Below are 115,343 nucleotides of genomic sequence, written 5' to 3'. Positions count from 1 at the left end.
GAAGTCATCAATTTTCACTTGTAAATCCAAGTACTCCTCTTCGTCTGTCAATAATTCCTCTTCGTCCTTAGTCACAATGATTATCAATCCTTGAGCAGGCAAGGAGAAAATTTCAATAGCAATGGAGCCACTCATTTTAAAGCTGAGTTCTTCGCATGCTTCTTCGACCATATCCTGAAATAGCTTGTGGACCTTTAAGGAATTCCCTAAAATATCTTCTTTTGTAATGCCTCTATCAATTAAATCATCAAGGGTCAAAAAAATCTTGATTTTATTATTAGTTAATCGCTCCAGCTTCATAAAAAAATGCCCCCTGGTTACCATCTTCATACATCATATGAAGCCTTGGTCGCAGGGTGCATATCCATTATTTCGCCTAAGCCGGCTGCAACTAACCTCTCAACCATTCCTCCCAATTAGATTGCGTGTCCCCCATTAAAACTCCGCTGAAGGCCGTACGGTTTTCTTCGGATATAAGGCTCAGCGCCGCGCCGCCAAGACCCACCTTCAAATCCGGAAAATCCTTTATTAACGCTTCAACCAGCCTAAATGTTCCATCAAGATTCTCTTTCAGTGAACATGACATGAATAGGTATGAGGGCTTTATGATGTTTAAAACGGTGAAAAGGTCCTTATCAGCAATGGATTCACCTAAATAAATGGTTTCATACCCTTTCCGCTTCAAGAAAATGGTGAAGACCAACAGTCCAAATTCATGTTTCTCACCGGGAGCACAAACGGTAAGGGCTTTCGGAAGGAAACCATTAGTCGGAATTGCATGCATGACTGAACTGATCCTGGATTTTAGGATGTTCGACGCAAAGTGTTCATGAGCGGAAGTAATTTCTCCCCTTTCCCACTTATCCCCAATCTGAACCAATATAGAACCGAGGATATCAACTATGGTTTGTTCGATTGTATACATACTGAATGCTTGGCTTATTAGCATATGGGCTTTATTTTCATTGAATTTCAATAAGGCTTCGATCAACTCATCGGATAATTTAACCGTTTGGTTATCCTTACCATTTGTTTCAGGTACTTCAGTAGCAAGAGTGCCAGTACTTTCTAGAAGTGAAACGGCTTGGCTTATTGTAAAGCCTTGCTCTGTTTTATTGATGAGCCACTTAAGGATTTGCAGATGTTTTTCTGTATAAAGCCGGTGCCCTGATTCATTCCTGACAGGCTCGATAAATTTATAGCGCCTTTCCCATGCCCTTAGGGTTCCCGGCTGTATGTCCAGCAGTTTTGAAACTGCCTTTATATTATATTTACCTTCTTGCATGGTTTTACAAGGCCTCCAATAACTGTACGATCATTTGTTGAAATTATAGTGGATTTTTCAATGTCTGTAAAATCCCGATATGCTCGTCTAAAAGCAGCCTAATAGGTTTTTTCCACCGCTTCGCCTATTTCAGTGCCCGTCCCCCTTTTCAGGGTGAACAGGTGCGTTTCCGGCTTAGCCTCAAGCCTTAAAGGCACTGCGCTTGTCCCATAGCCATTACTCGTCATATATAAGCAATCTCCCTCTTTTTTAATGCTCCCGATCTGATAGGGCCCGAATCCGAATATGCGTATTTGCCCGCCATGGGTGTGGCCTGACAGGACAAAACGAATACGGTGTTCAGGTGTCAACTGATTCTTGACTAATGGATTATGGCTTACCAAAATCCGAAAACCTTCATTCCCGCAATCCGACAGTGCAAGGTCAAGCCTATCACGTTCTTCCGATATATCATCAATGCCCAGAAGAGCTATTTTGCTGCCATTTTGAGACTCAAAAGAAACAGCTGTATTATCAAGTATTTTCACACCATGTTTCAGAAGAGTCGCATCCAGTTCATGGAAGTCTCCTTCATAATCATTATTTCCCCAAACAAAATAAAGGGGGCCAAGTTCTTTAAGTTTCAATATATTTTTTTCCACACGTTCTAAGGGAACCCCGCTTTCCCTAATGTCACCGCCAATTATCACCAAATCTGCCTTGTCACGAACTTCCTCAATTAATTTATCCGCAACAATCCGTCGATGAAGATCGGAAATGAAAAAAATCCGAACATCGCCAAAGCCTTCAGGAAAGTCTTTAAAATATAATTCTTGAAAAATCACCCTATCTTGCATAGCCGTACGCCACATGTAAATGACCGTGGCAAATGACAGTAGAATGATGACTAAAAATAATCCAGATAACCAATACATCTTAGTTAAACCTTCTTTCCATCCTTATCCAAACGTACTTTCATATAACCATAAAACTAAATTACCCGCAATCAAATATAATGTATTGTGCCCATCATTTATTTTCATGATATAAGTTAATATCATAATTCTTCTTCATCATTTCAAAAACCTTATGGCGATTTTTCCATTCTTCCTCTTTTTCCCACAACTGCTTACTTTTATTTATGATTTCACAGCGTAGCAGTTGAAACTCCTTTTCAGCTTTATCAAGCTTTTTTTTCATTAAAACCATATATCCATATAGGCCAATTGCTGCCGCCAAAAAAAGGAAATGGCTAAAATGATCGACGAAAACACTAAACATACTAAAAAAGGAATAGGAATAAGGTACAACGATATAAAAATAAAGATAAATCATAAAAAGGACAGCAACAATCATGGTTGCCCATAAGCTTTGCAGGTGCTTCTTTTTAAGTGCCTCGAATTTTTTCTTTCGATCCACGACATTCTGCAGCATTTGTTTTGTTGCTTGATCCGTTTTCTCATCCAATAAAATGATTGTTGATTCCATCGCATTTCCTCCTCTACTCTTTCAAATCATGATATGAAAGAGTAGAGGAAAAAATGATTAAGTACCTGTCACGTTTGGCTTCATACCGGGCCAAGCCAAGCAATTTTAAAAACACCCTGCCTATAAAGACAGAGTGCCATCGTTATTTCTTGATCGGAATTTTCAATACTTGCCCTTTGGAAATTTCATTGCCATTCAGCCCATTCCACTCCTTGATCAGAGCAATCCCTTCCTGTGATTTGTAATAATTCATGGAAATGCGAAATAATGTTTCTTGACCTTGAACAGTATGTAAGACAACTTTGTATCCCTCTTTATCCGTTTTCGCGGCTTGAACATTTTCGGCAGACTTTTTCTTTTCTGCTGCTTCCTTCTTTGCTTTTTCGTCAGCTATTTGCTGTGCTTTGGCTTTTTCTTCAGCTTCTTGCTTCGCTTTGGCCTTAGCCTCAGCTTCTTGCTGGGCTTTTACTTTTTCTTCAGCTTCTTGCTCCGCTCTGGCCTTTTCTTCAGCTTCTTGCTCCGCTTTGGCCTTTTCTTCAGCTTCTTGCTCCGCTTTGGCCTTTTCTTCAGCTTCTTGCTTCGCTTTGGCCTCTGCTTCTTCTTTTTCCTTCTCCTCTTCAGCCTTTGCCGACTCTTTTCCCTTTAAATCTTCTGCCGTTGCTGTAGTTGGAATCGATTCATTATCTTCCCCACTCAAGATGACTTGGTCACTTTTCGTACCCTGTACAGGCCTATCCTGCAGATATGTATAAAGGGTATAAAATCCAATTGGAAGCAAAATAAAAAATAACGCTAATAATTGTATCATTGGGAACTTACTCTTCCCTTTACTTTTTTTCTTTTTATTCTGGTGGACTTTGCTGCGCTTGGGCAATGATGATTTAGCCTTCTGACGTTCAATTCGCGAACGAAGTTCACCAGCCTGATCATTTTCTTTTTCATTCTTTTGTACCCGGCTCATTCAAGTCACCCCCTTTCTTGCTCAACCCTCTTTGCTTTTTGTTCCTGATTAAAATACCAAGGATAAAGTCAATCAAAAAGTGGGCCGTGATCGTCACGATGATATTATTAGTCATTTCAAATAGAAAACCGATAAAGAAGCTCAAAGCCAAAACATTTAAAAATAAAAACCAATTAAAAAGGTAACGATAATGAACGGCTGCAAAAATGAGGCTCGTAAGAATCAAACCAAAATGTGTTTGCAGCACTCCACGGAATAATAATTCTTCGCTTATCGCTACCGCTAAAGCTACGACAAAAATCATCGGGTATGACAAATTACTGAAAATGCGTTCGTTAATACCACCATCATCCTGATAGGAAGAGGGTGTCACTTTCATAAGCAATAAGTCGAATAGCACGACAATGACTCCTGCGGGAATTCCAATCAGCAAAATGTTCAGGTCATCATAGATAAATAAGTCGAAAAAGGCAGAACGGTCCTTAAATAAAATAATACCTAAAAAGATGGCTAACGTTAAGAGAATAATTTGTGTAAGAAACAAATTATATAGCAACTGTTTATCTGTAAGTTGTTTAATCATTTCAGCTTGCTTATTTTTCATTGCCATTTTCCTTCTTTAATAAGATATAAGCCAATTCCTTTTTCCACGAGGAAAAGGAATTGACCGGACCCACCTTGACTTCCGGCCATACATCAGCCATTTTTCCGGTATCCATCCCACAGTTATCACAGCAGATGGGGTTCACTTCCCGATGCTTTTCCCCAAAGTAGTCCAGTATCCCTAAACGGCGGCATTCCTGTGCATAGATCCAGTGCAGGAATTTATGCAGTTTTTCTTGATTACTGGACTTCCTCTTTTGACAATACTCTTTCATCTCTGCCACTTGATGTAGGCTATTGCCCGCAATAAACTGGGTAAAAAAACGCAGCTGGATTTCGTTCAACGAAAAGGATTGAGACAGCTGTTCTTTTTCTGGGAGGGTCAAATTCATCGGAATTTTTTGTGATGCATCAAGGAAAGAGCATACACCATCGATTTGTGAATCCGTAGGCAACTGTTGCTCCATCAAATGCAGCGGAAGCCCTTCATCCCCTTCGCTATATAATAAGACAGCCACACTTTGCTTCCGATCCCGTCCCGCCCTGCCTATCTCCTGAAGATATGCTTCCATCGTCGATGGGATATGAAAATGGATAACATATCTGACATCGGATTTATTCACACCCATTCCAAAAGCACTTGTTGCACATATGATCTTTAACTGGCCGGAAATGAATTGCTGCTGAATGAGCATCCTTTGTTCCTGTTCCATTCCACCGTGATAATAATTGACACTTTCGATCCCGTTTTCCTGTAAAAACCCTGTGACCGATTCCGCCACTTTTTTAGAGGAAAAATAAATAATCCCGCTTCCGGTAAATTTCCTGACAAGCTCCAGCACACGTGCTAGCTTCTCATCGTAGCTGAACATTCGCTCGACAATGATTGCAATATTTTCCCGATCAACAGATGAGACTGTTTCCTTGACCGGCTCAATATTGAGTTTGCCAACGATATCCCTCCGGACCTCATCGGTTGCAGTTGCTGTCAGGGCAAGAGTCAACGGATTGCTTAATTCACGTCTCACTTCTCCTAAATTCAAATAATCGGGACGGAAATCATACCCCCATTGTGAGATGCAGTGTGCTTCATCTATGACGAACAAGCCTATATCTATGGATTTCAAGGATTTTATCACACCATCCAGGCTTAGCATTTCAGGAGATAAAAAGATAAAACGATAACTATGCAACCGGTCGAAAGCTTTCCTTTTTTGATTTAATGTCAAAAAAGAGTTGAGGGTCAATACACTTTTTTCGCCACTCATCTTCAGCTGCTCTGCCTGATCCTGCATTAATGATAATAACGGGGAGACAATTAGGACAGTCTTATTTAAAAGATAAGCCGGCAGCTGGTAACATAATGATTTACCTGACCCGGTCGGTAGCATCGCTAAAGTATGATTGCCGGACATCAATGATTCGACCACTTCCTTTTGTCCAGGACGGAATTCATCAAAACCGAATTTTTCTTTGAGGACTCGTTCTATTTTCATCATCACTCACCTATTTTCGCAAGTACAAGTCTTATTTGGAAAAAGCTTATCTCTTTATTATCGACCATCTGCTTGATTGCTTTAAGCTTTTTCGTTCCAAGTTCCTTAATGGCTTCAGCAATTTTCCTCTCATCCTCGATCGTCACATAATCTGAAATCGGAAAACTCTTGTCCGATAAGACAATTTCTACGAGGTGATCTTCGATGGTGTTGACTTTCAAGCTGCGGATTTCAGCAATTTCACCCAGACTTTTCCCTTCCTGGATGTATCGTAAAGTAGTCTGTGTAGATTGTGTCAAATGAGGATTTCCACTACTTTTCCAATCATTTGTTAATGTGGACAAGAGAGGGTAATCCTTTCCCATTTCCATTTCGGCAAGCATTTGATGCAATGAGTCAAGGAATGTAAAGCGAACATACTCTTCTTCTACGTTTTTCCTTTTTGCAATCTGTTCAAACGTAAGTCCAATCCTGTTAATCCCGGTTATTTTCAAAATGAAAATGTCTCGTTTCATATCACTTTGACTTTCTAAAAGGGATATCAGTTCATCATATAGATGTTGGGCAATCAACGCTCGATCCTGACGATTGGCCTGTAAAAATTCCTTTACGAAGAATTGGATTTTGGGATTTCTTTGTATCGGATAAAAACGTCTTTCATTGTGGACAATATGGGATATGGTTTGAATGAGTAAGTTTAACCTTCCCCAGAAAACCGGGGTGATATTGTGATACTTCCAACCGTTTATATACGCTGGAAAAGGATTATTTTTAAAGTAATCGACTAACATTCCCTCACCTTGCATACTAATCTCATATGCATCTGGTTTATCCGTTAAATTAATCAAGTCATGCTTAAGTAAAAGTTCAATGTTTTGATTTAATTGCTGACGGGTAAATCGAGGTATTGTCCCAAAAATATCCGTTAGCCCGAATAAATGGGCATCCTGGATTGTTTGTGACGATTTCTTCCCCTGCAGCATATGGTATATAGCATAAATGGAACGTTCGCCTTGAAATTTTTTTATCGCATATAGAATGATGGCCTGTAGATAATTATTCATGGGACTCACATCCTTGTTTCATTTAACCAATAAACCCATTGTAACAAATAACTGCAAAAATCGCCGTTATTATTGATGAATACAATGGAAATTATGTGACTAAATGACGAATCGTGGAAAGAACCAAGTTCATTTTTTCAATGTTTTCCGTTGACATTGTGCTACATGATAGTTATTATCAATACAATTTCTATTGAAAAGTTTGGCATTCGGTCTTACAATAAGAAAGAGATAATAATCTGAAATAAAAAGATTATCAGTTGTCAATCAACTTAGGAGGGGTTATATTCATGGCTAAATTTACTATTGTGGATAAAGAAACATGCATAGCTTGTGGAGCTTGCGGAGCAGCGGCACCAGATATATATGATTACGATGACGAAGGGATTGCATTTGTTACCCTTGACGATAACGAGGGAATCGTTGAAATTCCTGATGTACTTATAGATGACATGATGGATGCATTTGAAGGATGCCCAACGGATTCTATTAAAGTTGCTGACGAGGCATTTGACGGAGATGCACTTAAATTCGAATAACGTACAGGCCATTTTCTATCGAAAATGGCTTTTCTTTTGCCATATCCCACACTAAAATTAAACAGGCATAAAAAAACAACCGAATACGAATATCCGGTTGTTTTTTATTTCTATCGTCAATGCCATTAAGCATTTTTATATAATGTTTGCTTATTGATCCATGTCTGTAATTTAATGAACAACAGCATGAATACAGATGTGATGAGTACGCCTTTAATTACATTGAAAGGCAAGATTGCCGTCGTAACGAACTTTCTTGACTCGGGTGCCGACATTGCATCCCATCCCATAAAGAAAGTATAAGCCGGTAAGAAGACATAATAGTTTAAAACACTCATGAATACTGCCATGGAAACTGTTCCCGCAAGTAAAGCGAATGTCATCCCTTTTTTAGAATTGATTTTCTGAAATACATAATAAGTCGGCAAGACAAACAGTATTCCGGCTATAAAGTTAGCGATATGCCCCACAGGTACGGCAGTCAAGGTCCCTGTCATGACTAAATCCAATAGGTTCTTAATGAACTCGACCAGTATTCCAGCCATCGGACCGAAAATTAATGCCGCCATCAGTGCTGGTATGTCGCTAAAATCAACATTGAGAAAAGGCGGGAATCCCGGAAACGGGAAATTTAAAAGCATCAATAAATAAGAAATGCTTCCCATCATGGCAAGTGTAACCGTTTTTTTCACTTTGTTCTTTTTCATAGGTCTCTCTCCTTCTTTTCCGATCTACCTGAAAAAGAGGTTAGGGTTCCAAAATATGTTGATGCTCAATAAAAAAACCTTTAATTCCAATAGAATTAAAGGGATAAATTAAAGGTTACATCAAACAAACGTTCAGCAAATAACTGTTGAAACGCACTCAGGAACCTCCATCTTCTCCCATCCAGACTATACTGTCGGCTTTGGAATCGCACCAAATCCTGCCTTGTAAGGCTCGCGGGCTTAGAAGAAGAAACTCCTTCATCACCGCCGGTGGGGAATTGCGCCCCGCCCCGAAGATAGATCTATAAAATTTTTTATACTTCCCATTATATCTGAATTACCTGTTTTTTGATAGCACTTTTTTTCTCAGTTGATTCATAGTGGATACACAAAATGAAAATACAAAATAATGAAAATTATTTTTTTATGTTATTCAATCCTTGATGAAGCCATTTATATCGCGACATTAAGCAGATGATCAGAAGATAGCTTTTCTGTTAAGCGCTTACATCCAGATAAGCCAAATTGACATATTCAGCATTTCAATTGTAAAATTAACTGAAATTTAAGATAATTCTTTTCCTAGGAAGGTGTTTAGACGTGTATCGGATTTTAGTAGCAGACGCCATTAAACCAGAAGGACTCGGACCGCTATCTGAGGCATCCAATATTCATCTCATTCAGAAGACCGTAGAGGAAGCTGCAAACGAACTTGATCAGATTGATGCAATTCTTGTAAGAAGTGCTACGAAGGTTTCGGAGGATTTAATGAACCGTATGCCGCAGCTAAAAATTATAGCACGCGCTGGTGTCGGTGTTGATAACATAGATATCCCCTCGGCGACAAAACGAGGGATTGTCGTGGTTAATGCACCTGACGGCAACACCATTTCAACAGCTGAACATACATTCGCCATGATGGCCTCATTAATGCGCCACATTCCGCAAGCTTATGCTTCACTGAAGAATGGGGATTGGAAACGTTCTTCATATACAGGTACTGAACTTCGTGGGAAAACATTAGGAATAATTGGCTTTGGACGTATCGGAGGGGAAATTGCCAAACGCGCTAAGGTATTCGGCATGGATGTCATTGTCTATGATCCGTTCCTTACTGTCGACCGAGCAAAGAAAATGTCCGTATCGGCCCTGCCGTTAGATGAATTGCTTCCTAAAGCAGACATCATTACTGTTCATACACCACTTACGAATGAAACTAGAGGATTAATCAATAAAGAAAAACTGCTTACCTGTAAAAAAGGGGTTTATGTACTGAACTGCGCTCGGGGCGGTATACTGAACGAAGATGATTTATATGAAATGTTAGTTCAAGGACATGTTGCAGGGGCGGCACTGGACGTTTTCGTCGAAGAACCTCCACTTGGCCATAAACTGCTTGAACTGGATAGCGTCATTGCTACACCGCATCTGGGTGCTTCCACTAAAGAAGCACAATTAAATGTTGCCGTACAGGTTGCCCAAGAAGTATTGACCTATTTCGAGGGAAATCCAGTCTCAAGTTCGATCAACCTTCCAGCCATATCTAAAGAAGTGTTTGAAAAGGTACAGCCGTTTTATCAGCTTGTTCAGCAAATGGGATCCATTGCTTCTCAGTGCATGAATGAAGGAATTCAGGAAATCTCCGTTACGTATGCAGGAGAATCATTGGATTTCGATACAGCGATTCTTACCAAAAGTCTAATCTCTGGATTTTTCAGATCAAGGGTCGATGCATCAGTAAATGAAGTGAATGCTTTGTTGATCGCAAAAGAGCGTGGCATAACCGTTGGTGAAAAAATCTCTACGGACTCTTTAGGTTACTCGAATTTGATCAGCCTAAAAGTAAAAGGCGACCACCGTGAATTAACAATCAGTGGGACCTATATCGAAAATTACGGTTCTCGAATTGTAAGTTTGAATGGTTTCAAAATCGACTTTCACCCAGAACCGAATTTACTTTATATCCAGCATACCGATAAACCTGGTGTAATCGGTAACGTAGGTAAGGTCCTGGGAGATCACGGAGTGAATATCGCCACCATGCAGGTTGGCCGAAAAGAAGCTGGCGGGGAAGCCATCATGGTTTTGAGCTTTGATTTACCATTGGAAGATAACATGAAACAATTTTTAATGGAAACAGAAGACATTACATTCATGGCCCGTATTTCATTATAAGAAAAAAAGTGCCCGTTAGCGCGGGCACTTTTTCTGTGAATGCATGGGGCTTTTGCCAACCATGGACAGAGTGTTTATAAACGCATTCCCCGCTGCATCAATTCACTTGGTTCGGTGCTTTGGGCACCAATATGTCTTCAGTTAAATTCAGCTGGCCTACCTCTTCAATTGGAGCATTTTCAAACTTCACTTTTTCAAAACCAAAATCCTTAGCTATGAAGAGTATGGCTTCTAAGGCTTGAAGGGATTCCTCACTATTTTCAATTGCAGCTTGATCTGATAATTGAATGATCACAAGATCTCCATTAGAGCTTATCCTTTCCCATTTCAAGTCAGGCGGGATTGCAGGAGAAATTCCCTCGATGTCTGCCTCCCCTTTTCCAGCTTGCAGCGCTTCCTCAAAGTCCTGATATCCCATATTGCTTGGAACAAGAAACCTTGGGAAGGACTCACCTTTTTGGTAAAGCAGGTATGTGCGATTTTTTTGATGAGGTATAGCCATCTCCTTTAAATATCCCGCATGCGCAAACTTGGCACCTTGCTTACCATCTGTAGAAAATGTCATTTTCTCTATATTATTATAGGAAAGCGTTTCCTCCATCGAATGGAGAAAAATTGTATCTTCATCCAATAGTTGGCTTTTCTCTTGGAAATCAATATGAGCAGTGGCCGTATCGTTTCCTTGGCTAATCTTTATATCAAGTGGAAAATAGTCAGATAGCCCATATTGCTCTTCATTGATATCGGACATTTGATTAACTAACTGTTTCAATGTATCCCTTTGATTATAATGTTTGAGTTTAATTGAAATGGGAACGATGAAATTCATTTGATCATCTGGGATACCCATCGTAATGATCGATGAATTGTCTAGATCGTCTTGATAGATCGCTTGTGCAAAGTTTTTTTCCTTTTTCTCTTTTCCTGGTTCCATTTCAGAAACCCCGTCTTTAGATTCGATTTTTGCTTGCTTACTCGAAAACTCTTGATTATCCTGTTTATCTTCTGGAGGATTTTCTTTGTTGCTTGCATCCTGCCGTTCATGATCTGCCGTTTCCTTAATTTCAGATAGAGATAATTTCCCACTACTGCCGCTGCCCTCTTGACTTGTCGTCCCTTTTTTTTCAATAATTAACGATGATGCCAAAACAACCATTAAGAATAAGGAGGCAACACCCGCAATTAGAGGTATCCAGTTTTTCTTTCTCTTTTTATCATGCACTCTCGCAAACACCTCGGCCTTGGTTCGGTCATCTTTAAATTTCGGAAGCTCTCGGAGCATGTCTTCAATTTCGCTTTCTTTCCAACGGGACCTTCTCAATGCGGTGGCCCTCCTTTCCTGATAAATCCTCCATCAACTTTTTAATAGCCTTCAAAGCACGGTGCTGGGTTGTTTTTACCTTACTTTCACTCCAATTCAATACTTCAGCAGTTTCCGTAATGGACAACCCCTGAATATATCGTAAAATGATGACGGATCTTTGATTCGTGGTACACCGGTTTAAGCATTGATAAATATCTTGGATTTCATCGTTCATGATAGCCACTTCTTCGGGAATGGGTTCTTTATCTTTTATCAATTGCCTATCCCAATCAAAGTTAGGAAAGATTTTGTCTTTCCACCCTTTTTGTTTCCGAAAGTAATCAATCGTCACATTTCTAGCAATCGAATACATCCACGTTTTTTCACTGCTCTTTCCTTCAAACCGTTCATACGCCTTCATCACCCGGATATAGACCTCCTGGACAAGGTCCTCAGCCGTTTCTCGATTTTTAGTCATATAAAATATGAATTGATAAATTTCCTGATGATATTTCTCATAAAGATCGTGGAAAACGGAATCCATCATTTCCCCACATCCGTTCATAAATATAGTCGTCAATCCTAAACAAAAGTTACATACTTCGGCTTTTATCTTATTATAAAATTCCGTTAATTTCCACATATTCGCGACTTATCTGTTTCCTAAAAAAAACAAAGGCAAGTTGGAAAGAAATCCAATTGCCTTTGTCTTCTCAGTTCCTTATGAAACAAGATTTTTTGGCAAGCCACCCGTCATTCATTCAGCATTCTCCAAAATTCGAGGCAGGATAAAACTGAACGTCGTCCCTTTATTAGGCAAACTGTTTACCGATATGAAGCCATCATGGGCATTGATTATATTTTTTACGATTGCCAAACCCAATCCGGTTCCCGAACGCCCGCGGGTCCTTGCTTTATCCGCTTTATAAAACCTCTCGAATACAAAAGGTAAATCTTCTTCGGGAATTCCAGATCCAGAGTCCTTCACATCAATGATCAGGCCCCTTCGATCATTTGTCCTCTGAATGACATCAATGTTACCTCCTGAAGGAGTATGACGAATCGCATTATCAATTAAATTGGTCAAAACCTGTTCAATACGGTCCGGATCGAAATGCCATTGAATTTGATCATCTTCAAGACTGGCTGATATTGTGATCCCTTTTTCTTTAGCTAGTCCGGAAAACTTACTTGTAATCCTCTTTAAATAAGGTGAAATAGGTACACATTCATAGCTAAGGTTCATTTTACCCGATTCCAATTTAGCTAGATCGAGCAGATCATTGACTAAACGTCCCATTCTCAAAGACTCATCATAGATGATGCGGGCCATTTCCACCTTTTCCTCTTCACTGCTCGCAATGTCATCTACGATCGCTTCACTATATCCCTGCAACATTGAAATCGGCGTTCTTAACTCATGGGAGACATTCGCTATGAAATCAGTCCTAAGTTTGTCCATACGTCTTTCATCACTCATATCCCGTATGATGGCCACCGCTCCCCGAATATTGTCGGCATTTGTATATAGCGGACTGACAATCAATCCCCAATCACGTCCCTGCAAGGTAATTTCACCGACCTTCTCCTTATCGAAGGATTCTGATTCGTCAAATAGATTCATTAAAACCAAGGGAACATTCACATTATCTTCACGGTTAGAGCCCTTTTCAAAGTACCAGGATTGCAGAAACCTTTCCGCGGGCGGATTCGTTTCAAGAATGGTGCCATCTTTATTGAAGGTGATGACCCCATCTGCCATACTGCTAAGAATGCTTGAGAGGTGTTCCTTTTCCTGACTAAGTGCATTCATATTGAATTTTAGCTGCTTTCTCATCTGATTAAACGCTATAGCCAGCTCACCGATTTCATCTTGAGTCAGAATTGGAACCTTTGTATCAAATTTCCCCCGGGCAATCGCTAGAGCGGCTTCCCTCATCTTCACCAATGGGGCATTGATTCTTGTGGATAAAAAGAAAGCAAAAATCGTTGTCAAAATAATGGCGATGCCCGCTGCCAATAAAATGAACTGTGTTGTGGATTTTGTGGTTTCTTCCATGGATTCCAACGATTGAAATAGAAAAACTTCATCCTGTTCCCCATTCAATTCAAGTGGAATGCCTACTACGATTGCTGACAGTTCTTCGTTACCCGTTTCATCGGATAGCGCCATTTCCTTTTTTACAGTCTTTCTTTCCGTAAAAACCTTGAGTAATTCTGAATCATTTTTTATGAGTTCCGGTGTGATTTCGAACTCATTAACTCCTCCGATGGATGAGAATATCATTTTGTCATCATTAAGAATGATCATTTTCGATTCGTTGCCTATTAGTTCCGAAGCTATTTGTAAAACCTCATTGCTGGATCCCTGATGTTCATTGGTAACCTTAATGATTTGTTCAGCGGTTTTGGTTAAATCATTTTCAATATTTTCAATTTGGAAATTCTCAAAGAATTCAACCAGCAGAACGGTTAAGACGATTAATACAAACGACACGAGCAATAGGATCGTTGCCCATAGCTTCCCTACAACACTGCCCCATAGCATCAGTCATTAACGACTTCGAACTTGTAACCTACACCCCAAACGGTGACAATCATCTTGGCTGCGTTTTCGGATATGCGGTTTAATTTTTCACGTAAGCGTTTAACATGCGTGTCTACAGTTCGAAGATCTCCAAAGAATTCATAGTGCCACACTTCTTTTAACAACTGCTCCCGATCGAAAACCTTATCTGGGGATTTCGCCAAGAAATATAATAATTCATATTCTTTTGGTGTTAATGAAACCTCTTTGTTATCCGCAAGCACACGATGGGCATCATTATCAATGGTTAGATGCGGGAAGACGATCACATCTTTTGCCGTCGTTTCCGTCTGCATGTAACTTGTGCTTGATGAGCGGCGTAATAAAGCCTTAACCCTTAACACGACTTCACGGGGACTGAAAGGCTTTACGATATAATCATCGGTCCCCACTTCGAACCCTTGTACGCGGTTCACTTCTTCCCCTTTAGCAGTCAGCATGATAATCGGTGTCGTTTTCTTTTCCCTTAATTCACGGCAAACTTCGATTCCATCTTTACCAGGCATCATAATATCCAATAAAATTAAATCATAATCATTTTCAAGGGCTTTTGTTAAAGCCACATCTCCATTTTCAGCTTCATCGATCATGTATTCTTCTCTTTCCAAATACATCTTTAGCAGCCGGCGGATTCTTTCCTCATCATCCACCACGAGAATTTTAATAGCATTATACATTATGTAATCAGCCTCCTATTCATATATTCTACAAAATGAAAACATCCATGACTAATACTTTTTCCTTACAAAGTACGATAAAGAGCGTATTTCGCATGGCTTCCATGAACCTTTCACCATTTTGTCACAAAAAAAAGACTTCCGACCGCTACTAAGAATTAATAAATGCTAATTCAGCGAAATATTTTTTATAAAAGGAGTGACGGAAAAAGGGATCATTCTCTAGAAAAATCGATAAGCCAACTCCTCGACGTTTCTATCAAAAGACCCCCTTCATCTAAATATTACAATACAGAATCAAGCATATGAATGCAAACCAGCAATAACAAGATTAACGAATATCAAGTTAAACATGATGATGGCAAAACCGATTACGGCAAGCCAAGCTGATTTTTCCCCTTGCCACCCCTTTGACATGCGCAGATGCAAGAAAGCCGCATAAAACAACCAAGTAACCAGTGCCCAGACCTCTTTCGGATCCCAGCCCCAGAATCGTGTCCAGGCCACTTGAGCCCAGATCATTGCAAAAATGAGGGCACCGAGTGTAAAGATCGGAAAACCGATAAGGACCGAACGATAACTAATTTCGTCCAATAAATTCAAATTCACATTTTTAACGATCGGTTTAATCAATGCCGCCACTCTTTTGCGAGCAATCAACCTTATTAAACCATACAGGATGAGTCCCGCACCGATTGACCAAATTACAGTATTCAGCTTCTTGGCATTGATCAGTGCAGGCATGTCCACCAGTGGTTCAAACCGATCCGTCTCGATAAGTTTCCCTTCATGGGGACCTACAAGTGCAGGTAGGTTAAATTCTTGCTTAGCCGGTACACCTTTTTTATCGACCCAATCAAAATTTGCCTTATAATCCATGGCAGCAAAAGAAGAAGTGATGATGACGAAACCGATGGTGCAGACTAAGGTGAACATGATGGTTTCAAGCCAGAACGTTCTTTTGCTCGATTGTGTCTGATCGACGAATTTGATTAAATAAATGATGGCAGTAACGAAACTTATCGCAAGGATGGACTGTCCTGCCGCTGCAGTCGTTACATGAATATGAAGCCAATCGCTCTGCAGAGCAGGGATGAGTGGCGAAATCTCTGTAGGGAACATACTTGCATATGCGATTATCAATAACGCAATCGGCAAAGCGAATAGCCCAAGGGCAGGTGTTTTATAAAGAAAATAAATTAATATGAAAGCACCGACCAGCATCATTCCGAAAAAGGTCGTAAATTCAAACAGGTTACTTACCGGGGCATGGCCGGCAGCAATCCATCTTGTGATGAAATACCCAATTTGCGCTGCAAATCCGATAATGGTAATGAAAATGCCAAGTCTAGCCCATTTGTTTTGTTTCTTTTCCTCTGCTCCGCGTTTATCCTTGATCGATCCCCCAAATAAAAAGGTAGCGATCAGATATAAAATAAAAGCGGCATATAAAAAGTTACTGCTTAATTCAGCCATTTAAAACTTCCCCCTTACTAGAAGATTTCTCCTCTTCAAGTTGATCCATTGGTTCGGAAAGTGATGTTGTTTCTATCGCTTGTTTTATATCTCTTTTAATGCCGTGCCAGTTTTTGTTTGTATGACCGGCCATTAATATCTCATCATCTTTCCTCTTAATCCATATACGCCGGTGATTCCAATAAGACCCTTGGATAACGCCGATCATGAAAATGATTCCACCCGTGAATAGGATCCAAAGCGTTAAATCCTTCCTGACGGTCAAAGCCGTGACATCTTGGGTTTCGACACCATTAAAAGCCATTTTATAAGTGTTTTCCCCTAAAGGCTCCACAGTCTCCTTAATCGCCACGAAACTGACTTCACCCTCTGGCTTATCCGGAGTATGCATTTTAAAGATAAATGCTGGATTATTCGGAATCTTCGATATCGTTCTAGGTTCGCCTTTTTCATCGAACTCGAAATCAGGGAAGTAACTGATCAAGTCAACGGAATATCCTTCTTTCAACTCGTATTTCTTTTGAGGATTATTCAAATCAACCTTTAAGCTGCCATATTTCTCTTCAGTTTTTTTATTTATCAAATTAAAAGCCATCGTACTGAGTTCATCTAATTTATAGTCTACTTGGTAGAGAGCATAATGATCATGTTTCAGAGGTTCATTGACTTTGATTTTATAATCTTTAAGCTTTTGAAGGTCCACTTTTTCCCCTGGTAAGGTTTCTCCCTTGCGCTCATAGAGGGTAACATCGGATTGATAGGTTTTTGCGATCGTACCGGTTTTATCAATGGCAGCACTGTACTGCTCATCTTCTTCATTCTCTTTGTCATATACCTCTAAGGTAAATTCATTATTTTGGAGGTAGTATTCACCATTTGTACCCGGGATTTCTTTTCTCTCGCCTTCACGCAGCCAAAGTACTTTGTCGATATACATCCCAGGGACGGACCGCAATAATGCTCCAATTAAGAAAATGATAAGTCCAATATGATTTACATAGGGTCCCCAACGTGAAAAACGACCCTTTTCGGCAAGTATATGACCGTTTTCCTCTCGTATATGATAACGCTGCCTTTTTAGTCTATCCTTTACTTCTTCAAGGTTTATATCTTGATCTTCAAGCTTTGTCACCCCATAAATCCGCTGACGTTTCATGAACCCGTCATGACGGGTGACCCCTTGTTTTTTTAACGATCGATATAATGGAAAGAACCTGTCGATACTGGCAATCAATAGTGATATGCCCAGCATGCCTATGATAATCAAATACCACCATGAACTATACAAGTTATGAAACCCGAGTTCATAATACACCATTCCGAACCAGCCGTATTCCAGTTCATAATGCTCGGCAGGCGTAGCTGTTGAAGGGATGTACATTTCCTGGGGCAAAATCGTCCCGATAGCTGAAGCGATCAAGGCAATGACAATGAGCGTCACCCCGACCTTAACGGAAGAAAAGAAGTTCCATATTTTATCGATGATCGTTTTTTTATATGTTTGTGAACGCCTGGCGCTTCCTTCATATCTCATATCAATAAGTTTGTTCTCTTTTTCGTTATCAAGCACCATACCGCATTTCCCACAAATCTTTGTGCCAAACGGATTTACATGACCACAATCGCATTTTACTTCTTTCATGTCAAAAACTCCCCAATATTATGGTTTAATTCTCTCCATATGCTTTTGGATGCTCTCTTCTGTCAAAGCTCCGGTGATGATATCTATCACTTTCCCCTCTTTATCAACCAAAAAGGAGACAGGCAATATATCCACGCGGTAAGCATTTTCCACTTCCCTACCTTTATCGATCATGACAGGAAAGGTAAGATCATGCTTTGTAATGAAATTATTGACAGCATAGTCAGATTCCCCGACATTAACCGCCAATATCTCAACGCCTTGGTCTTTAAAGTTTTTATATTGATTTTCCATATAAGGCATTTCATATTCACACGGCTTGCAATATGTACCCCAAAAGTTCAGGAAGACGCCTTTTCCCTTGTAATCGGAAAGTTTATGCTCTTTGCCTTCCATATCAGTCAAGACGAAATTGGGTGCATCAGATCCTTTTCTCAGACTCTCATTCTTATCTTTAGTGAAGTTCGTATAAAGGGCAAACACTAAAGCTGCACCTAAAAGCAGGAGAATGATGGTTCTGCTAATGAGGCGTCGCTTCTTTTTATCCATAGAGATCCTCCTAAGGCCACACTAAATTTAACCATACCATTATACCATTTAACGTCATGTCCTTTTTATTTACATTTCTGAAGGTTTTGTGACATTCTTTCCCGATTCATGAAGGAAAAGGTATTTATAGGTTGTTTTCCACCACCCATTCTTCCAGGAGGAGAATGGGATAGTGGTTTCAGCCTATCAATACAGGAAAAATTCTAATCTACATTCTCCGCTGTTTTGGCTCGGTCGTTGCCAATGTCCGCATTAATTTAACTTCATGTGGAGTCAGCTCCCGGGAATCTCCTGCTGTTAAACCGTCCAAGGTCAAGAAACCATATTGTTCCCTCTTCAATTTAATGACGGGATGGCCAATTGCTTCGAACATCCGGCGGACTTGCCTGTTCCTGCCTTCATGTATTGTGATTTCAACGATGGCTGTTTCCTTTTTCTTGTCGGTAGACAATACCCTTGTCTTGGCTGGAGCAGTCTTGCCATCCTCCAACTTGATACCTTTATCCAGCTTTTTCAAGCTTTCACGCAAAGGCATTCCTTTCACTTTTGCCACATACACTTTATCCACTTCATGCTTCGGATGCATTAACGTGTTTGCAAATTCTCCGTCATTCGTTAAAATCAATAAGCCCGAAGTATCGTAATCCAAACGGCCAACTGGATAAATCCGTTCATTGATGTAAGGGAAAAAGTCCGTTACGACTTTTCTATTCTTATCATCAGAAACTGCCGAAATGACGCCGCGCGGTTTATAGAATAGGAAATAAACCGGGGCTTCCTTTTCAAGCGGGACTTCATTAACTTCAACCTTATCATTAGGCCCTACCTTCACACCTAATTCCTTCACTACTTTGCCGTTCACTTTTACCTTACCTTCTAAAATCAACTCTTCTGCTTTACGGCGGGAAGCCAGTCCAGCATGTGCTATCACCTTTTGTAATCGTTCCATCTATCTTCACCCCATAGTATAATCATTCGTTTGTTATTGTCTATACATACACAATCATACAATTATTACATATTGAGAGGCAAAAACAAAAGGTTTTTCGCGATTAAGAGCTTTTCTTTTATTATTACACCAATAATGGGACAGTTAAATGGGTTGGTTTCCATAATGAGTGTAACATAGCTTATTTTTCCATACAAAAAAATGTTTCTTTTGATGAAAGTTTGAATGCACCTTATTAATGGAGGGCTAATTATAAGAAAAATGACAAAAAAAAAGAAATGGAATCGCCCATTTCCCTACCTTTAATTCATACCGAAAACCAGTGTGACGACAATAACGGCAGCTATGATTCCGATCAAGTCTGCCAAAAGGCCGACCTTAAGGGCATCACCCATTTTTTTGATTCCGACGGCTCCAAAATAAACGGTCAATACATAGAAGGTGGTATCTGTACTTCCCTGAATCGTGGCAGCCAAGCGCCCAACAAAGGAATCCGGTCCATAAACCGATATCAGGTCGCTCGTGATTCCTAAAGCGGCTGTTCCGGATATTGGTCTAATAATCGCAAGGGGTAAAACCTCAGATGGAAAATGAAGAAAGGAAAGCAAGGGGTGCAGTGATTGTACAATGAAATCCAAGGCCCCTGATGCCCTAAATACTGAAATCGCCACAAGCATCCCTACCAGGAAAGGGATGAGGGAAAAGGACATGCTGATTCCTTCTTTCCCCCCCTCAACGAAGGTCTCATAGGTGGGAACTCTTTTCAATGTGCCGTACAGTAATATACAGAGAATCAAAATCGGTATCATCCAAATTGAAATGGTGGTCATCCAGTGCAACATCCTATTCCCTCCCGTTCCTCTTTCTCCTGTAATAAAAATATCGATCTATCGCGATTCCTCCAACGGCAGAAATGGCCGTTGCTATTATGGTCGGAAAAACGATGTCCGTCGGGGAGTGGGCATCGTAATTCATGCGGATCGCAATGACAGTAGTTGGAATCAACGTTACGCTTGAGGTATTGATTGCTAAAAAAGTGACCATCGAGCGGCTGACCGTTGCTTTTCCTCCATTTAGTTTCTTTAGCTGTTCCATGGCTTTTATACCAAGAGGCGTAGCGGCATTCCCCAATCCGAATGTGTTTGCCATCATATTGGAAAGTATATACCCCATAGCGGGATGATTAGGAGGAACTTCTGGGAACAGCCATCTCATGAATGGCTTGAACAAGTTGGATAGTTTATCTAACAGCCCCGACTCCTCCGCTATTTTCATCAGACCCAGCCAAAAAACAAGTATGCTCATCAATCCCAGACAAAGGGTGACCGCTTCCTTTGCGCTGACAAAAAGAGCTTCATTCACCTGTTCCATCGTCCCATTAACCATGCCAAAGACAATACCAATCACAAACATCCCGAACCAAATGTAATTAACCATTTCGTCCGATTCCCAATACCGCTTCAAATACCTCAGCCCATGAAGATTGGAATGATTGTTGTTTGAAGCTTTCTTTTGCTTCCCCATAAAAGATCGAACGAGTGCCTATTTTCTTTCCATCGAGATAGATGGATGCTCTGCCGACCACTTCCGGGATTTTCCTTTTATCTTTCCAAGCCTTCTGAGGCTTCAGCAATTTCATTTTCACATTGACCAATTCTCTCTCTTCTTTTGTCAGTGGGTACGAAAAATCATTTTTAATGTAGACATGCCCTTTATATATTTTATTTTCCATATTTTTTACCATGCCTTCGGGTAAAATTTCTGTCGGCTTATAATCCTTAAAGGCGGATTCGTACATTTGAATATGATCATTCCAATCATCGGGACCATTCAATGTCACAGCAATCAGGTCATGTTCGTTTTTTGTCGCCGTCGTGACCAAGGTTCGTTTTGCTAGTTTGGTATACCCTGTTTTCCCTCCTGTGCAATACTCATATAGTTGTGTAAGTAAACGGTTCTTGTTCTTCCATACATAATCCCATTGTTCAGTGGAATTAGGTGCCCTGTGTTCCTTTGTGCCGGCAATCTTTACATACGTTTTATTTTGCATGGCATAACGAGTGAGTATGGCCATATCATATGCGGTTGAATAATGGTTCTTCGTATCATCCAAACCATGTGGATTTGAAAAATGGGTATTTTTCATTCCGATTTCTTCAGCTTTTTGATTCATCATCCAGACGAATCCATCCAGGCTTCCCCCAACCTTTTCGCTGATTGCGACTGCTGCATCATTACCTGAACGAAGCATCAAGCCATAAACCAAATCTTCGAGCTTAATTCTTTCTCCTTCTTTTAAATAAAGTGAAGAGCCCTCCGTCCCGAAGGCATTTCTGCTTACCTTCACTGTTTCATCCATTTGTCCCGATTCAATTGCCAAGATAGCCGTCATTATTTTCGTAATGCTTGCAATACGGTTCTTTTCATGGGCATTCACTTCATAAATGACCCTTCCGCTATCCTCATCCATTAAAATCGCACTATGGGCACTTACGGATACATTTGCTTTGGCGCTTTGTACAGGAGCCATAAAAGACAACAGGAGAATGACGATACACAAACTTGATAACCCTTTATATGGAAAACGCATGAGTGCCCCCTCGTCTCTTTACTTGTTTTTGTACAAGTTTATGCAAGGGGACAAGGGTTATGAATAAAAGAATGTAAACCATCATGATATCTACTGATTTTCTCTGTGATTTCCCATAAAAAAAATCGATAGGGGGACCCCTATCGATTTAGTGTTCTATCATACTAATAATGCAGCAATTTCATCAATTTTCTTAGCTCCGAATACCACTTCTTCATCATTGATGATCATGGCCGGCACGCTCATGACTTTATATTTCTTCTTGATTTCCTGGAAATTGCTTATATCGACCATTTCCGCTTCAACGTTAGGATTTTCAATCGCTATGCGCTGAGCGCCCACTACAACGTCAGGACAGTAGTGACATGCCAATGAAACCATAACCTTAATGTTCGCTTTTTTACTGATACCCTTGATTGAATTCAATACGGCTGAATCCAATGCTTGACCAGGCCCGGCCAGGTTATAGATAGCCAAAATGAAGGAATTCAACTCATGTCCGCCTGGTACACCGTGGTATTTGACGCCACTGTATTCACCATTCGAATTTAAGAGGGAAACGACAGGGAACTTGTCTGCATTGATTTTTTCTTCAATTTCCTTATTTTCCCCTTTGTTGTATAACTCAAGATGAAGCTTATCTCCTAATTCCGCAACATCCAACAAGAAGTCTCGTAATTCGACTGATTTTGGCAAACTTTCATCGACGATGGACACTAATGTAACGTCGCTCTCCATCTTGCCGAAGATTCCCTTTAATTGGCCACGTAACGCATCACTCAATAAAGCGCTCTTGCCTGCCGGGACAGCGGCCTGTTCTTTTTTCGCCGGTTTCTCAACTTCAGGTTCATCTTTGATTCCCAGGCGATCTTTTTCTTCTGCAATATATTTACCGGCATCCGTTGCTGCTATCGCTCCATCGGATACAGCTGTGATGATCTGGCGCAAGGATTTTGGCCTTAGGTCGCCCGCGGCATAAACACCCTTCACATTCGTCTTCATATCATCATCGGTTAAAATGTAACCAGCACCATCCATTTCGATATGGCCAGTGAAAATCTCTGTTTTCGGCTCGTAACCTATGAAAACGAATACGCCAAACGTACTGTCTTCTTCCTTCGCCTTATATTCAAATTCTTCTTTAGTCGCATTATTTATGAAACGGGCACTTTGAATCATCCCGTCTCCATATACCCCAAGGATCTCCGTATTGAATTTCACTTCAATCTTATCATTGGCCATTACTTTATCAACAATGGACGGGGCACACGAGAAGCTTGATTCCCGGGCGATGATTGTAACTTTTGTTGCAAAGCGTGTCAGGAAAATAGCTTCTTCAGCAGCTGCATATCCTGCCCCGATAACGAAAACTTCCAACCCTTCAAAGAATTCACCATCACATGTTGAACAATAAGCTACACCGCGGCCGGTAAATTCCTCTTCACCTGGAAATCCCAGTGTCCTTGGAGAAGCACCCGTTGCAATGATGACGGCCCGTGCATGGTAGTCCCCGCCAAGGGTTTTAACGATTTTCACCTCACCGGAGAAATCCACGCCCGTTACATCGGCTTTGGCGAACTCAACGCCAAAATCCTCGTTTTGAAGCTTCATTTCTTCAACTAATCTAGGGCCCGATATATGACGGATACCAGGATAATTGGCTATTTCCGACGTGGTTGCAGCTTGTCCGCCGCCAGTTCCTTTTTCTAGGATTATAGTTTTTAACTTAGCTCTTCCTGCATAAACACCGGCTGAAAGGCCTGCAGGACCGCCACCAATAATTAATAAATCATATATTTTTTTCATCTTTTGTGCTCCTTGCTGAATGATTATAACGTGCTAAACGGATTATTTTGAAAAACAAAAGGCACTTATTTTAGGTAAGTGCCTTTTGTCATTAGATCATGTCGGACGATTTGTCCAGTAATCGTAATCAATGCTGGGTATGTCCATTACCTGTAGAAATGGACCCTCCCATTAAAAATTAAAGTTTACCTACAAGGTCTAGGCTTGGTTCAAGAGTATCTTCACCTGGAGTCCATTTTGCAGGGCAAACTTTATCTCCATGTTCCGCTACGAATTGTGCAGCTTGAACTTTTCTTACAAGTTCTTCTGCATTACGGCCAATTCCTAAATCATTGACTTCGTATGCTTTAATTTGTCCTTCTGGATTTACGATGAAAGTTCCACGTAGAGCCAAACCATCTTCTTCAATCAATACACCGAATTGACGGGATAAAACGTTTGCCGGGTCAGCTAGCATTGGATATTGGATTTTACCGATCGTATCAGTAGCATCAGCCCATCCTTTGTGGCTGAAATGAGTATCTGTTGAAACTGAGTAAACTTCACAACCAATTTCCTTGAATGTTTCATAGTTATCTTGAAGATCAGCTAATTCAGTTGGACATACGAAAGAGAAGTCAGCTGGGTAGAAAAAGAATACTGCCCATTTTCCTTTAACATCTTCAAGTGTAACTTCTTTGAACTCTCCTGCATGGTAAGCTTGTACTTTAAAATCTTCAACTTGTTTATTGATCAATGACATAATAAATTCCTCCAATAGCTAATTTTTTATCTGCTCCTATTTATAATAATTATTAAATAGAAACTAGTCAATAAATATACCTTAATAATTTTTAAGTTCACAAATTGGTCACAGTTTTTATATTGATATAAATTAATTATTTTTAAAAACCCATAGTACCTCAAATTAGCATTATTAACACATTTCCAATGCTATTTCAAGGATTTAAATAAGTCATATGCTCATTATTTCGTGAAATGATATCATCTCCCTTTCAATCTAATTATAATATCCAAATGAGAATCATAAGTCGCTTTAAAAGTAAATTAGCAGGTTCTCCTTCATATCCTTGCCATAATTTCCCTAAAAAATTCTTGATACAAAATTTCAGGCAAAAAAAACGACCCTTTACGGCTCGTGTCAGTTTGACGGCAAAATGTTGTTCGGATTCCGAATAGTAAGGTGAAGGTCGAAAAAAATTTGTGAACGGTCGAATATAGTGCATCAACGGTCGAATACTGTGCGGGGTAGGTCGATTAAAGTGTGATTTAGGTCGATTAACTGTGTTAACCTCCCAAGACAGTGCTGTGGGTCGAATAAAGCGCTCCGGTCTTTATGTTTTTTTACTGTAATCTTCATTGAATTTAGAAATTAGCGACATTACTGCCGAAAAACTGGGTTGCCGAGACATCAAAGGCGCTTGCTTTGATTCGGCTTGGCAGGCTAAAGAGAGCGGATTTCTGAAATCAACTGAACTTTTCAAATAAAAAACTGCAGGCAAACTGAGTTTTCATCGAGTTTGTCTACAGTCTGGAACGAACCTTTACGACTCGTGTATTTGTATTTGGTTCTCCTAAAACTTCACTATATTTTACCTGTTATTGTTTTTTCCAAATAAGCTTTTTCGCTTCGGTGAACCTTACGGCTGTTTTCGGCCAGTTTACTACATCCCACCATTTGTCCACATAGGCTGCCCGATTATTTTTATATTGCAGGTAGTAAGCATGCTCCCATACATCAAGAACAAGGATTGGGATCGTATCCCACTGGGTCAAAACCATATGCAATTCCGATTGAAGTATTTCTAGCCGCCGCGCACGCGGAACCCAGACTAAAATCGCCCAGCCAACACCTTCTACTTGTTTGGCAGCTTCACTAAAATGACTTTTAAAAGCGGCAAAGCTACCAAAATCCTTCTCTATCTGGTTAAGTAAATCTCCCTTTGGCTGTCCGCCGCCTCCCGGAATCATCTCTTCCCAGAACAGCGTATGGAGATAATGGCCTGACCCATGAAAGGCTGCTTCCTTTTCCCAATGTTTCAACAAGGAAAAATCTTTCGTTTCCCTCGCTTTTTTCATCATCAATTCCGCTTTATTCAGTCCATCGACATATGCTTGATGATGCTTATCATGGTGCAGATACATGATTTCCCTCGAAATCGTCGGCTCCAACGCATCATAGGCATAAGGTAACGGTGGTAGCGTATGCTTCCCAATCGGCACCGATTGCCTTTCCTGTATATTGAATTCCCTAGCTAGCTCTTCAATTTCCTCGTAGACCCGAGCCATCTCTTCTTCAATCAAGACCAGATCCTCATAATCCATTTCTTCCTCATCCATATCTTTTGTCATCTCGGAAAGCCGTTCAATGTTTGACAGCAATGGCGAATCAGTGATATCGATCTTCTCAAGATATTCCATCACTCCATCAACCCAATCACTTACCTCTTTAGCATAATCTCTTACATCAGACATCTTGCAACCTCCTCTTGGCCTTTATGCACATAAATCATCAAAGTATTTTATGTTTCGAATAAGAGGAGATTCCATTTATAAATAAAAAAAACAGCAAGGCCTATTAAGCCTAGCTGTTTCATTATCTTGACTGTAACATTTTCGTCCGGTAATCCGTTTCATAAAACTCCAATTCTTCACGCATGGTCTGGAATCCACTTTCCACGGCTTTCAGAATGGATATTATGCTGTCAGGTACACTTTGGTGAAATTTAATCGAGTTTTTCCCTGTATAGGCAGATCTGCTGTCCTCAAACCACCGATCTGATTTAGGGGAAAAGTATTCTTCGATACATTGATGATAAATTCTATAAAGCGTCTTTTCAGCTGCAGCTTTATTGAAAACATCATTTTTCAGAACGATTTGGCAAGCCTCCAAGCCCTCTTCACAACTTACAAGCATTCTTCTTAGACTAGAAAGGATCCCTTTATAATAGGTTTCATCCCCGCTTTTTTTCTTCTTGAAGCTTAGAATAGGTCGTCTCATTTATAAATTCCTCTAGCTGAGCCACTGTCGTTTCTAAAAAGCCTTTTACATCCTCAAGCTGAGATTTTACCAATGTATTCCCCAACCGTGAACCCTCCTCAAAATGATTAAGATTGAATATAATAGTCAACATGTGATTCTATATCATATGGTTTAGCTTGGTCAATAGATATAAACACTTTCTCCAATTTTTCAAAATCCATATTTTCGAAATAACCAGCCAGCTCTTTTTCTGTATTTATATATATACGTTTTCGGTTAACCAGGCTCGGGTCCTTGAGTAGACAGACCATGGCAATGATATCAGCCATATAAATATCCCTGTTAGGGCTTTTGAAAATGGGATTGGCGGGATATGGGGTCCAACGAGTGACCATCTCATCAAAATAGCGAAGGTACAGTACATTCAGCGTCTTTTCTTCTCCATCCTTTATGTATTGTATAACGGATCGATTAAAGAAGTCCTCAGGTGAATTTGACTTTGATTTTTCAAGCCCAAATCCATTGCATGCTACAATTTGCACCCGCAATCCCCCCGCATTCATTTTTTTCTATATTATCACAATTTAAAGAAAAATGTTATTCGATTGTTTGCTGAAATTTTTCAAAAAACAGATCGGCTTCACCATTTTCAAAGCTATCATCCGAATTATCGGCGAGAGGCGGTAATTCATCTATGGAATTCAGGCCGAAGTAATCCAAAAACTCTTTTGTTGTCCCATATAAATAAGCCCGACCGGAGCCTTCAGCACGTCCGACCTCTTTTATTAAAACTTTAGTGACAAGTGTATGAATGGGGCGTTCCGTTTTCACTCCGCGAATTTCATCAATTTCCGCTCTGGTAATCGGCTGCTTATAGGCAATGATTGCGAGTGTTTCCAAGGCCGCCTGGGACAAGCCTTGAGTGCTTGATGTTTCCACTAGCCTTTTCAAGTAATCCGAGTGCTCTTTTTTTGTCGTCATTTGATAAACACCCGCTATTTCGATCACCTGGATCCCGCGTACATCAGATATATATTCTTCCTTCAAACTTTCAACGATGTCCGTTGCTTGATATTCCGTAATTTCCAGGACAGAGGCAATTTGTTTGACGGAGAGCCCTTCATCTCCGGCAGCAAACAATAATGCCTCAAGAATCCCTTTCCAATTAATAACTTCCAACTGGTTCTACACCTTCCTTAGCAGCAATCATGATTTCCGAAAAATTATCTTCCTGTTCAACGATGATTTCATTTAGTTTCATCAGCTCCAGCACCGCCATGAAAGTGATGACGATATGCTCCTTAACTGGGAGCGAAAACAGTTCAAAAAAACTTTTCTTCCCTTTTATTGATTGTAACTCAATCATGATTTCATCCATTCGTTTCTCTATCGATATCTCTTGTTTCGTTACTTTCGTGTATAGCGGCTTTTGAATCTTTTGCCTTCGAAGCAGTTTTTGCAGAGCACCCAACATATCATATAGACTTATATTCAACTCTTGTTTATCACTTTCCGCTTCTTTAACATAATCAGATAAATCACTTGGGGGTTTAGTGAACAGCAAGCTGCGTTCTTCTTCCATCCCTTTAAATTCTTCGGCTGCATATTTATACTTTTTATATTCTAATAGTTTTTCCACAAGCTCGTCCCGTGGATCTTCCTCAAATATTTCCCCATCTTCATCAATCAATTGTTCATCTTCATGCTTTGGAAGCAACATTTTACTCTTGATGGCAAGCAATGTTGCGGCCATCACCAGATATTCGCTGGCCACATCCAATTCCAGATGCTGCATTGTATGAATGTACCCTAGGTATTGATCTGTAATATCAGCCATCGGAATATCGTAGATGTCTATTTCCAGGCGATTAATCAAATGCAGGAGTAAATCCATCGGACCTTCGAAAGCGTCAATTTTTATATTATAACCCATTAAATTACCTCATTTAAATCTAATTGGCCGGAAAAGGCCTATTTCTTTTACTAATCAAGTATAGTGGATTGCCGCCCTTTATCCAAATAATTATTTACTGTCCCTAGAAAAGTTTTTATTAGGGATTTCCGACAAATGGGTCGTTGCCCAATCACATTCCGAAATCCAACATAACCTAGAAATGTAAGAATAGCAGAACAAAGGAGGTACTCATTATGGGTGCAGGTGGTTTTGGAAACGGCGGCGGATTCGCGTTTATTGTAGTATTGTTCATTTTATTAGTTATCGTTGGTGCTTCTTGGTGTTAATGGAAGACTGACGAATCAAGCTGATTGCCTTGCAATCGGCTTTCTTTATTTTCCAAGAAAAAATTCTATGCTAAACTTGGTGAGTATACATAGCGGTGTTAGGCTATAATAAAATGTTTTTTGCCTTACATTAGAAAATTCCATCAAACTAAAGGGGTGCTCCTATTGAATTACGCGGAAGACTACCTTTCCTTCCTTGTCCATTTCCATGGGACTAGGGATTACTTCGAATGTCATGAAATTCTTGAAGAATATTGGAAAGAAACTGCGCCAAAAGAGCGTGACTCTCATTGGGTCGGGCTCATTCAAATTGCGGTTGCCCTGTATCATGATCGCAGGGGAAACAAAAAAGGGGCTGCAAGGACCCTGTCTAAAGCCCTGACAAATCTCCACCATAAAAAGGCCGAGCTCCTGGAGTTGGGACTCGATCCAGAACGACTGTCCAAACTGCTCGAGGACACCCATGAGCGAATATTATCTCAAAAGCCATATGAAAGCATTAATCTGCCGATTACGGATCAAGACTTGATCGAAATATGCCAGACCATGTGTTTGCAAGAAGGGTATATATGGGGTGCAGACAGCGACATGGCTAATTCATCCATAGTCGATAAGCACCTAATGCGTGACCGTTCGGATGTCATTTCCGAAAGGGCTCGGCAACTATCCCTTCGAAAAACAAGAAAGGAGGACCGCCCTTAAAGGTGGTCCTCCTTTCACGCTTTCATATTCAGAATTCTTCACATCTGTCAAGAAAGCTTTCGGTAAACTCATTTGCTTTTAATTCTTTGTCAGGATATTGCTCCTTGATGGCCCTGACCATCGTTTTACCGATACCTTGCTTCCGGAATGATGGATTTACAGATATATGTTGTATCTCAATGTGATTTGGAGAAACTTCTATCCCGATCAAGCCCGTAATCTCTTCATCTTTCCATAAGAACAGCTGTAGGTTTTCATCCGTTTCATAATTCTTCATCGTATTCCGAAGCGTTTTTATCTCTTTTTCATTTGGCATGAAAGATAATAATCCCATGGCAAACTTCTCATAACTTTTCTTATACTTAATCAACATAATATCCCTCGTTACTAAATAACGTTTTTATTATCTTCCTGTTAACAATTAATTTGCTTTGAATAATAATCCTCACATATAACATTTACATCATACATAAAAACCTCGTTCGTTTCAACATCACTTTCAGCACTTGATTTATCGATGGGCTATGTGCTAAGCGATAAACAGCCAGTATACGATTCCCCACATCAAAGCGATAATAAGCATCATAAGTAAAAGAGTCTTATTACTTTTCCTCATCCCATACTCCCTTTATGAATGGTCCAAATATTTAAATAACGAATTCATTCTACTATAACTTAACACAATCTGACAAATATCCTTGCAATCTTGCTTCGATTTTACTACATTGGTAAAGTGATCTAGGTTCATAGAATGCCCTCTTAGGTATAAAAGACAATGATACACCAAACTTTTCCGTTAAAAAAACGCCGCTATCTTGGGCTACTAAAATTTTTTTCAGGAAAATATGTATCTTTTTTATCCTTTGTTTCGTCATATACTATGAATCTGATTTAAAAGTGCCGCCCTTTTATTGAAAGATTCCCAATTCAGCAGGAAAAGTTAAGGAGGATTATCATGAAAAAAATGAATAAATGGGTCATTGTAACCATTTTATTATGTCTATTATTGCCATATAAGGCTTTTGCAGATGCAGCTGTTGGTGAAATGATCGTCACACTTGGTGAAAATTTGACGAATGAACAAAAAAATATGATTTTATCTGAAATGAAAGCACCTAATGATGTTGAGGTCCTTACGGTTACAAATGCGGAGGAACATGAATACTTAGGTGACTATATTGCTAGCCGCCTGATCGGTACAAAAGCGATTTCATCTTCTGCGATTACTTTGGAGGAAAAAGGGACCGGACTTAAATTGGAGTCGAAAAACATTAACTGGGTTTCCGATGAAATGTATATCAATGCCCTGGCAACTGCTGGAGTAAAGGACGCTACCGTTTATGTCACTGCACCTATACCCGTCTCCGGTACAGCGGCTTTGACAGGGGTCATTAAAGCCTATGAAATCTCTGCCGATAAGAAGATTCCTGAAGATGTGAAACAGGCAGCGAATGAAGAAATGGTGAAAACAGCAAAATTGGGTGACGAAATCGGTACAGAAGAAGCCTCTGCACTTGTTACGAAAATCAAAGAGGAAATGGCTGCAAATCCACCAGCCAATACTGAGGAGGTCCGCGAGGTTGTCGAGTCTTCAGCAAAAGACCTTGGAATCACCTTAAACGATGCTCAAGTCCAAAGTTTAATTGATTTATTCAATAAGCTAAAAGAATTGGATATTGATTGGAACGCCGTCGGTGATCAGCTTACTGCAGCTAAAGATAAGCTTTCCAATTTTCTTGAATCCGAAGAAGGTCAATCATTTCTGGATAAATTGAAAGAAGTCTTCAGTAGTTTAATAGACGCGATCAAGTCACTTTTCAGCTGAATAAAATAAAAAAAGGATGGCCAATGCCCTCCTTTTAGACTGTAGGCAAGCTCGATAAAAATCGAGTTTGCCCACAGTTTTTTTTATTGCATTTAACTGTTGATTTCCACTCCAGGCACTCGCTTTCCGCGGGTGCCTGCGGGGTCTCCCTCGGACGCGCTTTTCCCGCAGGAGTCTCGTACCTTCCGTTCCAATCAACTTTGTTTTAACATTTAGATGGAAAACACACCTGAGGAGTTGAAGGTATTCCTTTGGGTCAGCTTGGTTCGGAACATCATCTGATCAAAGTTCCGTTTTCCATAGCGCTTTTATCTACAAACTAAAAAGGATGGCCAATGCCATCCTTTTTTCTATTCTTTATTGACGACTGCCGCTTCATGAAGGGCCAAATCCAAATGGATAAGATCTTCGTACGTCTCACGTTTGATGACCAACCGGGCTTCTCCATTTTCGGCAAAGACGACTGCCGGTCTCGGAATCCGATTGTAATTATTCGACATGGAATATCCATATGCCCCTGTACAAAATACCGCCAAAACATCACCGCGGCCGGCTTTTGGCAAAGGTAAATCCCAAATCAGCATATCTCCGCTTTCACAGCATTTCCCGGCAATGGACACTGTCTCTTCTACAGGGTCAAGCGGCCGGTTAGCCAGAATTGCATCATACTTCGCCTCATAAAGAGCTGGGCGTATATTATCACTCATGCCCCCATCAACGGCAATATATTTACGGACATTAGGAACTTCCTTTTCAGAACCGACCTTGTATAACGTCACACCGGCGTCTCCGACTAAAGAACGGCCAGGTTCAATCCAGATTTCAGGCATTTCTAAATCGGAATCAGCAATCAGGTTCTGCACTTCCCTAACGATTTCCTCAACATATTGAGACGCCGGTAGTGGATCGTCCTCTTGTGTATATCGAATCCCGAATCCCCCTCCGAGATTCAATACCTTTGGTTGAAACCCTACCGAATCGTGCCAATCATTCAGCTTGCCAATAATTTTTTGGGCTGCGAGAAGGAAACCCGTCGTTTGAAAAATCTGGGAACCAATATGGCAGTGCAGCCCTAGAACTTCCAGGAAATCACTTTTCAGCGCTTGCCTAAGGGCTGCTTCGGCCTGGCCGTTAATAAGATCAAAACCAAATTTCGAATCTTCTTGCCCTGTCAAAATATAATCATGCGTATGGGCTTCGATGCCTGGTGTTACACGAAGAAGGATTTTCACCTTTTGTTCACGGTTTGTACAAATCTCTTCCAACAGTGTCAACTCTGAAAAATTATCGACTACTATACAGCCAATGTCATAATCCAAAGCCATATGTAGCTCTTCTTCACTTTTGTTATTTCCATGAAAGTGAATCCGTTCTGTTGGGAAATTTGCCTTAATTGCCGTATACAATTCCCCCGCTGAGACAACATCGAGAGAAAGTCCTTCTTGCTCAGCCAACTGGATCATGGCAATCGAAGAAAAGGCCTTACTTGCGTAAGCAACTTGAGCTGAAATCCCCAATTCCTCAAAAGTTCTCTTAAACCCTCTTGCCCGTTCGCGAATTAACTCTACATCATAAACATATAATGGTGTGCCAAATTGTTCGATCAATTCGATCGTGTCCACTCCGCCAATCTCCAGATGTCCACGTTCATTGACACCGCCGGTTCCGTACAAATGCATGATAGCCTCACCTTCCTGACTTAAAACTAAAGATTAATAAGAAATGAGGCAGCCTCAAATAAAGAAACCCTATGAGAGGTTCTCTATATGAACAAGCCTCATCCAAATCGATTATTCCATGTAAATATTGTCCTCTATGACTGCTTGGTAGTTCGAAGGGAAAGACAGATTGGTTTAAACTCCAAAGAGTCATAGTAGCTTTATCTCTTTGTGAAGCCTAACTTTACCGCTTTATCCGAATAAAATTAAATTACCACAACTTTTCGACAACATCAACCTTTAGATTTTCTCGGCTGCCTATATAGATCCTGGGGATGTACAATACTCGGACGTTCTATAGAACCTGGATAAGGTCTTCTAAATATTATATGTGACAAGGCTTTCGGCTGAAACGGTAGAAGCGGCCATAAATAAGGTGTATTTAACGTTTTTATGCTAGTAAGCATGATAATGTAGAGCGTGATGCCTATGACCAGACCAGGCACTTTAAATAAAGCGACCAAAACTAGCAGGGCCAAACGGGAAATTTTATTCGCAACCCCTAGTTCTAAACTTGGAGTGACAAATGTACCGATTGTAGCCACTGAAGCGTAGAGAACCACTTCAGGAACAAAGAGGCCAACATCTATCGCTATCTGCCCTATCAAAACTGCCGCAACCAAGCCCATCGCCGTAGAAAGCGGGGTCGGAGTATGAACGGCTGCCATCCTTAGGAATTCTATCCCAATATCGGATATGAAGATTTGGACTACAATGGGTATATGCGTTTTTTCATTCGGACCGATATACTCAAACTTTTCCGGCAGGAGGGAAGGCTCTAAACAAAACAATAACCAAATCGGCAGCAAGAATAACGAAACGAAAATCCCGAGAAACCGGACCCAGCGCACCAAGGTCCCAACGGCAGGTGCCTGCCGATACTCCTCAGCGTGTTGCATATGATGGAAAAGAGTGGACGGGGTAATGATGACACTCGGTGAAGTATCCACATAAATAAGGACATGACCCTCAAGCAAATGCGTTGCCGCTACATCAGCCCGTTCCGTGTATCTGACAAGCGGGTATGGGTTATATTTTTGCTTGACGATGAACTCTTCGATCGTTTTATCAGACATCGTTATGCCATCAACCTCAATACTATTCAATTCCTTACGAACGATTTCTATTAAATCGGGATCGGCAATATCTTTAATGTAGCCGATGGATATATCCGATTTCGATCGTTCCCCTACATGCAGCATTTCGAAACGTAATCTTTCATCCCGGATTCTCCGCCTGGTTATCGCTGTGTTAATGATGATATTCTCGACAAAACCATCCCTTGATCCACGGACGACTTTTTCCGTATCTGGTTCTACAGGCTGTCTCCCGGGATAACTCCTGACATCCACAACCAATCCTATTGGTTTACCATCAACAACAACGACTATTAAACCGGATAATACCTGATCAACAAGTTCATCCATCGTCTTTATTTCTTGAACGGACTGGTGTACGAGCAAGTCTTTGACTGTATCAAAAACTTTAGTTGACACGATATCGGCATTTTTGTTATGAATAAGAGAATCGAGAATATCAATGATGTACTCTGTATCCGTCAGCCCGTTTATATAGTAAAGATGGACATCTTTTCTTAAGACCTTTATTTTTCTTACTCCTAAGTCGAAGCTGACGCCTAGACCTACATTCTCTTCCATGTACGCGTCAACTTCCGCTACCCTACTCGGAATCGGTTTCATGTTTTCAGGTTTTTCTGAAGTCATCATGACCACTCCTTTCCAATATGATTTCCACCGCTAGCTTCGTGATCGGTGCTCCTCTTTTAAAATCGTCCTGATGGGACATTTTCCCTATATCTCCTATCCCCACTACGATGGGAACATGTAATTGATCGATGCAATACACCGTATCTCCTGTTAACTTGCCCAGTTCAAATTCCTCGGCGCCGTATTTATCAACCCCATTCGGTGTCAAATTACCATCACGGTCAATACAGATATCCACCTTGGTCCATTCTTCCCTTCTAGTCTTAGAAGCGACCGCTATTACGCCAAGGACATTAATATCAGGGTGTCCTGCAACTACCTTCATTGCCTGTTCGCCTGATCCTTCTCCTATAAAACCGCTATCATCAAACATGACCAATACAGGATCATACTTGGCCTTTTTTATTAATTCAACTAACTCCAAGCCCGTATATCGTGATGGATTACCTTGAGACATGGAGATACATCTTCCCCCAATTTCCATGGCTACATGCTCGACAGCCCGTTTCGCATACTCATCTCCATCCGTAATCAATATCACTTTTCGTTTGGTCACCATCTTGGGCCTACCTTTCATCATCAGGAATAGTTACCTCATAATCTTATAAATCGACAAAATAAATCCATTGGAATAATGATCCGGCTATTTTTCCCAATACGAGTGCCATCAACAGATAAATAATCTTTTCTTGGATTCCGATTCGTTTTGAAAGAACCGGAAATACATTAAGGACTTCAGTTAAAGCAGCAGCAAGCATCCCATTAAATATCCCGTCAGCCAAACCGATCGGAATTAATAAAAAATGCGGGAGGGAAAGTTCCGTTTCCTGTAATCCTAACCATGTTCCTGCGACAACTCCGGCTATGATGGCTCCTTCGTAGTAATGTATCATTTTCATTGTTTTTGTCAGCTGAGTCAGCCTCGGAATCACCCCAAGTACAGTTAAAAACGCTACAAAACCGGCACCTGTCGCAAAACCACCAGCTAAACCGACAAAGATTCCGAAGACGATTTTACCGGTCATCAAGGTGGCGCACGTTCTCCTTATTTTCATTCATGATTACATAACGGTCCAAATCCTGCTGATAGTTGAACATTTCAACCTCGAGCGGACTAGGTTCCTCATTGAAGCGTTTTTTAAAGAAGTGATTAAAAAATAGAATCATGCCCATACCAAGGCCGAAGCTATATGGGATTTGGATCAATAACGGCTTATCTTCCACTTTTCCCGTTATTATAGTAAAGATTTTTTGATGCACTTCCCCCATGCTGACATCCACATGAAAATTCATGATTGTCATTCCGCCGCCGACAAATAACAAAAACCAAACTAAGGCGAATGTCAGGTATGACATTTTCTTTTTCGAAAGGATGATTTCGATGATCGTTTGGGAGGGCCCGAATGTCTCCACTTCAATAGTCGGATCCACCTTGCGGATGGCCATGATAACTTGAGCCAAATCAATGACAATAATATTCCTATCTTCCTTCTTGACCGTTAATAATATGATTTCTTCAATTAAGGCAATCACTTCTTCAGGTCCGATTATCCTTGCAATATCTTTTATTCTCACCGTTTGATTTCCCTTTACCTGTACACGGTTCCTCATCCTGATATATACAACTGCCACTATCATCACATCCCGACCTTTTATTTCCTTATGCTAGTAGTATGGATTGGAAACAGTTTGAAAATGCAGGAAGTGAACCATGTCCAAATATTACTAATTTGAAAACAAAAAAAGACACGCTGCAATGACAGCATGTCTTTTTGATTTAGATTCATACTTTAATGAGTGGGGAAGAAAATCAGCTGAATCAAAAATATCAATCCAAAAATATAAATGAGCGGATGTACGGATTTTCCTTTTCCACTGAATACCTTCATAAGGGGATAAGTAATGAACCCGATTGCAATCCCTGTAGATATACTTGAAGTAAGCGGCATCGTTAAAATGATCGCAAATGCCGGAAATGCCTCATCGAAAATTTTCCAATTGACTTTAGCCAGCCCTTCCATCATGAAACATCCCACGATGATCAAAACAGGAGCTGTGATTGCTTGAACGGAAGAAATTGCCGATATCAATGGAGAAAAGAAAATCGATACAGCAAACAAAATTGCCACGACAGTAGCGGTTAATCCCGTACGTCCCCCTGCGGCCACTCCCGTACTTGATTCAACATAGGCAGTCGAAGGGCTTGTACCAAACATCGAGCCGACTGTCGTCGCAATCGCATCACCTAAAAAGGCTTTCTTGGCACGAGGGATTTTCCCATCCTTCGTTAGTCCTGCCTGTTCCGTCACGCCAATCAAGGTTCCTGTCGTATCAAAAATCGTCACAAGTAAAAAGGCGAAAACAATTGAATATAAAGAATTCGTGAAGACCCCAGCGATATCGATATCGAAAAATACCGGTGTTGGAGGTACGGATAAGAACCCATCGAAGTTAAGTAAACCGATAAAGTAGCCAATGATTGCCGTAACGATCATACCGATGAAAATTGCCCCTTTTATATTACGGGCCATAAAAATCAAGGTAATGAATAAACCTGCTAATGCTAAAACGGTTCCAGGCTGATGCAAATCGCCAAGCGTAACCATCGTTGATTCATTAGGAACTACGATTCCAGCATTTTTTAATCCGATAAACGCAATGAATAAACCAATTCCTGATGTGATGCCATATTTTAATGAGTTAGGAATCGCATCAATTATCATTTTACGCAAGCTTGTCACACTAATTAAGAGAAATAGTAAACCAGCAATGAAAACCGTACCGAATACGGTCTGGTATGAAAGGCCCTGTGCCCCCACTACGCTGGCGAAATACGCATTCAAACCCATCCCTGGTGCTATCGCAATCGGGTATTTTGCAACGAGTCCCATGATAAGGGTACCAATAACCGCTGATATGACCGTTGCCATGAAAACTTGTTCAAATGGAATTCCGATTGAAGACAATAAAGCCGGATTCACGATTAGGATATAAACCATAGTTAAAAATGTCGTAACACCCGCCATGACTTCTGTACGGACATCCGTCCCATTTTCTTTCAGGGAGAAAAACTTTTCCATAAACATATTTTAGACCTCCAGATCTAAAGGAAACACCGACAACCGTTTGCACGAAAAGACAAGGTGTCCTAATATTGTACTGCATCGACGTTTATCTTACCCATTATTGACTAAAGGAAAGCTAAAAAAACGAATGAAAAACGCGACCTTTACTATAATATTCGTTTTTATTCCTAAATTCAACTAAAAAATTCAATCCAGCTCTTTTTTCATTTGATAAGAACCACTTTTACTTTTTCCTAAAATCAATATTTATTTTCAAGATCAACGAAAAACCACATGAATCATTGATTCATGTGGTTTTTCATTTGCTGAAGAATCTTCTTTTCCAGCCTTGACACCTGGACTTGGGAAATACCAAGCCTTGCCGCCACTTCCGATTGCGTCTGATCTTTATAATACCTCAGGAAAACAATCAGCCTTTCACGTTCATTCAATTCTTGTATGGCTTCTTTCAAAGCGATTTGATCGAACCAGGAGGTTTCATTATTGTCGGCAATCTGGTCAAGGAGAGTAATCGGATCCCCATCATTTTCGTAAACCGTTTCATGGATGGATGAAGGGCTCCTGCTAGCTTCTTGGGCCATGATGATTTCCTCTGGCGACAGCTCTAGATGTTCCGCCAATTCATTGACAGTCGGAACGCGGCCATACGTTTTTGAAAGCTCCTCTTTGGCCCTGCGAATTTTATTCGCCATTTCCTTTAATGACCGGCTTACTTTAACCGTTCCGTCATCACGGATAAAACGTTGGATTTCACCAATGATCATAGGCACAGCATACGTTGAGAATTTCACTTCAAACGATAAGTCAAATTTATCCACGGACTTTAACAGACCAATACAGCCTATTTGATAAAGGTCATCCGGTTCATAACCTCGATTGAGGAATCTTTGCACTACTGACCATACAAGCCTCAGATTGCTATTGACAATCAGATTTCTCGCATCTTGGTCACCGCTCTGGCTGCGTTGGATTAAATTCCGCAATTCCTCATCTTTTAAATGGGGCTGGCCTTTCTTGCTTTTCTCGTTTTTAACCTCCACATCCATATGCAAGTCTCCCTTAATTGCACAAAGCTCTGCTTGTAGTTAAGTGCTTTTTTAATCGAATGATCGTGCCTTCGCCCTTATGGGAAATGATATTGATTTCATCCATGAAGTTTTCCATGATGGTGAATCCCATACCGGAACGTTCAAGTTCGGGTTTTGTTGTAAATAACGGCTGTTTAGCTTCCTCGACGTCTTCAATGCCCAGTCCTTCATCCCGGATGGTCAATTCCACAGTATCGCCTTCGATGATCACTGAAATGTATACCCAACCTTCCGGGTCATTCTCATACCCATGGATAATCGAATTCGTGACGGCCTCTGACACGACAGTCTTGATCTCAGTCAATTCATCCATCGTCGGGTCCAATTGGGCAATGAAAGCCGCAACAGTTACCCTGGCAAAAGATTCATTTTGGCTAAGTGCAGAAAATTTCGTTTCCATTTTATTTTTCATTTTAGGCAACCCCCAGTCTTTGCAAAGCGTTTTTTTCGGATAGTTCCATTTTAACAATTTTAAACAACCCTGACATCTCAAATAACCGCTTTACTGCTGGAGAAATTGCACAGACCACCATTTCACCTTGCTTTTTATTCACCTGCTTATAGCGCCCTAAAATAACCCCGAGGCCTGAACTGTCCATAAAGTCCAATTCTTCCATGTTAAGGATGATATGTTTGATATTATGCTTTTGAATGGCTGCCTCTGCCTGGTTTTTCAATTTTTCTGCTGTATGATGATCTAAATCACCTTTGAGACGAATGCACAGTACGCGATTTTTCGCCTCCATATTAATCGTAAGACTCATTTATATACAGCCTCCTTCACTGTCTTATAAAGAGTCAAATTCTCTTTTTCACCTGCCGATTCCTCCTTACTAGCAAAACTAGTGGAGTTTCGCCTAAATTAGTACGATTAACAGGCATTGCGACAATTTATTCTATTTCGCTTGGGTAAACATGCCGAAAGCCCGTTTATACAATTGCCACCAGCTGGCATTTTCAACAGTTTCCTTCGCAACAATCGGGGATTCGACATACACCTTGCCGTTTTTCTTCAATTCAAGCGTACCAATTTCATCACCTTTTTTAATCGGGGCATCCAAATCTTTATCAAGCGTGATTTTTTTTGTAAAGTCCTTTGCCGTTCCGTTTTTGGCTGTCAAAACTGAAATAGGTTCACTTGTCACTCCCACCACGGATTTCTTATTGCCTTTACTTACCTTGGCTTCACCTAGCACCTCGCCGCGTTTATAAATCGGGTATGTGATATATTGTGAAAATGCATAATCTAACATCTTGGTGACCTGAGCGTTTCTTTCCTTAGGAGAAACGGCTCCGAAAACGACGGCAATGACACGCATATTCCCTTTTTTGGCGGTCGCTGTCAAACAATACTTCGCTTCATTTGTGAATCCTGTCTTCAGTCCATCGACCCCAGGGTAAAATTTCACTAATCTGTTCGTGTTGACAAGCCAGAATTTCTTTTCTGTATTTTCACGGAGATAATCTTCATATGTACCCGTGAACCTTGTAATCGTTTCGTATTTCAATAATTCCTTCGCCATTATCGACATATCATGTGCCGAACTGTAATGATCTTTAACAGGAAGGCCTGTTGCGTTTTGGAACTTTGTATTTTTCAATCCGAGGTCTTTCGCCTTTTTGTTCATTTCCCTAACAAATTCTTCTTCCGATCCAGCTAGACGCTCTGCCATCGCCACCGATGCATCATTCGCCGAACCAATCGAGATGCCCTTGAGCATTTGTTCTGTGGTCATTTCTTCACCTGGCTCAAGGAAGATCTGGGAACCGCCCATCGATGCTGCATACTCACTAGTCCTGATCTTTTCCTTCATGCTAAGTTCGCCTTTATCGATCGCTTCCATGATCAGCAGCATTGTCATGATTTTCGTCATGCTTGCCGGCGAAAGACGAACGTCTGCATTTTTATCATAGAGAACAGTACCTGTATCCCGTTCAATTAAAATAGCCGATTTAGCATTTGCCGCCAATTCGACTCCTTTTTCCTCAGCTGCTTTTGTATGTGGGACGCTAAAACCCATTGCTACCAATACGGTTAAAAATAGAGAAAGAATCCGCTTCATCTCCATACCCTCCAATCTTTATAGGATTTATTTTTTCCATTAAACCCATTTTTATACAAATAAAGTTGAATTTTGAACATATACTGGATATAGGGTAACAAAGTGAACCAAATTAAAAGAGGATGCGCATGGGCATCCTCTTTTAAACATTCAATCAAATAAACGTAAAAAGGCCGCTCAAAAGCGCGGCCTTTTTTTTTGGAAAATATTTATTCCATGATCTCTTTATAGATCAATGTAGGTTTTTCTACTTTCTCTTTTGAAATCGCAATGCTTTCATACAATTTTTCTTTTACCTTTGAAATATCTTCAAAGTTGCTGTAAATCGTCACAAGGGATTCACCTTTTGCCACGGTTTCCCCGATTTTTTTACGAAGTACCAGTCCGACTGCCAAATCAATCTCTGATTCCTTAGTCGCCCGCCCGGCACCTAACAGCATGGCTGCCGTTCCTACTTCATCAGCGATGATCTCCGATACATATCCGTCCTCTTTCGCTTCCAGTTCGAAAGTATGAGCAGCCTGCGGCAGTTTTTCCGGCTGATCCACAACCGAACCATCGCCTCCCTGCGCTTCTAGGAAAACTTTGAATGAGTTAAGTGCTGAACCATCCTTAATCGCATTTTCCAGTAAGGTTCTTGCTTCTTTCAGAGAGTTTGCCTTTTTGGCAAGGTATACCATATGGCTCCCTAGCGTTAAAGAAAGTTCCGTTAAATCTTCCGGTCCTTCTCCTTTAAGTGTATCGATGGCTTCCTTCACTTCTAAAGCATTTCCGATTGCGTAACCCAACGGTTGGCTCATATCGGAAATGACAGCCATCGTGTTTCGCCCTACATTGTTTCCGATGCTAACCATTGCATGCGCCAACTCTTCGGAATCTTCAAGCGTTTTCATGAAAGCGCCCGCTCCCGTTTTAACATCAAGTACAATTGCATCAGCACCAGCGGCGATTTTTTTACTCATGATCGAGCCAGCAATCAAACCGATACTGTTAACGGTAGCGGTAACATCACGCAATGCATATAGCTTTTTGTCGGCTGGAGTTAGATTGCCACTTTGTCCAATGACAGCTATCTTATTTTTATTAACAAGTCGAATGAACTCGTCATTTTCTATTTCGACATGAAATCCTTTTACAGACTCCAACTTATCGATCGTTCCGCCTGTATGGCCAAGACCGCGTCCTGACATCTTTGCCACTGGAACGCCTACAGCAGCAACCAATGGTCCAAGCACTAATGTTGTGGTATCACCAACACCGCCTGTTGAATGTTTATCGACCTTAATTCCTTCAATCATCGATAAATCAATTTGATCTCCTGATTCGACCATTGCCATGGTTAAATCAGCACGTTCCTGCTCATTCATTCCTTTGAAATAAACAGCCATTGACCAAGCGCTCATTTGGTAATCCGGAATAGTTCCGTCGGTAAACCCTTTGATGATGAACTGTATTTCTTCTGTAGTAAGAGCCTTTCCATCACGCTTTTTCTCGATTAAATCTACCATTCTCATATTAGAATCCCCACTTTTTTAAGGACACCGCTTCTCTTTAGGTGTACTTGTATTTTTTGGTCCGTTTTATATGTCTTTAACGATGCGCTTAACGAATTCCAGAAAGCTGCTTTTCACTTTTTCCGTCGTTTCAATTACCTCTTCATGAGACAAAGGCTGATCCAGGATGCCTGCGGCCATATTGGTAAGGCATGAGATTCCGAGCACTTTCATATCGCTATGCCTTGCTACGATAACTTCCGGAACGGTCGACATACCAACTGCATCCCCGCCAAGGATTCGTGCCATTTTCACTTCTGCAGGTGTTTCATAGGTCGGTCCTGTATTCCCGACATAGACACCTTCTTTAATATCCAATCCTAGTGAAGCTGCTATTTTTTTCGCTTGTGTCCGAAGGTCTTTATTATAAGCTTCCGACATATCAGGGAATCTAGGGCCGAAACGCTCTTCATTAGGACCAATCAATGGGTTTGCCCCCATTAAATTAATATGATCCGTAATGAGCATCAAGTCACCTGGTTCATAGCTTTCATTAACGCTTCCTGCAGCATTCGTTACAATTAACTGCTCAACACCAAGAAGTTTCATTACACGTACGGGAAAAGTGACCTTCTCCATGGAGTAACCCTCATAAAAGTGGAAACGCCCTTGCATGGCTACGACTTTTTTGCCACTTAATTGTCCAATGACAAGCTGTCCAGCGTGTCCTTCAACAGTGGATACCGGGAATTCCGGGATTTCGTGGTATGGAATCGTTATGGGATTTTCAATTTCATCCGCCAATACTCCAAGTCCGGAACCAAGAATCAGGCCTATTTCCGGAGAGCCTTCAATTTTACTTTTTATAAATGACGCAGCAGTTTCTATTTTATTAAACATCTATTTAATCTCCCCTAAATTTAGATCGCCCAATATATTTTTCCCGTATGCAGGCATTTTTACATCAAAGTTAGCAGCGACCGTCGCCCCGATATCAGCAAATGTATCTCTTATCGGGAGTTCGGCACCTTCTGTAAATCGTTTGGAATAGACTAATAAAGGTACATATTCACGTGTATGATCGGTTCCTTCATGGACCGGGTCATTCCCGTGATCGGCAGTGATGATCAATAAATCATCCTCTTTCAGTTTATCAAGGACTTCCGGCATCCTAGCATCGAATTCTTCCAATGCCTTTCCGTATCCCTCTGGATCGCGGCGGTGACCGTATAAAGCATCGAAGTCGACTAGATTAAGGAAACTTAACCCTTTGAAATCCTGTTCTACCGTTTGGATTAATTTATCCATTCCATCCATATTGGATACGGTCCTTAATGATTCAGTGACGCCTTCCCCATCAAAGATATCCGAGATTTTCCCGATTGCGAGCACATCATATCCAGAATCTTTCAATTCATCCATTACTGTCCGATCGAAAGGCTTCAATGCATAATCATGACGGTTAGGCGTTCTTTGGAAGTTTCCTGGTTCACCTGTGAAAGGTCTGGCAATCACGCGTCCAACCTTGAACTCATCAGCCATTGTCACTTCACGGGCAATTTCACAAATCTTGTACAATTCGTCTATCGGGACGATGTCTTCATGTGCAGCAATCTGTAATACGGAATCTGCTGATGTATATACAATCAGTGCACCCGTTTTCATATGTTCCTCGCCGAGCCTTTCAATGATTTCCGTGCCGCTTGCCGGGACGTTCCCAATAATTCCCCGACCCATCTTCGCCTCGAGTTCATTGACTAATAATTCTGGGAAACCATCCGGAAATACACGGAATGGAGTTGATATATTCAAACCCATGATTTCCCAATGCCCAGTCATCGTATCTTTTCCTGTAGAGGCTTCCTTCATTTTCGTATAGTATGCGAGAGGTTGCTGAGCTTTTTCAATCCCCTTGATTTCACGGATATTGCCTAAACCCAATTTTGCAAGGGTCGGCATGTTCAATCCATTCATTCTTTCTGCGATATGGCCGAGTGTATCCGCCCCTTTATCACCGAATAAATCTGCATCAGGTGCTTCGCCAATTCCAACTGAATCCATAACTATTACAAATATTCGATTAAATGCTGAATTTCCTTTCATGAGTCATTCCTCCTAAAATAGTAAATCACTTTTTATACTCTCTATAATACCCTTATTCTGCTCAGTTACTCTTCATTTTAAATGAAATCGCGAGAACGTCAGAAGTCTGACCTCTCTACATTGTAAACGATTACCATGATGGAGACAAATAATATATTTCGGAATAAAACAAAGTGCCACCAGAGCGTGCTTTAGAAGCATCAGCACCCCTTTACCAGTCAAGTCCACACTGAAATAAAAAGGCTGCTCCTTCAACCGCTTCGCAGTTAAATTCACAACCTTTCTATCATTCTACTATTCTTTCAAGCTCGCGGATGGAATTTTGAATATACATCCTTGATCCGTACGTTCGTAATATGTGTATAAATTTGAGTTGTTGAAATATCCGCATGACCAAGCATTTCTTGGACCGCACGTAAATCAGCCCCGTTCATCAATAGATGTGTCGCGAAAGAATGTCTTAGTGTATGCGGTGTAATTTCTTTTTCAATTTGTGCCGATTTTACAAGTTTTTTTAGAATCTTCCAAAATCCCTGCCTTGTCAGCCTGTTTCCATGATGATTCAAAAAAAGTGAATCTGTCCTGTGCTTGGGGCTGGCCATTTTTCCCCGGGAACTTTCCATATAATGTTCAATGGCACCCAATGCAGTTTGGCCAATCGGAATGATCCTCTCTTTATTTCCTTTCCCTACACAACGGACAAAACCCATCGATGCATGGACATCACTTACATCCATGGATATCAACTCACTGACACGCATACCCGTCGCATACATCAGTTCTAGCATTGCCTTATCGCGTAAGCCAAATTCATCCATTTTATTTGGGGCTTCCAATAGTGCTTCAACTTCTTCCATGCTTAATACCTTTGGAAGACTTCGTTCCGGTTTTGGCGTCTCTATATGTATGGACGGATCCTGATCGGTTACTTTTTCCCTTAGAAGAAATTGATGAAAAGACCGAATGGAGGCTATATGACGCGCCACCGTCTTCGATGATTTCCCTTGATCCTTCAAATGCACGAGAAAATGCAGGATGTTGACCCGCCGTGAATCATTCCAATCTTCGATGGCTTCAGCCTCTTTCAGAAAGCTCCAATATGATCTTAAGTCACGCTCATAAGAAACGAGCGTATTCTTGGCAAGCCCTTTTTCAATGGTTAAAAAATGAATGAAATCCCTAATTTGATTCTCCATATTTATTACTCCCCGTTTAAATAAAACAACATTAAGCGTTCAAGCCATGCATCATCACCCGTATCTACAGCCTTCGATACTTTTACTGCCATGCCTTTCGGTTCATCATAACGATGATAATCTTGATATTCCTGATTTAACCATACCATTCCTATATAAAAAAGAACAGTGAAGCTAACAAAGAGAATCATCACTTTAGCCGTATGCAAAACAAGCGATAATGATGTTTTCATCAGCTTTCCCCTCCTATTCGATCCTTTGTATCAATCTATGCCCAACAGGACAAGTTTTATACGTGTTTCGGAAGGAGAAAACAAAAACAACTCTTATTTAAGAAATAGGCTTTTAAAAATGCAGAAAACCTTCTCCATTAAATGGAAAAGGTCTGACTTCATTCACCTTTATTTTCTTCTTTGTCATGACATCGATGACAAATGCCATGAAAGGTTAATCTATGGTCTTTAATCTTGAAGTTCCAGTCGCGTTCCACAATGTCTTCTACGTCTTCAAGTAGGTCTTCCTGAATCTCATCTACCGCACCACATTCCACACAAACAAGATGATGATGGAAATGCGCAGCTCCTTCTTGTCTTAAATCATAACGGGAAACCCCGTCTCCAAAGTTAATTTTATCTACTATCTTCAATTCAGTCAGCAACTCTAGCGTACGGTAAACTGTTGCCAATCCAATTTCCGGCGACTTTTCTTTGACAAGGAGGTAAACGTCTTCTGCGCTTAAATGATCCTCTTCATGCTCAAGTAAAACGCGGACGGTCGCTTCTCGCTGAGGCGTTAATTTGTAGCTGGACGAGTGTAACTGCTTTTTTATCCTATCAATTCTGTTTTCTATTTCCATACCTAATATTCCCTCCCGCGCCGCTATCCTATCCATTATATCAAAAGAGGGAAAACTGTCAAAATAGATTTCTTGTTAATGATAAAAAAATTTCCGGCAAAGGTAAATTTTCATCAATGACCCAATAAACTTACGACATTTTTCATTAAAGAAGGCGATAAGTACGCTTCAAACGCAGCAGCCGTAATCAAGAATAATCCCGACAAAATCAATGAGAAAATATACCGCGAAATGATCGGCTTCAGCGGTTCACGAACCTGCTTTAGGAAAATTCGGCTGATCATTTTCATTGATAGTGAGACGGCAAGGACGGTTATCACGATGAATATCGGGACGATGAATATATTTTGGGGCAAAATAGCGACAAATGATAATAAAAATCCGCTCCATCCCATTTGATTGACTAAAAAGCCGACTGTGAATCCAACAACCATCCCTTTTATAAATAACAAAACAAGGATGACAGGCAAACCGATGACCGATATTCCGAGAATCCAGATGACCCCGATATATTTTATATTATGCATAATACTTTGGCTGAACATATCATGCGAAGAGGCAAATTCACCCTTGGATACTTGTCCGAAAAATTGCGATAAATAATAGAACAAGTCTTCCTTTTGGGTAAAGCTCAAACTATTCACCAATATTGCCCCAAAAATGACACCCATCAAAAAAAGCACAGTGATAAAGACATATAATGAGGAATGTTCGTTAATATGTTTCATTACGGCATTTTGTACGACAGATTTTTTTTTCATCTTTCATCCTCCCAACTCCGCTTACTAGAATCTATGTTTTCACTCTCTCATTTATGCTAAGAAAACTTTCCCCATCAGCCGAACGCCTTGAACCCAATTTGTGTTATAATTTTCCATATCAATGATGTATGGAGGCAGGATATGAAAGCTATATTAATGGATTTCCCCGAAAAAATTGAAACCCCACGATTATATCTAAGACCTTGTCAGCCTGGCGATGGCCTGGACCTTTACGAAGCCATAGTCCATTCTAAACCTGAATTGAAACAGTGGCTGCCGTTTGCCCATCAAGATGTTTCGTTGGAAACTTCTGAACAGAATGTCCTTAAGTCCTTTGCGGACTTTATTTTAAAAGAGGATATCAGACTCCATATTTATAGGAAAGAAGACGATCAATTCATCGGCTCCACTGGTCTGCACCGAATTAACTGGGATATCCCTAAATTCGAAATTGGTTATTGGATTGATACGAGATACAGTAAACTGGGCTACATAACGGAGGCAGTGGAAAAGCTAACTAAATTCGCCTTTTACCATTATGGCGCAAAGCGGGTCGAGATCCGCTGTGACCCTAATAATATTGCCAGCAAACGGATTCCTGAGAGGCTGGGATATTCCCTTGAAGGTATTTTACGTAATGACTGCCTTAGTGCAGATGGCAAGGAAGTGCGGGACACCTCCATTTATGCAAAAACAACAAACTAAAAAAGTCCTGACAGATCTCATCTGTCAGGACTTTTTTCAGTTAATTCCTTTTTGACCTTTCCGTACTTTCCTCCGCCTCCCACTTCAAAAGATAACGTCCCTTTTCTGGCAGAATCGATGTAGCCCGCCAATTTTTCAGGAACGATTTCCTTGAGCTGTTCAAGCGTAACTTCATGTAGGATATTCATCTCTGTTCCAAATGCCACCAGCAGTTTTTCCATGGATTTAGGACCGAGTCCCGGGATGAAATCAAGTGGTACTTGATGGATATACGGCGGCCTTTCCCTACCATTTCTCCCTTCCCCGGAAATGGAGAGCTCTTCAATCCTGGACGATACCCCTTTTATAATGGATTTATTACCGCATTCGGGACATTGTTCACTCTCTTTCAATACCTGGTGTAAACACCCTGAACATACAGTTTGATGATACTTTCCCAATAAGGGGTTCAATCCATAATTAACGGTCACCTTACGATTCCCTTTTTCTTTAAGTGCTTTCGCCAGCTCATTGAAACTCGGTTCTTCTAGCAGGACTTTTTGATATTCACGAGCGATTTTCCCAAGCGAATGCGCATCGGAATTCGTTACGAATACATAGGAGTCCAACTCCTCGATATCCTTGACCATTTCTGTATCAGAACTTAAACCCAGTTCGATGGCATCAATTAGCTTCGGATCGAATACTTCAGTCAGACTGGATCGCACCCCTTTTCCATATAAGCTTTTAAATGGGGTGAAAACATGTGCCGGGATAAACAGGCCGCCCAATGATTTCACGATCCTTTGCAGCGTTCTTCCATCACAATAAATCCTTTGGGAGCTCAAGGTAATATTTTTAACATGTCCGCTCATCCATGAGGAGAATTCCTTCATCGCTTTTATAGTGGGAAAATAAGCGAGGACATGGATCGGTCCATTACAATTCTGATCATAAATTTCAATCTCCGAGCCTGGAATGATGGTTGTATTCTTGTATTGAAGTCCGCCTTCAATCTTCTCCGTGATTTCGCCGTTCAGCATCCCCGCTTCGATTTCTTCGATAATTTCAGGAGAATGGCAATCGATTATCCCGATTAGATCAAGGCCCTTCCTTTCACTTGCCACTTGCAGCACATTGCTGAAGGTTAATGTTTTAGCACCTGTTATTTTCACGGCTCTTCCGCTTCTCGTTCTGCCTATATGGATATGAAGGTCAGCGTAAAACTCTTTCATTTACGATTTCATCGCCTTTTTCAACTGCAGATACTGAACTGCATATGCCGTTTTGGCATCTTTGATTTTCCCTTCATCCATATAAGTCTGAGCTTCCTCCAGCGTGAGTTCAATCATCTCGACGAATTCATCTTCATCCAGCGGGGCCGCATTTTCTTTCTTTTTCAAATTGTGGGCCACATATAGGTGGACCAATTCATCGGCGAAACCTGGGGATGTATAGAAGGATATGATGTGCTCCATTTTTTCACATTCATAACCTGTCTCCTCTTCCAGCTCCCGTTTAGCCGACAGAACCGGCTCTTCGCCTTTTTCAAGCTTTCCTGCAGGAATTTCCACCAAGCTTCTCTCCAGCGCTTTACGGTACTGTTCAACCATGATGATTTTATTTTCTGCCGTGAGAGCTATGATGGCAACCGCTCCCGGATGCTTGATTATTTCACGTTTACCCGTTTTCCCATCAGGAAGCTCTACATCATCGACTTGCAGGCTGATTACCTTTCCTGTGAAGATTTTTTCCGAAGACAGCGTTTTTTCTTCAAATTTTTTCATCCTGACCACTCCTCTGTTCTAATTGCAGCATGATTCCTCATACATTTTACCATACTAGAGATGGAGGGCGATTTAATGAAAGTTTACGTACTGGAAAAAAGCGTTACTTTATCCGGAAAGAGTTGGGAAATCCTTCAAAAACTAAAACAATTGCAAAATCAATATGTCTATATCAATGATTGGATAGCCGACATACACGATCAGGTGCCTCCCACTCCTTTAAAAAGGATCAAGTGAATTCTTTGAGTGAAATGGATTTCTCCTTTACAATGAAATGTAAGGGAGTGGATAACATGAAAAAACGCAGACTAGGAAATTCAGACTTGCTAGTTTCTGAAATCGGGCTCGGATGCATGTCATTGGGGACTGATGAAAATCAGGCATCCGAAATCATACAAGCCGCTTTAGATGAAGGAATCAATTATTTTGATACTGCTGACTTATATGATTTCGGCATGAATGAAGAAATCGTCGGAAAGAATTTAAAATCGGTCCGCGATAAGGTATACATAGCTACCAAGGTCGGAAACCGCTGGAATGAAAACAAAGATTCCTGGAGCTGGGATCCATCTGGCGAATATATTAAAACGGCAGTAAAAGATAGCTTAAAGAGATTGGGAACTGACTATATTGATCTTTATCAGTTACATGGCGGCACCATTTCAGACAATATCGGAGAAACGGTAGAAGCATTTGAAGATTTGAAAAAAGAAGGCTATATCCGATATTATGGGATTTCCTCGATTCGTCCGAATGTGATCAAGGAATTCACTGAAAAGTCTGAGCTTGATTCCGTGATGATGCAGTTTAATCTACTCGACCGCCGCCCAGAAGAGTGGATGTCCCTTTTGGCCAACAAACAAATCAGCATTATTGCCCGTGGCCCCCTTGCCAAAGGGCTGCTCAGTGAAAAAATGCTTGAAAAGGCAAATGAGGATGGATACCTTGACTTTAGCTATCACGAACTTAAAGATTTGCTTCCGCAAATAAAGGACAAACTTTCCGATAGGAAGTTGAATGAAACGGCACTTCAATATGTATTGTCCCATCCAAGCGTCGCTACCGTTATACCAGGAGCAAGTTCAGTACAGCAGCTCCGCGAGAACTGCCAGGCTGCCAACAGTCCTTCACTGTCCAAAACCGAGTTGGATATCTTAAAGCAGTTGACCAAAGCGAACAAATATGAAAGTCACCGGGATTAAAAAGAATAGAACTAAATTAAATGTTTCAAATAAATCAGGCTGCACTATCTCCGTTTAATAACGTGATAGGCAGCCTTTTTCCGTTCCAACGTTTTTTTCACCATACTGCTTCTGTACCGCTTCAAGTTTCCCATCATTCTTATCCCCTTTCCAAACCAAATTTACTTCATACCAATTGAAATTTTTCATTGGACAATACAAACTAAGTGTTATACAATTCAATTGTGCACAATTAAAATAAGAAGATAAGGGAGAAAAAATGATGACAAAAACATTATTTACAACGTCTGTAACAGTTGATGGCGGAAGAGAAGGAACGGCTATTTCTGCTGACGGCAACTTCACGGTTGATATTGCGATGCCTGGAACACCAAGAGCTAAACAGATGCCTGAAGCATCTAATCCGGAACAGCTTTTTGCAGCTGGATATGCTGCATGTTTTGATAGTGCCTTGCAATCAGTTGGTAAAATCGAACGCGTTTCCTTCGATTCCAAAGTCACCGCAAGCGTCAGCCTATTGATGGGTGAGATGCATCAGTACAGCTTGGCTGTAACTTTGGCTGTGAAGGGATCCGGAGTCGATAAGGAGACATTCGAAACCCTTGTTCATAAAGCACATCAAATGTGTCCTTATTCAAAAGCAATCAACGGCAATGTGGACGTCGCCTTTGAAATAAGTGTAGATTAAATCCGACAAAAAGACGCTTGGGGAACCCCAAGCGTCTTTTCTTTGCTAAAATTGCTGTAAAGTTTTCAATAGTTGGATCAGGGAAGCTTTTAAATCCTCAACCACCTTCTTATCGTCACCCGACATAGCCGAAATGCGATCGGGAATGAAGCAGGCCTCTTCCTGTAAACCAAGTCCCTTTTCCGTCAACTTAATCATGACAGACCGTTCATCTTCAGTCGAACGTTCACGGACAATCAAGCCATTCTGCTCCATTCGTTTCAACATGGGGGTAAGCGTTCCTGAGTCGAGGGCAAGGAGCTCCCCTAGTTTTTTTACTGTAAGTGTATCCTGTTCCCATAATAGAAGCAGGACCAGATATTGAGGATATGTCACTTCGAGTTTATCAAGCAACGGTTTATATTTCTTCGTCATTTCCCTTGAACTTGCATAAAGCAGGAAACATAATTGGTCTTCCAGCACTTTTTCTATTTTACTTTGCATCATATCACCAGCTAATAGTAGTCCATCCGATATGACATCATATCGAACTTATCTTTAATATAATCGTTATACTTTATAAAATAAAGGAGTATCAGCAAGGAATGGTCTTCCTGAACGGAAAAAGGGAGCCAGCCCACTTAAAACTTAAACTGCTCCCTGTCCTTCATTTATAATTCTTCCAGTTCAGGTTGCTTTCACCCAATAGTTCTTCAAATGATTTATTCTTCTCCCGCCGCTTTCTTTCTTCGCGTTTCTTTTCTTCTTCCGCTTCCCTTTTTTCTTGTTCAGCCTCATTAAGTTCCTTTTGCTTTTGACGAAGCTGGGACATGATATCTTGATTGATCATATCACCAAGTTTCAATGAAGATGAATCTTTATCTTGGTTTTTGCTTTGATTTTGATTTCGCGGCTGTTTCTTTTTCATCCTTTAAACCTCCTGGCCATTTATGAAATTATTATATCACGACTGCCGTTTTCCTCGTCATGGTTTTCAAACAGTGTTTTCCCATTTCCCACATGGTAAAATAAAGAAAATCAACCTAGGAGGACCTTTCATGAAGAAATGGTGGTTTACACTCGCCGGAATCCTATCGTATATCATCGGCGTCGGCATTTATTTTTCCAATCGGATCATGTATATGAAAAAGAAGGAAGATGACTTTATCCAGAATCGTGAAATCATGGCTAAACGCCTGATCCGGGAGGATTTTGATAATCTGCCTAAAACGGAAATTTGGGTATCGTCACCATCCGGATATTCCTTGAAATGCTTGTTTATCGAACCGCATGATACCAATAAGTGGGTGGTCATTTCTCATGGTGTGACGGAGAACAAAGTCAATTCGATTAAGTACATGAACATTTTTCTTAAGCGGGGCTTCAATGCGATCATTTATGACCACCGCCGGCATGGGGATTCCGGTGGCAAGACGAGCAGTTACGGACATTATGAAAAATTCGACCTGAAGGCCGTAATCGATGAATTGAAAAGACGTAAAGGGCCCGACCTTCATATTGGCATTCATGGAGAATCCATGGGGGCTGTAACCCTGCTTTTATATGCCGGAATGCTTGAAGATGGTGCTGATTTTTACATTGCCGACTGCCCATTTTCAAATTTCGAGGATCAGATCAAACACCAGCTTAAACATGTAGTCCCACTTCCCTCTTGGACCGTGTTTCCGCTTGGGCGTACGTTCATCAAACTCCGTGATGGGTATTGGACCAATGAAGTGTCCCCAATCGATTATATGAAAAATATCCGAAACCCGGTGCTCTTCATCCATAGTGAAAATGATAGTTTCATTCCCGCTTCCATGACAGCGGAATTATATGCAGCAAAAAAGGGCCCAAAGCAGCTGTACCTAGCTAAAAAAGGGGCCCACGCTCAATCTTATAATGAAAATCCAAGAGAATATGAAGATCAAATCGATCAGTTTCTAAAACTTGTCTGAGAAGAAAAAAGAGGGTATCCAAGATCCCCTCTTTGCTTTTAATCAGATCTTATTAAAATAACTCATCCTCGGATTCAAGATTTGATTCGGACTTTTTAATTGAAAGCTGTTCGCTTCCGGAACAAAGTCTATTTTCATGACTTCATCAAGAAAAATCATTTTTGATTTCTCCACATATAGCGGAATCCCGTTTGTTTCCACTTTTTCTGTACCTTCTTCAGGTTCGTTGACCCACCATAGCGCGGTCACACCGCTTACCACGCAGCCACAGCCATCCGTATCATATTTCAACTGTAAATATCCTTCTTGTCCCTGTACCTTATCGGCCATTTTCTCAGCCGCTGTTTCCGTCCATTCAATATACATGATTGCACGCCTCCCGATGTCTTTCCTTTCCCCCATTATAAACCATAAAAACGCTTCTGTTAAAGAAACTGCCTTCCTTTGCAAGCGTCAGCCGACACGAAAATCACTTTCTTCATGGCCGATCCAACAAATGCCGGTTCTCTAACGCCAATTCCTTTCATCAGAAAGGCTGTCCCTTGGGAACAGCCCTTCCGCTCATCATTCCATTATCCTTACATCCGCGATATCGGAAAGCCTGATATAGTGGGCCTGCTGAAACCGATCGACGATATGAAGCTTTTGGGTGAGCTCATTATAATAATGGATCCTGCCGATTAACAGCTGATACCGGTTTCCTTCATAATGAGCAATCCTGACATCCTTTCTTTCCTCCATCGCTTCCCCCATTACCGCATTCATTTCTTCCAATTGCTGCTCATCCAGGATGCGCTTCGTTTCATAGCCATCCTCCACCACCCAATCCCGAAGCATCTTCACATGCTCCGGCAACATCATCGATGTCCATTTGATACGGCCGCGATCACGTATCATCCTTTTCCCTCCCTTCAAAATCAACCTTACGCCTTATGCCCACCAAGCAGCTTGCTCCGGTAAACGGCTGTACCTGCTTCTGTATACGAAACGGCACGCAATAACGATTTGGCTCCATATTTATGGCGGATTCGATCCACCGTGTAACTCAATTCCCGCTTCTTCCAGCGCGAAGCATCGAATAAAGTCAGCTGCATTTCGTTATCATCCACAATGTTCGAGAGCCTGACCTCTATGCTCCGAACCGTTTTTTGCCTATAGTTCTCATGAAAAAGCTCCAAGCAAACTTTATATAACTCCATCGTAATGTTGGTCGGTTCGCTAATCGAACGCGAACGATGGAAACCTCCGCCGAACTCGTCCTTGCTGTAACCAATGCTGAGGCTCACCGTCCTTCCTGCCTTGCGATGGGTGCGTGCCCTTCTTCCAACTTCTTCGCAAATTTCCAGCATGACCTGCTTTACCTCATGCTCCTCCTTATAATCCCGCAGCAGGATTTGACTTTTGCCGAAGCTGACCTGCCCTTCGATGATCGCTGCCCCCATATCGGATAAATCTATTCCCCAGGCATGGTGGTAAAGCTGATTGCCCATAATCCCAAACTTTGCTTCAAGTAATTCAAGATCATAATTGGCAAGCTGCCCAACCGTAAATATGCCCATTCCATGAAGGGTTTTTTCTACGCGCCTGCCGATCCCCCACATTTCACGAAGCGGGGAAATCGGCCAAAGTTTGCTTGGCACATCCTCATACTTCCATTCCGCAATCCCTTTATGTTTGGCTTCCAAATCAAGGCAAAGTTTTGCCATAAGCATGTTCGGTCCAATTCCAATGGCACAGGGGAGCTGTAATTCCCGTTCAATTTCATCCTTTATCTTTTCAGCTATCATGCGGGCATCTCCCCATAAAGAAGCGGCACCATCGACTTTCACAAAGCTTTCGTCCACACTATATACGTGAATCGCTTCTTTGGGCACATAACGGTTGAACAAGCGGGTGATTTCCGTCGAAACCCTTAAATAGGTCGCCATTTTAGGTTCAACGACGACAATCCTCGGATCATTCGGGATCTCAAACATCCGCGAACCTGTCTTGATGCCAAATTCCTTCTTCATCTTTGGAGAAGCCGCAAGCACAATGCTCCCTGTCCTCTTCAAATCACCAACCACCGCCAGATAACAATCAAGCGGGTTCAGACCAAGCATGACCGCTGAACAGCTTGCATAAAAACTTTTCATATCGATACACATAATTGATTGTTTCGGCATCGTCCCATAATCCATCATTTCTCACCCTAACAAGAATATACGTTCGCTTTTATTATATTCATAACTTTAACCGAATATACGTTCTTATTCAATGGAAGTTTTCATACAAATTTCTACTTTTTAATGTAATTTCCTCGAAAAATATAATAGATACTAATAATGGTTAAAATACCAAATTTAAACTACATATCCAAATAGTTTTTTAAAAAAGAATCAATTCGTAGCTTGAATAATTTTTAGTGGATCCTTATGCTTAGTTTTTTAAAATTCTCCCACCCTTTTCAACAGACTTTCGACTATTTTAAATCAAGTCTTACTGCTCATTTTTTGTAATGAAAATGTAATCAAAATTATGTCTAATTGTCATAATGGTATTGTAGGATAATATTGTTAACAATACTAGAGAGATAGATAGAGAGGAAATGAAAATTATGAAGAAATGGATCGCTTCAGCTGCTGTTGCATCTGCCATGATGCTAACCCCACTGCAAGCCTTTGCCAATATTGGAGACCAAACCCTCAGACCCGGAATGACACATAGCGATGTCAAACAACTACAACAACTTTTAAAAACCAAAGGTTATTTCACATATACAGGTTCACTGACTACATATTACGGCACCTATTCTGTATCTGCAGTAAAAAAATTCCAAAAAGCCAAAGGGTTGACTGTCGATGGAATTGCCGGCCGAGGCACATTTAATGCGCTTGGTGTTTATAATGTCAATAATACTAGCTTGATCAGCTATGCAAAAACCTTAATAGGCAAACCCTACAAATGGGGCGGAACAACACCAACTGGATTCGACTGCTCAGGCTTCGTCTATTACGTATTCCAGAAATCACAAGGAATCACCTTACCGCGTACAACATCATTGCTTTATGCCAATACAGGTTTAAAAGTATCTTCACCAGCTAAGGGTGATCTTGTATTCTTTAATACTTCTGGAACAGGGGTATCCCATGTTGGGATTTATATCGGAAATGGTCAATTCATCAGTGCTACGTCTTCTAAAGGAATAACCATCACGGATATGGATAATTCATATTGGAAACCAAAATATTTGGGTGCGAAAACTTTATAAAACCGAGGACGAACAACCGGACGGAATTCAAAGTGATTCAGTCCGGTTGTTTTATTTTATATATAATATTTCATCCGTTACATCCTCAACAGTCACAGTAAATGAAGAATCCAAGTTGGAACGATTCATCATTTCGATATTATAAACATGCTCTGAGGGTAAATGGACGACTTCGAGAACCATGAATCGCTGACTTTCCGCTTTGCTGACATGATCGAGAGCAGCAGTGACCGCCCTTTGTTCGGCTAAGCTATTTTCATCGGTTAAAACAAGAATCAGTTCCGCTTCCGCTTTCCCAGGAAATGATTTCTTCACCCCGCCCCGGTGCCATGGCTTCACTTTCATCCCGATTTCCAGTTCGGAATAATCGAGGTCATTACCATGTTGATCTTGAATATATGTATCATTGGTCACCTTATAGTACGTCCCTTTAATCAAAATCCTTTTATCGTCAAGATCCGTAATGAAACCTTCTTCCCCTTTATCAATGGATTCATCCATGTTCCAATCAGGGGATTGGCAGCTACCCAGAATAAAGGCAACGAATATGGAGATATAAAGGTTCACCATCATCTTCATACAAATCCCTCCTACTAGAAATAGACGAATTCCCCCTGAAATAGTTACCCTTTATTTAACATAGAAAACTTCGGGCATTTCAAAAAGGGGAATGTCACCGACATTCCCCTTTGCCTATTATATTACCATCTTTTGCCTTGTTCTGCATCGAAAGTCTAGCTACTTTTTAAAAAATGCTTTTTTTCCTAATGTTTCGGTGATTTTCGGAAACATGTTATACCATTTCCCAGCTAAATTCATCCAGCCAGGCAGATTGATTTCCCTCTTGTTGGTCAGCATCGCCGCTACGATTTTAGCAGCGACATCTCCAGGCTTAAGCATGAATTTTTCAACGTTCTTTAAGTATGTACCTGATTCATCCGCAATGTTAAAGAAATTCGTTTCTATAGGGCCAGGATTGACGGTGGTCACAAAAACATGATCTTCCATCAGCTCGAGCCGAAGTGCGTTTGAATAGCCAAGAACTGCGAACTTGGTAGAAGAGTACAATGTTGATTTAGGAGTGGCGATTTTACCGGCCTGTGAAGCGATATTGATGATATGCCCCGATTTTCTCTGCTTCATATACGGCAAAACCAGCTTTGTGCAGGCCATCAAGCCAATGACGTTGACAGCAAACATTGCTTTCGTTTCATTTAATTCCGTATCCTGCGCTTCTTTAAACGTGCCGAAACCAGCATTGTTGACCAACACATCCACTTCACCTATTTGCTCATGGATGTCATTAAAAACATTTGTCACCTGGTCAGTGTCTGCCACGTCAAGCTTATAGGCATATGCATCAATCCCATATTGGGTGATCAGTTCATTCTTTAGCAGCAGTAATTTATCCATGCTTCTGGCCAAGAGGACGAGACGGCCTCCCTGTTTTGCACTTTGAATGGCAACTTCCTTGCCAATCCCTCCGGAAGCACCGGTAATAACAATGACTTTACCTTGTAACTCATTCAAAAAAGTGAGCCTCCTTGCGAACATTAAGCGATTGAATACAGAATGACCCCTGATTGGATTTCTGTTTGGACTTCACCCAAGTCTTCTAAATAGTCCAGCTGACCGACCGTTTCCGAAAGTGTCAGGCCCACTTCCTGAAGGTATACTTTCGGAAACAGCTGCTGACACACTTCAAAGACAGATAAAGGCTTATCTTGCAGCATGCTTTTCACCTGCATGGCACGGTTATGCTGCCGCTCGAATCTATATTGAATCAAGTCGGCAACTGCATCTCCTGCCACTTCAGATCCATGTCCGGAGTAAACAGTGGATATGGGAAAATCCAATAATTTTTGAAGTGATGCATTATATTGCAGTAACGGACGAGGCCTCATGCCTCCAGGGAGTATAGGTGGTTCCATTAATGGATTAGGTGAAATCTTGGCAAGCAAATGATCGCCAACGATCATAACCCCGTCACTTTCCCGGTAAAAGGATAAATGGCTTTGCGCATGCCCTGGAGTCTCGATCACTTTCCAGCCTGGAAGACCAGGGAGCTCATCTCCCTCAGCCAAATATCCATGCAGCTTCCGTTCACTAAGGAAACGGATTTCGTCACGATTGTGGATCAGTTTATTTTTCAGCTCTTCTGCCACTCCGAACTTTGTGGCATATTCAAGGAAAAAACGATTATGGGTTTCAAGGAATTCATCACTGATAGTCAGCCAGCGCTGATTGTTTTTGTGTCCATAAACCGGGATCTCTTTTTCAAAGAAATCGAGTCCACCAGCATGATCAGGATGATGATGGGTTAAAATGATTTGTTCGATATCAGTCAGTTTCAGACCCAATTCCCCAAGCCCGTTAGTCAAGGCCTCCTTTGATCGTTTTGTTTTCACTCCAGTATCGATTAGCGTTAAAGCATCCCCTTTAACTACATAAACATTCACATCACCCACTGCAAATGGCGTGGGCAAAGTAATTTTTGCAATATCTCCATTCCAATTCACCATAATCTTTTCCACCTTAGAAAATTATATTTATATAAAACTTTTTATACACTAAACAGAATTCTAAGTATACTTATCATGTATAATTACCATTTTACATGTATTTTTAATTACTGTCATTATTTTCACATAATTCATGTCTATTTTTTCTCGTCCATGCATATATTATCATTGACAGAGTGCTAATATATCCTTCATAATCACAAGTAATTAAAGACGGCATGGCTTTGATTAAGGCCAAGTAAATGATTGATGGCGTAAAGAGAGTGAAGCTCGGAATGTGCTGAAAGGCTTCATCGCCCTCTCATTATTGAACCTACCTTATGAGCCTTCAGGAAAACCTGACGTAATTCCCGCGTTAGAGGATTCAAGTGCAGCTTTTCTGTTTATTTATTATGGAAAAGTTGAACAAAGGTGGTACCACGGAAGCTAGACCTTTCGTCCTTTATTGGATGAGGGGTCTTTTTGTTTTTCAAAAAAAGGCCGAAAACTTTAAAAGAAAAAGGAGCGGGAAATATGAAGAAAATCGCGTTTATCGGAGCTGGATCGATGGCAGAAGCAATCATCTCGGGGCTGGTGACCCAACAGGTAATTGAACCAGCAAATATTTTTGTTACAAATAAATCAAATGATGATCGGTTCGATTATTTAAAGAACCAATATGGTGTAACTGCCACAAGATCGCTGCAGCTATTGGTACAGGATGCAAACCTTGTCGTACTGGCGGTGAAACCGAAAGATATTTTAGAAACGATGCAATCAATAAAAGAATATATTCGTGAAGAAATGCTGTTCATTTCCGTTGTTGCCGGCGTTCATACAACAAGCTTGGAAGGTATCGCCAACAAGCGGTTCTCGATCGTCCGTGCCATGCCTAATACATCGGCAGCTGTAGGAAAATCCGCAACGGCCCTTGCGGCTAACTGTCATACGAAAGACGCGCAATTACAAACGGCGATTACCCTTTTTGAAACGGTCGGTACAGTGGCAGTTGTCGACGAAACCCAGCTAGATGCGGTGACAGGCTTATCAGGCAGCGGTCCGGCTTATATTTATTACTTGGTCGAGGCATTGGAAAAATCAGCAGAAAAAATAGGTCTCGATTCCGAAACCGCTAAGCAATTGATTCTCCAGACACTGATGGGGGCGGCCGATATGTTACAGAAATCACCTAAAACGCCTGCCGTACTAAGAAAGGAAGTCACTTCACCAGGCGGAACGACAGAAGCAGGTCTGAAAGCACTTCAAGCACATCAAGTGGAAGAAGCATTCATTGCCTGTGTACAAGAAGCGACTGAGCAATCAAAGCGAATGGGCAATCAAATAAGTAAAGAACTAGCCAAATATGTAGTTTCGCAGTAAGGTGCATGATGATGATCGGCTGTTGCCAGGCAACAGCCCTTTTTTCTAAGGGGTAATCCTTCCGTAGTGTGCGTTACTTTATAATCAGCATATCATTTTCATCAAAACTCCAATCCTTTGAATACGCAACCTCCCAATAGTAACCATCGGGGTCTGAAAAATATCCGCTGTACCCTCCCCAAAAAACATCCTGAGGTAATTTTTCGATTGTTCCCCCGGCCTTTTCAGCTTTGTTGATCACATCATCCACTTCTTCAATTGATTTAGCATTATAAGCAAGCGTAAGACCCGGGAACCCATTTTTCTTAGGCGGTTCTTTCTCATTGATGTCTTTTGCCAGCTCCTCTAAAGGATACAAAGCAAGTTTCGTTCCGGCATTATTAAAAAAGACGATTGCGGGTTCGTCCCCATTAACCGTTGTATGAAATCCCAACCCGTCCCGGTAAAATCTTAATGATTCAGCAATATCCCTGACACCTAAAGTTATAATGTTGATCCTGTTCATACTAGTCCTCCTTTTTCCATGTTTTAAGGGTAAATTCGACATCTGCATCACATTTCCCTTTTTAGCTTGATTACCATTAGCCACGCCATCACAAATGCATCTAAAAGTTCCTAACAACGCTACCATCTGCAAAAAGCTGTCCACGGGGAATTCCACCTTGGATTGCCCCTCATGCAAATTACGTTGGAATTCCACTTTCTTTGCCGAATGAATACATGTTTTGTCAACAGTAAAGGAATTCACTCATACTTATCGAATTCAACAACCAAAAGGGGGAATCTCGATGAATACAAGCGCAGTTGCCCGGTTACTGAATGTTTCCCATAGTACGATTCAACGCTGGGTCACCCAATTGAACATGGAAGTAGAACGGAATCAGCTTGGTCACTACCAGTTTTCGGATGAAGACATTGCATTATTAAGAAAAATCCAAGATCAGCTGAACGAGGGCATCATTCTCCAAAAGGTCAGCATCTCAGAGAAGAAGCTTAGAAAAGCGACCATCCAGAAACACTCTGAACCGAATAAAGAACATGATCAACTGCTAGAACGCATCATCCGGCTTGAAAATGGACTGAAAACAAAAGCGGACGATGTTGTATCCTATCAGCTTTTACAGCACAGAAGCGAAATGGAAGAAATGCACAAACTCGTTAAGAAGCTCGAAGCCCGTATCGAAGCGTTAGAAAAACCAATGGGTCAGCACTTTGATTATTTCCTCGCGGCTGAAGAGGCTGCTGCCACTAAAAAGACGAAGAAAAGGCCATTCATAAAAATGATTTTTGGAAACAGAAAGAACGATAGTTCATCATGGAGCACAGCCGACAGCGATTGACATCGAGTATCAAGATCGTTCATGAGCACCCCACGATAGCCATTTTTCTTATGCAAAGCATTCCTTCAGTAATAGGACCTGATCTTATTAATTACCCCAAATAAAAAGGCCCTGACCCAAGATTAATTTCACCTGGGTCGGGCCTTTTCATCATCTTAAATCAGCACTGCACGGTCATTGAGCATTTTTTCGCCTTTGATGCGCTGGAATTCGTTAAGCAGTTTTTCGACGGTTAGCTTCTGCTTTTCAGCGCCTCTGGCTTCAAAAATGATCTGTCCCTTGTCCATCATAATCAAGGAATTTCCAAGATCGATTGCCTGCTGCATATTATGAGTCACCATCAACGTCGTTAACTGGTTCTTTTCGACGATTTCCTTCGTCAGGTTTGTAACGAGCTCCGCCCGTGAAGGATCAAGTGCTGCTGTATGTTCATCAAGTAGCAGGATTTTAGGGTCGGTGAAGGTCGCCATCAGCAATGATAGTGCCTGACGCTCCCCACCTGATAATAATCCCACTTTTGCAGTCATCCGATTTTCCAAGCCTAAATGAAGGGTGCCCAAACACTCTTTAAAAAGTTCTTTCCGTTTTTTTGTCACCCCAAAGCCTAAACCTCTTTTATTGGTTCTGCCATAGGCAATCGCCATATTTTCCTCAATCGTCATATGTGGTGCCGTACCCAGCATGGGATCCTGAAAAACGCGGCCAATCATTTTGGCACGGGCATGTTCTTCAATGGCCGATACGTTTTCACCATCGATGATGACTTCACCTGCATCAGGGAGAATCTTGCCGGAAATCATGTTCATCAACGTCGATTTACCTGCTCCATTACTTCCGATGACAGTTACAAATTCACCTTTTGTCATCTGCAGTTCCAGATTTCCAAGGGCTAACTTTTCATCTGGTGTTCCCTCATTGAAAACTTTATAAATCTGATTTAACCGAAGCATATTCTTCCCTCCCTTTCGGTAAAGTCCCATCATGACGCATCTGTATTTCTTTAAGCCGCCTTTTCTTCCGGTTTTTTTCCTTTTGTTTATCGGAAATTTTAGGAATGACAAGTGCCCCGACCACAATAAGTGCCGTAATTAATTTAACATCACCCGTTTCAAGGAATTCTACGCGAAGTGCCAAAGTTACGACGATTCGGTAAATAATCGCCCCTCCTATGACGGCCAGCGTCGCACGCGCAATCGTTTTTGCGCCAAATAGAGCCTCACCGATTATGACGGATGCCAATCCGATGACAATGATACCAATCCCCATGCCTATATCGCTAAAACCGTTATATTGGGCAACCAAGGATCCCGAAAAAGCCACAAGTGCATTTCCGATTGCAAGTCCCAGAATCTTCATGTTGCCAGTATGGGCGGAAAAACTCTTGACCATGGCTTCATTATCACCAGTCGCACGTAAGGCAAGACCAATTTCCGTTTTCAAAAAAGCTGACATTCCAGCTTGGATGATGACAGCCACAATCAGCATAACGATTAATATGGCCCACGTTTTTGGCAGGCTGTCACCGAGACCCACGAAGGATAAAAGACCATTCAACAAATTGTCCAGCCCGGTGCCAGCCCAGGCATCCTGGATATTCGTGATAATGGTCGTTTGAGAAAGCAACGGAATGTTGGATGCACCCATGATCCTCAAATTGATCGAATAGAGGGCGATCATCATTAAGATACCTGCCAAGAGAGGATTGATTTTCCCTTTCGTATGCAGGAAACCAGTTATCGTCCCAGCGATGAACCCTGCCACCATGGCACTCAACGTGGCAACGATTGGCGAAAAACCGTTAACGATCATAATGGCGGCAACAGAGGCCCCTGTCACAAAACTGCCTTCCACAGTCATATCCGGGAAGTCGAGAATCCTGAATGTTAAATAAACACCGAGTGCCATGATCGCATAAATCATTCCCGACTCAAAAGAGTTGAATAAGGCTGAGAACATTTTTTTCTTCCTTCCCCGAACAAAAGCAGAGTTTATTTTACAAACTCAGCATCTGCTTTCCATTCTTCTTTTATTTCAACACCCATATCTTTTGCTGCTTTTTCATTGATGACCAATTTCAGTTTTTGTGGATATTGAACCGGGATATCTCCAGGTTTTTTACCATCCTTCAGGATTTCAACCGCTTTTTGCCCCGCTTCATAACCAATATCATAGTAACTGAAGCCATATGCTGCGAAACCGCCAGCATTTACGGAATCAAGTTCGCCGACAAACAATGGGATATCTTGATCATTTGCCACAGAAATGACCGATTCCAGTGCCGAGACAACTGTATTATCAGTAATGATATAGAAAGCATCCGCTTTTCCGATTAAAGATTCCGTTGCCTGTTTAACATCCGCTGAAGTCGAGACGGATGCCTCCACGACTTTCAAACCAGCTTTTTTCGCTTCCGCTTTCACATTCTTTATTTGGACGACTGAATTTTGCTCCCCTGTATTATAGACAGTTCCAATTGTCTTCGCCCCAAGCTCTTCCGCTAGGAATTTCATTGACTTTGCAATGGCTTCAGGATGGGAGTCCGTTGTACCCGTCACATTTCCGCCTGGTTTTTCCAAAGAAGTAACAAGCTCCCCAGCTACAGGATCGGTAACCGATGTAAAGACGATTGGGATATCCTTGGTCGCATTTAAAGCACTTAGAGCACTAGGAGTCGAATTCGCAAATATCAGATCCACTTTATCCCCAACAAAGTTATTGGCAATCGTCTGACTGTTGTTTTGGTCACCCTGTGCAATTTGAAGATCATATTTGGCATTAATGTCACTGTCCTTCAGTGCCGCCTGGAATCCTTCATATGCTTGATCCAGGGAATCATGCTGAACGATTTGCGTTACCCCAATGTTGAAGGTATCCTTTCCGCTTTCATCCTTTGCGGTATCTTTTTCCTTGTCATTTCCACACCCAGCCAATAATAAACCTGCGACCAATGTCATGGCTGCAGTTGAATATAATTTCTTTTTCATATTTTCCCCCCGCTTTTTCCTTATTTAAAATAATGTTTTTCTAACGACGCCAGCTTTTTTCGCTTTTATGTCCTAAATTATAATCGTTTAGTCCCAATTATTCCAATATATTTTTTAACTTTTTAGAATTTTTTGAGTTCTAAATATAAAACATGAAAAAAGCTGCTGTGAAAGGTATGGTAACTTTCACAGCAGCTTTATGAAAAATCAGTGTTCGACGACCTGGCTGACAATTTCAGTAACTGTAGCACGATCAATTTTTTCTTTGCCTTCTTTTAGGGCTTTCAATGTGGCTTTTGCCAATTCCAAGGGTATTTTACAAAATTGGATGATCTCTTTCGTTTCAATCTCTCCAATGTACGCATCGGCCAATGCAAGATTATGTTCCGTATGGGCAAGCATCTCGTCGAAACCCCAGCCATCCGGATAAAAGTTCACACCACGTTCTGCATCTTCCTCACGGTTACGCAGGATATTGACTGTTTGGAGTCCACGGCCAAATGCGATGGCAAGTTCACGGTCCGTTTCGGTTCCATCGTACCAGTTCCACATATCGGACAGCATGACCCCCACTAAACCTGCAACATAATATGTGTAATCATCGAGTTCCTCTTCATTATGGATTTGCCAGTCCTTAGTAACCCATTTTGCCATGCCTTCGGCCATTTCCTTTGTCGACTCCAAGACTTTGGATTTTGCACCGGGAGGACAAAATTCAATCCAGTCCGAAAGAAACAGGGTCACCTCGGGCAGTTCATCCTTATATGGTTCAAATAACGATTGAAGATTTTCTTCCCTGAAATCCGCATCAAGCTCACTAAGAGCCTGTAACAGGGAAACCTTAATATCTGCTGGAAGACCTGGGTGGTCCTCGATTTCATCGATGGCTCGCATGCAAAGGTATGCAGCTCCAATGGCCTCTTGTAATCCCTTTGGAAGATAGCTGATCGGAATGAAAAAAGTCCGGCTTGTTTTTAGGAGAAAATCCATTGCTTTAGTATGTAGGGCACTTTTGTCAGTCATATTTACACTCCTTTAAATATCCAATGAACAATTGATTAATTATATCAAACATTGGCTTTGATTTCAGCTGCCCGATTCCTCTGAATACAAAGGAATTTTAATGGCCATTAGATCTTCACCCATAATCGTGTTTGGAAAAATCGACTTGCTTTCCTCTCTTAGCCTCTCAGCATCCTCCGGAGTATACCGTGAGCTGATATGCGTAAGGATTAGATGCTTAGCCCCCGCTTTAAAAGCCGTTTCTGCAGCCTGAACGGTGGTCGAATGATAATAGGCTGATGCCATTTCCGCTTCTTCCGCTGAAAATGTAGCTTCATGAACAAGGTAATCCGCCGATTCAGCAAGAATGAGCGCATTGCTGCACATTCTTGTATCCCCTAGAATCGTGATGATCCGGCCTTTTTGCGGAGCACTGATATAGTCCTTTCCATTTAAGACACGGCCATCATCGAGACAGACCGTTTGTCCATTTTTCAATGCTTTAAAGTGAGGCCCCGGCTTCACACCTTCAGACCTCAGCCGGTCGACCAATAAGCTTCCCGGACGATCTTTTTCCACAATCCGGTAACCGATGCTGTAAATGCCATGATCAAGCGACATGGCCGTCACTGTGAATTGTTCGTCCTCAAACACTTCGCCTTCTTCTATTTCGATTATTTCCAAGGGGTATTTTAAATGAGTTCCACTCACCTGTAAGCTCGTCATAATAAATGCATCTATACCTTGCGGACCATATACGGTCAATTTATCCACTCCGCCCTGAAATGATCTGCTGCTTAAAAATCCAGGCAGCCCGAAGATGTGGTCACCATGTAAATGGGTGATGAAGATCTTTTCAACCTTTCGCGGCTTGACCGCCGTTTTTAATATTTGATGCTGTGTTGCTTCCCCACAATCGAATAACCAAACCGTTCCACGTTCTTCCAATAATTGAAGGGCGATTGATGTCACATTACGCGCTTTAGCCGGAACGCCAGCGCCTGTACCCAATAAAACGAAATCCACTCATACTACCTCCGTTGCAAATACTTTATGACTTAACTATAGCATAACCAAGGTGCTCTTTCATTTATCACCCATTAAAATCGAAATCAAATTAAACTTTTAATGAAATATAGAGAAAAAATGCGCAAATTGATTGCTTTGAGGGAAAGCTAAACGTAAAATTAGAAATTGGTACACATACGGGAATTCCAACTTTATAGACAGATTTAACGGAAAGTTGAGGTTTTAAACATGACAGAAAACAATAAACCCACAGCATTGATCATGATTTTTGGTGCTACCGGAGATTTAGCGAAAAGGAAATTGTTTCCTTCCATATATCGACTATTTCAAAAAGAGAAAATCAATAAGTTCGCCGTCGTTGGAGTGGCAAGAAGGCCATTGACGAACGAGGAGTTTCAAACAAGTGTCAAGGACTCAATACTTACGTTCGGACATGCGGAAGAAAAGGTCGACGAATTCATTTCCCATTTCCATTATCACTCCCACGACGTTTCCAGCTCGGAATCATACCTGCAGTTAAAAGACATTGCCGAACAATTAGACGGACAATATCAATTAAAAGGAAACAGGATCTTCTATTTGGCGATGGCGCCTGAGTTTTTCGGAACGATTGCCGAACAGATTAAAGCACAAGGCCTGAGTGACACAAATGGATATAAGCGCCTGGTCATAGAAAAGCCATTTGGACACAGTTTCGAAACAGCACAAAAATTGAATGAGCAGATTCGAACTGCATTCGCTGAAGATGAAATCTACCGTATCGATCATTATTTAGGTAAGGAAATGGTACAAAATATTGAGGTCATCCGTTTTTCCAATGCCCTATTCGAGCCGCTTTGGAATAACAGATATATATCCAACATCCAGGTTACTTCAAGCGAAACACTTGGCGTTGAAGAACGTGGGCGTTATTATGAAACCAGCGGTGCTCTAAGGGATATGGTCCAAAACCATCTGCTGCAAATGGTGGCCTTGCTAGCCATGGAACCCCCGATCGCTTTGACGACAGAAGAGATTCGAAGCGAAAAAGTGCGGGCATTGCGTTCACTTCGACCAATGAAAGTGGACGAAGTCAATCAATACTTCGTCCGTGGCCAGTATGGTGAAGGAACGATAGACGGTCAAACACTTCCGGCCTACCGCAATGAACATAACGTAAATCCGGAATCCAACACAGAGACCTATGTTGCGGGTAAATTGATGATTGATAACTTCCGATGGGCCGGTGTTCCTTTTTATATCCGCACCGGTAAGAGAATGGATGTCAAATCAACGAATATCGTTGTTCAATTCAAAGATATCCCAATGAACCTGTATTATAAAACGGAAGAAACACTGAACCCGAATCTTCTCGTTATCAATATCCAGCCTGACGAAGGCATCACATTGTACCTAAATGTGAAGAAATCCGGGACGACATCCAATACAAAGCCAATGAAGCTGACCGTCTCGAACAAAGGGATCGAACACATCAATTCTCCAGAGGCATATGAAAAGCTATTGTTTGACAGCATGCGCGGGGATGCTACAAACTTTACGCACTGGGACGAGGTTGCCCTCTCATGGAAGTTCGTCGATACCATTTCCCATGCATGGGAAAACACTAAAGACGAATCTTTCCCTAATTATGAAGCTGGATCCACAGGTCCACTTGCATCCGATGAACTCCTGGAAGAAGATGGACATATTTGGTGGCAAGTCAAGAAAAATGAAAATAATAATGATTGAAATGAAGAAGGGACGCAGATTTGAATCTGCATCCCTTTTTTCATTCATGAAACACTCTTCCTCAGCAATTTATCACGGATAATATGATACATTTCCTTGGGCTTAGACATGTCTTCCTCCACTTCCGAATTGAGCCAAAATGAAACACCGAATTCTAAGGCGATGAAAAATGAAAATATGGCTACAGCCCACCAAATGATGAACATATATCATCCGCTCCTTCTCTCTTCTATCTGCCTACTGTATCCTACGGTCCGTCCATCTCTTTCAATGTTTATATTCCTTTTTCCGCAGGTGTTTAAACCTAAAAGCAAGGATGAATGACTTACATCATACTATGTTTTCCCTAAAAAAGGTAAAATAATTGGAACTATTTACAACTAGTTCATCTTTACCATTTTTACCCTTCTAACCACTTTATAGAAATAGAATGGTAAGTCCTCGCTAAGGTTACACTAGAAAAGGCGCCTGTGAAGGCACCACTAACTTCGATGTGGAGGGATTAAACGATGGACATTCGTGAAGGATTAATTCCAACAGCCTTGGGCACAGCCGTGACAGCTGCGGGTTATGCAATGAAGCAAACCCGGGGCTCAAACAAAATGGTAGCTAATACGGTTTTTGGTTTCGGTTTGGCCCATGTTGTATTAGGGGTCATTGACCTTGTAGAGCATCGGAGATAGTAAAAAAAAGAGCCGGTTTAAAAGGGAATCCCCTTTTAAGCCGGCTTGAACTTTTTATTTTTCCATCCATTCGGTATGGAACGTTCCTTCTTTATCAATGCGTTGATAAGTATGAGCTCCAAAATAGTCACGCTGAGCTTGAATAAGATTAGCTGGCAGCGTTTCTGTACGATAGCTGTCGAAATAGGCAAGTGCTGATGACAAGCAAGGAACCGGGATTCCATTCATCACTGCCGTTGATACCACCTCACGCAAAGCTCCTTGATAGCTTTCGACGATTCCTTGGAAGTAAGGATCTAGAAGAAGGTTGTTCAAGTTCGCTTCACGATCGTACGCTTCCTTGATTTTTTGGAGGAATTGTGCACGGATGATACAGCCGCCACGGAAAATCATCGCGATTTCCCCATATTGCAAGTTCCAGTCATTTTCTTCCGATGCTGCTTTCATTTGTGCAAATCCTTGTGCATATGAACAGATTTTGCTCATATAAAGTGCTTTACGGATACTTTCGATCAAAGCCTTTTTGTCGCCTGTAAATGATTCGGCTTTTGGCCCACGAAGGATTTTACTCGCTTCAACACGCTCGTCCTTGATTGCTGAAATAAACCGGGCGAATACGGATTCGGTAATGATTGGAAGCGGAACACCAAGATCAAGCGCACTTTGACTTGTCCATTTCCCAGTACCTTTTTGGCCAGCTTTATCTAAGATGACATCGACCATCGGTTTGCCGGTTTCTCCATCATATTTTTTGAAAATATCAGCAGTAATTTCAATTAAATAACTATCAAGTTCCCCTTCATTCCATTCAGAGAAGACTTCATGCAATTCTTCAGCAGATAATCCAAGAAGATTTTTCAGAAGGAAATAAGATTCGGAAATCAATTGCATGTCTCCGTATTCAATACCATTATGTACCATTTTAACATAATGACCTGCCCCATCCGGACCGATATACGTGCAGCAAGCATCCCCATCGACCTTAGCTGAAATGTCCTTCAAGATCGGTGCAACCAGTTCGTATGCTTCTTTTTGACCTCCAGGCATGATGGATGGACCTGTCAGAGCTCCTTCTTCCCCTCCTGACACGCCTGTACCGATGAAATGGATGCCAAGCTTGCTTAACTCCTCATTGCGGCGCTGAGTGTCCTTGAAGAAGGTATTCCCTCCATCAATAACGATATCACCTTTTTCAAGTAACGGTTTTAATTGCTCGATTGTTGCATCCGTTGCCGCTCCAGCTTTAACCATCAATAAAATTTTGCGGGGTGTTTCCAAGGAATTGACGAATTCTTCAAGCGTATAAGCGGCTGTTACGTTTTTGCCTTCCGCTTCCTTCATCATTTCGTCCGTTTTTGATCCTGAGCGATTATACACGGAAATAGAATATCCCCTGCTTTCAATATTAAATGCAAGGTTCTTGCCCATTACGGCTAGTCCGATAACGCCAATCTGCTGTTTTGTCATGCTTCATCTTTCCCTTCTCTATATCTTTACACAGCTTGTACGCTATTCTTTGTCAAAAGAAGGATCATTCCTCCTGGATTGCTCAAAGAAATCTTTACTGAAGCTAGTGTCTGTTCCAATTGAACGATTTTTCAAGGGTAATCCCTTTTTAATAATATTTTCTCCGTACTTATTTTGCAAGTGTTCCATCGCTTCATACAATGGTTCTTTCTCTGCATCCTCTTGAAAGGAGAAAATATCCAGTTGCTTGAAGGCTGACTCTTTTTCGATGACATCATAGGCAGTGACACCAAGAAGCCTGATTCCTTCCCCATTCCAATTTTTCATGAATAGGTCGATAGCTTCATCCAAAATATCCTTTTTTTCAAAAACTGGATTAGGAACCGTTCTGCTTCTCGTTATAGTGCGGCGGTCTTTGTAACGGATCGTCACACCTATTTTTTGACCAAGCAGGCGTTTATTTCTCAAACGGACGGCTACCTTACCGGAAAGCTTTTCCAATACACCAATCAGTTCTTTTTGATTGGCTGAGTCATGCGGAAGAGTTGTGGAGTTCCCAATGCTTTTATGCTCAAAAATCGCTTCGGGATCCACTACTCTGGGGTCGATTCCATTAGCCCTATCCTTCAAACGGATGCCATTGATACCAAGTAGCTGTTTAAGTTGACTATCATTGGCTTGTGCAAGGTCCCTGATCGTCTTTATCCCGATAGTTTGAAGCTTTTCCGAGGTCTTACCCCCGATGCCGTGCATTTCGCCAACTTGTAAAGGCCAGAGCTTTTCCGGAATGTCCCGTTTCCTTAACACGGTGATTCCCATTGGCTTCTTCATATCAGAAGCAGTTTTAGCCAAAAATTTATTAGGGGCAATCCCGATGCTGCAAGGGAGATCCATCGTATTAAAAATTCTTTCCTGAATGCTATTGGCTATATCTAAAGGCGAACCCAATTCGGCGCATTCACTAATATCCAGATACCCCTCATCTATCGAAACCGGTTCAACCATCTCTGTATATTGCCTCAATACATCAAAAATAGCCAGTGATGCCTTTCGATAGCGCTCGAAATTCGGTTTCTGAATGACCAATTGAGGACATAGTTTTTTTGCCTGCCAAATCGGCATGGTCGTTTTAACCCCGAACTTCCTCGCCTCATAGCTGCAGGTGACGATTATCCCCCTTCTCTCTTCAACATTGCCCGCAATGGCAAGCGGTTTGCCTTTCAATGAAACATCATATGACATTTCCACTGAGGCATAGAAACTATTCATGTCTACATGGAGAATGACCCTGCCATTTTTGGGATACATGTCCTTCATGATTGACCGTCAAATCCTTGTAAAAATAAAAAACACCGGATAATAGGGACAATAAAAAACCATTTCTATTAACGTACCCCTATTTATCTTTGGTAACCTCGGTGAAAGATGCTCCACTCCAAGAAAAACAGCCATCATGTCATTGATGACTGTATTCCTTCCATACTTTGAACGCCTTACAACTATATACGAGTTGTTGCTGATCAATGTCGTAATCAAACGGCAACACCGATTGCTTAATAAGACACCTTTCAAAGGGTATAAATCAAGAATTTCAAGGGTTCAATCGATAAGGCATATTCCTCATCCCTCGCAACGAATGCGACCGCCTTTTTCGATTACTCAGGAAAACTCCTATATTACCCTGTCATATTACAGGTGATTATTCCCCTGATACTTCTTGGATGATCGTGATGACCATTTCAGCTAGCTTCGTTAATTCCTCAACCGGAATTCTTTCATTCGTAGTATGGATATCTTCATAGCCCACTGCGAGATTGACAGTAGGGATGCCAAAGCCTGCAATGACATTCGCATCGCTTCCTCCGCCGCTTTTAACCAGCTCGCATGGACGGCCGATTTTCTCTGCTGCCTTCCTTGCGATTTCGACTACATGATCACCAGCACCATATTTAAAACCAGGATACATGACGTTAACTTCAACTTCAGCACGTCCGCCCATTTCAATGGCTGCAGTCTCGAATGCCTCTTTCATTTTCGCTACCTGTATTTCCATTTTTTCAGGAATCAAGGATCTTGCTTCTGCAAGGATTTCCACATGGTCACAAACAATATTCGTTTGCTGTCCACCCTGGAAACGTCCGATATTGGCTGTCGTTTCCTCGTCGATTCTGCCTAATGGCATTCTAGAGATTGCTTTGGCAGCAATCGTAATGGCCGAAACGCCTTTCTCAGGAGCGACACCAGCGTGAGCAGTCTTGCCTAAAATGGTTGCAGACACTTTCGCCTGAGTAGGTGCTGCAACAACCACATTGCCCACTTTTCCATCACTATCAAGTGCAAAACCGAATTTAGCCGTTACAAGGGAGCGATCCAATGCCTTTGCACCAACCAAGCCAGATTCTTCACCGACTGTTATGATGAATTCGATTGTTCCATGTTCGATATTCTGTTCTTTCAACACTTTAAGCGTTTCTAACATGACCGCTAATCCAGCTTTGTCATCCGCCCCTAAAATGGTCGTTCCGTCTGACACTATGTATCCATCTTTGATGGAAGGCTTGATTCCGTTCCCTGGAACTACCGTATCCATATGGGAGGTGAAATAAATGGTATCTACGCCTTCTTTCATTCCTTTTAAAGTACATACTAAATTCCCTGCACCATGACCGGTAATTGCTGTTGTATCATCTTCAAAAACTTCTACACCCAGTGCCCCGAATTTTTCTTTCAGCACTTTGGCGATGGCTGCTTCATTTTTCGTTTCGGAATCAATCTGCACCAATTCCATAAATTCATTAACTAAACGTTCTTCATTAATCATAAAATAAAACCTCCAAAAAAGTTTTCCTCTTTAATTATACTTCTAAAAGCCGCGCCCCGGCAAATAATGTGAAAGGAAGAACCCCGCCTGAAAAAGCATGCTGGTCATTTCCCTGCCGGAAGGCCTTGTTAAAAGGTGAATAATGACTTATTATGGTTTTTTTCAAATGATATCTTCCCAGTATGGAAAAGAGCCCAAAACAACTAGTTTGGGCTCCTTGCAATGTTGATTACAACGGGATATTTCCGTGTTTTTTCCATGGTCGAGTTTCTTTTTTGTTGCGTAGCATTTCTAGAGATTGAATGATCTTAATCCTGGTTTCACGGGGATCAATAACATCATCCACCATTCCAAGACTTGCGGCAACATAAGGATTGGCGAACTTCTCACGGTATTCTTCAATTTTAGCTGCACGTGTCGCCTCCGGATCTTCGCTATTTTGTATTTCACGGGCAAAAATGATATTTGCCGCTCCAGCAGAACCCATTACCGCGATTTCAGCATTCGGCCATGCAAACGTAAGATCCGCACCGATGGATTTACTATTCAGTGCCACGTAAGCCCCTCCGTAAGCTTTACGCAGGATGATCGTCAATTTTGGTACTGTCGCTTCCGAATAAGCATATAGGAGCTTGGCACCATGGCGAATGATCCCGCCATGTTCTTGTTTAACGCCCGGGAAAAAACCCGAAACGTCTTCAAACGTAATTAGGGGAATGTTAAATGAGTCACAGAAACGAATAAAACGGGCAGCCTTATCTGATGAATCAATATCAAGCCCCCCTGCCAACACCTTTGGCTGGTTACAGACAAGCCCCACTGATTTCCCTTTGATGCGCGCCAAGCCGACCACTATGTTTTTCGCAAAGCCCTCTTGAACTTCCATAAAGGAATCCTCATCGACAACCTGCTCCAATACTTTCCTAACATCATATGGACGGATCCCTTCATAAGGTACCACATCCGTTAAATCCGGACGGTAGTCATCTCCATCGTCCGCATCCAAAACCGGCGGCTTCTCTTCATTATTTTGTGGAAGATAACTCAGGAGACGTCTAACGTCCGCCAATACTTGCTCCTCAGATGCCCCCTTGAAATGGGCATTACCGCTTATGGTATTATGTACAGTCGCTCCACCCAATCCTTCAGAAGAAATCTTTTCACCTGTAACCGTTTCAATGACTTTAGGCCCTGTTATGAACATTTGGCTCGTTTTTTCTACCATGAAGACAAAGTCGGTTATGGCTGGGGAATAGACGGCTCCGCCTGCACAAGGTCCCATAATAACCGAAATCTGTGGAATGACCCCTGAATAAATCGAATTCCGGTAAAATATTTGGCCATATCCATCAAGCGAAACTACACCTTCTTGAATACGAGCCCCGCCAGAATCGTTCAAACCAATGAATGGTGCTCCATTTTCCGCTGCCAAATCCATAACATTGGCAATTTTCAGAGCATGCATTTCACCGAGTGCTCCGCCAAAAACAGTAAAATCCTGTGAAAACAGATAAATGTCGCGGCCGTTGACCTTTCCGTAACCGGTGACAACACCTTCCCCCGGCCCTTCTTCCTTTTCCATGCCAAAATTGGTATTACGGTGTTTGATAAAAGGGTTAAGCTCTATGAAAGTACCCGGATCAACTAAAAGTTCAATTCTTTCCCTTGCAGTAAGTTTGCCCTTTTCATGCTGCTTATCGATTCTTTCTTCACCGCCGCCCATTTCCACTTTGCGGCGTCTGTCATATAGGTCATTGATCGTATCATATATGTCTGTCATTCCTGCTCCTCCTTTGATAATGCTTGTTCACAAAGCTCATATAATACACCCGCGGTTGACTTGGGATGAACGAAAGCAACATCCGCATTGTGCGCTCCCTTTCTTGATGAATCATCAATCATGCGCAATCCAGATTCTTTGATTTCTTTTATTCTATCTTCGATGTCATCGACGCCAAGGGCCACATGATGAATCCCTTCACCGCGTTTTTCGATGAATTTGGCGATTGGACTTGCCGGTGATAACGCTTCCAACAATTCCAAACGCGTATTGCCTGCCAGGATGAAGGCCACTTTCACTCCTTGGCTCTCCACTGTTTCGATTCCTTCAAGCTGCAATTTCAACGTTTCCGTGTAAAGCGGCAAGGCATCATCCAGTGACTTGACGGCAATACCGATATGATCGATATTTTTAATCATCATAAAAACCTCCATGCTATGTATTATTGGATGACTCCATTACTACTAATCTTGCATTAAAGCCTTTTAAAGTTCGGAATAATATGAACATTATACTTTTACTTGTTTCTACTAAATGTTCAAGTTAAAATAAAATCAATTAAACTGTTTTAAGGGAGAGGGCATATGGGAAACAAGAAAATCAGAAAAATCGTCGTATATTTAATGCTTATCTCAATGTTATTAACAAGCTTATTATCAGGTATCGCATTTCTTTTGTAATAGACACCGTAATGGGGAGGGAAGCAACGCTTCCCTCTCTTTATTTTATCGCTCCATTTTTCTTTGCCAACGTTTTGAAATCCTCGTTCGATATGGTGATTAACACCTTAGTGCCGATGGGGACTTTTTCGTCCAAACGCTCTACATCGGATTTATGCATCCGTACACAGCCATTTGATATGTATTTACCAATTGATGATGGCTGATTCGTACCATGAATGCCGTAAATCCTCCCATCGGTATTTCGTGCATCGAATCCAATCCACCGCGACCCCAGAGGGTTCCTTGGATCGCCTCCAGGAATATTCTTTTTCCGGTAATATGGATTGACCGCCTTTACTTTTACCGTAAAAATCCCTTCAGGCGTCAGTTCCTGACTCTTTCCCGTACCGACCGGCAGAATCTCCTTGACTTCGTTACCATCAATGAACGCCAATTTATTGTTCGCTTTATTGATGATGATAAACGGATCGCCAGGCTTGACCGACTGAGGTTGGGCTTGTACCTGAAGCGGCCATAAAGATAGCATAAGCAACAAAGAAAGGACCCATTTCATTTGTATCAATTCCTTTACCTTTTTGCTTAGTTTAAGCCAAGTGCCTCTTTTTCATTCGGTTGCCGGTCAGCTTGGGCAATCCCTTGAAAGAATGCTTCAACAATAAATAGCGCTCCATTTCCTTCATGAGCTGCAGTAATGCGGCCCTGGATTCGAACTCTTCCCGTGTCTGCGGCAGTACCATTCCCCTAAAATGAATCTCCATTTCCTCAAGCTTTTTCAGATAAAGAATGGCCGTATTTTGCGGATGGACGTTTTCTGCCAAATCTTCTATAAAATCAGCCACTATCCCGCTTTGCTTGACGACCAACGGAATATTCGTGACTAGGGGAAGAATTCGTTCAATTATTTCAAACTGCTTTTCACGCATTTTGAAATAATGGTAATACAGGTCTTCTTCCCTTAAAAAATGATTTTCCACATCCCTGAAGGCGAGGCTTTTGGCCTGATTAAGAAGATTGGCCGTTTCGGTGATTTCCTTACCATCCCATGTGTGATCATTATCCCTTAAGTAGCGGACAATCCCCATCAAGATCGCACTAAAATTAGCTTCGATACTTTCCTGATAGGCCAGCAGTTTGTCATCGACACTGGGCATGTACAGGTTCATGACAAGCGCCACTCCAACTCCAACTGCAATTAATATCGTTTCATTGATGAGCAGGGAAAGAGTGATGTCACCCGCCCCATATAGGTGCATGATGATGACGCTGCTCGTTACAATCCCCTCATTAATCTTCAAGGCAACTGTCGTTGGAATGAAAATCAAGAGGATCAAACCTATTACCAGCGGGTGGAATGCGATGAAATGAAACAATAGGGATGCATAGGCCATTGCAATCAAACAAGCTAATAACCGGTGCCAGGAGGCATACACCGACTTCTTTTTCGTAACTTGAATGCATAAGATCGCAATGATTCCCGCAGCAGAGAAATATTCGAGATTAAGCATTTGTGCAATAATAATTGCCAGGGTGGCCCCCAAAGCAGTTTTAATCGTCCTGTATCCGATTTTAAACATTGTTATGTATCACCTGGCTCTTTCTCTATCTATTATAATACTATCAGGAAATGAGATATTTTCACAGTCCTTTGCGAGTTAAATTTCCAATTTTTCTAAATACATTCACGCAAAAATACATTATAGGAAAAAAACAAAAAAAGGTAACCTAAACGTTACCTTTTTTCACAATTATATACTATTTGCTTTAACTTATAAAACTTTTTCCAAGAAGTCTTTTGCACGCTGGCTTTTCGGATTGGAAAAGAATTCTTCCGGAGCACTTTCCTCAACGAGCAGACCACCGTCCAGGAATAGTACTCGATCGGCCACTTCTTTGGCAAATCCCATTTCATGCGTTACGATCAGCATGGTCATCCCCGTATGTGCCAGTGACTTCATAACCTCGAGCACTTCTTTTACCATCTCGGGATCAAGCGCTGAAGTCGGCTCATCGAAAAGCATTACTTCCGGGTTCATTGCCAATGCCCGTGCAATAGCGACCCTTTGTTTTTGTCCGCCTGACAGTCGATTCGGATAAGCCGATTCTTTATCGGCCAAACCGACTTTAGTCAAAAGCTCACGAGCTTGTTTTACAGCCTCGGCCTTTGACAATTTTTTCACCTTCATAGGTGCATATGTCAGATTCTCCAGTACGGTTTTATGCGGAAATAAATGAAAATGCTGAAATACCATTCCGACATTTTCACGTACCTTCATGATATTGGTCTTTTTTTCAGTGATGATTTGATCTTTAAACCTGATTTGACCATCTGTTGGAGTTTCAAGCATATTGATGCAGCGCAAGAAAGTTGATTTTCCCGACCCGGATGGACCGATGATCGCTAACACTTCACCCTGTCCTATCTCGGTGCTGATTCCTTTTAATACCTCGAGCTTGCCATAATTTTTTTTGAGTCCATCAATTTTAATCACTGCGTCTCATTCTCCTTTCAATCACTTTGCCTAAGATGGTGAGAACCATGACCATCACATAATAAATGAGGCCGGCAAATAATATCGGCTCGAAGAATTTATATGTCTCACCGCCGACAATATAAGAACGGCGCATGATATCCCCTAATCCAATTATCGTGACGACGGCTGATTCCTTCGTTAAGGAAATCAATTCGTTCACAAGGGATGGCAGGATATTCTTGATGGCCTGCGGCAGGATAATATTAAGCATCATCCCTGAATAGGGAACACCAAGTGCAAGGGAAGCCTCGCGTTGGCCTTTATCGACTGCTAAAATCCCTCCCCTGATAATTTCAGAAATGTATGCCGCTGAATTTAGCCCGAATGCTAAAAATGCTGCTTGGAACGCTTCGATTTGAATCCCTAATATTTGTGGTGAACCAAAATAAATCAGCATTAATTGCAGCACTAAAGGGGTACCGCGAAAAATGGATGTATAAAAGTCAGCAATCCAATTTAAGGGCTTGATTCTGCTGATTTTAAGTATAGATAATAATATTCCCAAAACAAATCCGATTACTGCCGCTACCGCTACAACCTTTAATGTAGTCGGTATCCCCTCCAGGATATATGGAAGGGAAGGTATAATCCTTTCAAATTCCAGATTCACTCCATTCATCCTCTCTTATGAAGACCGTTATCGGGCCTTTCTCCTGCTTCATTTTATTAACAATAAAGCGCGGAAAAACGTTCAGAAGGCATTCTGAACGCTTTTCATCTCTCTTTTTTATTCAGTTTCACTGCCACCGAACCATTTTAATATTAATTTTTCCATTTCACCATTTTCCATCATTTTTTTCAACTCGGCATTGAATTCTTCAGTTAACTTGCTTCCTTTTTGGAAAGCGATTGCCGAACCGGCATCTTGATCACCAGATTTGATCAAATGGCCCACCAACTCTTTATTATCTTTCAAGTAGCCTTTTGCCACAGTATCTTCCATGATCACGGCGTCAAAACGTCCTGTAGACATTTCTTGAACAACCTCAGGAATACGATTCCGTTTTTCAACTTTCATCCCGATATCTTGGGATTTATTCAAGTCATTTGCCAAAGTCTCCTGGATGGATGCAAGCTGTACGCCTACCGTTTTCCCTTTTAAATCTTCAACCGTTTTGATCTTACTGTCCTCTGTCGTGATGATCATGTTTTTAGCCGTATAGTAAATATCACTGAAATCGACTGATTGCTCACGTTTTTCAGTTGGAGTCATTCCAGAGATAACGAAATCGACCGATTCATTTTCCAGAGCAGGCACAAGACTATTAAAGTCAATGTCCTTCACTTCGACCTCATAACCTAATTTTTTTCCGATTGCTTTAGCGATATCAATGTCAAATCCTTTGATTTCATCGCTTTTAGACGTTTCAACAAATTCAAATGGCGGATAATCCGCAGATGTTCCCATTACAAGGACCTTTTTGTCTTCTTTGTCAGCTGTGTTCTTATCTTCTTTCTCTGATGTTCCGCATGCCGCTAAAATACCTACTAATAAAACAGAAGTAAGCAACAATGCTAACTGCTTTTTCAACTTCATTATTATTCCTCCAAAATGATATTTTCAATTCTCTTGTTAGTAAATTCGGTTTAGTTAAAATTTGAATAACTAATATTCATACACTAATGTGTATTTTAACACACTCTAATAATTATTCAATAACGTAAATAATAGATTCACTTTTCAGAATATTACTATAATTCAATTTCTGGATTCGTGCTTTTTTCCAAAAGGGAATATTTCGGTTACCTTATCTATCTTCTTTCCTAAATGTCCAAGACTTATGCAAAATCATGAATAAAAAAACCCGCCGATTGGGCGGGTTTTTTTGGTTATCGCTATGGTTTACACTTCTTCGCAATATTGATCGAAGTAGTCTTGTAATTTTTCTACTACAGACATCGGATGGTGCCCTTCAATTTCATGGCGTTCTATCATCGTGATGATTTTTCCATCCTTCAGCAATGCAAATGATGGAGATGACGGCGGATATCCTTCGAAATAATCACGGGCTTTCTCCGTCGCCTCTTTATCTTGCCCAGCAAAAACGGTTACAAGCTGATCTGGGCGTTTATCATTATGGATTGCATGTGCCGCTGCAGGTCTAGCTATTCCCCCGGCGCAGCCACAAACGGAGTTGACCATAACAAGTGTCGTTCCTTTTTGTGCAAATACTTCCTCTACTTCCTCGGGAGTAGTCAATTCTGTATATCCAGCAGTCTTTATCTCATCGCGAGCCTGTTTGACTACGTCGTTCATTAAAAAATTAAAATCCATATTCATGGCATGTGCTCCTTCCAAGTTTTCTCTTCAATCCTATCATAACAATTGCCACTTCGTGATTCAATAAATTTACCTGTCAAAACTGCATAAACCATTTCCGAACACGTTTAAAACGAAAGGTAAACGGGAATCATGTGTGTTACAACAAGACTTACAAAAGGATGGGGCAGGCGTGGGAAACAATACACACCTGCCCCATCCCATTTCTTTTTAATTTGACTTAAATGTATCTGTAAAAGATTGAAAAGCCTGCTTAACAGCAGCAGTGACCGTTTTATTCCCTGACATCACTTGATTCTCGAGAATTGGGAGAAGACTCTTGACGGTTTCATTTTTATAAAACATCGTTTTAAGCTGGTGATCCATCAATGAATAAAGCCATTCCTTAGATTGCATTCTTCTCCGTTCTTGAAAAACACCCGACTCCTTGGTCAAATCGGAAAATTCATTCATTACATCCCAAAGCTCAGGAATTCCTTTACCGGTTATGGCTGAACAAGTATATGCCTTTCCTGCCCATCCTTTTGTTGCTGGCTGAAGGAAGTGCAAGATTCTGCTATATTCGGACTTCGTCCTAATCGCCAGCGGAATGTTCTCTCCGTCGGCTTTATTGACCACAATTCCGTCCACAAGTTCCAGAATCCCTTTTTTCATCCCTTGTAATTCATCTCCGGCACCTGTAAGGACAAGGAGCATGAAGAAGTCGACCATACTTCGAACTATAGCTTCACTCTGACCGACACCGACAGTTTCAATCAGTATCACATCAAATCCTGCCGCTTCACAAAGCAACATCGTTTCCCTCGTTTTGCGGTGAACTCCTCCTAGAGTGCCTTCGGATGGAGAGGGTCTTATGAAGGCATGGGGGTTTCTTGCCAGCTCCTCCATCCTTGTCTTATCGCCTAGTATACTTCCGCCATTGATCGAGGAGCTTGGATCGACGGCTAGAACGGCAACCTTATGACCCCTGTCACATAAGTAGGTTCCGAACGTCTCGATGAAGGTACTTTTTCCGGCACCGGGCACTCCGGAAATCCCGATGCGAATCGAATTTCCTGTATGAGGAAGGATGCTATGCAATAATTCCTGTGCATGATCCAAGTGGTGGGATGCATTGCTTTCAACCAATGTAATGCCTTTAGCTAGCATGGCCCTGTCACCTTTTATGATTCCCTCTTTAAGTTCATGGACCGGTATGTTTACATTATGTTTTTTGACGAATTTGCTTGTAGAAGGTTTGTTATGGCTTGCTGCTAATTCCACACCTGGCTTTAATGAAGAAGCAAAACCTTCCTGATTGTTCTGATCGACCCATTCGGGCTTCTTGTCTTCACTCATTATTGAGCCACTTCCTCATATCCGAGGCGATTGTATATTTCCTGAAGCACTTTCTTTGCTGCTTGTGGAATGACCGTACCAGGTCCAAAAATGGCTGTAGCGCCATTTTCCATTAGGTAATCATAATCCTGTGCAGGGATGACGCCGCCTACAATCACTATAATGTCCTCGCGCCCCAAGTTCTTCAGTTCCGTCATAAGCTGCGGCAACAAGGTTTTATGGCCGGCAGCAAGCGAACTCATTCCGACTACATGCACATCATTTTCCACGGCCTGGATGGCGGTTTCCTTCGGTGTTTGGAATAATGGACCGATATCGACATCATAGCCCAAATCCGCAAACCCCGTTCCGACTACTTTAGCTCCGCGATCATGACCGTCCTGACCCATTTTAGCCATTAACAAACGCGGTCTTCTTCCTTCATTTTCAAGAAACTCTTCCGTCATGCGGACGACTTCCTCAATTTCTGCTTCCTTTGAGTATGCCGAGCTGTATACACCGCTGATCGAACGGATCGTTGCTTTGTGACGTCCAGCAACTTCTTCGATCGCATCGGAGATTTCACCTAATGAAGCCCGTACTCTTGCAGCTTGCACAGCCAGTTCAAGAAGGTTACCTTCGCCAGTGCTGGCAGCCATGGATAGCGCTTGAAGGGCTTCATCCACCTTTTCCTGATCACGTTTCGCTTTTAATTCGCTCAAACGCTTAAGCTGACTTTCGCGAACTGCTGTATTATCAATCTCCAGTATTTCAATCGGATCTTCTTTTTTCAAACGATACTTATTTACGCCTACGATCGTTTCATCTTGAGAATCGATTTTAGCTTGACGCTTTGCAGCGGCTTCCTCGATCCTCATTTTTGGAAGGCCGGTTTCAATAGCCTTCGCCATTCCGCCAAGGCCTTCGATTTCTTCTATGTGAGCCCAAGCCCGTTCGATTAATTCATTTGTGAGTGATTCTACGTAGTACGAACCTGCCCATGGATCGATTACTTTTGTGATCCCCGTTTCCTCCTGCAAATATAGCTGTGTGTTACGTGCTATGCGTGCCGAGAAATCCGTTGGCAGGGCAATGGCCTCATCCAATGCGTTCGTATGCAGGGATTGTGTATGCCCAAGTGCAGCCGCATGCGCTTCAATAAGGGTCCTTGCGACATTGTTAAACGGATCCTGCTCCGAGAGGCTCCAGCCGGAAGTTTGGGAATGGGTTCTCAATGCCATCGCTTTATTATTTTTCGGCTCGAATTGTTTCATCAGTTTTGACCAAATGAAACGAGCCGCCCGCATTTTCGACACTTCCATGAAATAGTTCATTCCTACAGCCCAGAAGAATGACAGGCGTGGTGCGAATTTATCGATATCAATACCAGCTTTCATTCCGGTACGTGCATACTCAAGCCCATCCGCCAACGTATAGGCAAGTTCGATATCAGCCGGCGCCCCCGCTTCTTGCAGATGATAACCGGAGATGGAAATGGAATTGAACTTGGGCATATATTTAGATGTATACTCAAATATATCAGCTATGATTTTCATGGACATTTCAGGTGGGTAGATATACGTATTCCGAACCATATATTCCTTTAAGATGTCATTTTGAATCGTGCCTGAAAGCTTATCCTGTGTTACGCCTTGTTCTTCAGCTGTCACGATATAAAATGCAAGGATGGGTAATACTGCGCCGTTCATCGTCATTGACACGGACATTTGATCAAGCGGAATGCCGTCGAACAGGATTTTCATGTCAAGAATTGAATCAATGGCAACTCCCGCTTTTCCCACATCACCGACAACACGTGGATGATCGGAGTCATAACCGCGGTGTGTAGCTAAATCAAAGGCAACTGAGAGCCCTTTTTGCCCCATCGCAAGGTTACGTCTGTAAAACGCATTGGATTCCTCAGCAGTCGAGAAACCTGCATACTGACGTACCGTCCAAGGACGATTGACATACATCGAAGGATAGGGCCCTCTTGTAAAAGGAGCGATACCTGGCACACTTTCCATATGCTCCAAGTCACGATTATCTTCCTCAATATAAAGCGGTTTGATTTTTATTTGTTCATTGGTTTCAAACAAAAGATTCTCAATGTTATTCCCAACGGCTTTTTCGGCTTCCTTTTTCCATGCTTCCACCGTACCTTCAACCTCGGACTTAGCAGGATTTATAGCAGAAAAATTCGGTTTTTTCATTTCAGTTCACCCCTAGCTTCTGCAATAATTCCGTTAAAATGGCTATTGCATTCGTTTTGACATGGATAAAATCTTTGACTCCGGCTTCGCTTAGTGTAATCTCAAATTCTTCTTGCTGCTTGCCGGCACTATAAATAGTGATTTCAGGAAATTGCTTTTTAATTTCTTTAATGGTGATTGGTGCTAATTCCGAATAGTCACCATCACTGCCGCAAACACAATAGATAGGAAGTTTGGTCGCAGCTACATAATCGACTGCTTCCTCAACGCTTTGACACCCCTTACTGCCGGTTGTTTCAATACCACCTGCCGCAGCAAGACTTGTAACGAAATCTGCACGAGGTTTATAGGATTTGAGATTTTTCAAATTAATTAAACCAATAGTTGGAGCCGTTCCACTTATTTCTTTATACTTTTCACTGCGTAGTCTTAACTGCTCGAACTGAATGGATACCCGATCCAAGTCAAGTGGGGTAATGCCAACCGGCTTCTCAACTTTCATATATGACACATGGTTATCCTGTGTCGTGGTTTTAATCTTATCAGCCGGATTCGGATATACATTCGTTCCGATGATACTTTCTTTTCTGAAAGCCGCATTTTGAACTTTTTCTTTGTAAACTTCAGCTATTTCCTTCTGAAGGGTTCCTTGTTTAATTAGATCAAGAATCCCTCCAGCTGCATCGATTTCAAGGAATTTCGCCCAAGCTTTTTCAGCCAATTCATCCGTTAGTTGCTCAACATACCATGAACCGCCAGCAGGATCGACCACCGTTGTGATATTTGTTTCTTCTTTTAAAATCAAGTGAGTATTCCGGGCAATTCTTTCTGAGAAATCATCGTTTTCACCAGTTGCGTGTGTGAATGGATGAATTTGAAGATATTGAATGCCTCCAATAGCGGCAGCGAAGGCTTGGTTTGTTGTCCGAAGAATATTGACGTGCTGATCATATAGCGTTTCTGTCAACTCGGAAGTAACGGCATGTATCGCCATTTTAAAATGGTCCGGTGCTGTATCGAAAGCTTCTGCAAGGCCTGCCCAAAGCCTTCTTGCAGCCCGTAGCTTAGCGATGGACATGAAGTAATTTGAATCCACTGCAAAAGAAAATACTATTTTTTCGGAAACCGAAGCAATTGAAAGCCCTTGCTTTTGCCCTTCCAATAGATATTGGACGGCTGCCGCTAATCCGTAAGCTATTTCTTGTACGGCATTGGCTCCTCCATTATGGTAGACTGCCGTATTAATCATAACTGTTTTTAAATCCGTGCCTACCTTCTGATAATCTTGGATTGTCTTCAGCCAGTTTGCAAAATAGTTATCCATATCTTCTGGCAGCTGACCGCAAATGAGCCATTCTGCAATGGGATCTTCAGCAATAACGCCTGTCAATTGGGTATTTTGTGCTTCGGCAACCGCTTTGAATTGAGGGAATAATCCTTTTTGTTTCCCCTTAGTGTCAATGAAAACCGGGATTTCCTTTAATGGGATATCCTTAAACAATTTTTCAGCCCTTGCTCCCTCGGCAAGCAATCGTGCAGGGTATGCCACGACATTTTGACCGCGCTTGAAAGAAGCTTTCATCTTTTCATTTGCTTCTTCAGCCGTGATACCGCTTACAGGCTGAACGACAAGCCAAGGTTTTTCATGATATCCCGTTGGGGACGTTCCTCGGGTGAAAGGGAAGAATCCTGGCAATTCAGCTACCTTCTCCGTTAATTCCGCCTTTTCTGTATAAAGCGGATATAAAGTGATGCCCTCATATGTATTCGTTTTTAGCTTTTCTACACTTTTCCCTTTTAAACTTGCTTCCGCAGCTTCTTTCCACTCTTCAAAAGAAGGCTTAGGAAAGGTTATGTTTTTTACATCTTTCAGATCCATCTGTAATCGCTTTCTTATCATTTGCCGCCTCATACGCCCTGTCCCTTCATTGGGAGAACGAACGCTCAGTCAGTTTTGGATAAGAAAACCACCCTCCCGTCAATTTAATCTGGATTATACTAACATTCTACCATATTTTTCTTAAAATTTAAGACAATAGAAATTAGCAAATCTGAGATAAAGAAAAACACTGGCCTATTTCGCCTCTAAAAATCAAGTACAGCCCCTGATCTGTATTAGAACAGCTCATAATAAAATAATAGCAAAAATAAAATTTTTGTCGATGTTTTTCTACGGAAAAGAGAAGTGACAGGGTTAAACTTTGACGAATGACTTCGGCATACTTCATCTTTGACTAAACAAAAGTGAAAGGGAAATCGATAACAGCTAGACTAAATATGTTCAGGAACCACCCTCATCTGGACAATGGTGATTAGAACGGTTTGCGAGACTCCTGCTTAGAATAGCGCATTCAGGGAGACCCCATGCCTGGAGTTCCAAATAACGTTCAAATTGTACCACTCATTAAAAAACTGTAGGCAAACTCGATTCATCAAGTTTGCCTACAGTGTAAAGGAATCCTTCGGGCTTCCTTTTCTTCAATTTAGTATATGGAAGTGTTATCTTTGGAAATCTTTTCGATGATTTCTTTAACCCTCGCGAGGAATCGTCCGCATACCAATCCGTCCAATACACGATGATCAAGTGATAAACAGAGATTCACCATATCTCGTACTGCAATCATGTCATTTATGACCACTGGGCGTTTTACAATCGTTTCAACTTGTAAAATGGCGGCCTGGGGATAATTGATAATTCCCATGGACTGGACAGAGCCGAATGAGCCAGTGTTATTAACAGTGAACGTACCACCTTGCATATCCTCTGCTTTTAACTTACCCGACTTTACTTTGGATGCAAGTTCCTGTATCTCCCTTGCTATACCTTTGATTGATTTTTCATCTGCATTTTTAATGACCGGTACAAATAAGGCATCTTCAGTTGCAACGGCTATTGATATATTGATTTCTTTCTTTTGGATGATTTTTTCGCCTGCCCACATCGAATTGAGCTCTGGAAATTCCGTAAGGGCTTGAGCAACCGCTTTTACGAAAAAGGCAAAATACGTTAAATTATAGCCTTCTTTTTGTTTAAAGTCGGATTTTAGATTATCACGCAACTTCACCATATTGCTTGCGTCAACTTCCACCATCGTCCAAGCATGCGGGATTTCGTGCTTACTTTTCAACATATTGGACGCAATTGCCTTACGGATTCCGGTAACAGGTATTTCCTTGTCACCAGCAGCAGTCGGCACGTTTGTTACGGGACTGATTTGTCGACTAACTTGAGGGGCGATCTCTTCAGGAGCCGAATCGGATATTGCGGAAGGCTCATCCGCCTTAGGAAGATTCCCCGATTCAACAAGTTTCAGTAAATCTTTACGGGTAATCCGTCCCTCATTCCCCGTTCCTTTAACTTTTGAAAGATCGATTCCATGCTCCTGAGAAAGTTTTAACACAGCAGGCGAATAGCGAGCTTTCTTTGATGGCTCAGCCGCTTGCCGCACTTCTCTTGTAACAGGTGCATCAACATTTTCCTCACCCTGAGAAACAGCTTGCCCAGCATTATCGTTATCCGTCTTTGCCGTTTCAACTTCAATCGAGCAAATGACTTCCCCGACTGCCAATGTTTGATTCTCATCCGCTTTCAATTCCTTGATGATGCCCGTAAAGGAAGAAGGAACCTCAGCATTTACTTTATCCGTCATCACTTCAGCTAGCGGGTCGTATTTCGTGACATGATCCCCAGGCTTCACTAGCCATTTACTGATGGTTCCCTCTGTGACACTTTCGCCTAGTTGAGGCATCTTCATTAATTCCATAGCCATAATTCGTTCCTCCTTCTTAACAGTCATTAATACTCGGCCAATTCCCTCATTGCTTTTTCCACTTTATCAGGATTCACCATAAAGTGTTTTTCCATCGTAGGTGCATATGGCATGGCTGGTACATCAGGTCCCGCCAATCGTTTTACAGGGGCATCCAAATCAAAAAGGCAATGCTCGGCAATGATGGCTGCTACCTCACTCATGATGCTGCCTTCTTTATTATCTTCTGTAACCAGTAATACTTTCCCCGTTTTAGAAGCCGCTTCTATAATAGCATCCTTATCCAAAGGATAGACGGTACGCAAGTCAAGAACATGTGCAGAAATTCCATCTGCAGCTAATTTTTCTGCTGCCTGAAGGGCAAAATGCACACAAAGGCCATAGGTGATGACAGTAATGTCTTCTCCTTCCCTTTTCACATCCGCCTTACCGATTGGAAGTACATAATCTTCAGTAGGTACCTCACCCTTGATCAAGCGGTACGCGCGTTTATGTTCAAAGAAAAGCACTGGGTCTTCATCGCGAATGGCAGCTTTAAGCAAACCCTTTACATCATAAGGGGTGGAAGGCATCACTATTTTCAAACCCGGCTGATTGGCAAAGATTGCTTCAACCGATTGTGAATGATAAAGAGCTCCATGAATCCCTCCGCCATATGGAGCACGGATTACCATTGGACAGCTCCAGTCATTATTAGAACGATATCTAATTTTGGCTGCCTCTGAAACGATTTGATTAATGGCAGGCATGATGAAATCAGCGAATTGCATCTCAGCTATCGGCCGAAGCCCATACATGGCGGCTCCAATGCCCACTCCTGCAATTGCAGATTCAGCGAGCGGGGTATCGATGACCCTGGCTTCACCGAATTGGTCGTATAAACCATTAGTGGCTTTAAAGACCCCACCTTTTTTTCCTACATCCTCACCCAATACGAATACACGGGAATCACGTTCCATCTCTTCCCTCATTGCCATTGTCACGGCATCTATATATGAAATCACTGGCATTCTATTACCCCCTTACTTTTGTGCATACACATGATTCATAGCACTTTCAGCCTTCGGATATGGAGCATTTTCAGCATAATCGGTTGCTTCGTTGACTATCTTCATGACTTCATCATTCATTTGTTTCTCAAGGTCCTCATCCATGATTCCCACTTCTTTTAAATACGCTCCAAATGTCATTATGGAATCCTTCGTTTTGGCTTCAGCCACTTCATCCGCCGTCCGGTAGCTTCGGTCATCATCATCACTTGAATGAGGTGTGAGCCTGTATGAAACAGTTTCCACCAGTGTAGGACCTTCTCCCCTTCGTGCACGGTCAGCCGCTTCTTTCACCGCTGCATACACTTCCAATGGATCATTGCCATCCACTGTAATTCCAGGCATCCCATAGCCGATCGCCCTGTCTGAAACATTTTCACACGAAAGCTGTTTCTCAATAGGAACTGAAATCGCATATTTATTATTTTCACACATGAAAATGACCGGCAGCTTGTGCACACCTGCAAAGTTGGCCCCTTCATGAAAATCGCCCTGATTGGATGAACCTTCCCCAAACGTTACGAATGTTACCAAATCCTTACCTTCCATCTTCCCCGCAAGGGCAATTCCAACAGCATGCGGGACCTGTGTCGTTACAGGCGATGAACCAGTGACGATCCTATTTTTCTTTTGACCAAAATGACCTGGCATTTGGCGCCCGCCGGAATTGGGATCTTCCTCTTTGGCGAAACCGGAAAGCATCAAGTCTTCTGCGGTCATTCCGAAGGTAAGTACCACACCTACATCCCGATAATAAGGCAGTACATAATCCTTTTGCCTATCAAGCGCAAACGCTGCCCCAACCTGTGCAGCTTCTTGCCCCTGGCAGGAAATCACGAAGGGAATTTTCCCGGATCGGTTTAAAAGCCACATGCGCTCATCAATTCTGCGGGACAAAAGCATTGTCCGGTACATATCTAAAACCGTTTCCTCATTTAAGCCTAATTGTTCATGACGCTTTTCTACCATCATAAAACCTCCTGACCTTATTCTTTAAGAATGAATGGCACGTCCATCGACAGCAAGGGCCGCCTCACCGATTGCTTCAGAAAGACTTGGGTGTGGATGAATTGTCTTGCCTATCTCCCAAGGTGTCGCATCAAGCACTTTTGCAAGTCCCGCTTCAGAAATCATATCCGTAACATGTGGCCCAATCATATGAACGCCCAATATGTCATCCGATTTCTTATCGGCGATGATTTTAACAAAGCCATCCGCTTCCCCGAAAACAAGTGCCTTACCAACTGCACGGAATGGGAATTTCCCAATTTTAAGGTCATAGCCTTCCTTGTTTGCCTGTTCTTCCGTCAAACCGACACTTGCAGCTTCAGGGCTTGAATACACACATTTTGAAATGAGCGAATAATCCAGCCGTTCCGGTTTTTGGCCTGCGATATGTTCAACGGCCGTAATACCTTCATGGGAGGCAACGTGAGCCAATTGCAGACCGCCGATACAATCACCGATCGCATAAATATGTGATTCCTTCGTTTGGAAGAAGTCATTGGTTTCAATGAAACCTTTTTCTTTCACAATTTCCGTATTTTCAAGGCCGATCCCTTCAACATTTGCTGATCTGCCTACGGAAACCAGCATTTTTTCAGCTGTGAATTCCTCTACCGAACCTTTGACTTCAGCAGAAATGGATACTGAAGCATCCGTTTTCAGGGTTTCAGGCATTACCTTGGCACCTGTAACGAACTTGACTCCTTTTTTCGTTAGGAGACGGAGCATTTCACTGGAAATATCATGGTCTTCAGTCGGGATGATTCTATCTGCATATTCCAGTACTGTCACTTCCACACCAAAATCATTAAGCATCGAAGCCCATTCTATGCCGATAACTCCACCGCCTACAATAATCATTGATTTTGGCAGGCTCTCAAGCTTTAGAGCTTCATCCGATGTAAGCACCAATTCCCCATCAATCGCTAACCCGGGCAGTGTCTTCGGACGCGAACCCGTTGCAATGATGACATTCTGAGGAATGAGCATTTCATTTTCACTGCCATCATTCATTTCCACGGAAATTGTCCCAGGCATCGGTGAAAATATAGAAGGACCAAGTATACGCCCTAACCCTTCATAAACCGTTATCTTTCCTTGTTTCATCAAGTGCTGAACTCCTTTATGGAGTTGATCGACTACTTTATTCTTTCTTTCCTGCACCTTAAGGAAATTTACCTTTACATCCCCGGTAACAATACCGAATTCTTCACTTTTCACTGCAGTCTGATACACTTCCGCACTCCTTAAAAGTGCTTTCGAAGGGATACAGCCTTTATGTAGACACGTTCCGCCGAGCTTGCCTTTCTCCACGACAGCCGTTTTCAATCCTAATTGAGCAGCCCTTATTGCCGCCACATACCCGCCTGTTCCTCCTCCGAGGATAACGAGGTCAAATTCTTCAGCCAAAACCACTCCTCCTCACAATTACAAACAATTTGTCACCATTTTTACTTGCCCTATGTTTATTACGTTATCCATGATGAAAATTCCTGTGTTTATTAAAAAAAACACAGGAATCTAATCTTGTAAAACTACATTCACTTTCTTCCATTCAAGATATGTTTTTCATTTTGCAAGAATTGGCTCCTTGAATTCCTCATGCGAGCAATTCGCTCCTCAGCCATTCTATCCGCCGCTTTATAAGTTGGGATTTGATCACGTTTTGCAATCTCGATGACTCTTTCAATTGTATCATAAACCGTTTCCACTTTCTTAAGGGCCCTTTCCCGATTATACCCTAAAAGCTCATCGGCCACGTTTATGACTCCACCTGCATTAATAACATAATCAGGAGCGTATATAATACCCTTTTCATGAATTTGATCGCCATGAACAGGTTCCTTTAATTGATTATTGGCCGCACCTGCGATGACCTTCGCCTTGATTTGATTGATTGTATGATCATTTATGACAGCCCCTAATGCACAAGGTGCATAGATATCACAGTCGACTCCATAAATTTCATCAGGATTCACTGCAGTCGCCCCAAATGATTCAACCGCACGGGCCACACTTTCTTTATTGATATCCGTAACGATCAGCTTGGCGCCCTCCTCATGAAGGTGACGGCATAAGTTGTAAGAAACATTCCCGACGCCTTGGACCGCAACCACCTTGCCTTCTAAAGAATCGGTTCCGAATGCCTCTTTTGCAGCCGCCTTCATACCTCGGTATACCCCATATGCAGTTACAGGGGAAGGATTACCCGAAGAACCGAATGCAGGGGAAATCCCAGTGACAAAATCCGTCTCCTCATGAATGAGATCCATATCCTCAACCGTTGTACCTACATCTTCAGCTGTTATATAACGCCCATTGAGCCCTTGGATATACCTTCCGAATGCACGGAACATCTCTTCATTCTTATCCTTGCGCGGATCGCCGATGATGACGGTCTTCCCCCCGCCTAAATTCAAGCCGGCTGCGGCGTTCTTATATGTCATTCCTCGTGCAAGCCTTAAGGCATCTTCAATGGCATCTTCTTCAGATGCATACGTCCACATCCTTGTGCCTCCAAGCGCAGGCCCTAATGTTGTATCATGAATGGCAATAATCGCTTTCAAACCCGATTGTTTGTCCTGACAGAATAGCAATTGCTCGTAATCATACTTCTCAAGATATTTAAAAATTTCCATAAAGGAATCCTCCCTAGATGTTTTAATACATGTCAGATATGAGAACACTGAATTTCTCCTCATTCTTACTTGTTCCTACGTTCATTTTAAATAAAATCCGCTAATCACATGATATTTTCCCTATGGGGAATGGTTCCCTTGAAAAATCCATACACCTTTAAATATGCAAATAACATGCCAATAAAATACATAATGAGAGCGTTTTTATCCAAAAAAAGGAGATGCTGGTTAATATGTTGGGCAACTATAGCCTATAACAAATTGAAAAAAATTTCATGTTAGAAGTGGAGTCTCGTTTAAATTAAAATAAATCAGAAAATTCCGTGCAGCTTTTTTCATAGTGCGCAATTACTTGCGTGCAAGAATTTTCACAGTTTTAGTTTTTCCATTTTGTAATATAGATTTCTGACAGAAATCCCAAGAGCCTTTGCCGTAAGTGTTTTATTTCCCTTGTGGGTATGGAACGCTTGCTGAATGATTTCGGATTCATACTGGTCTATTATCTCCGAGAGCGGTTTCCCCGATACGTAGCCAGTAGGCTTCATTAATAATATATCTTGTTTTAATGGAATCTCTTCGATAAAATCCGGAATATGATGTATATCAATGATCGTCTCGTTCAATTTCATGAAAATGATTGCCCGCCCTAAGATATTTTCCAGTTCCCTAACATTACCTGGCCAGTTATAGATTTGCATCTTATGTATAGCTGCTGCTGTAATTCCCTCTATGCTTCGTCCATACTCCTGATTGATTTTATTAATCAAATGCTCCGCCAATTCTCTTAAATCCTCTTTTCTCTTTCTTAATGGAGCAATGAAAATAGGCATGCGGTTCAGCCTGAAATATAAGTCTTCCCTGAATGATCCGTTTGTGATGGCCTCTTCGAGATTGATATTCGTAGCAGCTATGACCCGGACATTGATCGGAATCGGCTTCGTCCCCCCCACTCTGACGATTTCTTTTTCTTGTAAAACCCGAAGTAATTTAGCTTGGATGTTGGCTGGTAATTCACCAATTTCGTCCAAAAAGATACTCCCTTGATTTGCCTCTTCAAAAAAACCGACCTTGCCGCCCCTGCTCGCCCCTGTAAAGGCTCCTTCATCATACCCGAACAGTTCACTTTCAAGTAATGATTCCGAAATGGCCGCACAATTTACACGAACAAATTTATTGAATTTCCTATCGCTCGCATTATGGATGGCATGTGCAAATAACTCTTTGCCAGTCCCTGATTCCCCTCTTAATAAGACAGTTGCAGGTGTTCTTGCCGATAATTTCGCCTGTTCAATGGGAAGCTTCATCTCTTCGGAAGCACCGATTATATCATCAAAGGAATACTTAGCCTGCAATGTCCGGATAATCTGTCTTGCCCGATTCAGTTCGTGGGTCAGGGCTTGAATTTCCGATACATCATGAATGACGCCAACGCTCCCTTTCAGGCACCCGTCCACAATGATTGGAGCAACATTCACGATCACTTCCTTATGTTTTGGGCCGACACGCATATTGACACCCCGAACAGGCTTTTTTGTCTGAAGCACTTTCATATGCATACTTTCACCTTCATAAATATCGATGGAAGCCGGCTTACCGATCACCTGGGTCTTTGTTAAACCAGTGATTCTTGTATATGCGGGATTGATCAACAGCCCCCTGCCTTGATCATCCACAACAGATATGGCTTCATCACTGGATTGAATGATCGCCTGGAGCATCGTCTGTATCTCTTTTAAATCAGTGATCTGCTCCGCCAATTGTACAGCTTCCGTTTTATTCCTAAACACGGAAAAAGCCCCTATGATTTCCTTATCGGCATTCACAAGAGGTATCCTTGTCGTTATGAGTTCCGTTCCATTGCTAAGGGTGATTTCCTGATTCACTTCTTTTTGGTTCGTTTGCATCACTCGCAGCAATCCAGTTGAAGGGATGAAATCTTTGATATGTCTGCCTATCACCTCCTCGCGCTTTGTATCAGTTGCACGCTCGGCACTATCATTGAACATGATGATGAATCCTTCATGATCAATCACCAACATCCCTTCACTGGTCGTATTAAGGATCAAGTCCATTTTTGCCGAGGTATTCTCCAATTTACTTATTAAACGATTTTTCTCTTCAAACAACTTAGTCATAATGAGGGCGACACTTCCAGGAATGAGAATCGTTTGTTCGCCCATGTCCCTTTTTATCTTTTTATAGACAGACGGATCTCCGGTCGTATCAAAAATGATGTCCAAATCCCGCTCCAATCCCAGGCTCCAATTATTCACTGTAGGAATCCCTCGTTCCTTTGCAGCAAGCATCCCTTCAGCGGATTCATTCGTATCAGCCATACAAACAATGGAGAATACTTCACTTTCCGATAGGAGTTTCAACACGGTTGTCCCTCCCACTCCTCCCCCTACTATCATGACCTTTTGCATGAGCCATCCCCCTTAAGATATAATTACCTCTTTTATTAGATCAATCTATGCAATTTTTTTCATACTCCACACCATTTTACCATATCGGATCCCTTTAAAAACAGCCACCAACTCCCAGTCATTATCTAGATTCCCGAAACTTGACAAATAATTTATATCCTTTATCATTTTTTAAAGACGGAATTTTCGGAAGGGATTTGACCGCATGAAACGTTTAATCGCTTTTTTGATACTTTTTATACCCGGTGCCTTTGCTGCCTATGGTATAAAAATAATGAGGGACATGGTGTTTGGTATTCTGCAGCCCCCCTATCCAGTCCTTTGGCTGCAATTTTTAATAGGACTGCTCATTACGATTGGCGGAATAGCCTTCATCGCCGGCTTCGTCCTTCATCGAGATCGAAAACAAAATAAGGTCCAAAGCAGGTTCAATAAATTTTAAACGCAAAAAGAAGGTGCCATGTTTCGTATGGCACCTTCTTTCTTTATCTTGATTTCAATCCATCCCTGACCCGTACGGCTGCCTCCGGAAAATCGGTTATGATGCCGCTGCACCCCAATTTGAATAGCCTCTTCATCTCGGCTTCTTTATTAATGGTATATGGCCGTACAGGAACACCCATACTCACGGATGCTTGAATGAGCGCATCAGGGGCAGCCCGGATATTTGGGTGGATTGCACTTCCGCCTATTGCCTTGGCATATATCCAAGGCATGTATAGACCATCCCTATAAAGCAGTGCGGTTTCCAGTTCAGGTGCCAATTGATGGCAATTGACCAAGCTGTAATGATTGAAAGAAGAAAGGATGATCCTTTCCTCCATTTCGTAAGTACGGATGAGTCGGATGACTTTCTCTTCTAAGCCTGGATACAGAAAAAGCGTATTTTTCAATTCAATGTTGCAAAAAAGCTGATTTTCGGCAAGCCAAATAAATAGTTCTTCAAGTGTCGGAATCTCTTCATTCCCCAATTTACCCTTATAGTTTGAAGACGCATTAAGGGTTTTCAACTCCATCAAGGTCCTGTCTTTTACATATCCCGAGGCATTCGTGGTCCGATTAAGCTTTTCATCGTGAATGATGACCACTTCCCCATCTTTCGAGAGCTGGACATCCGTTTCAATACCGTCCGCGCCGACACGGGCAGCTTCTTTGAACGCCGAAATCGTATTTTCCGGATGTGTTCCTGCTGAGCCTCGATGTGCAAAGATTAAGGTCATGAAGAAACGCCGCCTCTCTCATATGGTTATATCCCAATGTTATGAACAGAAACAGCAAATTCATCTAGCTCAATACTCGAATTAAATGCAGCTGATTATTTTCTGCATAGAAGGTTCCTCTCATCAAATGACTCAATTTCTTTTGCAAGGTGTATGTTGTGCATTTGCGAAAAATAGATGCGCTCGCTTCCACCCTTTTACATCATACGTCTTATGCAGACAGGCACTCAGGACCGCCTTGATTTACTCGCCTTTGATTTATAAAGAATTTCCCGTATCATTATTCCGCTACTTTATAGCGATAATGAAAACAAATCCGATCAAACTGAATCGGTCAATCAAAAATGCTAACCACTCATGGTTCTATCGCCTCAGCAAGCGTCTTACGGCCCAAACTGGCTGGGTGGAAATACCGCTTGGTCGCTGCTTCCTAACACGCCAGCAAGGTTGATACCGGATGAAAAAGAGCAGTCCAAAGGTTCCAGTTAAATTTCCTTTTTACCTGATTTAGCGACAATTTTCTTTTGGAACAGACTCAAAGTAATGAGGGACTTATAACGACGTATAAGAGGAATTCGGAAACCTGTTAGGAAAGGAGCGAGAAAGGGGAGGAACTAATCAGAGATTCGAAACAACGGAGATGAGCGAAGTATTTGTACCTTCATGGTGGGGAATCACCTGAAGGTCACGAAGCATCTCATAAATACGAGTGTGTACGGTTTTATGCCGTCAATGACGGTAATTACCTTCGGCAAGCAATCATTGCTTGGAGACTTAAAGCCAGCCCCTCAAGAAGGGAGTTGCTTTCCAGTTTGCCCCTGCCTTGAAGCTAGGTCCTTCATATTATGGAGATCCTCAATGATTTGCCCCATTTCAGCCCTAATCTTGCATAATCCCCGCGGGCCGCTTCTATATCCGATATGACGCTACACCTTTCCACCTGTGTTGCAGGGCGCAAAGTCGAGTGTATGGAAACGCACCTAAAGTCCTAATAAAGATTCAAACGAAGTCGGCAAGCCGAAAGCATAAAAAAACGCCCAACAAAGGACGTCACGATTCTTCCCTATAAAATATTTCGTTGACCGTCATTTCGAGCCTTCGACTAATGAGCATGGTATTGCCAAGCGAAGGTTCACTGGCCTCTTTTCCACTGAGCCTTATACTTGCGGTAAATTCCGTTTGGGTCATACGATGGTCATGACGTAATGCTTTCAATTGATTAGGGGATTGACATAAATACAAGCCCCTACGCAAAAATAATAGCCGCCCAGTTTGGACGACTGCGGAATTTTCCTATATACTGACTCGTAAAGTTGCCGGGTTTATCAGCCAAATACGATCAGTCTTTATTGGTATTCCACCGGAAAGTTTATCGGAATAGCGATAAGTTCACGGTTAAATTCCCGTCCAAATTGCCGTCAATTCAACGCTTCTACCCTTGTCAAGAAGCTTTATGTTCAAGACGCAGCTTATCGGCAACCATGGCAATGAATTCGGAATTTGTAGGTTTTGCCTTTGTCATGCTTACGGTATAACCGAAAAGTGATGAAATGGATTCTATATTGCCACGGCTCCAGGCCACTTCAATCGCATGCCTGATGGCACGTTCAACACGGCTCGCCGTAGTATTGTATTTTTTTGCGATATCCGGATATAAAACTTTGGTGATGGAACCCAATAGTTCAATATCATTGTATACCATGGATATGGCTTCCCTTAAATACAAATAGCCCTTTATATGTGCAGGGACTCCAATCTCGTGAATGATGCTTGTGATGCTGGCATCAAGGTTCTTCGGCTTGGATTCATTTTGGGGACGATAGCTAAACTGACTATGATTTTTTAAAACTGCCTGCCCTTTACTGCTTACCTGACGTATGTGATTGGCCAGATTTTCCATATCAAATGGCTTCAGGATAAAGTAAGACGCCCCCAAATCAACAGCTTTTTTCGTTACATCTTCTTGACCAAAGGCAGTAAGCATAATCACATTAGGCATGGCACCCCGTTTTACTTCACGAAGTTTTTCTAGCACACCTAACCCATCTAAATGAGGCATGATAATATCGAGGATCAATATATCCGGGTCAACGCTTTCAAGCATACCCAGGCAATCTTGACCGTTATGTGCCACCCCAATTACTTCCATGTCATCCTGTGCAGAAATGTATTCTTCCAGAAGGCCAACAAGTTCTCTATTATCATCTACAACGCACACCTTAATTTTTTTCACGCTTGATTTCCTCCTCAACTACAATTGGTCTTTTTTTCTATATGACTAAATTCTATTGTAATTGAACTTTTCGACAATGGAAACTAAATTCCTTTTATTTTTGAAAAAATATAAGGAATTCAATATTATTCTCCGGATATCTCTTGTTTTCGACTTCGTTTGCTATTCGAATAAAGCGATTGTCGAAAAATCTTCATATCGTTATCATTTTATCACATCGTTTCAAAAAAACCTCTATTTTTAGAAAAAATCAATTTAATTCCTACCCAAAATTTATGCTAATCATAACTTTCCATTAAAAAGGGGCATCCAAAAGGATACCCGGATTCTTAGCTTGCCTTTTCATAATTATCTTTGTCGTATATATTTATACCGGCTTCGTTTAACATCCATTCGATATGGACTCCATACCCACTTGTAGGATCATTAACGAATACATGGGTGACTGCACCGATTAATTTCCCATTTTGTATGATAGGACTGCCGCTCATACCTTGAACGATCCCACCCGTTTTTTGAAGCAATTCCTTATCCGTCACTTTTAAGACCATTCCCTTAATTGCTGGGAACTTCTGTGGTATGGAACTGACGATTTCAACATCGAATTCCTCCACTTCAGAACCATCCACCACTGTAAGGATTTTTGCTGGTCCTTCCTTTACCTCATGGGAAAGGGTGATGGGGAGTGGCTTATCGTTAATTCCATTTTTAAAATCTTGATTTAACTTCCCAAAAATTCCAAAGGGACTATTGCGATTGATATTTCCTATTTTTTCTTTATTGGAAGAAAAGCGTGCCAATTTTTCTCCTGGATCACCATTGCTTCCCTTTTCGATGGATGTGACCGTCGATTGAACAATCTGTCCGTCCTTGACAACAATCGGCTTTTTTGTATCCATATCGGATATAACATGTCCCAACGCCCCGTATTTTTTTGAATCCGGGTGATAAAACGTCATCGTTCCGATGCCAGCTGCCGAATCACGGATATACAAACCCAATTTGTAAGTTCCTTCATTCTTATCTTTTAGAGGTAATAGGGTACTATGAAGCACTTCATTATCACGGTTAATGACAAGATTCAACGCCTCACCCTTTTCGCCTGCCTGCTGAACAAAAGGGGTTACATCCCCCATCTTCTTTATCGTCTGACCATTGATTTCTGTAATAATATCACCGATTTCAATTTTTGCCTTTTCTCCCGGTGATTTTTTCCCCTGCGCAGTATCAATAAGATGATGACCTACTACGAGAACCCCAAGAGTATTAAGCTTTACTCCAATGGATTGGCCTCCAGGCATGACTTTAAAGTCTTTTAACACCCTGATGTCGACCTTTTTGGCAGGTAAGCCTGCTACATCGAGTAACACTTCATTCGTACCTGGTTTTTCAGCACCAAGCGTAATCGAGGCTTGTTCATCATGAAGCGAAATTCCATCACTGGATCCCGAAGTTTTTGCAGAAACAGGCAATGATTTGGAAATACTATATTGACTTCCTTCAAATAGTACAAGATGATTTGGAATTAAAAAATATTCACGAGATGGCTGGTATAACCCTAATGTTAATAGCGAAACAAGGAGAATTCCACCGATGATCCTGTTTATCCATATAAATTTCAATCCATTCACTCTCCTCGCTCTCTGAAACTTTATGGCTACACCTTTAATTTAGCCCTCATGACAGTCATTTATAACAGGTGCAAAAAATAAAAGCTATCCGTTTTTGGATAGCTTTACAATGAATGCTTATGATAAGTTTAAATAATCTTCTTACCGGCCCTTCATGATGTAATCTTCAGCCTTTTGGCCAGCTGGATTAATTCATTGGCATGCTGCTTCGTCAAATCCGTTATCTCGACTCCTGAAATCATCCTGCCGATTTCTTTTACTTTTTCCGTTTCAATTAGCGGCTTGACCGAGGTATTCGTGCGTCCGGCCCTTACATTTTTTGCTATGAAAAGGTGGGTATCCGCCATAGCGGCCACCTGTGGCAAATGGGATATGCACAATACTTGTGATCCAGTTGCCACTTTATAGATCTTTTCGGCAATGGATTGTGCAACCCTTCCGCTCACACCTGTGTCCACTTCATCAAATATAATGGATGTTATGCCTTGATGTTTGGAGAAAATGCTTTTCAAAGCCAGCATGATTCTCGACAGTTCTCCGCCAGATGCGATTTTGGAAAGAGGTTTTAAAGGTTCACCTGGATTGGTGGAAATATAAAATTCCATTGAATCCAGGCCTGACTGATTAATGCCCCTATCTGACAATTCATCGAAAGTATAAGCCGTTTGAAGGAAATGTGGTTCGAAAATTGTCTTTTCCATGTATAAATCTTTTAATTCCTTATGGATCTTTTTGGTCAATTGCTGAGCGAAGCTCTGGCGAAGTTCAGAAAGATTCTTTGCTTCGACAATTAAATCTGCCTTGATGGATTTCATTTCCTTTTCAAGCTTCGCTATATGGGTTTCCCTATTTAGCAGTTTTTCTACTTCTTCTTCTATAGCTGCTCCATATTCCAGGATTTCCTCGATGGTCCGCCCGTATTTACGCTTTAATTGATTTATTTCATTAAGGCGGCTTTCAATGAATTCCACACGTTCCGTATCATAATCCAAAGAGTCTAATTGGTCTCGGATGTTTGAAACGGCCTCTTCAAGCAGGAAGTAGCTATTTGAGACGGTTTCAGAGCTGTTCTTTAAACCCTCATCAAGCCCTGCTGCTTCCTCCAAATTATTCATGGCTACGGAAAGCCAATCAATTGCATGCTGCTCACCATTTAAAGCATTGTAACTGGTTTGCAGCGCTTCATGAATTTTTTCGAAATTATTAATTTTCTTCCGCTCTTCCATCAATTCTTCATCTTCGCGTAACTTCAAATCAGCTTTTTGGATTTCATCGAATTGAAATTGGATCAAATCAAGTCGGTGGACCATTTGCTGTTCATTTTGGCTCAAGCCATTCAATTGTTTAGAAGCGGTTTCATAGCGTTTATATAGCTTTTGGTATTCAGTGAGTGCAGATGCGATTTTTTCACCGCCGAATTGATCGAGCAGCGGAAGATGGAGTCGTTCATCCATTAATTCCTGATGTTCATGCTGACCATGGATATCTATCAATGTTCGGCCTACCTCGCGTAAAGTGGAAATCGTTACAAGCTTTCCATTTACCCTGCAAACGCTTTTGCCGCTTTGTGAGATGTCCCTTCGAAGTATCGCCATCCCATCATTCATATCCAGGCCAAACTCTTCCGCTTTGGCAAAGACCGGGTGTTTTTCATCTTCAATTTGGAATAATCCTTCTATTTCGGCCTTAGACTCACCATGCCGAATGAACTCTGCAGAACCGCGTCCCCCAACCAAAAGATGAATGGCATCTATTATGATTGACTTCCCTGCCCCTGTTTCCCCTGTCAAGACCGTCAAGCCTTTCTCAAATGAAACGGACAGGCTGTCTATGATCGCAAAATTCCTAATCGATAGTTCTGTTAACAAACTAGGTCACCTCACAACATTATTAGAGCATGTCCAAGAATTTGCCGGAAATGATCTTTGCATCTTCCTCAGAACGGCAGATAATCAAACAAGTATCGTCGCCGCCGATCGTCCCGAGTATTTCTTGCCAATTTAAATTATCAATCAATGCGCAGATTGCCTGGGCATTGCCTGGGAGCATCTTCATAACCAGTAAATTGTTGGCTGAGTCAATGCGTACAAATGCATCGACAAGGATTCTCTTTAATTTTTGAAGTGGATTGAAGCGCTGGTCTGCCGGCAGACTGTATTTATACCTTCCATCCGTCAAAGGAACCTTTACAAGGTGAAGCTCTTTAATATCCCTTGAAACAGTGGCTTGAGTTACATTGTATCCAGCTAATTTCAATTCCTCAACTAACTCATCCTGGGTTTCGATATCATTATTCGTTATGATGTCCCTTATTTTTATATGTCGTTGTCCTTTATTCATAAGTAGAAGCACCTCTTCTCAACTGTTGCTCATTTAATGGTATCACTTTCATTTCTTACTTAAGCAAGCTGCCCCCATGTGGGATTGCTTCGTTATCTTCAGTACGTGCAAATAGGCCGCTTTAGTAAGTGGCTAATATTAATGTTATCGGATTTTTATGCAATTGTACAACTTTTTCTCTAAAAATGAATACAAGTGTATTTTTTACGTACCTATTTTATGTATCCACCCTTAAATGATTCAGTGCATGCCCACATTGTATAGTTAAAAAGCTCCTTTAGCCAACCATTCAGCTAAAGGAGCCATACAAAGTTCTACCTATTCTTTTTTAAATTGGGCATGGGCCTCTCCAACGATGTCGTCAACCGTTTTCGAAAGCAATATCGCGCCTTCATCCTTCGACCCTTGCCAGTGTAAATGAAGTAAGAATTCAATATTTCCATCACCACCGGTAATCGGTGAGAAGGAGGCATCCTTAATATCATAGCCTTCCTTTATAGAAAAAGAAATGATCTTATCCAATACTTGTTTATGGATTTTGGGATCGCGAACAATCCCCTTTTTACCCACTTGATCCTTCCCAGCTTCGAATTGCGGTTTAACCAAGGCAACGACATCACTATTCGGGACGAGCAAGGTCTTTAGCACCGGTAAAATTAACGTGAGCGAGATGAAAGAAACATCAATGCTTGCAAAGTTTGGCATCTCCCCATCAAGATCGGTGGGTGTAACATAACGGAAATTGGTTCGTTCCATTACTTTAACCCGCTCATCCTGTCTAAGCTTCCAGGCAAGTTGATTATAGCCCACATCAAGCGCATAAGACATTAGAGCGCCATTTTGCAGTGCACAATCCGTGAACCCGCCAGTTGATGAACCGATATCAAGCAGTATTTTACCATTCACTTGTAAATCGAATTCCCTTAATGCCTTCTCAAGTTTAAGACCGCCTCGTGAAACATAAGGCATGACTTTTCCTTTGATCGTAAATTCGAGATCGACCGGCACTTTTTCCCCCGGTTTTTCGTACCTCTCTTCATTCGCATAGACAAGGCCTGCCATTACCATACGTTTCGCTTTTTCACGTGTATCGGCCAAGCCTTGTTCTACAAGTAATACATCTACTCTTTCTTTCATCACTTTCATATTGTCAGGCCCTTTTTTCTTTTTTGGGTGTTATCATTTTAATCTTTTTGATGGCTGTCTCAGTCGTTAAACCGATTTCTTCAAGAAGTTCATCGACACTTCCATGTTCAATGAAATAATCAGGTATCCCCATTCGATCTATAATTGCCCCATAAAATCCTTGGTCATGGGCATATTCAAGTACTGAACTACCAAAACCACCTTGAAGAACCGCTTCTTCTATTGTCAAAATAGGCATTTTTTCACCAAGGAGACTGCTTAGGATGTTCTCATCCAAAGGCTTAATGAACCGCGCATTGATCACCTTAACAGAATAATCCTCTTTCTCGAGCAGTTCTGCCGCTTCAAGAGCCATGGGAATCGTTGTACCGAACGTTAAGATGGCAGCATCCGTTCCTTCTTTAAGAACTTCCCACGAACCGATTGGAATCTGCTGTAATTCGGTATCCATCACAACTCCCCAACCATTCCCACGAGGGAAACGCATAGCAATCGGACCATCATTATAGTTTAAGGCCGTATTGACCATATGCTGACCTTCGTTTTCATCTTTCGGCATCATCAACACCATATTCGGTACATGGCGTAAGAAAGCAATGTCGAAAACGCCTTGATGCGTTTCACCATCGGAACCAACCAATCCGGCACGATCGATCCCAATGAATACGTTCAAATTCTGACGGCAGATATCATGAACCACCTGGTCATAAGCCCTTTGCAGGAAAGTTGAATATATAGCCAGGAAAGGTTTCATTTTTTGCGTTGCCAATCCGGCTGCAAAAGTTGCAGCATGCTGCTCGGCAATCCCTACATCATAGAAACGCTCTGGGAACTCTTGAGAAAAGCCCACCAATTTCGAACCAACGGGCATTGCAGGTGTAATCGCGACAATCCGCTCATCGTCACGGGCTAGCCTGCTGACAGTATCGCTTACAAGAGCGCTCCAAGCAGGACCTTTACTAGGGGATTTCACGAAATCGCCTGTCTCGATTTTGTATGGGCCTGTCCCATGCCAGTTTCCTGTTGTATCCAGCTCGGCAGGTGAATAGCCCTTGCCTTTTTTCGTGATGACATGCAGCAGTACAGGTCCCTTCGTTTTCTTGGCATATCTTAAATTCTCCAGCAATTCTTCATAATTATGACCATCCACTGGTCCAAGGTATGTGAAACCGAGCTCCTCGAAAAAGATTCCTGAAACCAATAAGTACTTCATGCTATCCTTCAGCCGTTCAGCTGTAGCTGCAAGTTTACCACCGACTGCAGGGATCTTTTTCAAAAGCAGCTCCAATTCATCTTTTGCCCAGTTATATTTGCCAGCTGTACGCAATCTTCCCAATATCGTGTGCAGGGCACCTACGTTAGGGGCTATGGACATTTCATTATCATTCAGGATAACGATCATGTCCTTCTTTTCATCACCGATATGATTCAACGCTTCAAGCGCCATTCCGCCTGTCAGGGCACCATCCCCGATCACCGGCAAAATAAAACTGTTTTCACCTTTGATATCACGGGCAGCTGCCATTCCCATTGCAGCTGAAAGGGAAGTCGAACTGTGACCGGTTTCCCAAACATCATGGGGGCTTTCAATCATTTTAGGAAAACCGCAAAGACCTTTGTATTTCTTTAAAGTGTCGAACTCTCCTGCTCTGCCAGTCAGGATCTTGTGGACATAGGATTGATGTCCGACATCCCATAAAATTTTATCATTCGGACTGTCAAATTCTTTATGCAAGGCTATAGTCAACTCGACGACACCTAAATTGGGACCAATATGTCCACCTGTCACCGATAATTTTTCCACAAGGAATTTACGTACTTCCACACTTAAGTCGACAAGTTCTTCATTATTCATCTTCTTCAAAAAAGAAGGGTCTTTTATAGATAGAAGATCCAAACAGGACCACTCACTTTCTGTAATTTTCGGTTGTAAGCATAAACAAAGCCTCGTTAAAGAGGACTATGGATGACTAGACCGAAAAATTGGTTTTAAGTTAAAAAATAGCCGCCAACACCCAGGTGATTTCGGCGGCTTAATTTACCCATTTATCACGTATCTCAATTAAAAAATTCATTTTGATTTTCACATATTTTTGCACAATGAGTATACCATAAAACCTCAATTGATAACAAATTTAGCTCAATCAATGGTTACGGTTCGCTATTAAATCGGTTAGTTCATTCAACAAACCCGTTTGTAAGTTTGTTTTTCCTAAAGCGGCATGGGCAAGTTCTATATGATGTTCCAACTTTTCCTTTGCCCCTTGAAGCGTAAGTAAAGAAGGATATGTGCTTTTATGATTCCCCACGTCACTGCCAACCGGCTTGCCGATCAACTCGACGGATCCTTCAATATCCAGAATATCATCCCGAATTTGAAAAGCAAGCCCGAGGTGGTATGCAAAGTCACGTAAATGGAGTTGCTGTTCTTCATTCGCTCCGGCTAATATAGCACCGGAAAGGATGCTTGCAGTCAATAACTTCCCTGTTTTATGTTCATGGATATACTCCAATTCCTGAAGGGTCAGCTGTTTATTTTCACCTTCCATATCGGCAACTTGACCTCCAACCATTCCTTCGGCCCCGGCAGACTTAGCAATTTCACTTACAAGATTCAGCTTCATTTCAGCCGTCACCTCGGGATCGATCATATCCGTCACCAATTGAAAGCTATATGTAAGAAGTGCATCACCTGCCAGTATTGCGACCGCTTCACCGAACACTTTATGGTTCGTCGGTTTTCCGCGGCGGAGATCATCATCATCCATCGCCGGAAGATCGTCATGTATCAAAGAATATGTATGGATCATTTCAATGGCAGACGCTGCAGGAATCCCAATCCTCAAGCTTTTCCCAAAGGCCTCCAGAACAGCAAAGAGCAATAACGGGCGAATCCGTTTACCTCCTGCCTCCAGTGAATAGATCATGGCTTCTTTGACCACTGCCGGTGCTTTAAGTTTATTGACATATTCCACAATTTCCCGTTCTATAACCGTTTTATATTCTTTAGAAAACATTTCAAAGGACGCCGTACCCATGTCATTCTTCCTCCTGTACAGCGAAGTTTTCAAGTTCCCCATCTTCGCGTAAAATTTGAGTCAACTGATCTTCAACAGCCTTAAGCTTTGAATGGCAAAGCCTTGATAAATCCATTCCTTGTTTATATATGGAAATGGCCTCTTCCAAGGGCACATCGCCTTCTTCCAACTGTTCTACAATTTTTTCGAGATTCTCCATCGCTTCTTCAAATGTAGCTTCCTGTTTTTTTGTCATGGCTCAATCCGCTCCTTTATTTCTTTAATTTCACATTCAAGGGTTCCATCTTTAATCGAAACCGCTATCTTATCCCCTTTTGATACTTGCTGTGTACTTTTCACTAATGTCTCATCTTCAGCAAAAACCAATCCATAGCCCCGTTCCATGATTTTTAGTGGACTGAGGGCAGACAAAGTGGCTGTAATATGAACGAATTGCTGGGATTTTTGCCGATAGATGGATTCCATGGCCCTACGTAAAACCTTTGCATGCTGCCGCAATTCATCTTTCGCATTTTTCACCGCTTGTTCAGGATGCTGCTTTTTGAGAATTTCGTTCAGCTGATTCAGCTCATCTCTCTTTTTCATGAAATATCGCGTGCTGGTCCTCCCTAGCCTGTCCATCGTCTTGTCTAGCTGTTCCAGCTTCTGTTCATACATTTTATGCGGATAACGGAAAGCATAAGACCTCTCCATCCTGGTCAAACGTGTTCGTTCAAAATTGACCGCTTCTTGAATGGAACGGGTCAACCGATTTTTGCGGTTCATCAGGCGTTCGAGTATTTCATTCAAGTGAGGAACCGCTAACTCCGCTGCACCAGTCGGTGTAGGAGCACGCATATCGGCGACAAAATCAGCAATGGTAAAATCCGTTTCGTGACCGACAGCAGAAATTACCGGTATATCGGAATCATAAATCGATTCAGCCACTATCTCCTCATTAAAGGCCCATAACTCCTCGATCGACCCGCCACCCCTTCCGACAATGAGAACATCGCTTTCTGCCCTTGCGTTAGCCATTGAAATTGCCTTGGCAATCGATTTAGCGGCATTATTCCCTTGCACAAGTGCTGGATAAACAATGATCCTGGCGATTGGATATCTCCGCTTGATAGTTATCAGGATATCTCTTAATGCAGCTCCGGTCGGGGATGTTATGACTCCAACAGACTTAGGGTACTGCGGGATCGGCTTCTTATGTTCGGCCAAAAACAAACCTGCCGCCTCCAGCTTTTTCTTCAGCTGTTCATAAGCAAGATACAAATCCCCCACACCATCAGGGGCCATGCTTTTCACATAAAGCTGATACTGCCCCCCAGCTTCATATAATGATATATCGCCCTTAACAAGTACCTTCATACCATTTTCGGGCAGGAATTTCATCCCTTTATTATTGGCGGCAAACATAACGGAAAGAAGTCGGGCCTTCTCATCCTTTAAAGTAAAATACATATGTCCGCTTGTATGTTGTTTAAAATTCGAAATTTCACCTTTTATGTATACATTTTGCAAATGAGGGTCGGCATCGAATTTCCTTTTGATGTACTTAGTTAAAGCCGACACACTCAAATATTGTTGGTTGCTCATATAATGTCTCCTTCCGATGGAAATCGGATATAAAGAAAACTCACCTATGGATCCATGAATGGAAAAAAAAGCGGTCTCCCGTTATTATAAAACAAGAGGTCCGCTTCTTTAAAATAATTTAACGTTTTTTTCAGCTTTTTAATGCTTGCTTGTTCAGTTCAAGTGCTTTTTGAGCAGATTTGACCGTGTTCTTCATAAGCATCGTAATCGTCATGGGACCAACGCCTTTAGGAACAGGTGTAATGTATGAAGCCTTATTTTTCACTTCATCAAACGCCACATCACCGCAAAGCTTCCCTTCATCATTCCTGTTCATTCCGACGTCAATGACGACTGCGCCTTCTTTAATATGGTCACTCGTGATCGTGTCCCTCTTTCCGACAGCTGCCACAACGACATCGGCTTGCTTGGTATAATAGGCAAGGTCCTTTGTCCGTGAATGACAGTATGTAACGGTAGCATTTGCATTCAAAAACAATTGTCCCGCTGGTTTTCCAACGATATTACTTCTCCCTACGATGACAACATGCTTACCTTCAAGGTCATAGTCGATATACTCAAGCATCACCATGACGCCGTATGGAGTACAAGGTAAAAATGCATCCTGTCCCGTCATCATCCGCCCAATATTAATCGGGTGGAATCCATCTACATCCTTTTCAGGGGAAATCGCTTCAATGATCGCTTTTTCCTGAATATGTCCAGGCAATGGCAGCTGCACCAATATACCATGAATGCTGTCATCCTGGTTTAATTCAGCAATGCTCTGAATTAATTCCTCCTGAGAGAGTTCCGCAGGCTTTTTAATTAATACGGAATGCATGCCCAAGTCCTCACAGGCCTTTTGCTTATTGCGCACATAGGTTTGTGATGCTTGATTGTCACCCACCAGGATTACAGCCAAACCCGGAACGATATTTTTTTCACGTAAATGTTGAACTTCCTTACTGATTTCCTGCCTAACTGACTCTGCAATTTCTTTACCATTAATGATTTGAGCTGACATGTGTTTATTCCTCCCAAGTTAATTTTGCTAAAGAAATTGCTGAGAGAATCCTTGTTCAAGGCTGCAGCTTTAACTGCCGCTTTTCACCTTCACTTTGGATAAAACGGCATTTACAAAGCTGCTCGATTGATCATCACCGAATTTCTTAGCAATTTCAATAGCTTCATTCATTGCAACACTTACAGGAACATCTTCACTGTGAATCATTTCATAAACCGCGATCCGCAGTAAATTCCGATCAATGTTCGCCAGTCTTTCCAACGTCCAATTCTCTAAATTGTCCCTGATCATTCCATCAATTTGTTCACGATTTTCCGTTATCCCCATTACTAATTTCTTGAAGTATTCATCAGTAGGAGCACCATCCAGTACACTCTCCATTGCTTCTTCTGCATTCGAGTTGGCAATATCTATTTGATATAGTGCTTGAAGGGATTTTTCACGGGCTTCTCTTCTTTTCATAATCTTACTCCTTTAACATCTACTATTATATATGAAAATGCTAGAACAAACGAACATTAAATAACATTTTTTCAAAAATATTAAGATTTTCGCTATATTATTTAAAAAACAAGCTAAATCCCACTAAAATTAAGGCCAAAAGACTCAAATATCTTGATTCAGGATAACAATTCAAGATAACTTTCGGAATTAAACGGCCAACACAGTCCCATACTTTTTGAAAGTGTCAAAAAGCTCATGCCTAGCTTTCATGCTCATATTTCACCTTTTACACTCTAACAGAAATCACCCTTGAATTAAAGGGAAACTTCCAGACACCGCCTTATTATGTTCATTTAAATTTAATATTATAAGCAGGCCTCAAAAACGGGGTATCCGGAGTTAACATTCAAAAAAACAAAAACCCGGCTTTTTGCCGGGTTTTTGCAGGTGCGAATCGAATGAAGCCACTTACACTTCTTGTTCGTAATCCGCTTCTTGTTTAGCGTTTTCAAACGCAATGCCCACTACATGAATGTTCACTTCGCCCGCGTCGATAGCGGTCATATTCAACAAAGCTTCACGAATGTTATCTTGCACTTCCTGAGCAACTTTCGGAATTGAAACACCAAACTTCATGACACAATAAAGTTCGACTTTGATGGATTCACCCGTTAAGTCCACTTTAACACCTTTACCGTGGTTCTTTTTCCCAAGCTTTTCAACGACACCCGTGGCGAAATTCCCGCGCATATGTGCAACACCTTCAACTTCCGATGCAGCGATACCCGCAATCACCTCTATTACCTCAGGTGCGATCTCCACTTTGCCCAGCCCACTATTATAATCATTCATTTCGAGTAATTGGCCTTCCATTTCACTCATTCAAAAGCACCTCCTGTCTTCCTTTACATTATGAGTTCATTACATCATATATTTCAAGGAATTTGGTATTAAATTCTCCGGAAACAAATTGTTCATGCTGAAGTAACTTAATATGGAAAGGAATTGTGGTACTGATCCCTTCAATGACAAACTCACCTAAGGCGCGTTTCATCTTATCGATTGCCTCTTCCCTAGTAGGTGCATGGACAATCAATTTAGCGATCATGGAATCGTAATATGGCGGTATCGAGTACCCAGGGTATGCCGCGGAATCAACACGAACTCCGTAGCCGCCTGGCGGTAAATACATTTGAATCTTACCTGCAGAAGGCATGAAATTCTTTTCTGGATTTTCAGCATTGATCCGGCATTCGATAGACCAACCGTTATAAGTGACATCCTCTTGCGAAAGCGATAGTTTGCTGCCTGAAGCAACTTTGATCTGTTCTTTAATCAAATCCACGCCCGTTACCATTTCTGTAACTGGGTGTTCAACCTGGATACGTGTATTCATTTCCATAAAGTAGTATTTTCTATTCACATAGTCATAAATAAATTCTACTGTTCCGGCACCTGAATAATTAACGGCAAGTGCTGCCGTTACTGCAGCCTGCCCCATTTCCGCACGTGTTTCACCATCCAATGCGGGTGAAGGGGTTTCTTCAACAAGTTTTTGCAAACGCCGCTGGACCGTACAATCACGCTCACCTAAATGGATGGCATTGCCATGATTATCTGCCATGACCTGTATTTCAACGTGCCGGAAGTCCTCGATGAACTTTTCAATATAGACGCCTGGATTCCCAAATGCCGTCGCGGCTTCCTGTTGTGTGATGTTAATGCCTTTAATCAGATCTTCTTCCGCCCTTGCGACGCGGATACCTTTACCGCCCCCGCCGGCAGTAGCTTTGATGATGACCGGATAGCCCATTTCATTAGCTAAAGCCACACCCTCATCCGTATCCTTAATTATGCCTTTAGAACCTGGAACGATCGGTACACCAGCTTTGCGCATGGTTTCCCTTGCTACGTCCTTTGTTCCCATTTTATTGATAGCTTCAGGGCTAGGACCGATGAAAATGATATTGCATTCACGGCATAGCTCAGCAAAGTCAGCATTTTCAGCAAGGAAGCCATATCCTGGGTGAATCGCATCGGATCCCGTTTTCTTGGCTGTGCTGATAATGTTCGTTGTATTTAAATAACTGTCTTTTGATAATTTAGGACCGATGCAATATGCTTCATCCGCAAGTTGAACATGTAATGCTTCTTTATCTGCTTCTGAATAGACCGCAACAGTCTCGATTCCTAATTCCTTGCATGCCCGGATGATTCGGACAGCAATTTCCCCGCGATTGGCAATTAATACCTTTTTAATCATTTAGAAACAGCTCCTCATTCCGGCTTTACTAAAAATAATGGTTGACCATATTCTACAAGCTGGCCTTCTTTTACAAGGACTTCAACGATTTCACCGCTTACTTCGGCTTCGATTTCATTGAAAAGCTTCATGGCTTCCACGATGCACACGATGGAATCTCCCGTTACTTTATCGCCTGTTTTTACGTATGCAGGTGAATCCGGTGCAGGAGATTGGTAGAATGTCCCGACCATCGGAGAAGTGATTTTATGTAAATTTTCAGTGTCGGCTGCAGCCGGTTTTGCAGGTTCAACAGCTTTCGGCACTTCAGGTGCAGGAGCCGCTGCGGGCTTTACCTCTACAGCTGCATTGGTGTGAACAACTTCTGAAACTGCTGCTGGGTGTAACACTGTACCCGTTTCAGTTTTTTTCAATTTAATTTTCGTTCCTTCATTTTCAAAAACGAATTCACTGATATTTGATTGATCGACTAGCTTAATAATTTCACGTATTTCTTGCACTTTCATTTTGTGGCACCCCTTGTCTAATTTAATATGAGTTTGTGAGGCATAATATTTTATGTAACCTTACCCATAGCTTATCCTACTTTGTCCAATACTGCACAAAGTAGCCGCTTTCTTTATGAGAATGCGAATAAACTGAATACAAACCTCATCTGTATTATAACAGAAATTTCACTTTCTCAAAATATTGTTTCCCTTAGAGAATTGAAAAGTTTATGACCAGCTTCTAACATCATACAATATTAGCTTATACAAATTCAATGATAGATTAGTTGTAACTTGTTATCCATACTTTTATATTACACCTTTATTATAATATTGTGAATATTTTTCAACTGGGGCACCTTAACGCTTTCTCTTGAATTTTGCATTTCACTCGTAGAAAATCAGCAATAATATCCACTTTAATTACTTTTCTAGAATATTACGGAGGATCATTATTACCGATTCTATTTGAGTTCCTGATATCAATTGACATAAAAAAACTTTTCCTCTAAAGTTTCCCGGATTGAGTTAGTTAAAAAAATCATAATAAAAAGCCTCCCTTTTTTATTAAGGAGGGCTTTCAAATTTTTATGATGTTGAACTGTTCTGTATCAGCGTTCTGTACGTGTGATTACTTTTCCGGTTGGAAGTCGACCACTACATTTTGCGCATCGCTCACTTCTTTCCTGACGAGGCGGATAATGTTATTCGCCTCTGTTTTGGTTTGTTTATCGGCCTTGACACTCACCTTTACATCCGTTCCGTCCACCCGGACCAGTGCAGCATTGTAATCCATGGCAACAATTAAGTTTTCAATAATATTTTCTTTTACTTTCGTTTCACTTAATTGTTCGATTTTTGCATAAGCCTCGTCCCGTTCTTCAGCTGATAATTCTGTGTTGCCCATCTTTGCAGTCAATTCTTCATTCAGCTTCGCCCGTTCATCTTCAATCTGCATCCTTAAGGATTCGAACTCATCTCCAGATGCAATGGTTACAGAGGAACCTTCTGTATTTTTGGACGTTTCTTTTTCACTTTTCGTTTCCCCTTTTGTTTCCGCTTTGTTCTCTGTTTTGCTTTCAGTTTTATTTTGTTCCTGTTCCATTTGCTCTGTTGACGTCATATCGGCGGCATTTTCTTCAGGAGCGGTTAAATAATAGACTGAAAGCACAACGACCAAACTTAGCATAGTCAATAACCAAACGGTTTGTTTTTTTAATAGCATGTAAATTTTCCCCCTTATTTTTTAGGCATGACAGAAACCCTGTGACTCGGTACATCAAGTGAGCGTGTGACAGCCTCGATGATCCACTTCTTTATTTGAATGTTTTCGGCCCCTTTTGCGACTACGAGGACTCCTCGTACACTAGGTTTTTTCGTTTCCGAAATGATCGGTCCTTCTTTCTCACCGCTCTTGACCAAAACGAGCTGTTCATCAACCGATGTGTCTTCGACCGTCCTTTTGCCGCCTTCCTGGTCGGTTTCTTCAGTGACTTGTTTTTGGGTGACCTTGTTTCGTTCATATACTTTCTTCTCGGATGCATCGACGTAAATTACGACTTTTACATCCTGGACTCCTGCGATGGATTCAAGCGCTTCCTTCATTTCATTCTGTAGATATATTTCATAGTCTTTTGTAGTCTTGAATTCTGATTTCTTCTGACCGAATGTTTCAACATCCTCTTCATCATCCTGCTGTTTATCATTATTGAATACAGTCGTCACTTTTGATGTTTCTCCCGTCTGGTTGGTGGTTAACAAATTCCCGGCCATCATGATTCCCGATCCCAAAAGGACAACTATTAGAGCATAGACATACAGGGAAGGTTTTTTTTCCTTAGGCTCTTTTTGGTCAGGGTCTTTATTTAATAGTTTTTGCAGCCAGGATAATGGACCTTTGTCTTTGTTCAATACTCAGTCACTTCCTTTCCCCGGCGATTTCAATGATCTCTTCATCAACAGACCAACTTGTTGCCAGAAACCTTCTGACAGCATCCAGATTGGCATCATTTGAAGTGGATGGGCTATCTGCATTGATATCAACCTTCGCTACTG

At 41.6% G+C, this 115,343-nt stretch carries 118 protein-coding genes and 1 riboswitch (2 of these 119 running past the window's edge); of the genes, 17 read left to right on the top strand and 101 right to left on the bottom strand.

Annotated features, from left to right (window positions below):
* The 8 genes from MPH60_RS06440 to MPH60_RS06405 all read right to left on the bottom strand — a co-directional run.
* A protein-coding gene (locus MPH60_RS06440; RefSeq protein ID WP_241592198.1) for a genetic competence negative regulator crosses the window boundary here: on the bottom strand, positions 1-300 show its 5' portion. Its footprint begins 276 nt before the window's first position; 300 of the gene's 576 nt are visible here — the first part of the coding sequence; its start codon is at positions 298-300; the stop codon falls past the left edge of the window.
* Positions 301-391: 91 nt separating this feature from the next.
* Complete coding sequence (locus tag MPH60_RS06435; protein ID WP_241592199.1) at positions 392-1,285, bottom strand: MerR family transcriptional regulator; 894 nt, start codon at positions 1,283-1,285, stop codon at positions 392-394.
* Between the two features lie 98 nt (positions 1,286-1,383).
* Positions 1,384-2,199: a metallophosphoesterase gene (locus MPH60_RS06430; protein WP_241592201.1), complete on the bottom strand. Its 816-nt coding sequence runs from the start codon at positions 2,197-2,199 to the stop codon at positions 1,384-1,386.
* Between the two features lie 94 nt (positions 2,200-2,293).
* Positions 2,294-2,752 carry a YpbF family protein gene (locus MPH60_RS06425; protein WP_241592203.1) on the bottom strand — a complete coding sequence of 153 codons (459 nt, stop codon included), beginning with the start codon at positions 2,750-2,752 and terminating at the stop codon, positions 2,294-2,296.
* Between the two features lie 142 nt (positions 2,753-2,894).
* The gene (locus MPH60_RS06420; protein ID WP_241592205.1) at positions 2,895-3,713 is read right to left on the bottom strand and encodes a LysM peptidoglycan-binding domain-containing protein; all 819 of its coding nucleotides are present in this window, start codon (positions 3,711-3,713) and stop codon (positions 2,895-2,897) included.
* Positions 3,691-4,317: a CPBP family intramembrane glutamic endopeptidase gene (locus MPH60_RS06415; RefSeq protein WP_241592207.1), complete on the bottom strand. Its 627-nt coding sequence runs from the start codon at positions 4,315-4,317 to the stop codon at positions 3,691-3,693. The genes MPH60_RS06420 and MPH60_RS06415 overlap by 23 nt, the downstream gene beginning before the upstream one ends.
* Complete coding sequence (locus tag MPH60_RS06410; protein ID WP_241592209.1) at positions 4,307-5,812, bottom strand: RecQ family ATP-dependent DNA helicase; 1,506 nt, start codon at positions 5,810-5,812, stop codon at positions 4,307-4,309. Before MPH60_RS06410 ends, MPH60_RS06415 begins: the two co-directional genes overlap by 11 nt.
* Positions 5,813-5,814: 2 nt before the next feature.
* Positions 5,815-6,876: a helix-turn-helix domain-containing protein gene (locus tag MPH60_RS06405; RefSeq protein ID WP_241592212.1), complete on the bottom strand. Its 1,062-nt coding sequence runs from the start codon at positions 6,874-6,876 to the stop codon at positions 5,815-5,817.
* A gap of 290 nt (positions 6,877-7,166) precedes the next feature.
* On the opposite strand from MPH60_RS06405, the gene MPH60_RS06400 reads away from it, so the two are divergent.
* Positions 7,167-7,415 carry a ferredoxin gene (locus MPH60_RS06400; RefSeq protein ID WP_034308087.1) on the top strand — a complete coding sequence of 83 codons (249 nt, stop codon included), beginning with the start codon at positions 7,167-7,169 and terminating at the stop codon, positions 7,413-7,415.
* A gap of 125 nt (positions 7,416-7,540) precedes the next feature.
* Here MPH60_RS06400 and MPH60_RS06395 read toward each other — a convergent pair whose 3' ends face one another.
* Entirely contained in the window at positions 7,541-8,122 is a 582-nt protein-coding gene (locus tag MPH60_RS06395) for an ECF transporter S component (protein ID WP_214750431.1), read from the bottom strand.
* Positions 8,123-8,287: 165 nt separating this feature from the next.
* Positions 8,288-8,424: riboswitch (FMN riboswitch) on the bottom strand.
* A gap of 298 nt (positions 8,425-8,722) precedes the next feature.
* Here MPH60_RS06395 and serA point away from each other — a divergent pair.
* Positions 8,723-10,297, top strand: a complete 1,575-nt coding sequence (serA, locus tag MPH60_RS06390; protein WP_241592214.1) for a phosphoglycerate dehydrogenase — start codon at positions 8,723-8,725, stop codon at positions 10,295-10,297.
* A 97-nt stretch (positions 10,298-10,394) separates the two neighbouring features.
* Here serA and MPH60_RS06385 read toward each other — a convergent pair whose 3' ends face one another.
* The 19 genes from MPH60_RS06385 to MPH60_RS06300 all read right to left on the bottom strand — a co-directional run bounded on the left by MPH60_RS06385 (position 10,395) and on the right by MPH60_RS06300 (position 28,792).
* Positions 10,395-11,618: a hypothetical protein gene (locus MPH60_RS06385; RefSeq protein ID WP_241592216.1), complete on the bottom strand. Its 1,224-nt coding sequence runs from the start codon at positions 11,616-11,618 to the stop codon at positions 10,395-10,397.
* Positions 11,584-12,144, bottom strand: a complete 561-nt coding sequence (sigX, locus tag MPH60_RS06380; RefSeq protein ID WP_101223453.1) for an RNA polymerase sigma factor SigX — start codon at positions 12,142-12,144, stop codon at positions 11,584-11,586. Before sigX ends, MPH60_RS06385 begins: the two co-directional genes overlap by 35 nt.
* 213 nt (positions 12,145-12,357) lie before the next feature.
* Complete coding sequence (locus MPH60_RS06375; protein WP_241592405.1) at positions 12,358-14,151, bottom strand: ATP-binding protein; 1,794 nt, start codon at positions 14,149-14,151, stop codon at positions 12,358-12,360.
* Positions 14,148-14,864, bottom strand: a complete 717-nt coding sequence (locus MPH60_RS06370) for a response regulator (protein ID WP_101222452.1) — start codon at positions 14,862-14,864, stop codon at positions 14,148-14,150. Before MPH60_RS06370 ends, MPH60_RS06375 begins: the two co-directional genes overlap by 4 nt.
* A 297-nt stretch (positions 14,865-15,161) precedes the next feature.
* Positions 15,162-16,340 (bottom strand): c-type cytochrome biogenesis protein CcsB, encoded by a 1,179-nt coding sequence (gene ccsB / locus MPH60_RS06365; RefSeq protein ID WP_241592219.1) that lies wholly within the window; start codon positions 16,338-16,340, stop codon positions 15,162-15,164.
* Positions 16,333-17,982 (bottom strand): cytochrome c biogenesis protein ResB, encoded by a 1,650-nt coding sequence (gene resB, locus MPH60_RS06360; RefSeq protein ID WP_241592228.1) that lies wholly within the window; start codon positions 17,980-17,982, stop codon positions 16,333-16,335. Before resB ends, ccsB begins: the two co-directional genes overlap by 8 nt.
* Before the next feature lie 18 nt (positions 17,983-18,000).
* Positions 18,001-18,531, bottom strand: coding sequence for a thiol-disulfide oxidoreductase ResA (gene resA, locus MPH60_RS06355; RefSeq protein WP_034308103.1), 531 nt, complete (start codon positions 18,529-18,531; stop codon positions 18,001-18,003).
* A gap of 208 nt (positions 18,532-18,739) precedes the next feature.
* Positions 18,740-19,480, bottom strand: coding sequence for a 23S rRNA pseudouridine(2605) synthase RluB (gene rluB / locus MPH60_RS06350; protein ID WP_034308106.1), 741 nt, complete (start codon positions 19,478-19,480; stop codon positions 18,740-18,742).
* A gap of 302 nt (positions 19,481-19,782) precedes the next feature.
* Positions 19,783-20,322 (bottom strand): spore maturation protein, encoded by a 540-nt coding sequence (locus MPH60_RS06345; protein ID WP_137023788.1) that lies wholly within the window; start codon positions 20,320-20,322, stop codon positions 19,783-19,785.
* A 1-nt stretch (position 20,323) separates the two neighbouring features.
* Positions 20,324-20,917 carry a nucleoside recognition domain-containing protein gene (locus MPH60_RS06340; RefSeq protein ID WP_101222457.1) on the bottom strand — a complete coding sequence of 198 codons (594 nt, stop codon included), beginning with the start codon at positions 20,915-20,917 and terminating at the stop codon, positions 20,324-20,326.
* A complete protein-coding gene (locus MPH60_RS06335) occupies positions 20,910-22,070 on the bottom strand; it encodes a D-alanyl-D-alanine carboxypeptidase family protein (RefSeq protein ID WP_241592237.1) in 1,161 nt (386 codons plus the stop codon). Before MPH60_RS06335 ends, MPH60_RS06340 begins: the two co-directional genes overlap by 8 nt.
* Positions 22,071-22,229: 159 nt before the next feature.
* A complete protein-coding gene (locus MPH60_RS06330; RefSeq protein ID WP_241592239.1) occupies positions 22,230-23,876 on the bottom strand; it encodes an FAD-dependent oxidoreductase in 1,647 nt (548 codons plus the stop codon).
* A 178-nt stretch (positions 23,877-24,054) separates the two neighbouring features.
* Positions 24,055-24,618, bottom strand: a complete 564-nt coding sequence (ahpC, locus tag MPH60_RS06325; protein WP_034308115.1) for an alkyl hydroperoxide reductase subunit C — start codon at positions 24,616-24,618, stop codon at positions 24,055-24,057.
* Between the two features lie 857 nt (positions 24,619-25,475).
* Positions 25,476-26,351 carry a superoxide dismutase gene (locus MPH60_RS06320; RefSeq protein ID WP_241592241.1) on the bottom strand — a complete coding sequence of 292 codons (876 nt, stop codon included), beginning with the start codon at positions 26,349-26,351 and terminating at the stop codon, positions 25,476-25,478.
* 121 nt (positions 26,352-26,472) lie between these two features.
* The gene (locus MPH60_RS06315; protein ID WP_405389492.1) at positions 26,473-26,877 is read right to left on the bottom strand and encodes a DUF3907 family protein; all 405 of its coding nucleotides are present in this window, start codon (positions 26,875-26,877) and stop codon (positions 26,473-26,475) included.
* The gene (locus MPH60_RS27945) at positions 26,831-26,962 is read right to left on the bottom strand and encodes a hypothetical protein (RefSeq protein ID WP_405389490.1); all 132 of its coding nucleotides are present in this window, start codon (positions 26,960-26,962) and stop codon (positions 26,831-26,833) included. The genes MPH60_RS06315 and MPH60_RS27945 overlap by 47 nt, the downstream gene beginning before the upstream one ends.
* 22 nt (positions 26,963-26,984) lie before the next feature.
* Entirely contained in the window at positions 26,985-27,401 is a 417-nt protein-coding gene (locus MPH60_RS06310) for a hypothetical protein (protein WP_241592249.1), read from the bottom strand.
* 55 nt (positions 27,402-27,456) lie between these two features.
* Positions 27,457-28,038, bottom strand: a complete 582-nt coding sequence (gene scpB, locus MPH60_RS06305) for an SMC-Scp complex subunit ScpB (RefSeq protein WP_076365560.1) — start codon at positions 28,036-28,038, stop codon at positions 27,457-27,459.
* Entirely contained in the window at positions 28,025-28,792 is a 768-nt protein-coding gene (locus MPH60_RS06300) for a segregation/condensation protein A (RefSeq protein ID WP_241592251.1), read from the bottom strand. The genes scpB and MPH60_RS06300 overlap by 14 nt, the downstream gene beginning before the upstream one ends.
* A gap of 215 nt (positions 28,793-29,007) precedes the next feature.
* Between MPH60_RS06300 and MPH60_RS06295 the strand changes: the two genes are divergently transcribed.
* Both MPH60_RS06295 and MPH60_RS06290 read left to right on the top strand, forming a co-directional pair.
* Entirely contained in the window at positions 29,008-29,100 is a 93-nt protein-coding gene (locus MPH60_RS06295) for a YjcZ family sporulation protein (RefSeq protein ID WP_072273196.1), read from the top strand.
* Positions 29,101-29,265: 165 nt separating this feature from the next.
* Positions 29,266-29,802, top strand: a complete 537-nt coding sequence (locus MPH60_RS06290; protein WP_241592253.1) for a DUF309 domain-containing protein — start codon at positions 29,266-29,268, stop codon at positions 29,800-29,802.
* 28 nt (positions 29,803-29,830) lie between these two features.
* Here the strand turns inward: MPH60_RS06290 and MPH60_RS06285 are convergent, their stop codons facing one another.
* Positions 29,831-30,175 carry a GNAT family N-acetyltransferase gene (locus MPH60_RS06285; RefSeq protein ID WP_101222466.1) on the bottom strand — a complete coding sequence of 115 codons (345 nt, stop codon included), beginning with the start codon at positions 30,173-30,175 and terminating at the stop codon, positions 29,831-29,833.
* 582 nt (positions 30,176-30,757) lie between these two features.
* Between MPH60_RS06285 and MPH60_RS06280 the strand changes: the two genes are divergently transcribed.
* Positions 30,758-31,627: a DUF1002 domain-containing protein gene (locus MPH60_RS06280; RefSeq protein WP_230176973.1), complete on the top strand. Its 870-nt coding sequence runs from the start codon at positions 30,758-30,760 to the stop codon at positions 31,625-31,627.
* A 350-nt stretch (positions 31,628-31,977) separates the two neighbouring features.
* Here the strand turns inward: MPH60_RS06280 and lysA are convergent, their stop codons facing one another.
* The 17 genes from lysA to spoIIM form a co-directional block, all read right to left on the bottom strand.
* The gene (gene lysA, locus MPH60_RS06275; protein ID WP_241592255.1) at positions 31,978-33,306 is read right to left on the bottom strand and encodes a diaminopimelate decarboxylase; all 1,329 of its coding nucleotides are present in this window, start codon (positions 33,304-33,306) and stop codon (positions 31,978-31,980) included.
* 272 nt (positions 33,307-33,578) lie between these two features.
* Entirely contained in the window at positions 33,579-35,045 is a 1,467-nt protein-coding gene (locus MPH60_RS06270; RefSeq protein ID WP_405390719.1) for a spore germination protein, read from the bottom strand.
* A 4-nt stretch (positions 35,046-35,049) separates the two neighbouring features.
* Positions 35,050-35,631, bottom strand: coding sequence for a stage V sporulation protein AE (locus MPH60_RS06265; protein ID WP_241592260.1), 582 nt, complete (start codon positions 35,629-35,631; stop codon positions 35,050-35,052).
* A 43-nt stretch (positions 35,632-35,674) separates the two neighbouring features.
* Positions 35,675-36,097 carry a stage V sporulation protein AB gene (locus tag MPH60_RS06260; protein ID WP_241592407.1) on the bottom strand — a complete coding sequence of 141 codons (423 nt, stop codon included), beginning with the start codon at positions 36,095-36,097 and terminating at the stop codon, positions 35,675-35,677.
* Positions 36,087-36,707, bottom strand: a complete 621-nt coding sequence (locus tag MPH60_RS06255; RefSeq protein ID WP_241592409.1) for a stage V sporulation protein AA — start codon at positions 36,705-36,707, stop codon at positions 36,087-36,089. The genes MPH60_RS06260 and MPH60_RS06255 overlap by 11 nt, the downstream gene beginning before the upstream one ends.
* Before the next feature lie 155 nt (positions 36,708-36,862).
* Positions 36,863-38,152, bottom strand: a complete 1,290-nt coding sequence (locus MPH60_RS06250) for an NCS2 family permease (protein WP_241592410.1) — start codon at positions 38,150-38,152, stop codon at positions 36,863-36,865.
* 284 nt (positions 38,153-38,436) lie between these two features.
* On the bottom strand, positions 38,437-39,204 hold the full coding sequence (sigF, locus tag MPH60_RS06245) for an RNA polymerase sporulation sigma factor SigF (protein WP_137016104.1): 768 nt from the start codon (positions 39,202-39,204) through the stop codon (positions 38,437-38,439).
* A gap of 13 nt (positions 39,205-39,217) precedes the next feature.
* Positions 39,218-39,658 carry an anti-sigma F factor gene (spoIIAB, locus tag MPH60_RS06240; RefSeq protein ID WP_241592272.1) on the bottom strand — a complete coding sequence of 147 codons (441 nt, stop codon included), beginning with the start codon at positions 39,656-39,658 and terminating at the stop codon, positions 39,218-39,220.
* 1 nt (position 39,659) lies between these two features.
* Positions 39,660-40,010: an anti-sigma F factor antagonist gene (gene spoIIAA / locus MPH60_RS06235; RefSeq protein WP_034308142.1), complete on the bottom strand. Its 351-nt coding sequence runs from the start codon at positions 40,008-40,010 to the stop codon at positions 39,660-39,662.
* A 132-nt stretch (positions 40,011-40,142) separates the two neighbouring features.
* Complete coding sequence (locus MPH60_RS06230; protein ID WP_241592275.1) at positions 40,143-41,309, bottom strand: D-alanyl-D-alanine carboxypeptidase family protein; 1,167 nt, start codon at positions 41,307-41,309, stop codon at positions 40,143-40,145.
* Positions 41,310-41,518: 209 nt separating this feature from the next.
* On the bottom strand, positions 41,519-42,823 hold the full coding sequence (locus MPH60_RS06225) for a pyrimidine-nucleoside phosphorylase (RefSeq protein WP_241592277.1): 1,305 nt from the start codon (positions 42,821-42,823) through the stop codon (positions 41,519-41,521).
* Between the two features lie 66 nt (positions 42,824-42,889).
* On the bottom strand, positions 42,890-43,702 hold the full coding sequence (locus MPH60_RS06220) for a purine-nucleoside phosphorylase (protein ID WP_241592278.1): 813 nt from the start codon (positions 43,700-43,702) through the stop codon (positions 42,890-42,892).
* Positions 43,703-44,905, bottom strand: coding sequence for a phosphopentomutase (gene deoB, locus MPH60_RS06215; RefSeq protein ID WP_241592279.1), 1,203 nt, complete (start codon positions 44,903-44,905; stop codon positions 43,703-43,705).
* Between the two features lie 302 nt (positions 44,906-45,207).
* On the bottom strand, positions 45,208-46,101 hold the full coding sequence (xerD, locus tag MPH60_RS06210; RefSeq protein WP_241592281.1) for a site-specific tyrosine recombinase XerD: 894 nt from the start codon (positions 46,099-46,101) through the stop codon (positions 45,208-45,210).
* A gap of 5 nt (positions 46,102-46,106) precedes the next feature.
* A complete protein-coding gene (locus MPH60_RS06205; RefSeq protein WP_101223458.1) occupies positions 46,107-46,334 on the bottom strand; it encodes a YqzK family protein in 228 nt (75 codons plus the stop codon).
* A gap of 158 nt (positions 46,335-46,492) precedes the next feature.
* Entirely contained in the window at positions 46,493-46,951 is a 459-nt protein-coding gene (gene fur, locus MPH60_RS06200) for a ferric iron uptake transcriptional regulator (RefSeq protein WP_101223459.1), read from the bottom strand.
* A gap of 119 nt (positions 46,952-47,070) precedes the next feature.
* Entirely contained in the window at positions 47,071-47,718 is a 648-nt protein-coding gene (gene spoIIM, locus MPH60_RS06195; protein ID WP_241592299.1) for a stage II sporulation protein M, read from the bottom strand.
* A gap of 141 nt (positions 47,719-47,859) precedes the next feature.
* On the opposite strand from spoIIM, the gene MPH60_RS06190 reads away from it, so the two are divergent.
* The gene (locus MPH60_RS06190; RefSeq protein WP_241592301.1) at positions 47,860-48,423 is read left to right on the top strand and encodes a GNAT family N-acetyltransferase; all 564 of its coding nucleotides are present in this window, start codon (positions 47,860-47,862) and stop codon (positions 48,421-48,423) included.
* A gap of 17 nt (positions 48,424-48,440) precedes the next feature.
* Here MPH60_RS06190 and MPH60_RS06185 read toward each other — a convergent pair whose 3' ends face one another.
* On the bottom strand, positions 48,441-49,637 hold the full coding sequence (locus tag MPH60_RS06185; RefSeq protein ID WP_241592311.1) for an endonuclease Q family protein: 1,197 nt from the start codon (positions 49,635-49,637) through the stop codon (positions 48,441-48,443).
* Positions 49,638-50,189, bottom strand: coding sequence for an NUDIX hydrolase (locus MPH60_RS06180; protein WP_230176979.1), 552 nt, complete (start codon positions 50,187-50,189; stop codon positions 49,638-49,640).
* A gap of 75 nt (positions 50,190-50,264) precedes the next feature.
* On the opposite strand from MPH60_RS06180, the gene mciZ reads away from it, so the two are divergent.
* The 3 genes from mciZ (at position 50,265) to MPH60_RS06165 (ending at position 52,079) form a co-directional block, all read left to right on the top strand.
* Positions 50,265-50,426 carry a Z-ring formation inhibitor MciZ gene (mciZ, locus tag MPH60_RS06175; RefSeq protein WP_076365517.1) on the top strand — a complete coding sequence of 54 codons (162 nt, stop codon included), beginning with the start codon at positions 50,265-50,267 and terminating at the stop codon, positions 50,424-50,426.
* Positions 50,427-50,482: 56 nt separating this feature from the next.
* Entirely contained in the window at positions 50,483-51,391 is a 909-nt protein-coding gene (locus tag MPH60_RS06170) for an aldo/keto reductase (RefSeq protein ID WP_241592313.1), read from the top strand.
* A gap of 262 nt (positions 51,392-51,653) precedes the next feature.
* On the top strand, positions 51,654-52,079 hold the full coding sequence (locus MPH60_RS06165) for an Ohr family peroxiredoxin (RefSeq protein ID WP_241592315.1): 426 nt from the start codon (positions 51,654-51,656) through the stop codon (positions 52,077-52,079).
* Between the two features lie 45 nt (positions 52,080-52,124).
* Here the strand turns inward: MPH60_RS06165 and MPH60_RS06160 are convergent, their stop codons facing one another.
* Together MPH60_RS06160 and MPH60_RS06155 are read right to left on the bottom strand one after the other, a co-directional pair.
* Entirely contained in the window at positions 52,125-52,562 is a 438-nt protein-coding gene (locus tag MPH60_RS06160) for a MarR family winged helix-turn-helix transcriptional regulator (RefSeq protein ID WP_241592324.1), read from the bottom strand.
* A 163-nt stretch (positions 52,563-52,725) separates the two neighbouring features.
* Complete coding sequence (locus tag MPH60_RS06155; protein WP_241592325.1) at positions 52,726-52,986, bottom strand: YqkE family protein; 261 nt, start codon at positions 52,984-52,986, stop codon at positions 52,726-52,728.
* Between the two features lie 130 nt (positions 52,987-53,116).
* On the opposite strand from MPH60_RS06155, the gene MPH60_RS06150 reads away from it, so the two are divergent.
* The gene (locus MPH60_RS06150; RefSeq protein ID WP_241592327.1) at positions 53,117-54,016 is read left to right on the top strand and encodes an alpha/beta hydrolase; all 900 of its coding nucleotides are present in this window, start codon (positions 53,117-53,119) and stop codon (positions 54,014-54,016) included.
* Between the two features lie 42 nt (positions 54,017-54,058).
* Here the strand turns inward: MPH60_RS06150 and MPH60_RS06145 are convergent, their stop codons facing one another.
* From MPH60_RS06145 to MPH60_RS06135, 3 genes are all read right to left on the bottom strand, one after another.
* Positions 54,059-54,382, bottom strand: a complete 324-nt coding sequence (locus MPH60_RS06145) for an iron-sulfur cluster biosynthesis family protein (RefSeq protein ID WP_101222485.1) — start codon at positions 54,380-54,382, stop codon at positions 54,059-54,061.
* 198 nt (positions 54,383-54,580) lie between these two features.
* Positions 54,581-54,913 carry a YolD-like family protein gene (locus tag MPH60_RS06140; RefSeq protein ID WP_241592328.1) on the bottom strand — a complete coding sequence of 111 codons (333 nt, stop codon included), beginning with the start codon at positions 54,911-54,913 and terminating at the stop codon, positions 54,581-54,583.
* Between the two features lie 26 nt (positions 54,914-54,939).
* Positions 54,940-56,199 (bottom strand): Y-family DNA polymerase, encoded by a 1,260-nt coding sequence (locus MPH60_RS06135; protein ID WP_241592330.1) that lies wholly within the window; start codon positions 56,197-56,199, stop codon positions 54,940-54,942.
* Positions 56,200-56,612: 413 nt separating this feature from the next.
* Between MPH60_RS06135 and MPH60_RS06130 the strand changes: the two genes are divergently transcribed.
* Positions 56,613-57,266: a C40 family peptidase gene (locus MPH60_RS06130; RefSeq protein WP_241592332.1), complete on the top strand. Its 654-nt coding sequence runs from the start codon at positions 56,613-56,615 to the stop codon at positions 57,264-57,266.
* Positions 57,267-57,317: 51 nt separating this feature from the next.
* Here MPH60_RS06130 and MPH60_RS06125 read toward each other — a convergent pair whose 3' ends face one another.
* From MPH60_RS06125 to MPH60_RS06115, 3 genes are all read right to left on the bottom strand, one after another.
* Positions 57,318-57,845 carry a YobA family protein gene (locus MPH60_RS06125; protein WP_241592334.1) on the bottom strand — a complete coding sequence of 176 codons (528 nt, stop codon included), beginning with the start codon at positions 57,843-57,845 and terminating at the stop codon, positions 57,318-57,320.
* 159 nt (positions 57,846-58,004) lie between these two features.
* Complete coding sequence (locus MPH60_RS06120) at positions 58,005-58,796, bottom strand: SDR family NAD(P)-dependent oxidoreductase (protein ID WP_241592344.1); 792 nt, start codon at positions 58,794-58,796, stop codon at positions 58,005-58,007.
* A gap of 23 nt (positions 58,797-58,819) precedes the next feature.
* A complete protein-coding gene (locus MPH60_RS06115) occupies positions 58,820-59,788 on the bottom strand; it encodes an MBL fold metallo-hydrolase (RefSeq protein ID WP_241592346.1) in 969 nt (322 codons plus the stop codon).
* Positions 59,789-60,301: 513 nt separating this feature from the next.
* Between MPH60_RS06115 and proC the strand changes: the two genes are divergently transcribed.
* A complete protein-coding gene (gene proC, locus MPH60_RS06110; protein ID WP_241592348.1) occupies positions 60,302-61,147 on the top strand; it encodes a pyrroline-5-carboxylate reductase in 846 nt (281 codons plus the stop codon).
* A gap of 73 nt (positions 61,148-61,220) precedes the next feature.
* Here the strand turns inward: proC and MPH60_RS06105 are convergent, their stop codons facing one another.
* Entirely contained in the window at positions 61,221-61,652 is a 432-nt protein-coding gene (locus MPH60_RS06105; protein WP_241592350.1) for a VOC family protein, read from the bottom strand.
* Positions 61,653-61,935: 283 nt separating this feature from the next.
* Between MPH60_RS06105 and MPH60_RS06100 the strand changes: the two genes are divergently transcribed.
* Positions 61,936-62,487, top strand: coding sequence for a MerR family transcriptional regulator (locus MPH60_RS06100; RefSeq protein WP_241592352.1), 552 nt, complete (start codon positions 61,936-61,938; stop codon positions 62,485-62,487).
* Between the two features lie 155 nt (positions 62,488-62,642).
* Here the strand turns inward: MPH60_RS06100 and MPH60_RS06095 are convergent, their stop codons facing one another.
* The 5 genes from MPH60_RS06095 to rnz form a co-directional block, all read right to left on the bottom strand.
* Positions 62,643-63,437 carry an ABC transporter ATP-binding protein gene (locus MPH60_RS06095; RefSeq protein WP_137016145.1) on the bottom strand — a complete coding sequence of 265 codons (795 nt, stop codon included), beginning with the start codon at positions 63,435-63,437 and terminating at the stop codon, positions 62,643-62,645.
* A complete protein-coding gene (locus MPH60_RS06090) occupies positions 63,412-64,443 on the bottom strand; it encodes an ABC transporter permease (RefSeq protein WP_241592354.1) in 1,032 nt (343 codons plus the stop codon). Before MPH60_RS06090 ends, MPH60_RS06095 begins: the two co-directional genes overlap by 26 nt.
* Positions 64,444-64,475: 32 nt before the next feature.
* Positions 64,476-65,471, bottom strand: a complete 996-nt coding sequence (locus tag MPH60_RS06085) for an ABC transporter substrate-binding protein (RefSeq protein WP_101222497.1) — start codon at positions 65,469-65,471, stop codon at positions 64,476-64,478.
* Positions 65,472-65,678: 207 nt separating this feature from the next.
* Positions 65,679-66,494, bottom strand: a complete 816-nt coding sequence (locus MPH60_RS06080; protein WP_241592356.1) for a squalene/phytoene synthase family protein — start codon at positions 66,492-66,494, stop codon at positions 65,679-65,681.
* Between the two features lie 63 nt (positions 66,495-66,557).
* Positions 66,558-67,499 carry a ribonuclease Z gene (rnz, locus tag MPH60_RS06075; RefSeq protein ID WP_241592358.1) on the bottom strand — a complete coding sequence of 314 codons (942 nt, stop codon included), beginning with the start codon at positions 67,497-67,499 and terminating at the stop codon, positions 66,558-66,560.
* 231 nt (positions 67,500-67,730) lie between these two features.
* Here rnz and zwf point away from each other — a divergent pair, with 231 nt between their 5' ends.
* Positions 67,731-69,230 (top strand): glucose-6-phosphate dehydrogenase, encoded by a 1,500-nt coding sequence (gene zwf, locus MPH60_RS06070; protein ID WP_241592360.1) that lies wholly within the window; start codon positions 67,731-67,733, stop codon positions 69,228-69,230.
* Between the two features lie 44 nt (positions 69,231-69,274).
* On the opposite strand, the gene MPH60_RS06065 is transcribed toward zwf, so the two are convergent.
* Entirely contained in the window at positions 69,275-69,436 is a 162-nt protein-coding gene (locus tag MPH60_RS06065; protein ID WP_241592361.1) for a hypothetical protein, read from the bottom strand.
* 303 nt (positions 69,437-69,739) lie between these two features.
* Here MPH60_RS06065 and MPH60_RS06060 point away from each other — a divergent pair, with 303 nt between their 5' ends.
* Positions 69,740-69,913 carry a hypothetical protein gene (locus MPH60_RS06060; protein ID WP_034308217.1) on the top strand — a complete coding sequence of 58 codons (174 nt, stop codon included), beginning with the start codon at positions 69,740-69,742 and terminating at the stop codon, positions 69,911-69,913.
* Between the two features lie 54 nt (positions 69,914-69,967).
* Here MPH60_RS06060 and gndA read toward each other — a convergent pair whose 3' ends face one another.
* The 5 genes from gndA to mce all read right to left on the bottom strand — a co-directional run bounded on the left by gndA (position 69,968) and on the right by mce (position 76,403).
* Positions 69,968-71,380 carry an NADP-dependent phosphogluconate dehydrogenase gene (gene gndA / locus MPH60_RS06055; RefSeq protein WP_241592363.1) on the bottom strand — a complete coding sequence of 471 codons (1,413 nt, stop codon included), beginning with the start codon at positions 71,378-71,380 and terminating at the stop codon, positions 69,968-69,970.
* A gap of 42 nt (positions 71,381-71,422) precedes the next feature.
* Positions 71,423-72,697, bottom strand: coding sequence for a DNA polymerase IV (locus MPH60_RS06050; RefSeq protein WP_241592365.1), 1,275 nt, complete (start codon positions 72,695-72,697; stop codon positions 71,423-71,425).
* A gap of 382 nt (positions 72,698-73,079) precedes the next feature.
* Positions 73,080-74,201, bottom strand: a complete 1,122-nt coding sequence (locus MPH60_RS06045) for a tripeptidase T (RefSeq protein WP_241592367.1) — start codon at positions 74,199-74,201, stop codon at positions 73,080-73,082.
* 229 nt (positions 74,202-74,430) lie between these two features.
* A complete protein-coding gene (locus tag MPH60_RS06040; protein ID WP_241592376.1) occupies positions 74,431-75,981 on the bottom strand; it encodes an acyl-CoA carboxylase subunit beta in 1,551 nt (516 codons plus the stop codon).
* A complete protein-coding gene (mce, locus tag MPH60_RS06035; RefSeq protein ID WP_241592378.1) occupies positions 75,978-76,403 on the bottom strand; it encodes a methylmalonyl-CoA epimerase in 426 nt (141 codons plus the stop codon). The genes MPH60_RS06040 and mce overlap by 4 nt, the downstream gene beginning before the upstream one ends.
* A gap of 162 nt (positions 76,404-76,565) precedes the next feature.
* On the opposite strand from mce, the gene prli42 reads away from it, so the two are divergent.
* Positions 76,566-76,661, top strand: a complete 96-nt coding sequence (gene prli42, locus MPH60_RS27705) for a stressosome-associated protein Prli42 (protein ID WP_155726463.1) — start codon at positions 76,566-76,568, stop codon at positions 76,659-76,661.
* A 40-nt stretch (positions 76,662-76,701) separates the two neighbouring features.
* Here the strand turns inward: prli42 and MPH60_RS06030 are convergent, their stop codons facing one another.
* From MPH60_RS06030 to MPH60_RS05960, 15 genes are all read right to left on the bottom strand, one after another.
* Entirely contained in the window at positions 76,702-77,217 is a 516-nt protein-coding gene (locus MPH60_RS06030) for a L,D-transpeptidase (protein ID WP_241592380.1), read from the bottom strand.
* Between the two features lie 31 nt (positions 77,218-77,248).
* Positions 77,249-78,238 carry an aromatic acid exporter family protein gene (locus tag MPH60_RS06025; RefSeq protein ID WP_241592382.1) on the bottom strand — a complete coding sequence of 330 codons (990 nt, stop codon included), beginning with the start codon at positions 78,236-78,238 and terminating at the stop codon, positions 77,249-77,251.
* A 192-nt stretch (positions 78,239-78,430) separates the two neighbouring features.
* Entirely contained in the window at positions 78,431-79,153 is a 723-nt protein-coding gene (locus MPH60_RS06020) for an amino acid ABC transporter ATP-binding protein (RefSeq protein WP_241592384.1), read from the bottom strand.
* Positions 79,146-79,805 carry an amino acid ABC transporter permease gene (locus MPH60_RS06015; RefSeq protein ID WP_101223460.1) on the bottom strand — a complete coding sequence of 220 codons (660 nt, stop codon included), beginning with the start codon at positions 79,803-79,805 and terminating at the stop codon, positions 79,146-79,148. Before MPH60_RS06015 ends, MPH60_RS06020 begins: the two co-directional genes overlap by 8 nt.
* Before the next feature lie 117 nt (positions 79,806-79,922).
* Positions 79,923-80,726, bottom strand: a complete 804-nt coding sequence (locus MPH60_RS06010; RefSeq protein WP_241592412.1) for a transporter substrate-binding domain-containing protein — start codon at positions 80,724-80,726, stop codon at positions 79,923-79,925.
* Between the two features lie 312 nt (positions 80,727-81,038).
* A complete protein-coding gene (locus MPH60_RS06005; protein WP_034308239.1) occupies positions 81,039-81,476 on the bottom strand; it encodes a BrxA/BrxB family bacilliredoxin in 438 nt (145 codons plus the stop codon).
* A 210-nt stretch (positions 81,477-81,686) separates the two neighbouring features.
* On the bottom strand, positions 81,687-82,814 hold the full coding sequence (gene meaB / locus MPH60_RS06000) for a methylmalonyl Co-A mutase-associated GTPase MeaB (protein ID WP_241592386.1): 1,128 nt from the start codon (positions 82,812-82,814) through the stop codon (positions 81,687-81,689).
* Complete coding sequence (scpA, locus tag MPH60_RS05995; RefSeq protein WP_241592395.1) at positions 82,814-85,006, bottom strand: methylmalonyl-CoA mutase; 2,193 nt, start codon at positions 85,004-85,006, stop codon at positions 82,814-82,816. The genes meaB and scpA overlap by 1 nt, the downstream gene beginning before the upstream one ends.
* A gap of 1 nt (position 85,007) precedes the next feature.
* Entirely contained in the window at positions 85,008-86,906 is a 1,899-nt protein-coding gene (locus MPH60_RS05990; RefSeq protein ID WP_241592398.1) for a methylmalonyl-CoA mutase family protein, read from the bottom strand.
* Between the two features lie 583 nt (positions 86,907-87,489).
* Positions 87,490-88,776, bottom strand: coding sequence for a dihydrolipoamide acetyltransferase family protein (locus MPH60_RS05985; RefSeq protein WP_241592400.1), 1,287 nt, complete (start codon positions 88,774-88,776; stop codon positions 87,490-87,492).
* Positions 88,777-88,802: 26 nt separating this feature from the next.
* Positions 88,803-89,786 (bottom strand): alpha-ketoacid dehydrogenase subunit beta, encoded by a 984-nt coding sequence (locus MPH60_RS05980; RefSeq protein ID WP_241615810.1) that lies wholly within the window; start codon positions 89,784-89,786, stop codon positions 88,803-88,805.
* Positions 89,787-89,798: 12 nt separating this feature from the next.
* Entirely contained in the window at positions 89,799-90,794 is a 996-nt protein-coding gene (locus MPH60_RS05975; RefSeq protein WP_241589678.1) for a thiamine pyrophosphate-dependent dehydrogenase E1 component subunit alpha, read from the bottom strand.
* 24 nt (positions 90,795-90,818) lie between these two features.
* Positions 90,819-92,240, bottom strand: a complete 1,422-nt coding sequence (gene lpdA / locus MPH60_RS05970; RefSeq protein ID WP_241589679.1) for a dihydrolipoyl dehydrogenase — start codon at positions 92,238-92,240, stop codon at positions 90,819-90,821.
* 131 nt (positions 92,241-92,371) lie between these two features.
* Positions 92,372-93,469, bottom strand: a complete 1,098-nt coding sequence (bcd, locus tag MPH60_RS05965; RefSeq protein WP_241589680.1) for a Leu/Phe/Val dehydrogenase — start codon at positions 93,467-93,469, stop codon at positions 92,372-92,374.
* Positions 93,470-93,837: 368 nt separating this feature from the next.
* Positions 93,838-95,895: a sigma-54 interaction domain-containing protein gene (locus MPH60_RS05960; protein WP_241589681.1), complete on the bottom strand. Its 2,058-nt coding sequence runs from the start codon at positions 95,893-95,895 to the stop codon at positions 93,838-93,840.
* 205 nt (positions 95,896-96,100) lie between these two features.
* On the opposite strand from MPH60_RS05960, the gene MPH60_RS05955 reads away from it, so the two are divergent.
* A complete protein-coding gene (locus MPH60_RS05955) occupies positions 96,101-96,337 on the top strand; it encodes a DUF2627 domain-containing protein (protein ID WP_101222519.1) in 237 nt (78 codons plus the stop codon).
* 43 nt (positions 96,338-96,380) lie between these two features.
* On the opposite strand, the gene MPH60_RS05950 is transcribed toward MPH60_RS05955, so the two are convergent.
* The 18 genes from MPH60_RS05950 to spoIIIAF form a co-directional block, all read right to left on the bottom strand.
* Positions 96,381-97,115 carry a glycerophosphodiester phosphodiesterase gene (locus tag MPH60_RS05950; protein ID WP_241589682.1) on the bottom strand — a complete coding sequence of 245 codons (735 nt, stop codon included), beginning with the start codon at positions 97,113-97,115 and terminating at the stop codon, positions 96,381-96,383.
* Between the two features lie 1,441 nt (positions 97,116-98,556).
* Entirely contained in the window at positions 98,557-99,348 is a 792-nt protein-coding gene (gene spo0A / locus MPH60_RS05945) for a sporulation transcription factor Spo0A (protein WP_137016177.1), read from the bottom strand.
* Between the two features lie 329 nt (positions 99,349-99,677).
* The gene (spoIVB, locus tag MPH60_RS05940) at positions 99,678-100,970 is read right to left on the bottom strand and encodes a SpoIVB peptidase (protein ID WP_137016179.1); all 1,293 of its coding nucleotides are present in this window, start codon (positions 100,968-100,970) and stop codon (positions 99,678-99,680) included.
* A 161-nt stretch (positions 100,971-101,131) separates the two neighbouring features.
* The gene (recN, locus tag MPH60_RS05935) at positions 101,132-102,847 is read right to left on the bottom strand and encodes a DNA repair protein RecN (protein WP_241589683.1); all 1,716 of its coding nucleotides are present in this window, start codon (positions 102,845-102,847) and stop codon (positions 101,132-101,134) included.
* Positions 102,848-102,869: 22 nt separating this feature from the next.
* On the bottom strand, positions 102,870-103,319 hold the full coding sequence (gene ahrC / locus MPH60_RS05930) for a transcriptional regulator AhrC/ArgR (protein ID WP_034308279.1): 450 nt from the start codon (positions 103,317-103,319) through the stop codon (positions 102,870-102,872).
* 318 nt (positions 103,320-103,637) lie between these two features.
* A complete protein-coding gene (locus MPH60_RS05925) occupies positions 103,638-104,465 on the bottom strand; it encodes a TlyA family RNA methyltransferase (protein WP_241589684.1) in 828 nt (275 codons plus the stop codon).
* 4 nt (positions 104,466-104,469) lie between these two features.
* Positions 104,470-106,362 carry a 1-deoxy-D-xylulose-5-phosphate synthase gene (gene dxs / locus MPH60_RS05920; RefSeq protein ID WP_241589685.1) on the bottom strand — a complete coding sequence of 631 codons (1,893 nt, stop codon included), beginning with the start codon at positions 106,360-106,362 and terminating at the stop codon, positions 104,470-104,472.
* A 247-nt stretch (positions 106,363-106,609) separates the two neighbouring features.
* Positions 106,610-107,503 (bottom strand): polyprenyl synthetase family protein, encoded by an 894-nt coding sequence (locus MPH60_RS05915; protein WP_241589686.1) that lies wholly within the window; start codon positions 107,501-107,503, stop codon positions 106,610-106,612.
* Position 107,504: 1 nt separating this feature from the next.
* Positions 107,505-107,738, bottom strand: a complete 234-nt coding sequence (locus MPH60_RS05910; RefSeq protein WP_034308286.1) for an exodeoxyribonuclease VII small subunit — start codon at positions 107,736-107,738, stop codon at positions 107,505-107,507.
* Entirely contained in the window at positions 107,735-109,087 is a 1,353-nt protein-coding gene (gene xseA, locus MPH60_RS05905) for an exodeoxyribonuclease VII large subunit (protein WP_241589687.1), read from the bottom strand. Before xseA ends, MPH60_RS05910 begins: the two co-directional genes overlap by 4 nt.
* A gap of 130 nt (positions 109,088-109,217) precedes the next feature.
* Positions 109,218-110,093 (bottom strand): bifunctional methylenetetrahydrofolate dehydrogenase/methenyltetrahydrofolate cyclohydrolase FolD, encoded by an 876-nt coding sequence (gene folD, locus MPH60_RS05900; protein WP_241589688.1) that lies wholly within the window; start codon positions 110,091-110,093, stop codon positions 109,218-109,220.
* 69 nt (positions 110,094-110,162) lie between these two features.
* Positions 110,163-110,555 carry a transcription antitermination factor NusB gene (gene nusB, locus MPH60_RS05895; protein ID WP_101222528.1) on the bottom strand — a complete coding sequence of 131 codons (393 nt, stop codon included), beginning with the start codon at positions 110,553-110,555 and terminating at the stop codon, positions 110,163-110,165.
* A gap of 450 nt (positions 110,556-111,005) precedes the next feature.
* Entirely contained in the window at positions 111,006-111,410 is a 405-nt protein-coding gene (locus MPH60_RS05890) for an Asp23/Gls24 family envelope stress response protein (protein ID WP_222620245.1), read from the bottom strand.
* Positions 111,411-111,447: 37 nt separating this feature from the next.
* A complete protein-coding gene (accC, locus tag MPH60_RS05885) occupies positions 111,448-112,800 on the bottom strand; it encodes an acetyl-CoA carboxylase biotin carboxylase subunit (protein ID WP_241589689.1) in 1,353 nt (450 codons plus the stop codon).
* 14 nt (positions 112,801-112,814) lie between these two features.
* Complete coding sequence (accB, locus tag MPH60_RS05880; RefSeq protein ID WP_241589690.1) at positions 112,815-113,306, bottom strand: acetyl-CoA carboxylase biotin carboxyl carrier protein; 492 nt, start codon at positions 113,304-113,306, stop codon at positions 112,815-112,817.
* Positions 113,307-113,919: 613 nt separating this feature from the next.
* On the bottom strand, positions 113,920-114,513 hold the full coding sequence (locus MPH60_RS05875) for a SpoIIIAH-like family protein (RefSeq protein WP_241589691.1): 594 nt from the start codon (positions 114,511-114,513) through the stop codon (positions 113,920-113,922).
* A 14-nt stretch (positions 114,514-114,527) separates the two neighbouring features.
* Positions 114,528-115,199: a stage III sporulation protein AG gene (gene spoIIIAG, locus MPH60_RS05870; protein ID WP_241589692.1), complete on the bottom strand. Its 672-nt coding sequence runs from the start codon at positions 115,197-115,199 to the stop codon at positions 114,528-114,530.
* A gap of 7 nt (positions 115,200-115,206) precedes the next feature.
* A protein-coding gene (gene spoIIIAF / locus MPH60_RS05865) for a stage III sporulation protein AF (protein ID WP_241589693.1) crosses the window boundary here: on the bottom strand, positions 115,207-115,343 show its final stretch. It continues 472 nt past the right edge of the window; the window shows 137 of its 609 coding nt (coding positions 473-609); its start codon lies off the right edge, out of view; its stop codon occupies positions 115,207-115,209.

This window comes from Peribacillus sp. Aquil_B1 (assembly GCF_022603275.1).
Lineage (GTDB): Bacteria > Bacillota > Bacilli > Bacillales > DSM-1321 > Peribacillus.
This window is presented reverse-complemented; position numbering and strand designations above follow the sequence as displayed.

What these genes read in the sequence shown, in the direction of transcription:
- sigF (WP_137016104.1), bottom strand. Translation starts at nt 39,204, where the DNA reads ATGGATGTGGAGGTTAAAAACGAGAAAAGCAAGAAAGGCCAGCCCCAT.
- MPH60_RS06265 (WP_241592260.1), bottom strand. Translation starts at nt 35,631, where the DNA reads ATGGTGACCAAACGAAAAGTGATATTGATTACGGATGGAGATGAGTAT.
- MPH60_RS06140 (WP_241592328.1), bottom strand. Translation starts at nt 54,913, where the DNA reads ATGATACGTGATCGCGGCCGTATCAAATGGACATCGATGATGTTGCCG.
- resA (WP_034308103.1), bottom strand. Translation starts at nt 18,531, where the DNA reads ATGGATAAAAAGAAGCGACGCCTCATTAGCAGAACCATCATTCTCCTG.
- MPH60_RS06165 (WP_241592315.1), top strand. Translation starts at nt 51,654, where the DNA reads ATGACAAAAACATTATTTACAACGTCTGTAACAGTTGATGGCGGAAGA.
- xerD (WP_241592281.1), bottom strand. Translation starts at nt 46,101, where the DNA reads ATGGAGAATCAAATTAGGGATTTCATTCATTTTTTAACCATTGAAAAA.
- ahpC (WP_034308115.1), bottom strand. Translation starts at nt 24,618, where the DNA reads ATGTCATTGATCAATAAACAAGTTGAAGATTTTAAAGTACAAGCTTAC.
- proC (WP_241592348.1), top strand. Translation starts at nt 60,302, where the DNA reads ATGAAGAAAATCGCGTTTATCGGAGCTGGATCGATGGCAGAAGCAATC.
- MPH60_RS05925 (WP_241589684.1), bottom strand. Translation starts at nt 104,465, where the DNA reads ATGAAAGTGATGAAAGAAAGAGTAGATGTATTACTTGTAGAACAAGGC.
- folD (WP_241589688.1), bottom strand. Translation starts at nt 110,093, where the DNA reads ATGTCAGCTCAAATCATTAATGGTAAAGAAATTGCAGAGTCAGTTAGG.
- MPH60_RS05985 (WP_241592400.1), bottom strand. Translation starts at nt 88,776, where the DNA reads ATGGCTATGGAATTAATGAAGATGCCTCAACTAGGCGAAAGTGTCACA.
- MPH60_RS06115 (WP_241592346.1), bottom strand. Translation starts at nt 59,788, where the DNA reads ATGGTGAATTGGAATGGAGATATTGCAAAAATTACTTTGCCCACGCCA.
- MPH60_RS06180 (WP_230176979.1), bottom strand. Translation starts at nt 50,189, where the DNA reads ATGAAAAAATTTGAAGAAAAAACGCTGTCTTCGGAAAAAATCTTCACA.
- MPH60_RS06135 (WP_241592330.1), bottom strand. Translation starts at nt 56,199, where the DNA reads ATGATGGATTATGGGACGATGCCGAAACAATCAATTATGTGTATCGAT.
- sigX (WP_101223453.1), bottom strand. Translation starts at nt 12,144, where the DNA reads ATGGATTCCGTTTTCCACGATCTTTATGAGAAATATCATCAGGAAATT.
- MPH60_RS06430 (WP_241592201.1), bottom strand. Translation starts at nt 2,199, where the DNA reads ATGTATTGGTTATCTGGATTATTTTTAGTCATCATTCTACTGTCATTT.
- MPH60_RS06315 (WP_405389492.1), bottom strand. Translation starts at nt 26,877, where the DNA reads ATGAGACGACCTATTCTAAGCTTCAAGAAGAAAAAAAGCGGGGATGAA.
- MPH60_RS05960 (WP_241589681.1), bottom strand. Translation starts at nt 95,895, where the DNA reads ATGCAAAAGGTCATGATAGTAGGGGGAGGAGTGGGAGGGACAACCGTG.
- MPH60_RS06040 (WP_241592376.1), bottom strand. Translation starts at nt 75,981, where the DNA reads ATGACAGACATATATGATACGATCAATGACCTATATGACAGACGCCGC.
- MPH60_RS06285 (WP_101222466.1), bottom strand. Translation starts at nt 30,175, where the DNA reads ATGTTGATTAAGTATAAGAAAAGTTATGAGAAGTTTGCCATGGGATTA.
- MPH60_RS06435 (WP_241592199.1), bottom strand. Translation starts at nt 1,285, where the DNA reads ATGCAAGAAGGTAAATATAATATAAAGGCAGTTTCAAAACTGCTGGAC.
- bcd (WP_241589680.1), bottom strand. Translation starts at nt 93,469, where the DNA reads ATGGAAATTTTTAAATATCTTGAGAAGTATGATTACGAGCAATTGCTA.
- MPH60_RS06295 (WP_072273196.1), top strand. Translation starts at nt 29,008, where the DNA reads ATGGGTGCAGGTGGTTTTGGAAACGGCGGCGGATTCGCGTTTATTGTA.
- MPH60_RS06280 (WP_230176973.1), top strand. Translation starts at nt 30,758, where the DNA reads ATGAAAAAAATGAATAAATGGGTCATTGTAACCATTTTATTATGTCTA.
- lysA (WP_241592255.1), bottom strand. Translation starts at nt 33,306, where the DNA reads ATGCATTTGTACGGAACCGGCGGTGTCAATGAACGTGGACATCTGGAG.
- MPH60_RS05890 (WP_222620245.1), bottom strand. Translation starts at nt 111,410, where the DNA reads ATGGAAGGCCAATTACTCGAAATGAATGATTATAATAGTGGGCTGGGC.
- zwf (WP_241592360.1), top strand. Translation starts at nt 67,731, where the DNA reads ATGACAGAAAACAATAAACCCACAGCATTGATCATGATTTTTGGTGCT.
- MPH60_RS06395 (WP_214750431.1), bottom strand. Translation starts at nt 8,122, where the DNA reads ATGAAAAAGAACAAAGTGAAAAAAACGGTTACACTTGCCATGATGGGA.
- meaB (WP_241592386.1), bottom strand. Translation starts at nt 82,814, where the DNA reads ATGAGTGAAGACAAGAAGCCCGAATGGGTCGATCAGAACAATCAGGAA.
- ahrC (WP_034308279.1), bottom strand. Translation starts at nt 103,319, where the DNA reads ATGAATAAAGGACAACGACATATAAAAATAAGGGACATCATAACGAAT.
- mciZ (WP_076365517.1), top strand. Translation starts at nt 50,265, where the DNA reads ATGAAAGTTTACGTACTGGAAAAAAGCGTTACTTTATCCGGAAAGAGT.
- MPH60_RS06085 (WP_101222497.1), bottom strand. Translation starts at nt 65,471, where the DNA reads ATGAAAAAGAAATTATATTCAACTGCAGCCATGACATTGGTCGCAGGT.
- spoIIAA (WP_034308142.1), bottom strand. Translation starts at nt 40,010, where the DNA reads ATGAGTCTTACGATTAATATGGAGGCGAAAAATCGCGTACTGTGCATT.
- rluB (WP_034308106.1), bottom strand. Translation starts at nt 19,480, where the DNA reads ATGGAACGATTACAAAAGGTGATAGCACATGCTGGACTGGCTTCCCGC.
- MPH60_RS06410 (WP_241592209.1), bottom strand. Translation starts at nt 5,812, where the DNA reads ATGAAAATAGAACGAGTCCTCAAAGAAAAATTCGGTTTTGATGAATTC.
- MPH60_RS06185 (WP_241592311.1), bottom strand. Translation starts at nt 49,637, where the DNA reads ATGAAAGAGTTTTACGCTGACCTTCATATCCATATAGGCAGAACGAGA.
- MPH60_RS06170 (WP_241592313.1), top strand. Translation starts at nt 50,483, where the DNA reads ATGAAAAAACGCAGACTAGGAAATTCAGACTTGCTAGTTTCTGAAATC.
- MPH60_RS06130 (WP_241592332.1), top strand. Translation starts at nt 56,613, where the DNA reads ATGAAGAAATGGATCGCTTCAGCTGCTGTTGCATCTGCCATGATGCTA.
- mce (WP_241592378.1), bottom strand. Translation starts at nt 76,403, where the DNA reads ATGATGATTAAAAATATCGATCATATCGGTATTGCCGTCAAGTCACTG.
- MPH60_RS06205 (WP_101223458.1), bottom strand. Translation starts at nt 46,334, where the DNA reads ATGAAAACATCATTATCGCTTGTTTTGCATACGGCTAAAGTGATGATT.
- spoIIAB (WP_241592272.1), bottom strand. Translation starts at nt 39,658, where the DNA reads ATGAAAAATAAAATGGAAACGAAATTTTCTGCACTTAGCCAAAATGAA.
- MPH60_RS06415 (WP_241592207.1), bottom strand. Translation starts at nt 4,317, where the DNA reads ATGAAAAATAAGCAAGCTGAAATGATTAAACAACTTACAGATAAACAG.
- MPH60_RS06270 (WP_405390719.1), bottom strand. Translation starts at nt 35,045, where the DNA reads ATGAAACCGATTCCGAGTAGGGTAGCGGAAGTTGACGCGTACATGGAA.
- MPH60_RS06340 (WP_101222457.1), bottom strand. Translation starts at nt 20,917, where the DNA reads ATGGTTAATTACATTTGGTTCGGGATGTTTGTGATTGGTATTGTCTTT.
- MPH60_RS06100 (WP_241592352.1), top strand. Translation starts at nt 61,936, where the DNA reads ATGAATACAAGCGCAGTTGCCCGGTTACTGAATGTTTCCCATAGTACG.
- MPH60_RS06260 (WP_241592407.1), bottom strand. Translation starts at nt 36,097, where the DNA reads ATGACCGGTAAAATCGTCTTCGGAATCTTTGTCGGTTTAGCTGGTGGT.
- MPH60_RS05955 (WP_101222519.1), top strand. Translation starts at nt 96,101, where the DNA reads ATGAAACGTTTAATCGCTTTTTTGATACTTTTTATACCCGGTGCCTTT.
- MPH60_RS06095 (WP_137016145.1), bottom strand. Translation starts at nt 63,437, where the DNA reads ATGCTTCGGTTAAATCAGATTTATAAAGTTTTCAATGAGGGAACACCA.
- MPH60_RS06400 (WP_034308087.1), top strand. Translation starts at nt 7,167, where the DNA reads ATGGCTAAATTTACTATTGTGGATAAAGAAACATGCATAGCTTGTGGA.
- scpA (WP_241592395.1), bottom strand. Translation starts at nt 85,006, where the DNA reads ATGAAAAAACCGAATTTTTCTGCTATAAATCCTGCTAAGTCCGAGGTT.
- MPH60_RS05910 (WP_034308286.1), bottom strand. Translation starts at nt 107,738, where the DNA reads ATGACAAAAAAACAGGAAGCTACATTTGAAGAAGCGATGGAGAATCTC.
- nusB (WP_101222528.1), bottom strand. Translation starts at nt 110,555, where the DNA reads ATGAAAAGAAGAGAAGCCCGTGAAAAATCCCTTCAAGCACTATATCAA.
- MPH60_RS06145 (WP_101222485.1), bottom strand. Translation starts at nt 54,382, where the DNA reads ATGTATATTGAATGGACGGAAACAGCGGCTGAGAAAATGGCCGATAAG.
- accC (WP_241589689.1), bottom strand. Translation starts at nt 112,800, where the DNA reads ATGATTAAAAAGGTATTAATTGCCAATCGCGGGGAAATTGCTGTCCGA.
- MPH60_RS06050 (WP_241592365.1), bottom strand. Translation starts at nt 72,697, where the DNA reads ATGAAGGACATGTATCCCAAAAATGGCAGGGTCATTCTCCATGTAGAC.
- MPH60_RS06045 (WP_241592367.1), bottom strand. Translation starts at nt 74,201, where the DNA reads ATGATTAATGAAGAACGTTTAGTTAATGAATTTATGGAATTGGTGCAG.
- resB (WP_241592228.1), bottom strand. Translation starts at nt 17,982, where the DNA reads ATGAAAGAAGTAAAATGCGATTGTGGTCATGTAAATCCGTTTGGCACA.
- MPH60_RS06125 (WP_241592334.1), bottom strand. Translation starts at nt 57,845, where the DNA reads ATGAAGATGATGGTGAACCTTTATATCTCCATATTCGTTGCCTTTATT.
- MPH60_RS06230 (WP_241592275.1), bottom strand. Translation starts at nt 41,309, where the DNA reads ATGAAGCGGATTCTTTCTCTATTTTTAACCGTATTGGTAGCAATGGGT.
- MPH60_RS06225 (WP_241592277.1), bottom strand. Translation starts at nt 42,823, where the DNA reads ATGAGAATGGTAGATTTAATCGAGAAAAAGCGTGATGGAAAGGCTCTT.
- MPH60_RS06025 (WP_241592382.1), bottom strand. Translation starts at nt 78,238, where the DNA reads ATGTTTAAAATCGGATACAGGACGATTAAAACTGCTTTGGGGGCCACC.
- MPH60_RS06190 (WP_241592301.1), top strand. Translation starts at nt 47,860, where the DNA reads ATGAAAGCTATATTAATGGATTTCCCCGAAAAAATTGAAACCCCACGA.
- MPH60_RS06345 (WP_137023788.1), bottom strand. Translation starts at nt 20,322, where the DNA reads ATGTTGCACTGGATGACCACCATTTCAATTTGGATGATACCGATTTTG.
- gndA (WP_241592363.1), bottom strand. Translation starts at nt 71,380, where the DNA reads ATGACAAAACAGCAGATTGGCGTTATCGGACTAGCCGTAATGGGCAAG.
- MPH60_RS06405 (WP_241592212.1), bottom strand. Translation starts at nt 6,876, where the DNA reads ATGAATAATTATCTACAGGCCATCATTCTATATGCGATAAAAAAATTT.
- MPH60_RS06090 (WP_241592354.1), bottom strand. Translation starts at nt 64,443, where the DNA reads ATGTTCTCAGCCTTATTCAACTCTTTTGAGTCGGGAATGATTTATGCG.
- MPH60_RS06105 (WP_241592350.1), bottom strand. Translation starts at nt 61,652, where the DNA reads ATGAACAGGATCAACATTATAACTTTAGGTGTCAGGGATATTGCTGAA.
- ccsB (WP_241592219.1), bottom strand. Translation starts at nt 16,340, where the DNA reads ATGGCTGAATTAAGCAGTAACTTTTTATATGCCGCTTTTATTTTATAT.
- MPH60_RS06060 (WP_034308217.1), top strand. Translation starts at nt 69,740, where the DNA reads ATGGACATTCGTGAAGGATTAATTCCAACAGCCTTGGGCACAGCCGTG.
- MPH60_RS06330 (WP_241592239.1), bottom strand. Translation starts at nt 23,876, where the DNA reads ATGAAAAAAATATATGATTTATTAATTATTGGTGGCGGTCCTGCAGGC.
- MPH60_RS06150 (WP_241592327.1), top strand. Translation starts at nt 53,117, where the DNA reads ATGAAGAAATGGTGGTTTACACTCGCCGGAATCCTATCGTATATCATC.
- MPH60_RS06420 (WP_241592205.1), bottom strand. Translation starts at nt 3,713, where the DNA reads ATGAGCCGGGTACAAAAGAATGAAAAAGAAAATGATCAGGCTGGTGAA.
- MPH60_RS06065 (WP_241592361.1), bottom strand. Translation starts at nt 69,436, where the DNA reads ATGTTCATCATTTGGTGGGCTGTAGCCATATTTTCATTTTTCATCGCC.
- MPH60_RS05915 (WP_241589686.1), bottom strand. Translation starts at nt 107,503, where the DNA reads ATGGGTACGGCGTCCTTTGAAATGTTTTCTAAAGAATATAAAACGGTT.
- MPH60_RS06005 (WP_034308239.1), bottom strand. Translation starts at nt 81,476, where the DNA reads ATGAATATGGATTTTAATTTTTTAATGAACGACGTAGTCAAACAGGCT.
- spoIIM (WP_241592299.1), bottom strand. Translation starts at nt 47,718, where the DNA reads ATGAAAAAAAAATCTGTCGTACAAAATGCCGTAATGAAACATATTAAC.
- MPH60_RS06370 (WP_101222452.1), bottom strand. Translation starts at nt 14,864, where the DNA reads ATGTATAATGCTATTAAAATTCTCGTGGTGGATGATGAGGAAAGAATC.
- MPH60_RS06300 (WP_241592251.1), bottom strand. Translation starts at nt 28,792, where the DNA reads ATGGGTTATAATATAAAAATTGACGCTTTCGAAGGTCCGATGGATTTA.
- MPH60_RS06320 (WP_241592241.1), bottom strand. Translation starts at nt 26,351, where the DNA reads ATGTCTGATGTAAGAGATTATGCTAAAGAGGTAAGTGATTGGGTTGAT.
- xseA (WP_241589687.1), bottom strand. Translation starts at nt 109,087, where the DNA reads ATGAGCAACCAACAATATTTGAGTGTGTCGGCTTTAACTAAGTACATC.
- MPH60_RS05980 (WP_241615810.1), bottom strand. Translation starts at nt 89,786, where the DNA reads ATGCCAGTGATTTCATATATAGATGCCGTGACAATGGCAATGAGGGAA.
- MPH60_RS06335 (WP_241592237.1), bottom strand. Translation starts at nt 22,070, where the DNA reads ATGCGTTTTCCATATAAAGGGTTATCAAGTTTGTGTATCGTCATTCTC.
- MPH60_RS05950 (WP_241589682.1), bottom strand. Translation starts at nt 97,115, where the DNA reads ATGACCTTAATCTTTGCACATCGAGGCTCAGCAGGAACACATCCGGAA.
- prli42 (WP_155726463.1), top strand. Translation starts at nt 76,566, where the DNA reads ATGGGAAACAAGAAAATCAGAAAAATCGTCGTATATTTAATGCTTATC.
- MPH60_RS06030 (WP_241592380.1), bottom strand. Translation starts at nt 77,217, where the DNA reads ATGAAATGGGTCCTTTCTTTGTTGCTTATGCTATCTTTATGGCCGCTT.
- MPH60_RS06220 (WP_241592278.1), bottom strand. Translation starts at nt 43,702, where the DNA reads ATGTTTAATAAAATAGAAACTGCTGCGTCATTTATAAAAAGTAAAATT.
- MPH60_RS05975 (WP_241589678.1), bottom strand. Translation starts at nt 90,794, where the DNA reads ATGGTAGAAAAGCGTCATGAACAATTAGGCTTAAATGAGGAAACGGTT.
- MPH60_RS06155 (WP_241592325.1), bottom strand. Translation starts at nt 52,986, where the DNA reads ATGAAAAAGAAACAGCCGCGAAATCAAAATCAAAGCAAAAACCAAGAT.
- MPH60_RS05875 (WP_241589691.1), bottom strand. Translation starts at nt 114,513, where the DNA reads ATGCTATTAAAAAAACAAACCGTTTGGTTATTGACTATGCTAAGTTTG.
- MPH60_RS06080 (WP_241592356.1), bottom strand. Translation starts at nt 66,494, where the DNA reads ATGACTGACAAAAGTGCCCTACATACTAAAGCAATGGATTTTCTCCTA.
- MPH60_RS06425 (WP_241592203.1), bottom strand. Translation starts at nt 2,752, where the DNA reads ATGGAATCAACAATCATTTTATTGGATGAGAAAACGGATCAAGCAACA.
- MPH60_RS05990 (WP_241592398.1), bottom strand. Translation starts at nt 86,906, where the DNA reads ATGATAAGAAAGCGATTACAGATGGATCTGAAAGATGTAAAAAACATA.
- accB (WP_241589690.1), bottom strand. Translation starts at nt 113,306, where the DNA reads ATGAAAGTGCAAGAAATACGTGAAATTATTAAGCTAGTCGATCAATCA.
- MPH60_RS06160 (WP_241592324.1), bottom strand. Translation starts at nt 52,562, where the DNA reads ATGCAAAGTAAAATAGAAAAAGTGCTGGAAGACCAATTATGTTTCCTG.
- MPH60_RS06250 (WP_241592410.1), bottom strand. Translation starts at nt 38,152, where the DNA reads ATGGAAAAGTTTTTCTCCCTGAAAGAAAATGGGACGGATGTCCGTACA.
- deoB (WP_241592279.1), bottom strand. Translation starts at nt 44,905, where the DNA reads ATGAAAGGAAATTCAGCATTTAATCGAATATTTGTAATAGTTATGGAT.